The 111,836-nt window shown below is 68.2% G+C and carries 107 protein-coding genes, 1 tRNA gene, 1 pseudogene and 3 riboswitches (1 of these 112 only partly in view); of the genes and pseudogenes, 64 read left to right on the top strand and 45 right to left on the bottom strand.

Features of this window, described 5'->3' with window-relative positions; translation table 11 throughout:
• The 6 genes from G578_RS0119050 to G578_RS0119025 form a co-directional block, all read right to left on the bottom strand.
• Positions 1–987, bottom strand: the 5' portion of a protein-coding gene (locus tag G578_RS0119050; RefSeq protein ID WP_028795606.1) for a RimK family protein. Its footprint begins 480 nt before the window's first position; the window shows 987 of its 1,467 coding nt (coding positions 1–987); its start codon is at positions 985–987; its stop codon lies off the left edge, out of view.
• Positions 988–2,124 carry a ribosomal protein S18-alanine N-acetyltransferase gene (gene rimI / locus G578_RS0119045; protein ID WP_051245013.1) on the bottom strand — a complete coding sequence of 379 codons (1,137 nt, stop codon included), beginning with the start codon at positions 2,122–2,124 and terminating at the stop codon, positions 988–990.
• Positions 2,125–2,238: 114 nt separating this feature from the next.
• A complete protein-coding gene (locus G578_RS0119040) occupies positions 2,239–2,985 on the bottom strand; it encodes a hypothetical protein (RefSeq protein ID WP_028795604.1) in 747 nt (248 codons plus the stop codon).
• Positions 2,986–3,051: 66 nt separating this feature from the next.
• Positions 3,052–4,014 (bottom strand): M48 family metalloprotease, encoded by a 963-nt coding sequence (locus tag G578_RS0119035; RefSeq protein ID WP_169400884.1) that lies wholly within the window; start codon positions 4,012–4,014, stop codon positions 3,052–3,054.
• A 104-nt stretch (positions 4,015–4,118) separates the two neighbouring features.
• Positions 4,119–4,499, bottom strand: a complete 381-nt coding sequence (locus tag G578_RS0119030; protein ID WP_028795602.1) for a hypothetical protein — start codon at positions 4,497–4,499, stop codon at positions 4,119–4,121.
• A gap of 37 nt (positions 4,500–4,536) precedes the next feature.
• Positions 4,537–5,976, bottom strand: a complete 1,440-nt coding sequence (locus G578_RS0119025) for a CHASE2 domain-containing protein (RefSeq protein WP_084619021.1) — start codon at positions 5,974–5,976, stop codon at positions 4,537–4,539.
• A 140-nt stretch (positions 5,977–6,116) separates the two neighbouring features.
• A riboswitch (TPP riboswitch) is annotated at positions 6,117–6,214 on the top strand.
• A gap of 71 nt (positions 6,215–6,285) precedes the next feature.
• Here G578_RS0119025 and G578_RS0119020 point away from each other — a divergent pair.
• Genes G578_RS0119020 through G578_RS0118995 form a run of 6 tightly spaced genes read left to right on the top strand, consistent with a single transcriptional unit; the run spans position 6,286 to position 12,125 of the window.
• A complete protein-coding gene (locus tag G578_RS0119020) occupies positions 6,286–7,431 on the top strand; it encodes an ABC transporter substrate-binding protein (RefSeq protein WP_245565648.1) in 1,146 nt (381 codons plus the stop codon).
• 27 nt (positions 7,432–7,458) lie between these two features.
• A complete protein-coding gene (locus tag G578_RS0119015; protein ID WP_028795599.1) occupies positions 7,459–8,349 on the top strand; it encodes a branched-chain amino acid ABC transporter permease in 891 nt (296 codons plus the stop codon).
• A 37-nt stretch (positions 8,350–8,386) separates the two neighbouring features.
• Positions 8,387–10,045: a branched-chain amino acid ABC transporter ATP-binding protein/permease gene (locus tag G578_RS27090; RefSeq protein ID WP_051245012.1), complete on the top strand. Its 1,659-nt coding sequence runs from the start codon at positions 8,387–8,389 to the stop codon at positions 10,043–10,045.
• Positions 10,045–10,764, top strand: coding sequence for an ABC transporter ATP-binding protein (locus G578_RS0119005; RefSeq protein WP_028795598.1), 720 nt, complete (start codon positions 10,045–10,047; stop codon positions 10,762–10,764). Before G578_RS27090 ends, G578_RS0119005 begins: the two co-directional genes overlap by 1 nt.
• A gap of 34 nt (positions 10,765–10,798) precedes the next feature.
• Positions 10,799–11,485, top strand: coding sequence for an orotate phosphoribosyltransferase (locus G578_RS0119000; RefSeq protein WP_028795597.1), 687 nt, complete (start codon positions 10,799–10,801; stop codon positions 11,483–11,485).
• Between the two features lie 19 nt (positions 11,486–11,504).
• A complete protein-coding gene (locus G578_RS0118995) occupies positions 11,505–12,125 on the top strand; it encodes a glutathione S-transferase family protein (RefSeq protein ID WP_028795596.1) in 621 nt (206 codons plus the stop codon).
• A 107-nt stretch (positions 12,126–12,232) separates the two neighbouring features.
• Here G578_RS0118995 and G578_RS0118990 read toward each other — a convergent pair whose 3' ends face one another.
• From G578_RS0118990 to G578_RS0118980, 3 genes are all read right to left on the bottom strand, one after another.
• Positions 12,233–12,952 carry a DUF1028 domain-containing protein gene (locus tag G578_RS0118990; protein WP_028795595.1) on the bottom strand — a complete coding sequence of 240 codons (720 nt, stop codon included), beginning with the start codon at positions 12,950–12,952 and terminating at the stop codon, positions 12,233–12,235.
• A 74-nt stretch (positions 12,953–13,026) separates the two neighbouring features.
• On the bottom strand, positions 13,027–13,968 hold the full coding sequence (locus G578_RS0118985; protein WP_028795594.1) for an aldo/keto reductase: 942 nt from the start codon (positions 13,966–13,968) through the stop codon (positions 13,027–13,029).
• Positions 13,969–13,992: 24 nt separating this feature from the next.
• Complete coding sequence (locus G578_RS0118980; RefSeq protein WP_028795593.1) at positions 13,993–14,877, bottom strand: phytanoyl-CoA dioxygenase family protein; 885 nt, start codon at positions 14,875–14,877, stop codon at positions 13,993–13,995.
• 134 nt (positions 14,878–15,011) lie between these two features.
• Between G578_RS0118980 and G578_RS0118975 the strand changes: the two genes are divergently transcribed.
• Positions 15,012–15,263: a hypothetical protein gene (locus tag G578_RS0118975; protein WP_028795592.1), complete on the top strand. Its 252-nt coding sequence runs from the start codon at positions 15,012–15,014 to the stop codon at positions 15,261–15,263.
• 6 nt (positions 15,264–15,269) lie between these two features.
• Here the strand turns inward: G578_RS0118975 and G578_RS0118970 are convergent, their stop codons facing one another.
• On the bottom strand, positions 15,270–15,704 hold the full coding sequence (locus G578_RS0118970) for a PaaI family thioesterase (RefSeq protein ID WP_028795591.1): 435 nt from the start codon (positions 15,702–15,704) through the stop codon (positions 15,270–15,272).
• Positions 15,705–16,086: 382 nt separating this feature from the next.
• On the opposite strand from G578_RS0118970, the gene G578_RS28670 reads away from it, so the two are divergent.
• The 3 genes from G578_RS28670 (at position 16,087) to G578_RS0118950 (ending at position 20,433) form a co-directional block, all read left to right on the top strand.
• Complete coding sequence (locus tag G578_RS28670) at positions 16,087–18,315, top strand: ATP-binding protein (protein WP_169400883.1); 2,229 nt, start codon at positions 16,087–16,089, stop codon at positions 18,313–18,315.
• Entirely contained in the window at positions 18,308–18,703 is a 396-nt protein-coding gene (locus G578_RS0118955; RefSeq protein WP_038015183.1) for a response regulator, read from the top strand. The genes G578_RS28670 and G578_RS0118955 overlap by 8 nt, the downstream gene beginning before the upstream one ends.
• Before the next feature lie 86 nt (positions 18,704–18,789).
• On the top strand, positions 18,790–20,433 hold the full coding sequence (locus G578_RS0118950; RefSeq protein ID WP_028795589.1) for a GMC family oxidoreductase: 1,644 nt from the start codon (positions 18,790–18,792) through the stop codon (positions 20,431–20,433).
• A gap of 127 nt (positions 20,434–20,560) precedes the next feature.
• On the opposite strand, the gene gcvP is transcribed toward G578_RS0118950, so the two are convergent.
• From gcvP to G578_RS28665, 4 genes are all read right to left on the bottom strand, one after another.
• Positions 20,561–23,446, bottom strand: a complete 2,886-nt coding sequence (gene gcvP, locus G578_RS0118945; RefSeq protein ID WP_038015182.1) for an aminomethyl-transferring glycine dehydrogenase — start codon at positions 23,444–23,446, stop codon at positions 20,561–20,563.
• Positions 23,447–23,513: 67 nt separating this feature from the next.
• Entirely contained in the window at positions 23,514–23,879 is a 366-nt protein-coding gene (gcvH, locus tag G578_RS0118940; protein ID WP_028795587.1) for a glycine cleavage system protein GcvH, read from the bottom strand.
• Between the two features lie 23 nt (positions 23,880–23,902).
• Positions 23,903–25,015, bottom strand: coding sequence for a glycine cleavage system aminomethyltransferase GcvT (gcvT, locus tag G578_RS0118935; RefSeq protein ID WP_028795586.1), 1,113 nt, complete (start codon positions 25,013–25,015; stop codon positions 23,903–23,905).
• Positions 25,016–25,068: 53 nt separating this feature from the next.
• Positions 25,069–25,152, bottom strand: a riboswitch (glycine riboswitch).
• Positions 25,153–25,155: 3 nt separating this feature from the next.
• Positions 25,156–25,274: riboswitch (glycine riboswitch) on the bottom strand.
• 171 nt (positions 25,275–25,445) lie between these two features.
• A complete protein-coding gene (locus tag G578_RS28665; RefSeq protein ID WP_051245010.1) occupies positions 25,446–25,964 on the bottom strand; it encodes a hypothetical protein in 519 nt (172 codons plus the stop codon).
• A gap of 178 nt (positions 25,965–26,142) precedes the next feature.
• Between G578_RS28665 and ispH the strand changes: the two genes are divergently transcribed.
• The 3 genes from ispH to rnhA are packed head-to-tail and all read left to right on the top strand — an operon-like array spanning position 26,143 to position 28,541.
• Positions 26,143–27,102, top strand: coding sequence for a 4-hydroxy-3-methylbut-2-enyl diphosphate reductase (gene ispH / locus G578_RS0118925; protein ID WP_028795585.1), 960 nt, complete (start codon positions 26,143–26,145; stop codon positions 27,100–27,102).
• 18 nt (positions 27,103–27,120) lie between these two features.
• Positions 27,121–28,083 carry a homoserine kinase gene (locus G578_RS0118920; RefSeq protein WP_028795584.1) on the top strand — a complete coding sequence of 321 codons (963 nt, stop codon included), beginning with the start codon at positions 27,121–27,123 and terminating at the stop codon, positions 28,081–28,083.
• Positions 28,080–28,541, top strand: a complete 462-nt coding sequence (gene rnhA, locus G578_RS0118915; RefSeq protein WP_028795583.1) for a ribonuclease HI — start codon at positions 28,080–28,082, stop codon at positions 28,539–28,541. The genes G578_RS0118920 and rnhA overlap by 4 nt, the downstream gene beginning before the upstream one ends.
• A 97-nt stretch (positions 28,542–28,638) precedes the next feature.
• On the opposite strand, the gene G578_RS0118910 is transcribed toward rnhA, so the two are convergent.
• Positions 28,639–29,244 (bottom strand): LysE family translocator, encoded by a 606-nt coding sequence (locus G578_RS0118910; protein WP_028795582.1) that lies wholly within the window; start codon positions 29,242–29,244, stop codon positions 28,639–28,641.
• A 103-nt stretch (positions 29,245–29,347) separates the two neighbouring features.
• Between G578_RS0118910 and G578_RS0118905 the strand changes: the two genes are divergently transcribed.
• The 3 genes from G578_RS0118905 to G578_RS0118895 are packed head-to-tail and all read left to right on the top strand — an operon-like array spanning position 29,348 to position 31,928.
• A complete protein-coding gene (locus tag G578_RS0118905) occupies positions 29,348–30,283 on the top strand; it encodes an AraC family transcriptional regulator (protein ID WP_028795581.1) in 936 nt (311 codons plus the stop codon).
• A 48-nt stretch (positions 30,284–30,331) separates the two neighbouring features.
• Positions 30,332–31,339 carry a tRNA dihydrouridine(20/20a) synthase DusA gene (gene dusA, locus G578_RS27075; protein WP_038015181.1) on the top strand — a complete coding sequence of 336 codons (1,008 nt, stop codon included), beginning with the start codon at positions 30,332–30,334 and terminating at the stop codon, positions 31,337–31,339.
• Between the two features lie 49 nt (positions 31,340–31,388).
• Positions 31,389–31,928, top strand: coding sequence for an inner membrane-spanning protein YciB (locus G578_RS0118895; protein WP_028795580.1), 540 nt, complete (start codon positions 31,389–31,391; stop codon positions 31,926–31,928).
• Positions 31,929–32,065: 137 nt separating this feature from the next.
• Here G578_RS0118895 and G578_RS0118890 read toward each other — a convergent pair whose 3' ends face one another.
• Together G578_RS0118890 and G578_RS27070 are read right to left on the bottom strand one after the other, a co-directional pair.
• The gene (locus tag G578_RS0118890) at positions 32,066–32,665 is read right to left on the bottom strand and encodes a hypothetical protein (RefSeq protein WP_028795579.1); all 600 of its coding nucleotides are present in this window, start codon (positions 32,663–32,665) and stop codon (positions 32,066–32,068) included.
• An 83-nt stretch (positions 32,666–32,748) separates the two neighbouring features.
• Positions 32,749–33,906 (bottom strand): MFS transporter, encoded by a 1,158-nt coding sequence (locus G578_RS27070; RefSeq protein ID WP_169400882.1) that lies wholly within the window; start codon positions 33,904–33,906, stop codon positions 32,749–32,751.
• A 94-nt stretch (positions 33,907–34,000) separates the two neighbouring features.
• Here G578_RS27070 and G578_RS0118880 point away from each other — a divergent pair, with 94 nt between their 5' ends.
• From G578_RS0118880 to G578_RS0118820, 13 genes are all read left to right on the top strand, one after another.
• Positions 34,001–34,195 carry a hypothetical protein gene (locus G578_RS0118880; RefSeq protein ID WP_028795578.1) on the top strand — a complete coding sequence of 65 codons (195 nt, stop codon included), beginning with the start codon at positions 34,001–34,003 and terminating at the stop codon, positions 34,193–34,195.
• A gap of 194 nt (positions 34,196–34,389) precedes the next feature.
• Positions 34,390–35,463 (top strand): Fe(3+) ABC transporter substrate-binding protein, encoded by a 1,074-nt coding sequence (locus tag G578_RS0118875; RefSeq protein ID WP_175474119.1) that lies wholly within the window; start codon positions 34,390–34,392, stop codon positions 35,461–35,463.
• Between the two features lie 159 nt (positions 35,464–35,622).
• Positions 35,623–36,504, top strand: a complete 882-nt coding sequence (locus G578_RS0118870; protein ID WP_038015180.1) for a TauD/TfdA dioxygenase family protein — start codon at positions 35,623–35,625, stop codon at positions 36,502–36,504.
• Positions 36,505–36,534: 30 nt separating this feature from the next.
• Positions 36,535–37,242: a dimethylsulfonioproprionate lyase family protein gene (locus G578_RS0118865; protein WP_028795575.1), complete on the top strand. Its 708-nt coding sequence runs from the start codon at positions 36,535–36,537 to the stop codon at positions 37,240–37,242.
• A 12-nt stretch (positions 37,243–37,254) separates the two neighbouring features.
• The gene (locus tag G578_RS27065; protein WP_169400881.1) at positions 37,255–38,085 is read left to right on the top strand and encodes an urease accessory protein UreD; all 831 of its coding nucleotides are present in this window, start codon (positions 37,255–37,257) and stop codon (positions 38,083–38,085) included.
• 84 nt (positions 38,086–38,169) lie between these two features.
• Positions 38,170–38,472, top strand: a complete 303-nt coding sequence (locus tag G578_RS0118855; protein WP_028795574.1) for an urease subunit gamma — start codon at positions 38,170–38,172, stop codon at positions 38,470–38,472.
• A 15-nt stretch (positions 38,473–38,487) separates the two neighbouring features.
• Positions 38,488–40,533, top strand: a complete 2,046-nt coding sequence (gene ureC, locus G578_RS0118850; protein WP_084619018.1) for an urease subunit alpha — start codon at positions 38,488–38,490, stop codon at positions 40,531–40,533.
• 324 nt (positions 40,534–40,857) lie between these two features.
• On the top strand, positions 40,858–41,397 hold the full coding sequence (locus G578_RS0118845; RefSeq protein ID WP_028795572.1) for an urease accessory protein UreE: 540 nt from the start codon (positions 40,858–40,860) through the stop codon (positions 41,395–41,397).
• Positions 41,282–42,097 (top strand): urease accessory protein UreF, encoded by an 816-nt coding sequence (locus G578_RS0118840; RefSeq protein ID WP_245565647.1) that lies wholly within the window; start codon positions 41,282–41,284, stop codon positions 42,095–42,097. The genes G578_RS0118845 and G578_RS0118840 overlap by 116 nt, the downstream gene beginning before the upstream one ends.
• Positions 42,094–42,723 carry an urease accessory protein UreG gene (ureG, locus tag G578_RS0118835; protein WP_028795570.1) on the top strand — a complete coding sequence of 210 codons (630 nt, stop codon included), beginning with the start codon at positions 42,094–42,096 and terminating at the stop codon, positions 42,721–42,723. Before G578_RS0118840 ends, ureG begins: the two co-directional genes overlap by 4 nt.
• Positions 42,724–42,885: 162 nt before the next feature.
• On the top strand, positions 42,886–44,586 hold the full coding sequence (locus G578_RS0118830; RefSeq protein WP_211228961.1) for a methyl-accepting chemotaxis protein: 1,701 nt from the start codon (positions 42,886–42,888) through the stop codon (positions 44,584–44,586).
• A 166-nt stretch (positions 44,587–44,752) separates the two neighbouring features.
• Positions 44,753–46,750 carry a methyl-accepting chemotaxis protein gene (locus G578_RS27060; protein WP_038015178.1) on the top strand — a complete coding sequence of 666 codons (1,998 nt, stop codon included), beginning with the start codon at positions 44,753–44,755 and terminating at the stop codon, positions 46,748–46,750.
• A 209-nt stretch (positions 46,751–46,959) separates the two neighbouring features.
• Positions 46,960–48,963 carry a HAMP domain-containing methyl-accepting chemotaxis protein gene (locus tag G578_RS0118820; RefSeq protein WP_028795568.1) on the top strand — a complete coding sequence of 668 codons (2,004 nt, stop codon included), beginning with the start codon at positions 46,960–46,962 and terminating at the stop codon, positions 48,961–48,963.
• A gap of 93 nt (positions 48,964–49,056) precedes the next feature.
• Here the strand turns inward: G578_RS0118820 and G578_RS0118815 are convergent, their stop codons facing one another.
• A complete protein-coding gene (locus G578_RS0118815) occupies positions 49,057–50,094 on the bottom strand; it encodes an asparaginase (protein ID WP_028795567.1) in 1,038 nt (345 codons plus the stop codon).
• Between the two features lie 79 nt (positions 50,095–50,173).
• Positions 50,174–50,893: an HAD-IA family hydrolase gene (locus G578_RS0118810; protein WP_028795566.1), complete on the bottom strand. Its 720-nt coding sequence runs from the start codon at positions 50,891–50,893 to the stop codon at positions 50,174–50,176.
• Positions 50,894–50,925: 32 nt separating this feature from the next.
• Here G578_RS0118810 and G578_RS0118805 point away from each other — a divergent pair, with 32 nt between their 5' ends.
• From G578_RS0118805 to G578_RS0118795, 3 genes are all read left to right on the top strand, one after another.
• Positions 50,926–51,639, top strand: a complete 714-nt coding sequence (locus G578_RS0118805; protein WP_051245007.1) for a GntR family transcriptional regulator — start codon at positions 50,926–50,928, stop codon at positions 51,637–51,639.
• Between the two features lie 237 nt (positions 51,640–51,876).
• Positions 51,877–53,115: a CaiB/BaiF CoA transferase family protein gene (locus G578_RS0118800; protein WP_028795564.1), complete on the top strand. Its 1,239-nt coding sequence runs from the start codon at positions 51,877–51,879 to the stop codon at positions 53,113–53,115.
• The gene (locus tag G578_RS0118795; protein WP_051245006.1) at positions 53,112–53,924 is read left to right on the top strand and encodes an enoyl-CoA hydratase/isomerase family protein; all 813 of its coding nucleotides are present in this window, start codon (positions 53,112–53,114) and stop codon (positions 53,922–53,924) included. Before G578_RS0118800 ends, G578_RS0118795 begins: the two co-directional genes overlap by 4 nt.
• 153 nt (positions 53,925–54,077) lie before the next feature.
• Here the strand turns inward: G578_RS0118795 and G578_RS0118790 are convergent, their stop codons facing one another.
• From G578_RS0118790 to G578_RS0118775, 4 genes are read right to left on the bottom strand one after another with little or no spacing between them, the layout of a single operon-like run.
• Complete coding sequence (locus tag G578_RS0118790; protein WP_028795562.1) at positions 54,078–54,674, bottom strand: DUF2889 domain-containing protein; 597 nt, start codon at positions 54,672–54,674, stop codon at positions 54,078–54,080.
• Between the two features lie 41 nt (positions 54,675–54,715).
• Positions 54,716–56,023: an HlyC/CorC family transporter gene (locus tag G578_RS0118785; RefSeq protein ID WP_028795561.1), complete on the bottom strand. Its 1,308-nt coding sequence runs from the start codon at positions 56,021–56,023 to the stop codon at positions 54,716–54,718.
• A 7-nt stretch (positions 56,024–56,030) separates the two neighbouring features.
• Entirely contained in the window at positions 56,031–57,173 is a 1,143-nt protein-coding gene (gene aroB / locus G578_RS0118780; protein ID WP_028795560.1) for a 3-dehydroquinate synthase, read from the bottom strand.
• A gap of 23 nt (positions 57,174–57,196) precedes the next feature.
• Positions 57,197–57,832 (bottom strand): shikimate kinase, encoded by a 636-nt coding sequence (locus G578_RS0118775; RefSeq protein ID WP_028795559.1) that lies wholly within the window; start codon positions 57,830–57,832, stop codon positions 57,197–57,199.
• A 317-nt stretch (positions 57,833–58,149) separates the two neighbouring features.
• On the opposite strand from G578_RS0118775, the gene G578_RS0118770 reads away from it, so the two are divergent.
• The 3 genes from G578_RS0118770 to G578_RS0118760 all read left to right on the top strand — a co-directional run bounded on the left by G578_RS0118770 (position 58,150) and on the right by G578_RS0118760 (position 62,013).
• Positions 58,150–60,027: a hypothetical protein gene (locus G578_RS0118770; RefSeq protein ID WP_028795558.1), complete on the top strand. Its 1,878-nt coding sequence runs from the start codon at positions 58,150–58,152 to the stop codon at positions 60,025–60,027.
• 1 nt (position 60,028) lies between these two features.
• A complete protein-coding gene (gene xerD, locus G578_RS0118765) occupies positions 60,029–60,973 on the top strand; it encodes a site-specific tyrosine recombinase XerD (protein WP_038015177.1) in 945 nt (314 codons plus the stop codon).
• Between the two features lie 89 nt (positions 60,974–61,062).
• Positions 61,063–62,013, top strand: a complete 951-nt coding sequence (locus G578_RS0118760) for an acetyl-CoA carboxylase carboxyltransferase subunit alpha (protein WP_028795556.1) — start codon at positions 61,063–61,065, stop codon at positions 62,011–62,013.
• Between the two features lie 151 nt (positions 62,014–62,164).
• Here G578_RS0118760 and G578_RS0118755 read toward each other — a convergent pair whose 3' ends face one another.
• Together G578_RS0118755 and G578_RS0118750 are read right to left on the bottom strand one after the other, a co-directional pair.
• Complete coding sequence (locus G578_RS0118755) at positions 62,165–62,755, bottom strand: DJ-1/PfpI family protein (protein ID WP_211228960.1); 591 nt, start codon at positions 62,753–62,755, stop codon at positions 62,165–62,167.
• A gap of 14 nt (positions 62,756–62,769) precedes the next feature.
• Positions 62,770–63,756, bottom strand: a complete 987-nt coding sequence (locus tag G578_RS0118750; protein WP_028795554.1) for a GlxA family transcriptional regulator — start codon at positions 63,754–63,756, stop codon at positions 62,770–62,772.
• Positions 63,757–63,919: 163 nt separating this feature from the next.
• Here G578_RS0118750 and G578_RS0118745 point away from each other — a divergent pair, with 163 nt between their 5' ends.
• Complete coding sequence (locus G578_RS0118745) at positions 63,920–64,441, top strand: hypothetical protein (RefSeq protein ID WP_028795553.1); 522 nt, start codon at positions 63,920–63,922, stop codon at positions 64,439–64,441.
• A gap of 300 nt (positions 64,442–64,741) precedes the next feature.
• Here the strand turns inward: G578_RS0118745 and G578_RS0118740 are convergent, their stop codons facing one another.
• Positions 64,742–66,787: a molybdopterin-containing oxidoreductase family protein gene (locus G578_RS0118740; RefSeq protein WP_028795552.1), complete on the bottom strand. Its 2,046-nt coding sequence runs from the start codon at positions 66,785–66,787 to the stop codon at positions 64,742–64,744.
• A gap of 246 nt (positions 66,788–67,033) precedes the next feature.
• On the opposite strand from G578_RS0118740, the gene G578_RS27055 reads away from it, so the two are divergent.
• From G578_RS27055 to G578_RS0118720, 4 genes are all read left to right on the top strand, one after another.
• The gene (locus G578_RS27055) at positions 67,034–67,792 is read left to right on the top strand and encodes a TVP38/TMEM64 family protein (protein WP_245565646.1); all 759 of its coding nucleotides are present in this window, start codon (positions 67,034–67,036) and stop codon (positions 67,790–67,792) included.
• A 192-nt stretch (positions 67,793–67,984) separates the two neighbouring features.
• The gene (locus G578_RS0118730) at positions 67,985–69,409 is read left to right on the top strand and encodes a dihydrolipoyl dehydrogenase family protein (protein WP_028795551.1); all 1,425 of its coding nucleotides are present in this window, start codon (positions 67,985–67,987) and stop codon (positions 69,407–69,409) included.
• A 19-nt stretch (positions 69,410–69,428) separates the two neighbouring features.
• Positions 69,429–70,793, top strand: a complete 1,365-nt coding sequence (locus G578_RS0118725; RefSeq protein WP_028795550.1) for a sensor histidine kinase — start codon at positions 69,429–69,431, stop codon at positions 70,791–70,793.
• Positions 70,794–71,082: 289 nt separating this feature from the next.
• Positions 71,083–71,991, top strand: a complete 909-nt coding sequence (locus G578_RS0118720) for a pantoate--beta-alanine ligase (protein ID WP_028795549.1) — start codon at positions 71,083–71,085, stop codon at positions 71,989–71,991.
• On the opposite strand, the gene gpt is transcribed toward G578_RS0118720, so the two are convergent.
• The 3 genes from gpt to G578_RS0118705 form a co-directional block, all read right to left on the bottom strand.
• Positions 71,966–72,472, bottom strand: a complete 507-nt coding sequence (gpt, locus tag G578_RS0118715) for a xanthine phosphoribosyltransferase (protein ID WP_028795548.1) — start codon at positions 72,470–72,472, stop codon at positions 71,966–71,968. The genes G578_RS0118720 and gpt overlap by 26 nt on opposite strands.
• A 73-nt stretch (positions 72,473–72,545) precedes the next feature.
• Positions 72,546–73,001, bottom strand: coding sequence for a DUF4864 domain-containing protein (locus tag G578_RS0118710; RefSeq protein ID WP_028795547.1), 456 nt, complete (start codon positions 72,999–73,001; stop codon positions 72,546–72,548).
• 128 nt (positions 73,002–73,129) lie between these two features.
• On the bottom strand, positions 73,130–74,320 hold the full coding sequence (locus G578_RS0118705; protein WP_245565645.1) for a hypothetical protein: 1,191 nt from the start codon (positions 74,318–74,320) through the stop codon (positions 73,130–73,132).
• Positions 74,321–74,617: 297 nt separating this feature from the next.
• Here G578_RS0118705 and G578_RS0118700 point away from each other — a divergent pair.
• From G578_RS0118700 to G578_RS0118675, 6 genes are all read left to right on the top strand, one after another.
• Positions 74,618–74,694 (top strand) — tRNA-Arg (locus G578_RS0118700).
• Between the two features lie 204 nt (positions 74,695–74,898).
• The gene (locus tag G578_RS0118695; RefSeq protein ID WP_028795545.1) at positions 74,899–76,149 is read left to right on the top strand and encodes a branched-chain amino acid ABC transporter substrate-binding protein; all 1,251 of its coding nucleotides are present in this window, start codon (positions 74,899–74,901) and stop codon (positions 76,147–76,149) included.
• Between the two features lie 101 nt (positions 76,150–76,250).
• Entirely contained in the window at positions 76,251–77,201 is a 951-nt protein-coding gene (locus tag G578_RS0118690; protein WP_028795544.1) for a branched-chain amino acid ABC transporter permease, read from the top strand.
• Positions 77,198–78,547, top strand: coding sequence for a branched-chain amino acid ABC transporter permease (locus G578_RS0118685; RefSeq protein WP_084619015.1), 1,350 nt, complete (start codon positions 77,198–77,200; stop codon positions 78,545–78,547). The genes G578_RS0118690 and G578_RS0118685 overlap by 4 nt, the downstream gene beginning before the upstream one ends.
• Positions 78,544–79,311, top strand: coding sequence for an ABC transporter ATP-binding protein (locus tag G578_RS0118680; protein ID WP_028795542.1), 768 nt, complete (start codon positions 78,544–78,546; stop codon positions 79,309–79,311). The genes G578_RS0118685 and G578_RS0118680 overlap by 4 nt, the downstream gene beginning before the upstream one ends.
• Complete coding sequence (locus tag G578_RS0118675) at positions 79,311–80,012, top strand: ABC transporter ATP-binding protein (RefSeq protein WP_028795541.1); 702 nt, start codon at positions 79,311–79,313, stop codon at positions 80,010–80,012. The genes G578_RS0118680 and G578_RS0118675 overlap by 1 nt, the downstream gene beginning before the upstream one ends.
• A 7-nt stretch (positions 80,013–80,019) precedes the next feature.
• On the opposite strand, the gene G578_RS0118670 is transcribed toward G578_RS0118675, so the two are convergent.
• From G578_RS0118670 to G578_RS0118660, 3 genes are all read right to left on the bottom strand, one after another.
• Positions 80,020–80,331: a hypothetical protein gene (locus G578_RS0118670; RefSeq protein ID WP_028795540.1), complete on the bottom strand. Its 312-nt coding sequence runs from the start codon at positions 80,329–80,331 to the stop codon at positions 80,020–80,022.
• Positions 80,332–80,449: 118 nt separating this feature from the next.
• Complete coding sequence (locus tag G578_RS0118665; RefSeq protein WP_028795539.1) at positions 80,450–81,892, bottom strand: mannose-1-phosphate guanylyltransferase/mannose-6-phosphate isomerase; 1,443 nt, start codon at positions 81,890–81,892, stop codon at positions 80,450–80,452.
• Positions 81,893–81,896: 4 nt separating this feature from the next.
• Positions 81,897–82,457: a D-glycero-alpha-D-manno-heptose-1,7-bisphosphate 7-phosphatase gene (locus G578_RS0118660; protein ID WP_051245005.1), complete on the bottom strand. Its 561-nt coding sequence runs from the start codon at positions 82,455–82,457 to the stop codon at positions 81,897–81,899.
• A gap of 162 nt (positions 82,458–82,619) precedes the next feature.
• Here G578_RS0118660 and G578_RS0118655 point away from each other — a divergent pair, with 162 nt between their 5' ends.
• Entirely contained in the window at positions 82,620–83,423 is an 804-nt protein-coding gene (locus tag G578_RS0118655; protein WP_028795537.1) for a hypothetical protein, read from the top strand.
• A gap of 6 nt (positions 83,424–83,429) precedes the next feature.
• Here the strand turns inward: G578_RS0118655 and G578_RS0118650 are convergent, their stop codons facing one another.
• Entirely contained in the window at positions 83,430–84,845 is a 1,416-nt protein-coding gene (locus G578_RS0118650; RefSeq protein ID WP_028795536.1) for a hypothetical protein, read from the bottom strand.
• A 298-nt stretch (positions 84,846–85,143) separates the two neighbouring features.
• Positions 85,144–85,752, bottom strand: coding sequence for a superoxide dismutase (locus G578_RS0118645; protein WP_028795535.1), 609 nt, complete (start codon positions 85,750–85,752; stop codon positions 85,144–85,146).
• Positions 85,753–86,126: 374 nt separating this feature from the next.
• Between G578_RS0118645 and G578_RS29200 the strand changes: the two genes are divergently transcribed.
• Positions 86,127–86,735, top strand: coding sequence for an NUDIX hydrolase (locus G578_RS29200; RefSeq protein WP_084619013.1), 609 nt, complete (start codon positions 86,127–86,129; stop codon positions 86,733–86,735).
• A gap of 7 nt (positions 86,736–86,742) precedes the next feature.
• Here G578_RS29200 and G578_RS27050 read toward each other — a convergent pair whose 3' ends face one another.
• The 4 genes from G578_RS27050 to pcaC all read right to left on the bottom strand — a co-directional run bounded on the left by G578_RS27050 (position 86,743) and on the right by pcaC (position 90,280).
• Positions 86,743–87,642 (bottom strand): NAD(P)-dependent oxidoreductase, encoded by a 900-nt coding sequence (locus G578_RS27050; RefSeq protein ID WP_038015176.1) that lies wholly within the window; start codon positions 87,640–87,642, stop codon positions 86,743–86,745.
• Positions 87,639–88,862 carry a CaiB/BaiF CoA transferase family protein gene (locus G578_RS0118630; RefSeq protein ID WP_028795534.1) on the bottom strand — a complete coding sequence of 408 codons (1,224 nt, stop codon included), beginning with the start codon at positions 88,860–88,862 and terminating at the stop codon, positions 87,639–87,641. Before G578_RS0118630 ends, G578_RS27050 begins: the two co-directional genes overlap by 4 nt.
• 71 nt (positions 88,863–88,933) lie before the next feature.
• Complete coding sequence (locus G578_RS27045; protein ID WP_038015175.1) at positions 88,934–89,845, bottom strand: NAD(P)-dependent oxidoreductase; 912 nt, start codon at positions 89,843–89,845, stop codon at positions 88,934–88,936.
• Between the two features lie 51 nt (positions 89,846–89,896).
• Positions 89,897–90,280, bottom strand: a complete 384-nt coding sequence (gene pcaC, locus G578_RS0118620) for a 4-carboxymuconolactone decarboxylase (RefSeq protein ID WP_038015174.1) — start codon at positions 90,278–90,280, stop codon at positions 89,897–89,899.
• A gap of 228 nt (positions 90,281–90,508) precedes the next feature.
• Between pcaC and G578_RS27040 the strand changes: the two genes are divergently transcribed.
• Together G578_RS27040 and G578_RS0118610 are read left to right on the top strand one after the other, a co-directional pair.
• Complete coding sequence (locus G578_RS27040; protein WP_038015330.1) at positions 90,509–90,922, top strand: dihydroneopterin aldolase; 414 nt, start codon at positions 90,509–90,511, stop codon at positions 90,920–90,922.
• Between the two features lie 60 nt (positions 90,923–90,982).
• Positions 90,983–91,903, top strand: coding sequence for a pirin family protein (locus tag G578_RS0118610; protein ID WP_028795532.1), 921 nt, complete (start codon positions 90,983–90,985; stop codon positions 91,901–91,903).
• Positions 91,904–91,906: 3 nt separating this feature from the next.
• Here G578_RS0118610 and G578_RS0118605 read toward each other — a convergent pair whose 3' ends face one another.
• Positions 91,907–92,665: an SDR family NAD(P)-dependent oxidoreductase gene (locus tag G578_RS0118605; RefSeq protein ID WP_028795531.1), complete on the bottom strand. Its 759-nt coding sequence runs from the start codon at positions 92,663–92,665 to the stop codon at positions 91,907–91,909.
• A 134-nt stretch (positions 92,666–92,799) separates the two neighbouring features.
• On the opposite strand from G578_RS0118605, the gene G578_RS0118600 reads away from it, so the two are divergent.
• From G578_RS0118600 to G578_RS0118570, 7 genes are all read left to right on the top strand, one after another.
• Positions 92,800–93,786, top strand: a complete 987-nt coding sequence (locus G578_RS0118600; RefSeq protein WP_051245004.1) for an SMP-30/gluconolactonase/LRE family protein — start codon at positions 92,800–92,802, stop codon at positions 93,784–93,786.
• A 31-nt stretch (positions 93,787–93,817) separates the two neighbouring features.
• Positions 93,818–94,756 (top strand): hydroxymethylglutaryl-CoA lyase, encoded by a 939-nt coding sequence (locus G578_RS0118595; protein ID WP_028795529.1) that lies wholly within the window; start codon positions 93,818–93,820, stop codon positions 94,754–94,756.
• A gap of 6 nt (positions 94,757–94,762) precedes the next feature.
• Positions 94,763–95,944 (top strand): CaiB/BaiF CoA transferase family protein, encoded by a 1,182-nt coding sequence (locus G578_RS0118590; protein ID WP_211228959.1) that lies wholly within the window; start codon positions 94,763–94,765, stop codon positions 95,942–95,944.
• A 55-nt stretch (positions 95,945–95,999) separates the two neighbouring features.
• Entirely contained in the window at positions 96,000–96,524 is a 525-nt protein-coding gene (locus tag G578_RS0118585; protein WP_028795527.1) for a PAS domain-containing protein, read from the top strand.
• Positions 96,525–96,637: 113 nt separating this feature from the next.
• Positions 96,638–97,240, top strand: a complete 603-nt coding sequence (locus G578_RS27035) for a helix-turn-helix transcriptional regulator (RefSeq protein WP_051245003.1) — start codon at positions 96,638–96,640, stop codon at positions 97,238–97,240.
• Positions 97,241–97,323: 83 nt separating this feature from the next.
• Entirely contained in the window at positions 97,324–97,944 is a 621-nt protein-coding gene (locus G578_RS0118575; RefSeq protein ID WP_028795526.1) for an HD domain-containing protein, read from the top strand.
• Positions 97,945–98,133: 189 nt separating this feature from the next.
• On the top strand, positions 98,134–99,099 hold the full coding sequence (locus G578_RS0118570) for a dimethylarginine dimethylaminohydrolase family protein (protein WP_028795525.1): 966 nt from the start codon (positions 98,134–98,136) through the stop codon (positions 99,097–99,099).
• Positions 99,100–99,204: 105 nt separating this feature from the next.
• Here G578_RS0118570 and G578_RS0118565 read toward each other — a convergent pair whose 3' ends face one another.
• Positions 99,205–100,200 carry an alpha/beta hydrolase gene (locus tag G578_RS0118565; RefSeq protein WP_028795524.1) on the bottom strand — a complete coding sequence of 332 codons (996 nt, stop codon included), beginning with the start codon at positions 100,198–100,200 and terminating at the stop codon, positions 99,205–99,207.
• Between the two features lie 123 nt (positions 100,201–100,323).
• Positions 100,324–101,505 carry a winged helix-turn-helix domain-containing protein gene (locus G578_RS0118560; RefSeq protein WP_028795523.1) on the bottom strand — a complete coding sequence of 394 codons (1,182 nt, stop codon included), beginning with the start codon at positions 101,503–101,505 and terminating at the stop codon, positions 100,324–100,326.
• Positions 101,506–101,560: 55 nt separating this feature from the next.
• Here G578_RS0118560 and G578_RS0118555 point away from each other — a divergent pair, with 55 nt between their 5' ends.
• The 6 genes and pseudogenes from G578_RS0118555 to G578_RS27030 all read left to right on the top strand — a co-directional run bounded on the left by G578_RS0118555 (position 101,561) and on the right by G578_RS27030 (position 107,721).
• The gene (locus tag G578_RS0118555) at positions 101,561–101,971 is read left to right on the top strand and encodes a VOC family protein (RefSeq protein WP_028795522.1); all 411 of its coding nucleotides are present in this window, start codon (positions 101,561–101,563) and stop codon (positions 101,969–101,971) included.
• Positions 101,972–101,983: 12 nt separating this feature from the next.
• Positions 101,984–102,754, top strand: a complete 771-nt coding sequence (locus G578_RS0118550; RefSeq protein ID WP_028795521.1) for a class II aldolase/adducin family protein — start codon at positions 101,984–101,986, stop codon at positions 102,752–102,754.
• A gap of 35 nt (positions 102,755–102,789) precedes the next feature.
• Positions 102,790–103,260 (top strand): annotated as a pseudogene (locus tag G578_RS30365) (NAD(P)-dependent oxidoreductase); the annotation flags it as partial.
• A 27-nt stretch (positions 103,261–103,287) separates the two neighbouring features.
• Positions 103,288–103,680, top strand: coding sequence for an NAD-binding protein (locus G578_RS30360; protein ID WP_342664903.1), 393 nt, complete (start codon positions 103,288–103,290; stop codon positions 103,678–103,680).
• Positions 103,681–103,820: 140 nt separating this feature from the next.
• Positions 103,821–105,269, top strand: coding sequence for an adenylate/guanylate cyclase domain-containing protein (locus G578_RS0118540; protein WP_028795519.1), 1,449 nt, complete (start codon positions 103,821–103,823; stop codon positions 105,267–105,269).
• A 103-nt stretch (positions 105,270–105,372) separates the two neighbouring features.
• On the top strand, positions 105,373–107,721 hold the full coding sequence (locus G578_RS27030) for a molybdopterin-containing oxidoreductase family protein (protein WP_051245002.1): 2,349 nt from the start codon (positions 105,373–105,375) through the stop codon (positions 107,719–107,721).
• A 35-nt stretch (positions 107,722–107,756) separates the two neighbouring features.
• Here the strand turns inward: G578_RS27030 and G578_RS0118530 are convergent, their stop codons facing one another.
• Both G578_RS0118530 and G578_RS0118525 read right to left on the bottom strand, forming a co-directional pair.
• Entirely contained in the window at positions 107,757–108,584 is an 828-nt protein-coding gene (locus G578_RS0118530) for a TauD/TfdA dioxygenase family protein (RefSeq protein ID WP_028795518.1), read from the bottom strand.
• The gene (locus G578_RS0118525; protein WP_028795517.1) at positions 108,581–109,345 is read right to left on the bottom strand and encodes an SDR family NAD(P)-dependent oxidoreductase; all 765 of its coding nucleotides are present in this window, start codon (positions 109,343–109,345) and stop codon (positions 108,581–108,583) included. The genes G578_RS0118530 and G578_RS0118525 overlap by 4 nt, the downstream gene beginning before the upstream one ends.
• A 155-nt stretch (positions 109,346–109,500) precedes the next feature.
• Here G578_RS0118525 and G578_RS0118520 point away from each other — a divergent pair, with 155 nt between their 5' ends.
• On the top strand, positions 109,501–110,199 hold the full coding sequence (locus G578_RS0118520; protein WP_028795516.1) for a DUF599 domain-containing protein: 699 nt from the start codon (positions 109,501–109,503) through the stop codon (positions 110,197–110,199).
• 24 nt (positions 110,200–110,223) lie between these two features.
• Here G578_RS0118520 and G578_RS0118515 read toward each other — a convergent pair whose 3' ends face one another.
• On the bottom strand, positions 110,224–110,811 hold the full coding sequence (locus G578_RS0118515) for a GNAT family N-acetyltransferase (protein WP_038015172.1): 588 nt from the start codon (positions 110,809–110,811) through the stop codon (positions 110,224–110,226).
• Positions 110,812–110,821: 10 nt separating this feature from the next.
• Entirely contained in the window at positions 110,822–111,778 is a 957-nt protein-coding gene (locus G578_RS0118510) for a homocysteine S-methyltransferase family protein (protein WP_028795514.1), read from the bottom strand.
• Between the last annotated feature and the right edge of the window lie 58 nt (positions 111,779–111,836).

Genomic DNA, 111,836 nt, shown 5'->3' with positions numbered 1-111,836 from the left:
GGGGATCTTCAGGACGATCGGAAAGCCCAACTCGTCCGCCGCCTTGGTCAGACCCTTGGCGTCCAGGATCAGGGTCTTCGGTGCCGGCACGCCCTTGGCCAGCAGCGTTTCCGCCAGGTACACCTTGTTGGTACAGCGCAGCATCGAGGTCGGGTCGTCGATCACCGGCATGCCTTCGTCCTCGGCCTTGCGGGCGAAGCGCCAGGTCGGGTTGTCCAGCGCGGTGGTCATGCGGATGAACAGGGCGTCGAACTCGGACAGCCGGGCATAGTCGCGGGTGCGGATCCGCTCCACCGACACGCCCATGCGCGCGCCGACCCGCTCCAAAGCGTCCAGCGCCTTGGGATCGGAGGGTGGCATCGCCTCCTTGGGGTCGATCAGGACGGCCAGGGTGTGGCGCACCGGCCGCTTGGCCGACGGGTCGCGCCACTCGCGCCTGGTATGGGCGTCGAGCGCGGCGGCGAAGGTGTCGTGCTCGTCGGCCCGCAGCTCGTCCACGGTGCGCTGGCTGACGGCGCGGACATAGAAGCCCCAGGTGGCGTCCAGGGTCACCTTGACGCGCAGGATCGGGGCGCGGAACCGGTCGAACGCCTCGCGGGCGACCCGGGCGAAGCGCGCGTCCTGGGTGCGGCCGAAATAGACGTCGATGGAAAAGGAGGCCTCCGGGGCCTCCTTGATGCGGGAGAGGGCGCGCAGCAGCACCCGCTCCACCGCCCGAACGCCGGACCACACGCGCCCCCGGTCCTTCAGCGCCAGGATGGTCGCGGCCGTCGGCAGCACCTTGTGCCCGCGCGCGTCGGCCAGCAGCGAGGCGTAGTATCCCCGGCCGAGATAGACCAGATCGCGGGACAGGTTGATGATCCGCACCGGACCCTTGCCGGCGGATTTCGGATCGGTGAGGTAGTCGGAGGTGGCCACCACACGGAGCCCTTCGGGCGCGGTCGGCAGATCGCTCGGCCGGTCAATCAGAACGACGGGCTGTGTCACTCACGCTTCTCCGTTCGCGATGTAGACCACCGCCTGCAGACGCGACCGCCCGAACCGCGTCATGGAGGTGAAGGCCGATCTCGGTATCGGCACATGGGTGCAATCCATGTCCGATTTCAACAGGTCTTCGTCCATATCCGGGTCGTGGACCATAATAAACCGGTCGTCGACCCCGGTGACCACGACCCAATGGGGGGCCTTCTCGGCGTTGAACCGGTAGGAACTGACCAGCAGCAGGGGGATCCAGCCGTCGATGATCGCCTGCTCCAGGTCGTCCGGCGTGGTGCGGGTGACGTCCACCGGCACGCCGGCCTGGTTCAGGTCCTTGCTCAGCATCGTCTGCACCCGCTGGAGCACCTGCTTCTTGACCGGCGAGCGCACGGTGTCGATGAACAGGGTGCCCTCCTGGCTGATGCAGACCCAGGCGCGGAAGCCGCGGTGATGGGCGGCGAGCGCCAGGCCGCGTGGGCCGCAGCCGCCATGGCCGGAGGTCATGAAGATGGTCGTGGCCTCGCGCCAGATCCGCAGTTCCTCGTCCGGGTCGGGGACCGAGCCCGGCTTCAGCGCCGCCATCGCCATCATCAGGCTGGCGGGGCCGCAGGTGAACTCCGTGGTCTGGTGGATGTAGGGGATCTGCGGGCCGTTGGCGCCCGGCACCCAGTGCAGCCGCTTCTCGTAGCGCCAGCCGTCGCCGTCATCCTCGTAGTAATGCGGCAGGACCCGCAGCCGTCTGTAGCCGAGCCGCTCGTACAGGGCGATGGCGGCGGCGTTGTCGGCCCGCACCTCCAGCCGCAGGGCGACGCAGTCGTGCTCGCGGGTGACGGTCTCCGCATGCTCGATCAGGGCGGTCCCCACGCCGGCGCCGGCCGCCTCGGGACGCACCGCGATCGAATACAGCCGGGCCAGCGCCGTCCCGGCATGGAACAGGACGAGACCGTAGCCCAGGATCTTGCCGCCGGCGGTCTCTGCGACGAACAGGCTCGCCTTGGCCCGGGTCAGCATGCGGTGGAAGCTGCGACGGGTCAGCCGGTCGCTGTCGAAGCAGGCGGCTTCGATCTCGAGAAGCGCCGGTATGTCGGCGATGGTGGCCGGACGCATGTCCGGGGCGGAGGCGGTCTCCGCGCGAAGGTGGTTCATCGAGGTAGGATAAGCTCCCGGACCGGCCGGCGCATCAGCCAAGACGGCCGGCATCGACACGCGGTTCTTCGGGCATTCCGCGATCCGTCACAATGATGATTTTCGCATGGCTGGTCAGCGGTTTACGCGATCGATCGCGATCACCTTGTGGCGGACCGCGAAGCGGCGGTCTACCTCGCCGCGCGGGGCGATGTCCCAGACCCATTCCTCGTCCGCGTCGGGCAGGCCGGCTCCCTTGTTGGGGTCGAGGGTGGCGGTGACGGTACCATCCCGGTCGACGATCTCGACCTCCCGGTCGGCGATGAGGCAGGTCGGGCAGGCGAAGCGCGTCAGCCAGCGCAGATGCGCCTCGGCCAGGGCCCGGGCGATCCGCTCGCCCTCGGCGTCGTCGCGGTGTCGGCTGGCGACCGTGGCGAGCTGGGAGATCAGGTTGACCGAGGCGACGAAGGAGACGGACGGGTCGTCCAGCCAGGCGGCGGGCTGGCGGATCTCGGCCAGGGCGTCCAGGCTCTCGGTCACGTCATGGGGGTGGCAGACCACATTGCCGAGCCGTCGGGCGCGCCGCCGTGTGACACGGGCGAAGGCGAGATCCACTAGGATGACGGCGCGGAACCGGTCCGACAGGGCCTCCAGCGGCACGTCGTTGACATGGCCGGCGCCGAGGATCAGGGCGGTGCCGGCGGGATCGGCGGCTCCGGCGGCCCGCAGCACGGCCGCCCGCGACCGTGCTTCATGGCCGTCCCAGGCCGCGGCGTTGCGCCGCCGGCGCGCGGCGATCGCCACGAACTCCCCCAGATGCCCCGACCGGCGGGCCAGGGGCAGGGACGGGGTCAGCAGCCAATCGATCGCCTCGCGCAGCATGGGGCGAGTATCGGCGAACTGGCCGGTGCGGGATAGGTTTGTGCCGGCCAGTTCGGCGCTCCGGCGTCAGCGTCCGGACGAGGCTCCATACTTGGAGACAAGAGACCGCCATTCGCTGGTCTCCTTATAGGCCGTCCATTTCGCGTTGCGGCTGCGGAAGGCGGGGAAGTCGAACTTCACCGCACCGCCATAATACTCCTGGTCGTAGAAATTCAGGAGCTGCCGGCGGTCGGCGCTTGGCCGGGTATCCTTGGTCTCGCCATGGGTGATCGCCTCCGCGCCGAGGGCGAAGGCCTTGCCCAGTCCGGTGAAGATGCTGCCGAGGCCGCCCTTTTCGACATTTTCCTTGCTCGACATCTCGCCCTCCAGCTCCTTCTGGCGTTCGAAGATGCCCTTCTCGAGGTCCCAGTCGCCGATCGACTGCAGGACCTGATTGGCGGCGGTGTGGTTGTAGGAACAGGCACGCATCGCATCGAAGCCATAGAAATCGGCGTGGTCCTCATGCCGGCGTAGCAGCATGTTCTTGCCGATCCCTTCGCCCGCGAGGGCGGCGATCGCCTGGGCGGACAGCTTGGCGCCGTCGGAGGCGTCGTCGTCGAGCATCTTCTCGTATTCTTGCGGGCTCCGGGGATGCTGCATGGCCACGTGACCGTATTCATGGGCCAGCAGGAAGGCGATCTCGTCCACGTGCTTCACGCTCTGGAGCGTCGCCACCGAGATCAGGATCAGCCCGCTCCGATTGGCTAGGATCGCCTTGGCCGGTTTGCCTTCCTTGTCCCATGAGGCCACCATATTGACCTGGAATGGCAGGTTGGGGCGCGGCCCCACCTTGGTCAGACATTGAGAGACCAGGTCATTCAGGAAGGCGTTGCCCTTCGAGGCCTTCAGGAAGACGTGACCCTCCTTTTCCATGGCCCGACGATCGGCGGTGAGTCGTTGGCGCATCGCCTCCGGTCGGGCCTTTATCTCACCGTAATGGCTGTCGAAGACGGCAAAGAGCCGGTCGCGACCGATTTCCCGCGTGGTCACAGGGTTGTTCTCTCCCGGATCGCTGGGGTCCGCCGCGGCCGTTCCGATCGGAAGGACCGAGGCCAGCATCGCGCACAGGACGAGTGCGGATGCGCGCGGGGCGGTCATTGGCAACCACTGCCGAAGGCGCGGGCCGTCGACGAACTCGCTTGGGTTCCGGCATTGGCATGGCAGCGTTCTTTCAGGTCGGCCGCTGCTGACGTGACCACGTCCGCCGGGTTGATCCAGTACAGGGTCCCGTCGATCGTGGCATCGTACATGCCGATGTCGTTAAGGCTGGCGGGCAGTGGGAATTTTGCGCTCGCCGCCGACGCCGAAAGACGTTTGATCTCGCTCATGGTTTCCGGCTGGTAGAGCGGCAGATCGTTGCTGAGCAGCTTGCTGATCATAACCTGCTCGCCGGTTGCGGATCCGGGCACCAGCCCGACTCCGACGGTTCCCATGAGCAGCAGGATTGCGGCCCGTCTGTTCCAGTGTCCTGTCATGTGAATTTCCTCCTGGTAGGCCGTGCTGTGGCAGCTATCACGGACGGTTGCGTTGCGGTTGCTGCGGCAGAACGGTCAGTGCGCGCACGAGAACCTGCAGGCGTTCCTCCAGGTAGGAGAAGTACTGGGAGTTGTGCACGGATGAGATGGCGAAGACGATCGCGATGATGCCGAGCAGATTCGCCGGAGCGATGTTGAAGGCGGTGACCTGGACGACCGTCAGCAGAATCCCGACGGCGTTGAGCAACACGAAGGATGAGAGGTCGAACAGGAAGCGATAGGCGATCGTGTCGTTCGGACCGGGTGCTACGGAGGAGACGGCGTTGCGGCCGAATGCGACGATCAGGCAGAGCATTACCCAGATCGCCAGTTCGAATAGAAACTGGAGACTGACCCCCAGGACCTTCTTGTCCTTCACGAAATAGCCATTGCCGTAAATGAGCAGGTTCTCCAGCGCTGTGGCATGGGTATACGTGGCCGACAGAGCCTCGTGGGTGGGGGGTGTGGTCCAGACCGTCGCGCCCTCGATCTCCGGTCCGTAGAGCACGACCTTGTCGCCCAGATATTCCGCGAGCTTGTCGTCGGGAAAGCCGCCCAGCAGGTTGTCCAGAAGTAGCGTGGGATAGCGCGGGCACCGCTGCAGCGTGTCCTCCGGCTCCAGCGAGAACCAGTTGACCACCTGGCGCTGCCAGTTTTCGCCGACCGTTGGATTACATTTGAAGGCGTTCTGATTGGCCTCAGCCTCGCGGGTGCCCCAAAGCAGCAGCATCGGGTCGGCGTGAAGGTTGAGTTCTCTTTGTTCCAGGAGCCGGTTGCAGGCCTCGCCCCAGATCGCGTGCCTGGCCGGATCGGCCGGTGTCCGCTCGCAGTAGGACTCGATCAGAGCATTGGCCGGCGCCTGATTGGTCATCGAGCTTTGTCGCCACAGCCGATAATCCTGATAGTCGATCTCGTTCCGGGTCACGCGGGTGGTGACCGGCGTCACAAGATTGGCGATCTGCGGCAGCATCCCGGATCTGGATTCGGCCGACGTGACGAAGACGCTGATATTCTTACGTTTGTACTCGTTGAGGACGAGTATCAGCGGCACAATACCTTTGACGTCCTTGTCCTTCGCGAACAGCAGATCAATGAACACCGCCCGGGGCTCGAAAGTGAGGATCTTCTTCAGGACGCGGGCGTGGTCGATATAGGGCATTGGCCACTGGGAGTGGTTCTCGACAAAGACGTCATCGATCAGCACCACCGCCATCTCCTCGTTCCAATCCGAGCGGAGTTCCGGCCCCATCACGAAACTGAACAGGTCGAGCGTCTTGCGTTCGGTGTACGTCAGAAAGTTGAATGGGTCGGCACTCTGCAGGGCCAGGCCGAGCAGAAGCATGGTGAGAAACCGGGCGATGGATTGTTGGCGCCTGGACGGTCCCTGAATGGGCCCGTCCGGCGGCATACGCAAAGTTTGCGGTGTGTCCATCTTCATGTCGCGGTCCCCCAACCCAGCGGTCGCCAAACAACGTATGGAAACCGCACCCGACCGATGAACGATAAAAAAGAGAATAATGATGTTCAAGTGCACGCATTGTGTGATTTGACACGAACCGGGCCAAGGCCCATGGTCATGGCGTGATGCTGGGGTGCCTCCTCAATGGGGGCTGAGATCAAACCCATCGAACCTGAACCGGGTCGCGCCGGCGGAGGGAGTCGTCACGGCGGTTGTCGATTTTCCTTGCTTCGAGAACGCCGAACGCTCGATCCCTCCCCGGCAACGGACCCGGAGGAGTGAGACGCTATGCCTATGACCTTCGTCCGATCCCTGATGACCCTGGGCGCCGCCGTGGCGGTCCTCGCCGGCGCGGCGCAGCCCGCCCGGGCCGCCGAGCCGCTGGCGGTCTCCGTCCTGGTGCCGATCACCGGCTTCCTGGCGCTGGAGGGCACCGCCCAGCGCAACGGGGCGCTGCTGGCGCTGGACAATCCGCCGGACGGGGTGACCGTCACCTATGACGTGGCCGATACCGCCACCTCGCCGGAGGTCGCCGTCACCGCCCTGCGCCGGGCGCTCGACCGGCAGAACCCCGTCGCCATCGCGGCACCGATCTTCGGGACCCAGATGCTGGCCATGGCGCCGATCGCCGACCGGGCCGACGTGCCGCTGATTACGGTGTCCGGGACAGCCAAGCTGACGGAACTCGGCCATGACGTGGTGTTCCGCTTCTTCCCGACCGACGCGGTGGTGAAGGTGGCCCAGGCGCGCTACGCGGTCGAGGAGCTCGGCATGGAGAAGCCGGCGATCCTCTACCAGACCACCGCCTACGGCCAGAGCGGGCGGGCCGAGCTGGTCCGCGTCCTGGCCGGGCTCGGGGTCGAGCCGGTTCTGGAGGAGGCGATCGATCCGGGCATCAAGGACTTCGTGCCGGCTCTGGAACGGGTCGCGGCGGCCGGGGCGGACGGACTCCTGCTGCAGCTGCATTCGGGACCGACGGCGCTGGCCGTGCGCCAGGCCCATGAGCGCGGGTTCGAGGGCCGGATCGTCGCCGGTTCGGCCCTGCACCAGCCGACCACCGCCGCGCTGGTGGAGCCGGCCGCCCTGGCGGGTGTCTGTGCCGAGAGCGCGTCGTCGCCGGTCTCCGAAAGCAGCCCGGAACTCGCCGCCTTCGCCGAGGCCTACCGGACCCGCTTCGAGGTCGAGCCGGATGCGTTCGCCCTGGCCCAGTATGACGGCATGAACATGGTGCTCGCCGCCCTGGCCGACGGCGCCCGGACGGGGCCGGAGGTGAAGGACTGGCTGGCCGGCCACCGCTACCAGGGTCTCGCCATGGAGTACGTGTCCGACGGCACCGGCAACATGGCCCATGACGCCATCATCCTGTGTTTCGACGGCCGCAGCCGGGTGCCTGCGGTAAAGAAGCGCTACGACAATGTTGACGGTATCCGCTGAGCGTCCCCGCGCTGATATAATGCGACGATGGTGGAAACGTCGCTCCAGCTCCTGGCAACGGCCCTGGCACTCGGCTCGGCTTACGCACTGACGGCATTGGGTTTTGTGCTGATCATCAATGCCGTGGGCGCGGTCAATTTCGCCCATGGCGATCTGGTGATGGCCGGCGGATTCGCGGCAGTCGCACTGGCGATTCTCCTGCCGGAGGGAGTGCCGCTTCCCGGGTTTGTCGTCCTGCCGGGGGTGCTGCTGGTCATGGCGATCGCCGGCCTGGCGCTGGCGGGGGTGGCCTATGTGCCCCTGCGCCGCGCGCCGCCGGTCTCGGTCTTCATCTCGACCATCGCCGTCGGCCTGATCCTGCAGCATGCGATCGCGCTGGGCGCCGGCCCGCAGCCGCGGGTGGGGCCGGCCCTGGTCGGCGGCGGGATGGTCGAGCTGCTCGGCGCGGCGCTGTCCTATCAGCAGCTCGCGACCATCGCGGTGGCCGGCGTGCTCTGCGCCGCCGTCCACATCCTGCTGCACCGGACCCGTTTCGGGCGCCGGCTGCGGGCGGCCGCCCAGGATCCGGAGATGGCGCGGGCCTGCGGCATCGACCTGCGGATCACCGTCGGCGCCACCTTCGCGCTGGCCGGGGCGCTGGCCGGCGGGGCGGGGCTGCTGCTGTCGCACCAGTATTTCGTCACGCCGACGGACGGCGCGACCTTCATGCTGAAGGCGTATATCGCCGTGGTCGTCGGTGGCTGGGGCCGGATCTGGGGCGCCGCGCTCGCCGCCCTGTTCATCGCCGTCTTCGAGGTGCTGGTCGCCGCCGCCGTCTCCTATCTGGTGGCCGAGGCGCTGCTGTATCTGGGGGTGCTGGCTCTGCTCATGCTGCGGCCCCAGGGCCTGTTCGGCGAGGCCGAGGGGCGCCGGGCATGAGCTATCCGGGATGAGGCGGCAATGAGATGAGACCGCAGTGAACAGACGCGCCATTCTCTACGCGGTGCTGCTGCTGGCGGCGGGCGGCGTCCTGATCGCGACGGGCGACGACTACGCCATGCGTATCGCCACCCTGGTCGGCACCTATGCCATCGCCGCCATCGGCTTCCAACTGGTGTTCGGGCGGTTGGGCCTGCTGGCGCTGAGTCAGGGGGCGCTGTTCGCGGTCGGCGCCTATGCCCTCGCGCTGGCGACCGTGCGCTGGGGCTGGCCGCCGCTGGCCGGGCTCGGCCTGTCGGTCGTCGTTCCGGCCCTGGCCGGAGCCCTGGTGGCGGTGCCGATCGCCCGTCTGCAGTCCCATTACGTGGCCCTGGCCACCCTCGGCCTGGCCCAGCTGGTGCTGCTGGCCGTCACCAATCTGGAGATCACCGGCGGGGCCAACGGGCTGTACGGCATTCCGCCGCTGACCGTCCTCGGCCTCGATCTCAGCGCCGGCTGGCCGATGCTCGCCGTGGTCTGGGGCGGGGTGGCGCTGGCGCTCTGCGTCTTCGGCTGGGTGACGGCATCCGGCCGGGCGGCGCGGCTGGCGACCCTGCGAGACGCCCCGCTGGCCGGGCTGGCCCTCGGCCTCGACCCGGTCGGCGCCCGGCTCCTGGTCTTCACCGTCGCCGGTGCTCTGGCCGGGTTCGCCGGCGGGTTCCAGGCACTCGGGCTCGGCGTCGTCTCGCCCGCCGTGGCCCGGTTCGACGTCATGGTGACCTTGCTGGCGATCGCCGTGGTCGGCGGCCGGGGCAGCGCCTGGGGCGCGGTGATCGCCGCCGCCATCCTGGTCCCGCTGCCGGAGGTGTTCCGCGGCCTGGAGCAGGCCTATCTGCTGGCCTATGGGATCATGCTGCTCGCCGCGGTGATCCTGCTGCCGACCGGCATCGACGGGCTGGTCGCCAGGGTGCTGCCCGACCTGCCGGGACCCGTGCCCGAACCGCGCCGGGCGAGGGGCCGCAAGATCTCGGTGCTGAGGGCCGAGAAGCTGGGCAAGCGGTTCGGCGGCGTACAGGCGCTGGACGGCGCCGGTTTCGACGCCCGCGCCGGCGAGATCACCGGGATCATCGGGGCCAACGGCTCCGGCAAGACCACCATGCTCAATATCGTCACCGGCCTGGAGACCGCCGATGGCGGCATCGTCCGGCTGGACGCGATCCCGCTGCTGGCGCAGTCGATCCGGGCCCGCAGCGCGCTCGGCCTGGCGCGCGGGTTCCAGCATCCGGAGATCCCGGCCGGCCTGGACGTGCTGTCCGCGGTGTCCGTCGCCGCCACGGAGTCCGCAGGCATGGCCGCCCTGGAACGGGTCGGGCTCGCTGCCAAGGCCCGAGTGGCGACGGCGAAGCTCGGCCCCGCCGACCGGCGGCGGCTGGACATCGCCCGCGCCCTGGCCTCCGGGCCCACCGTCCTGCTGCTGGACGAGCCGGCCTCCGGTCTCAGCGCGTCGGAACGCGCCGACCTCGCCGATCTGCTCCGCGCGCTCGCCGGCGAGGGGGTCGCGGTGATCGTGGTCGAGCACGGCATGGACTTCCTGCTGTCGATCGCCGACCGGCTGGTCTGTCTCGATGCCGGCCGGGTGCTCGCCGCCGGCCTGACCGATGCCGTACGCGCCGATCCGGTGGTGGTCGCCGCCTATCTCGGGGAAGAGGCCGCCTGATGACCCAGCGCCTGGAACTGGACGGCGTCACCGTGACCCATGCCGAAGGCGTGGCGGTCGACCACGCCTCGTTCTCTTGCGCGTCGGGCGAGGTGGTTGCGGTCATGGGCGCCAACGGCGCCGGCAAGTCGAGCCTGATCCGCGCCCTGGCCGGGGCCGAGCCGCTGTCGTCGGGCGCGATCCGCGTCGACGGCCAGGACGTCACCGGCATGCGCCTCGAACAGAGGGTGCGCGCCGGGATCGGCTGGTGCCCCGAGGGTCGGCGCCTGTTCGCGGGTCTCACGGTGGCGGAGACGCTCGACGTGGCGGCGACGGGCGGCGCGGCCGAGCGGGCCGCCGCGTTCGAGCGGATCTTCACCCTGTTTCCCGTCCTGAAGGAGCGCCGGGACGCGACCGCCTGGACCCTGTCGGGCGGACAGCAGCAGATGCTCGCGATCGCCCGTGCGGTCATTTCCGAGCCCAGGGTAGTGCTGCTGGACGAACCCTCCATCGGCCTGGCGCCGGTGGTGCTGGACGATGTCTTCGCCACGATCCGCCGGCTCGCCGAGTCGGGGGCGGCGGTGGTGCTGGCGGAGCAGGCGGTGCCCCGGGCGCTGGCGATCGCCGACCGGGCCATCGTGCTGCGCCGGGGCGTGATCGTGCTGGATGTTCCGGCCGAGCGGATCGACGCGGGCGTGGTCGCATCGGCCATGCTGGACGCTGGATCGGAGCGCGCGTAAGAGAAGGTCTCCCCATCCCTGCAGGAGAACCTTCATGACCGGCACCCTCTCGCCTGACTGGCGTCGTACCCCCGCGGAGACCGCCGCCGACATCCTGCTGGAGATCCAGGCGATCCATATCCGCCCGGAGGAGCCGTTCACCTTCACCTCGGGCCGGCTGTCGCCGGTCTATGTGGACTGCCGCAAGATCATCTCCTTTCCGCGTGCCCGACGGAAGCTGATGACCATGGGCGTCGAGCAGCTCACCGCGCTGGCCGGGGCCGAGGCGTTCGACATGGTTGCCGGCGGCGAGACGGCCGGCATCCCCTTCGCCGCCTGGATGGCCGACGCGCTCGACCTGCCGATGCTCTACATCCGCAAGAAGCCGAAGGGCTTCGGCCGCAACGCCCGGATCGAGGGCGAGGTGCGCGACGGCGCCCGGGTTCTGCTGGTCGAGGATCTGGCGACCGACGGCGGCAGCAAGATCTCCTTCATCGACGCGATCCGCGAGGCGGGGATGCAGGTCGCTCACTGTTTTGTGGTCTTCCATTACGGCGTGTTTCCGCAGAGTGTGACCACGCTCAAGGAGAAGGGCGTGGACCTGCACGGGCTGTGCACCTGGTGGGACGTGCTGGCGGTCGCCGAGCGTCACGGCTACACCGCCGAGCAGCTTGCCGAGGTGCGCTCCTTCCTTGCCAATCCGGAGGAATGGGACGCGCGCCATCGCAGCGTGATCGCCTGATCGCATAGGGGAGATAGGCATGTTGAAGATCCTGGGCCGGGCGAACTCGGCCAACGTCCAGAAGGTTCTGTGGGTCTGCGAGGAGCTGGGCGTTCCGTTCGAGCGCGAGGATTATGGCGGACCTTTCGGCAAGACCAAGGACAAGGCCTATACCGACCTCAACCCGAACAGCGTGGTGCCGACGATCATCGACGGAGGTTTCGTGCTGTGGGAGTCGAACGCCTGCACCCGATATCTGGCGGCCAAGCACGGCAAGGGCACGCTCTGTCCGACCGACCCGCAGGAATACGCCGACGCCGACCGCTGGATGGACTGGCAGCAGACCACCGTGCTGCCGTTCATGACACCGGTCTTCTGGGGCCTGGTGCGCACCGCCGAGGCCGACCGCGACATGGCGGCGATCGGGGCGGGAATCGAGAGGGGCAACGCGGTCTTCGCCATCCTCGACAGGCGGCTTGAGGGCCGGAAGTTCATCATGGGCGACCGCCTGACCATGGCCGATATCCCGGTCGCCATTCAGGCCTACCGCTTCCTCACCCTGGTGACGGACCGGCCGGCGATGCCGAACCTGGAGGCCTGGATGGAGAACTGCCGGGCGACCAAGGGCTTCAAGAAGTGGATCGACCTGCCGCTGACGTGAGGCCCAGCCCCCCGAAGCCGTGATCACGGACCTGATCCGGGAGCAAGCTGCGGAACCGTCCGTGGCTTGGTCCTGACTTCCGTCAGGATGGACGGTAGGGGAGGGTGTTAGAGGGCGCCTTCCCGCGCCTTCCACGCCGCGATGAACGCCTCGCGCTCGTCGGGATCGTAGATGCCGCTGGGGTTCTCGCGGGTCGGCAGGGTCGCCATGTAGGGGCGTCGCTCGGCCCAGAACAGGTCGAACACCCGGCGCAGCTCGGCAACCGGGTCGGGATGCTCGTCGACCCGCAGGTCGACCGCCGCATGGATCTCGCCGCCCCGCACCATCAGCGCCGCCGACTGCCGGCCCCGCTTGTCGCCGCCGGCGGCCTGGCCCGCCTCCAGCGCGCCGAGCAGCCGGTCGGCGAAAGGCTGTGCCTCGCTCCCCGCGTTCCAGGCCGCCACCGTCGCGTCCAGCACCTGCGGGCCGGCCAGCATATTGCCGGCGATCGACACCGCGTCGCCGGTCCAGTGCCCGCACCACTCGATACAGCGCGCGCCGGTATGGGCGAAGGGGCGGCCGGCGGCGTCGACGCCGTGGATCTGCCGCCACATATGGCCGTCGTCGCCGGTCAGCGCGTGCCCGATCGCCGTCTGTCCGCCGGTGCCGTTCGCCAGCGCCTCCAGCAGCCGTTCCCCGGCGACCGGGCTGGTATAGGACTGCGACGACAGCGCCCCGACGCCGTCGCGGAACATCGGACACAGCGCGCCGACGGCGATCACCCTGGAGGAGATGGCGATGCCGATCTGCACGCTGGACGGGTCGCGGGCGACGATGGACCAGGTCATGGGCGGTTCCTCGATGAAACTGGATCGGGACGAATCCGGGTCGGGATGAAGCGGGGGCGGCTTGGCGGGTCGGCTCAGCGGTGGGCGGTAACGATGCGGCGGATCACCTCGGTCGGCAAGACTCGGCCGCTGGCCGCCGCGTTCTCGTGCAGGTGCCGGAGGTCGGCGGTGGCGAAGACGGCGCTGTGCACGTCCGGGTGGGACAGGACGAAGCCGAGGCAGGCCTGGGCCGCGCTCCAGCCCTTCACGGCGGTCAGGAACCGACAGCGCTGCGCCCGGGCGACTTGGCCGGCGGCGACCAGCCGGTCGGTCAGGCGGCGCTTGGCCTGCCACCAGGTGCGCGGCAGCGACCAGTCGGCGTCCATCTCGGCGAAGCTCATGCGGGCCAGCGTGCCGGTGGCGATCACGCCCAGCCCGTCCAGGGCGGCCTGCTCGATGATCGCCTCGCTGTCCTGATCGGCCGGGCTGTAGGCCGGCATGATCACGTCGATCAGCCCGGTGCCCCGGGCCGCGACGAGCCCGGCGGTGATCTGTTGCGGCGAGCCGGCGACGCCGATGAGGTCGGCGGCCCCCTCGCCCTTCAGGGCGGCGAGCGTATCCATCAGGTCGTCGGTCAGATAGGCGCTCTCCGGCCGGTCGAGGCAGACCAGGGGCAGTCGGTCCAGGCCGAGCCGGTCCAGGCTCTCCGCGACCTGCTGCTCGACGGTGTCGGGGGAGAAGTCGCGGATCACCTGGCTGCGGCCCAGCCGCACCGTGCCGACGCCGATGGAGATGAGGAGGTGGTCGCGCTCCGGTCCCAGCGTGCGCAGAGCCTTGCCCAGCCGTTCCTGGGCTCGCACCCCGTCATAGCAGGGTCCGGTGTGGAAGCCGGTGATGCCGAGCTTCACCGCCTGTTGGATCAGCGCGATGGCCGAGGCCTCGTCCATCCATCGTCCGGACCAGGGCCGGGTACAGGCGAGGCCGAGTTCGGACACGGTCCAGCCGGTGCGGCCCAGCCGGCGGGTGGCGACGGTCATGGGGACGGCTTTCCGGGCGGGCGGTCAGGCCTGGGCGCGGCGGGACTCCTGGCCCTGCACGGTGAAGAACGAGGCCGATTTCGGCTGCTTCGGCAGCTCCACCTCGATCGGGATCATGCGGGCCACCGGGCTCTCCTGGCCGCGCACGATCTTGCCCTCGTTCGGATTGGCCATCGGGTTGCGGGCGATCGGCACCGCGTCGGCGGCGGTGTAGACGCAGATATACAGGCCGCGCGGCCGCTGTGAGGCATTGGCGGCGGAGCCGTGAGCGAGGCGGGTATGCATCAGGCAGACCGCGCCGGCAGGCCCGGTCACCGCCACCTGGCGGGCCTTCATCTCCGCCTCGGTCTCCGGCCGCATCTTGCCGACGAACACGCCGTTCTCGAACAGGCTGTGCATCGGCCCGCGATGGGTGCCCGGCACCACCATCAGGCAGCCGTTCTCCTCGGTGACGTCGTCCAGCATCAGCAGGGCGGTGATCACGTCGTCATTGGTGTGTGGGGTGAAGGCGAAATCCTGGTGATAGCCGACCTCGGTCTTCGTGCCCGGCAGCTTCACGTTGATCTTGCAGTGATGGAACTTCACGTCCGGGCCGATCAGGTCGGCGATCATGTCCACGGTGCGGGCCTGGGTCATGACGTCGAGATAGGCCGGCGATATGTCAGACGGGTTGTTGACCCGGCGCAGGGCGGGATGCGCGGCCGTGTGCTCCGCCCCCATGTCGAAGCGGGCGCGTCCGTCCACCGTCTCCGGCCCGAACGGCTCGTCATGGGCCCGGCTCTCCTCGACCCAGCCGGCGAGGTCGGCCTTCAGGGCGGCGAGTTGGGCCGGCGTGACCGCATCCTCGACGACGAGGAAGCCGTCCCGGTTGAAGGCGTCGATCTGGTCGGCGGTGAGCGCGGTGGCCATGGCATCCTCCTGTTCCCCGGCGTGTCCTGTCCCGAATGCGTCCGGCGCGGGCGGTCTATTTGTGCACGAACTCGTGTGGCCTGCAAAGCTGGCGCTCGGGGAGGGGCCGCACCATCTTACGGGTGGAGGTTCCCATGCGCGCTACCCTTTTCCTGATCGGCCTGTCCGGCATTCTCATCGCCCTTCTCGCGGTTGCCGCGATGTGGGGCTGGGAGCAGAGCGGCGGGCAGGCACTGAGCATCCACGGCTATCTGGCCCTGGGGCTCGGGGCGCTGTTCACCTTCTGGCTGACCGCCGGCCTGATGGCGCTGGTGTTCTATTCCAGCCGCCACGGCTACGACGACGAGGCCGGCGCTGCCGAGGAGATCGACGAGCGGATCCCGTAAGCGGCGTTACCCGCTGGACTGGCTGTAGGGATCGCTGCTGCGGATTCGGTACGAGCCTTCGCCCATGGCCAGCACGTTGCCCTCGGCGTCGGTGACCTCTCCCCAGGCGAAGAAGATCTTGCGCCCGCCACCCTTGCGCACCGCCTTCGCCCGCACCGTGCCTTCGCGGCTCTGGCCCATGAAGTTGGTGGTCAGCGTCAGGGTCAGCGCCTTGGCTGCCGGCTCGCCCGCCGGACGCCACACCCCGCAATAGCCGCAGACCGCGTCGATCAGCGTCGCCATCACCCCGCCATGCAGCACCCCCGACCGGTTCAGGTGATGCTCCTGGATATCGAGCTCCATGATCGCGTGCTCGGGCGTCCACTCGACCAGGCGAAAACCCAGCGTGGCGTTGAAGCCGACCAGCTCCTCGAGGGATTCAGGCGTGTCGGTGTCAGTCATGACGGGATCCGTATCTGGTCAAGTAGAGGCGATAGCGGCCGATCCTATCGATGCCGCACCTGCGAGGCCAGAGCGCGAGGTGATCCTCGCCTGCGCGGCGCCGAAAGTGCCGCTGGTTATGACACTCTCCGGCATCTGCCCGGCCGGTCAGCTGAAGCAGCACGGTGTTTCCGCGTTGCCCGCTCCGAAGGCGTCCGCCACCCGCGCGACGTGAAGTCCGACCTGAAGGTCGTCAGCCGAGATCTCGGTTGACGCGACGACCGACGGGGCGCTCGACCTTGATCAAGGTCAAGGCGAAGGCCGTCACCTGGGCTATTAGTTGCGGCATCCGATACTGGAGGCTCTCCGACCCCCACGCATGCGAGCACCGATGCCCGTGCCCATGAAACAGAACAGCGCAGACCCGGCCGCCGTACCGTTCATCGGACGGCACCCCGGTGCGCTCGCCGCCATCGTGGTGGCGATCCTGACGATCACGGCGATCCTGCTTGTGCTGGCCATCAACCGCATTCAGACGACCCAACTGGAAGCCGATGCGATCGCACGGGGCGAGACTTGGTCATCGGCGCTGATCTCCGTGCTGGAATCGGTCGATCAGGTTTTTGAAGGCGGGCAACTGTCCCAGAAGGACCGATCCACGATCGCGCTTGCCTCTCGCATCGGCGGATTGGAGAAGTTCATCATCTTCGATGCTGCAGGGACGGCGATCGCCGCCAGCGATCCGACGGATCTCGGGTCCGTCAACCGCTCCCCCTATTGGGTGGATTCCGTGTTGCGCGGCCGCGTTCACGCCACCATCGAACATCAGGCGTCCGGCGAATCCGGGACGGTGGAGCCGGGCATGACGCGTGCCGTCACACAGACCGTCGTGGCCGAAACCTATGTTCCGGTCTTCGCCGGCGAAGAGACCGACCGCCGTGTCATCGGCGCGTTCGAGACCTATCTGGACGTTACCGACAGCGCCCATAGCTACGCGCGGATCGGGTTCTATGCGTCGACGGCCGGTATTGCCCTGATCGCCGCCGCCGCGGTGATCGCCGTGATCTTCGCCCGTCGGACTCTGGCTTATCGACTGGAACGCGAGACCATTCTGGCGCAGGCCCGACAGAGCGCCGAATCCGCCAACCGCGCCAAGTCGTCGTTTCTGGCGACGGTCAGCCACGAAATCCGAACCCCCATGACCGGCATTCTGGCAACTACGGAACTTTTGGAAGAGTCCGGCCTGAACCCCGAGCAGAAAACGATGGCCGGCGTTGTCCGTAGATCGGCGACGTCCCTGCTGAGCCTGCTGAACCAACTTCTCGACCAGTCGAAGATCGAGGCAGGTAAGCTGGACATCGACCCGAAGCCGTTCGTCTTCGCGTCATCCATGCGCGCTGTTATCGAGCTGTTCTCGTCGGCGGCCAGCGCCAAGGGGTTGAGCCTGACTGTTCACATCGATGACGCCCTTCCCAAGGCGGTGATCGGCGACAGTGCGCGGATCGAACAGATCCTGGGGAATCTCCTCGGCAACGCCCTCAAGTTCACCGAGACCGGCAGCATCACGGTGTCGGCCGTCCCTGAGGCCGACCGGGCCGACTGGGTCCGGATTGAGGTGTCGGACACCGGCATCGGCATTTCGTCGGGGTCGGCCAACCGCCTCTTCCATCCGTTCGAGCAGGCGGATCGCGGTACCACCCGGCGGTTCGGCGGTACGGGCCTGGGACTGACGGTCTCGCGACAACTGGCGGAGCTCATGGGCGGGACGCTGTCGGTGACCAGCGCGCCCGGACAGGGCAGCACCTTTCGCTTGGCGATACCGTTGCCGGCGACCGCCATTGAGGATGCTGGCGTCGAACCATCGCACCGTGCGCCGAGTGCGCATCTGCGCGTGCTTGTGGCGGAAGACGACGCAACCCTGCGCTGGGTGATCGGCCGGCAGTTGGATCGGCTCGGGTGCGCGACCAGAGTTGTCGAGGATGGGGCGGCGGCCCTCGCGGAATGGAGTGGCAATCCCGGAGTCTGGGATCTCATCATCACCGACTGGCACATGCCGCGCCTTGATGGATTGGGGCTGGTTCGGGCCCTGCGCGAAAGCGGGCGGGATCACCCGCCGGTGATCATGCTGACGGCGTCCGGGATGCCCGAGGAGATCGAGACGGCCCGCCAGGCGGGGGTGAGACAGGTGCTCGTCAAACCGGTGCAGCTCGACGGTCTGGCGGCGGCCCTGGTAGCGGCGGAGCGGGGCAGCGCGGCTGTCGCTGTGATGGCCCCTGTGGCAGATGACGGAGATGACAGAACCTCGGTGCTTGATACCTCAGCATTGGAAGAGCTGAGCGGCGGCGATCGGGAGATGGTCGACCATCTGCTGCGCGATTTCGCCCGGCGGCTGGAAACCGATCGACACGAGCTTGCGGTGGCGGATGCGGCGACCCGCCACAGGATGGCCCATGCCTTGCGCGGGGCCGCGGCCGCGGTCGGGGGCGCGGGCCTGGCGGCCGCGTGCGAGCGCTTGGAACATGACGACGATGCCGAAGCCTGGACCGCTTTCGAGCAAGCGGCTAATGCGGTGGCAATCAGGCTGCAGACGCGCCTGGGGGCGGTCGCGGATAATGGGACGAACGATGGATGACGCATATCTGGAACTCGATGCCCTTGTGATCGAGGACGACGAGATCCAACGCAAGATTACGGTCCAGGCCTTGAAGGTCCTTGGTTTCGCCTCGGTCCGCGATGCTGAGGACGGAGAGACCGGGTTACGGGCCTGTATGGACAAGCTGCCCGACGTCATCGTCTGCGATATCGAGATGATGCCGATGGACGGGATGACGTTTCTACGGGCGCTACGCCGTACCCGGATGCTCAAGGTCCGGGAGATCCCGGTCGTGTTCCTGACGACCCACAATGAATCCGCGACCGTCCAGGAAGCCGTAAAGCTCGGCGTCGATGCCTTCATCGTCAAACCGCCGACCCTGAAGTCTCTGAAGAGCCGTATCGACGCCGTCCTGGGCATCACCTGATAGGGGCCTTTTCGCTATCGGGGGCTCTCGCGGCGACCGCATCTTTCCCCATTGAGCGCCCGACCGCCCCGCGCCACACTTCCGGCATGCGCGAGGTCGATTACATCATCGTCGGAGCCGGATCGGCGGGCTGCGTGCTCGCCAACCGGCTGAGTGCGGATCCGGACGTCTCGGTGCTTCTGCTGGAAGCAGGCGGCAAGGACTGGAACCCGCTGATCCATATCCCGCTCGGCACCGGCAAGCTGGTGCGCTCGTCCATGCACTCCTGGGGCTACTGGACCGAGCCGGAGCCGCATCTGGACAACCGCAAGCTCTACTGGCCGCGCGGCAAGGTCCTGGGCGGGTCGTCCTCCATCAACTCGATGATCTACGTGCGCGGCCATCCGCGCGACTACGACACCTGGGCGCAGCTCGGCAACCGGGGCTGGGCCTGGGACGACGTGCTACCCTATTTCAAGCGCTCCGAAGGCCATGTGGACCGACGGGCCGACGCGCTGCACGGCACGTCCGGCCCGCTGAAGGTGCAGCGCGGGCGCGGCGACAACCCGCTTTACGACGCCTTCGTCGCCGCCGGGGTGCAGGCCGGCATGACCCGGATCGACGATTGCAACGGCCCGGAGCAGGAAGGGGTCTGCCGCTACGACTTCACCATCCATGACGGACGGCGGGCCAGTGCGGCGGTGTGCTACCTGCGCCCGGCGATGAACCGCTCCAACCTGACGGTGGAGACCTCGGCCCTGACCCATCGGGTGGTGCTGGAGGGCGGACGTGCGACCGGTGTGGAATACGCCCGGGGCGGCTCGCTGGAACGGGTGCTTGCTAGGCGCGAGGTGATCCTGGCCGGCGGCTCGCTGAACTCGCCCCAGGTGCTGATGCTCTCGGGCATCGGCCCGGCCGACCACTTGAAACAGCACGGGGTCGCCCCGCTGCACGATCTGCCCGGGGTCGGCCGCAACCTGCAGGACCATCTGGACATCCCGCTGCAATACTCCTGTCCGGAGCCGGTGACCCTGCACAGCCTGATCCGGCTCGATCGGGCGGCCCTGGCCATGGCCCAGGCGGCGCTGTTCCGCACCGGCCCGGCGGCGACCTTCCCGGCGGAGGGCGGGGCCTTCGTGAAGACCCGACCCGAGCTGGAAATGCCGGACATGCAGTGGCACATGCTGATCGGCCTGGGGGCCAAGCGGGTGCGGCTGCCCTGGCTCTGGCACCTGTGGAAGGACCGGATGGACCAGGACGGATTCACCATCCGCATGTGCCAGCTCCGCCCGGAGAGCCGGGGTCATCTGGAACTGACCTCGGCCGATCCGGCGGCGAAGATCCGGATCTTCGCCAACTACTACGCCACGGAGAACGACCGGAAAGTGTTCCGCGACGGGCTGCGCATGGCGCGCGGCTGGGTGGCGCAGTCGGCCTTCGACCGCTGGCGCGGCGAGGAGCTGAACCCCGGCCCGTCGGTGACGACGGACGATCAGATCGACGCCTATGTCCGGCGGATCTCGGAGACGATCTACCACCCGGTCGGCACCTGCCGCATGGGCAGCGACCCGGACGCGGTGGTCGATCAGGAGCTGAAGGTGCACGGGGTGGAGGGGCTGCGGGTGGTCGACGCGTCGATCATGCCGCGGCTGATCGGCGGCAACACCAACGCGCCGACCATGATGATCGCCGAGAAGGCGGCCGACATGATCCTCGGTCGGGCGGCGGCCGGGGAGCGGGCGGCGGCTTAGCCGCCCAAGCGTCAAACACGCCGAACTCCTGCCGCAGCCGGCTCCCGGTCGACCGCCGGATCAGGTCCGGAGGCCGCCGGGATGACGGTGTGAGGCGAGGCCGATGGTACCAGGCGGAACCGGCGGATTACTCCGCCGCGTCCTGATAGGCCTCGATCGGCGGGCAGGTGCAGATGACGTGACGGTCGCCGTACACGTTGTCGATGCGAGAGACCGGCGGCCAGTACTTCGACGCCTCCATGCCCTCCAGCGGGAAGGCCGCCTCACGCCGGCTGTAGGGCCGGTCCCAGGCATCCGCCAGCAGGTCGTCGCTGGTATGCGGGGCGTTGCGCAGGGCCGAGGCCTCCACGTCCATCTTGCCGGTCTCCACCGCCCGGATCTCCTCGCGGATGGCGATCATGGCGTCGCAGAACCGGTCGATCTCCGCCTTGCTCTCGCTCTCGGTCGGCTCGATCATCAGGGTGCCGGCCACCGGGAAGCTCATGGTCGGGGCGTGGAAGCCGTAATCCATCAGCCGCTTGGCCACGTCGTCGACGCTGACGCCGCAGGCATCCTTGATCGGCCGCAGGTCGATGATGCACTCATGCGCCACCAGCCCGTCCGGCCCGGCATAGAGCACCGGGTAGTGGTCGGACAGCCGCTTTGCCAGGTAGTTGGCGTTCAGGATCGCCGCCTGGGTCGCCTTCTTCAGACCCTCGGCGCCCATCATGCGGATATAGGCCCAGCTGATCGCCAGGATGCCGGCGCTACCGTAGGGCGCGGCGGAGATGGCGCCGATGGCGGTCTCGCCGCTGTCCAGCTCCTCGTGGCCCGGCAGGAACGGCACCAGATGCTGGGCGACGCCGATCGGGCCCACGCCCGGGCCGCCGCCGCCATGGGGGATGCAGAAGGTCTTGTGCAGGTTCATGTGGCTCACGTCGGAGCCGAACTCGCACGGGCTGCACAACCCGACCAGGGCGTTCAGGTTGGCGCCGTCGGTATACACCTGACCGCCGTTGTCATGGACGATCTGGCAGATCTCGCGGACCTTCACCTCGAACACGCCGTGGGTCGACGGGTAGGTGATCATCAGCGCCGCCAGGTTGTCGGCATGGGCCTCGGCCTTGGCCTTCAGATCGTCGACGTCGACATTGCCTTTGTCGTCGCAGGCGACCACGACCACCTTCATGCCGGCCATCGCGGCGGAGGCCGGGTTGGTGCCGTGGGCGGAGGACGGGATCAGGCAGATGTCGCGATGCGCCTCGCCGCGCGCCCGGTGATAGGCGCGGATGACCAGCAGCCCTGCATACTCGCCCTGGGCGCCGGAATTCGGCTGCACGGACACCGCGGCATAGCCGGTGGCCGAGGCCAGCATCCGCTCCAGCTCGCCGATCAGCCGCAGGTAGCCCTGAGTCTGATCGGACGGGGCGAAGGGATGGATGCTGGCGAATTCCGGCCAGGTGACCGGCACCATCTCGGTGGTGGCGTTCAGCTTCATGGTGCAGGAGCCGAGCGGGATCATCGAACGGTCGAGCGCGATGTCCTTGTCCGACAGGCGGCGCAGGTAGCGCAGCATCTCGGTCTCGGACCGGTTCTCGTGGAACACGGGATGGGTCAGGAAATCCGACGTCCGCCGCTGCTCCTGCGGGATCGGCTCGCCGACCGCCGCCTCGATCTCGTCGAAGGTGAACTCCGCCTTGGAACCCTGCCAGAAGCAGGACCAGATCCGCTCGACCGTCTGCCGGTTGGAGGTCTCGTCCAGGCTGATGCCGAGCGCCCCTTCCAGGAACCGCAGGTTCATTCCCTCGACCCGGGCGGCTTCCCAGACGGTCGCGGCGACGTCCGGCGCCTTGACCGTGACGGTGTCGAAGAAGGCATCGCTGTCCAGCTTGTAGCCGAGCCGGCGCAGGCCCTCGGCCAGGATGGCGGCCAGGCGGTTCACCCGTGTGGCGATCCGGGTCAGCCCGTCGGGCCCGTGATAGACCGCGTACATCGACGCGATGACCGCCAGCAGCACCTGGGCGGTGCAGATGTTGGAGGTCGCCTTCTCGCGGCGGATATGCTGCTCGCGGGTCTGCAGCGCGAGGCGGTAGGCCGGACGGCCGGCGGAGTCGACCGACACGCCGACGATGCGGCCCGGCATATTGCGCTTATGGGTGTCGCGGGTGGCGAAATAGGCGGCATGCGGGCCGCCGAAGCCCATGGGCACCCCGAAACGCTGGGTGGTGCCGACCACGATATCGGCGCCCCACTCGCCCGGCGGGGTCAGCAGGGTCAGCGCCAGCAGGTCGGCGGCGACCACCACGATGGCGCCGTTGCCATGGGCCCGCTCGACGATGTCCTTGTAGTCGTTCACCGACCCGCGGGTCGCCGGATACTGCAGCAGGTAGCCGAAGGCCTCGGCCGGCAGGCCGGCGAACTCGTCGCCCACCTCGATCTCGATGCCGATCGGCTCGGCCCGGGTGCGCAGCACGTCGATGGTCTGCGGATGTACCCGCTGGGAGACGAAGAAGACCGCACCCTTGTTCTTCGCCAGCTTGCGGCCCAGCGCCATGGCCTCCGCCGCCGCCGTGCCCTCGTCCAGAAGCGAGGCGTTGGCGATGTCCATGCCGGTCAGGTCGGCGACCATGGTCTGGAAGTTCAGCAGGGCCTCAAGCCGGCCCTGGCTGATCTCCGCCTGGTACGGCGTGTAGGCGGTGTACCAGGACGGGTTCTCCAGCACGTTGCGTTTGATGACCGCCGGGGTGACCGTGTCGTAGTAGCCCATGCCGATGAGCGAGGTCGCCACCTTGTTCTGGGCGGCCATCTCGGCCAGTTCGGCCAGTGTCTCGGCCTCGCCCTTGGGGGCGTCGAGGGCAAGCGGCTGGTCGAGATGGATCGACCGGGGCAGGGCCGCATCGCTCAGGGCGTCGAGGCTGTCATAGCCGAGCGCGGCCAGCATGGCGGCGCTCTCGTCCGGGCTCGGTCCGATATGCCGGCCGATGAAGGCGGCCTGGTCGTGCAACTGCTCGACGGTCATACGGGTCTCGGTCATAGGTCTCTCCACGCGGGGGCGCGCTCAGGGGGCACAGCTCGGGGGGCTGAGCTCAGGGGGGCTCGGTTCAGCCGATCAGGTCGTTGTAGGCGGCTTCGTCCATCAGGCCGTCCAGCTCCGACGGATCGCTGAGCTTCACCTTGAAGAACCAGCCGGCCCCGGTCGGGTCGGAATTGGCGGTGCCCGGCGCGTCGGCCAGGGCCTCGTTGACCTCGACGATCTCGCCGGCCACCGGGGCGTAGATCTCGCTCGCCGCCTTCACGGATTCGACCACGCCGGCCTCGTCGCCCTTGGCGACGGTCTTGCCCACATCGGGCAGTTCGACGAACACGATGTCGCCGAGCTGCTCCTGGGCGTGGGCGGTGATGCCGACGGTGCCGACATCGCCGTCGACGGAGACCCACTCGTGATCTTCGGTGTACTTTACAACCATAGTCCCGCTCCTAAGCGATTGTTTTAGCGTTTATATCCAGGAGTAACGAAAGGCAGTTTGACGATCGTCGCCGGCAGCGGCTTGCCACGCACCATCAGGGAGACGGCGGTGCCGACGGCGGCGTGGGCGCTGGCCACGTAGCCCATCGCGACCGGGCCTTCCACGCTGGGGCCGAAGCCGCCGCTGGTGACTTTGCCGATGGGGGCGCCGTCCGCGTCGACGATCTCGGTGCCTTCGCGCGCCGGGGCGCGGCCCTCCGGCTTCAGGCCGACCCGCTTGCGCGTGGTGCCCTCGGCGATTTCCTTTTGGATGCGCGCGGCCCCCGGGAAGCCGCCTTCCTCGCGCCGGCGCTTGCCGATCGACCAGAGCAGGGCAGCCTCCACCGGCGAAGTGGTGGTGTCGATGTCGTGGCCGTAGAGGCACAGACCGGCCTCCAGGCGCAGGGAATCGCGGGCGCCGAGGCCGATGGGCTCCACATCGGCATGGTCCAGCAGTTTGCGGGCCAGGGCCTCGGCCCCGTCGGCCGGCACCGAGATCTCGTAGCCGTCCTCGCCGGTATAGCCCGACCGGGTGACGAAACAGGGCAGGCCGGCCACATCCATCGCCGCCCCGGTCATGAAGGTCAGCTCCGCCGCCTCCGGCGCCAGTTCCGCCAGCACTCCGGCCGCCGCCGGTCCCTGCAGCGCCAGCAGGGCCCGATCCTCGAGGACAGTCAGCTTGTCGCCGATCGCGGCCTTCATCAGCGCGATGTCCTGCTCCTTGCAGGCGGCGTTTACGACGACGAACAGGTGGTCGCCGGCATGGGTGACCATCAGATCGTCGAGAATCCCGCCCTCGGCGTTGGTGAACTGGGTATAGCGCATGCGCCCGGGGGTCAGCCCGGCGATGTCGCCCGGCACCAGGGTCTCCATGATCTGGGCGGCGCCCGTTACATCGGAACCGGCCCCGTCGATCCGCACCTGGCCCATATGGGAGACGTCGAACAGTCCCGCCTTGATCCGCGTGTGCCTGTGCTCGCCCAGGACGCCCAGGGGAAACTGCACCGGCATGTCGTAGCCGGCGAAGGGCACCATCTTGGCGCCGAGCTCGCGGTGGAGCGCATTGAGCGGGGTGGTCTGAAGCGTGGCGTCGGTCATCGAGACTCCGTGACAAAGGGTGCATGCGACCGGGATTCCGGTGCACACCCCCTCTCTGTCCCGAGACCTGAAAGATTGACCGCGATGGCCTGCGGCTTTCCTCGTCGGTGGGGCGATCGCTCGCCCGCTCTCCAGAGTCACCTCACCTCGGGGTACGGGCGCCTGAGAGTTTCCGGGGGCGGTTGCTCCTTCGGCGGCGCCGCGATCCGGGGAAGTTCAGGAAACGGCCGGATCCGCCGCTCTCTCCCCCGAGGGTCGTGGGTTATGACGGCGCAGAGAGTAGCCGAAGAAACGGAATCTGCAACCGCTTCTTGGCACGCCGGGCGCGGCCGGCCGGTCGGCGGCTCCGCAGGGACACCGCCACCCCGCGGGCGGGTCCACACCAAGTTCTTCGCGTTATTTCAAGGCGATGACCGCGAAATGGAGCGGCTCAGCGGGCCTTGTTGCGCTGGTTGTACTGCACCTGTTCGGGGGTGATCTGCAGGCCGATCAGGATCCGGATCTGCGAGAAATCGCTGTCGGCCGGCGTGGGAATCATGATGTCGATCTCCTCCACGATGCCGACCCGCCGACGGTTGCCCTCGAACGGCAGGGAGACGTCGTAGATCTCCTTGGCCGTGAAGTTGCCGGGCCCGTTCTCGATCGCCACGAAATACTTCAGGTCGGCTTCCCGGGTCGTGTCGGCCGGGCCGCGCTCGGCGCTCAGCAGCACGTTCATCGCCACCTCGACCCCGTCTTCGCCGTATTGGCAGACCGAGTCGACGGAATCGACCTGCGCGGTGAAGGCCACGTCGGTGAGGTCCTGGCCGCCGCCGGGGCGGAAGCTGGTCATCCGCTCGACGCCGGCCACGGCGGCCGCGGGCGGGCAGAGCCGCTCCACCGGCTTGTCGCTGGCGCAGGCGGAGAGGGCGAGCGCGGCGGTCGCCGCCAGAAGAATGTTTGAACGCATCAGGGTCCGTTATGGGTTCCGTCGCAAAAGGGTCGGTCGCCGGCCCGCTTGCGGCCGGGAAAACGCCGGCGCCGACGATAGCCCGCCCCCAGGCCGCACGCAATTGAACCGGGCATATTGAGGGGCGTATGCGGCGACGATTGACGGCACCCCCGCATTCGTCGGAAAACGGGGCGTGATGACAGCGCAACAGAAACAGCCCCTGACCATCGTGCTCGCGGCCCCGCGCGGGTTCTGCGCCGGCGTGGACCGGGCGATCCAGATCGTCGAGCAGGCGCTGCACAAATGGGGCGCGCCGGTCTATGTGCGCCACGAGATCGTGCACAACCGCCATGTGGTGGAGAGCCTGGAGGCCCAGGGCGCGGTCTTCGTCGAGGAACTGGACGAGTGTCCGCTCGACCGGCCGGTGGTGTTCAGCGCCCATGGCGTGCCGAAATCGGTACCGGCCGAGGCGGCACGGCGCGAGATGGTCTATGTCGACGCCACCTGCCCGCTGGTCAGCAAAGTGCATCTGGAGGCCGAGCGTCACCACCGCATGGGCAGCCACATCATCCTGATCGGCCATGCCGGCCATCCGGAGGTCGTCGGCACCATGGGCCAGCTTCCCGACGGGGCGATCAGCCTGGTCGAGGACGAGGCCCAGGCCGAGAGCTTCACCCCGCCCGACGGCGCCGGCGGTCTCGCCTTCGTCACCCAGACGACCCTGTCGGTCGACGACACCGCGCGGATCGTCGAGGTGCTGCGCCGGCGGTTCCCGGACCTGGCCGCGCCGAAGAAGGAAGACATCTGCTACGCCACCACCAACCGCCAGGAGGCGGTGAAGGCGATCGCGCCCAAGGTCGACGCCCTGGTGGTGATCGGCGCCCCCAACTCCTCCAACTCCAAACGGCTGGTCGAGGTCGGCAAGGTCGCCGGCTGCGGCGAGTCCCGTCTGATCCAGAAGGCCGCGGATCTCGACATGGCCTGGCTGGCCGGTGTGCGCCGGCTCGGCATCACCGCCGGCGCCTCCGCGCCGGAGCTGCTGGTCGAGCAGGTGATCGAGGTCTGCCGCGCGCATTTCACCGTGAGCGTGGAGGAAGTGGAGGTCGCCCGCGAGGACATCCGCTTCAAGCTGCCCCGCGCCGTCGCGCCTGCCTGACGGAAGGGCCTGAAGCACATGGCGGTGTATACGCAGATCTCCGACGGGGAGTTGGAAGCCTTCCTGGGCGAATACGATCTGGGTGAGCTGGTCTCCTTCTCCGGTATCGCCGAGGGGGTCGAGAACTCCAACTTCCTGGTCCGCACCACCGCCGACACCTTCATCCTCACCCTCTACGAGAAGCGGGTGAACCGGGACGACCTGCCGTTCTTCATCGAGCTGATGCGCCATCTGGCGAAGAAGGGGCTGAACGTGCCCAGCCCGGTGCCGGGCCGCGACGGCGCCACCCTGCGCGAGCTGAACGGCCGGCCGGCGGCCATCGTCACCTTCGTCGATGGTGTATGGCGGCGGCGGATCAGGCCGTCCTGCTGCCGCGAACTGGGCGCCGGCATGGCGGAGATGCACGTCGCCGGGCTCGATTACGATCGGGTGCGCGAGAACAACCTGTCGGTCGCCGGCTGGCGGCCGCTGTTCGACAGCTGCGATCTGCCGAAACGCGAGATCTACCACGCGATGCATAACCAGCTGAACATGGAGCTGCATCATCTGGAGGCGCACTGGCCCAGGGACCTGCCGGTGGGCACGATCCATGCGGACCTGTTCCCCGACAACGTGTTCTTCCTCGGCGACACGCTGTCCGGCTTCATCGACTTCTATTTCGCCTGCACCGACATTCTGGCTTACGACCTGGCGATCTGCCTGAACGCCTGGTGTTTCGAGACCGACGGCAGTTTCAACGTGACCAAGGCGCGCAATCTGGTCATGGGCTACGAGAGCGTGCGGCCGCTGAGCGCCGCCGAGCGCGCGGCCCTGCCGATCCTGGCCCGCGGGTCGGCGATCCGCTTCCTGCTGACCCGCCTGTACGACTGGCTCAACCATCCCGAAGGGGCGCTGGTGAAACCGAAGGATCCGATGGAGTACCACCAGAAACTGCGCTTCCATCAGGGCGTGTCCGGTCCCGCCGCCTATGGCCTGACATGAGCGGCGAGGAGGGGGCGGGCGAGAAAGTCGAGGTCTTCACCGACGGCGCCTGCAGCGGCAATCCCGGCCCCGGCGGCTGGGGCGCCATCCTGCGCTGGCGCGGCAACGTGAAAGAGCTTTCCGGCGGCGAGGCGGAGACCACCAACAACCGTATGGAGCTGATGGCGGCGATCTCCGCCCTGGAGGCGCTGACCCGGCGGATGCAGGTGGACCTGACCACCGACAGCACCTATGTGCGCGACGGCATCACCAAGTGGATGAAGTCCTGGAAGGCGCGGGGCTGGAAGACGGCCGACAAGAAGCCGGTGAAGAACCGCGACCTGTGGGAACGTCTGGACGCGGCGACCCAGCGCCACGACGTGGACTGGCACTGGGTGAAGGGCCATGCCGGCCACCCGGAGAACGAACGCTGCGACGAACTGGCCCGCGAGGCGATCAAGGCGATCCGGGAAGGGTGAACGCGCTGCGCTGTCCCCATTCGCGCGCTCCCCGGGCTCTTCTCCCACTCCCCGGAATAAATTCGGGCAGTGGGAGAAGCGGGAAGAGAGAAACCCCTCACCCCCGCAGCAGCACCGGCAGCATCGAGCCCACCAGCAGCACCGCCATGGCCACGTTGAACGCCGCGATGCGGTTGCCTTTGGCGAGCACGCCGCGCAGGGCGGTGCCGGAGATCGCCCAGACGCTGATGGAAGGGATGTTCACCACCGCGAAGACCGCGATCATCGCCACCAGGCTGGCGAGATAGTCCGCCTCGGACGTGTAGGACACGGTCAGGATCAGCGCCACCGCCCAGGCCTTGGGGTTCACCAGCTGGAACAGGGCGGCCTGGACGAAGGTGACCGGCTTCTCGATGCGGTCCGGCGCCGACGGGCCCAGTGCCCGGCTGCGGCCGATCTTCAGGGCGAGCCACAGCACATAGGCGCCGCAGGCGATTTTGAGCGCGAGGGTCACGGCGGGAAACCGGTCGAGCACTTCGCCCAGCCCGATGCCGACCAGGAATACCATCGACAGGAAGCCCAGGCTGATGCCGAGCACGGTGGGAAAGGTGCGCCGGAAGCCGAAATTGGCGCCGGAGGCCAGCAGCAGGAAATTGCCCGGACCGGGCGATATCGACATGACGAAGGCGAAGCCGATCAGGGCGAGGGCGGTATCTGGCGTCATCGGGTTCCTCCAAGGGTGACGCCGCGAGCCTAGCCATACCGTTGTCGGAAAGAATGCCAGACAGTCGATTGTTCTTATCCAATCGTCCAAATAGACTGCCTCTATGGATCAGTATGATGTGCTTTCCGATGTCTTCTCGACCCTGCGGCTGACGAGCGCGTTGTATTTCCGCGCCGAGCTCTCCGGTCGGTTCGCGGTCGAGGTGCCGGCGGAGGCCCGGCGGATCCGCTTCCATCTTGTACGTCATGGCACCTGCCGGGTGTCCATGTCGGGGCAGGAGCCGGTGACGCTCGCGCCCGGCGATGTGGCGCTGATCCCCGACGGCGCCCGGCAGATCCTTTCGTCGGACCCAAGCCCGACGCCGGTTTCGCTGGCGGAGCTGATGGCGCAGGGGGCGGTATCCGACGGCGTGCTGCGCACTGGCGACGGTGCGGCGTCCGCCGGCCTGCTCTGCGGCTTCTGCGCCTTCGACGAGAGCCTGGACCATCCGGTTCTGCGCGACCTGCCGCCGCTGATCGTGCTGCGGCCCGGTGACCTGGGGGCGGAGCCTTGGGCCGCGGCCGGGCTGCGGCTGCTGCACCTGGAGGCGGATTTCGCCGGACCGGGCGGCACCGCGATCCTGTCGCGGCTGATCGAGATCGTGGTGATCCAGGCGGCCCGGCGCTCCGTCCGTGTGCCGGGCGGGCGGCCTGCCGGATTCCTCGCCGCGCTCACCGACCCGGCGCTGTCCCGGGCGCTGGCGGCGATCCACGGAGCGCCGGAGCGCGACTGGCGGGTGGTGGATCTCGCCCGGCTCGCCGCTCTGTCGCGGGCCGGTTTCGCCCGGCGTTTCGCCGAGACGGTGGGTGCCACGCCCATCGACTACCTGACCGACTGGCGCCTGGCCAAGGCCCGCGCCCTGCTGTCCGACACGGCCCTGTCGATGGACGATATCGCCGAACGCTGCGGCTATCGCTCGGTGCCGTCCTTTACAAGGCGGTTCAAGGCGCGGTTCGGCAAGGGGCCAGGAGCGTTCCGCCGCTCCCGACCTGGCGCCTGACCGGCTGGGGCTGACGCCGACACTCGATTTCGTGTAAAACCCCGCGCCATGACGCACACGACCGCTTCCCTGGACCGCCGCTTTACCGTGGCGCCGATGATGGACTGGACCGACCGGCACTGCCGCGTGTTCCACCGTCTGCTGACGCGCCGTGCGGTGCTCTATACCGAGATGGTGACCGCCGACGCGGTGCGCCTGGGCGACCGGCGGCGGCTGATCGGCTATTCGGCGCAGGAACATCCGCTCGCCCTGCAACTCGGCGGATCGGAGCCCGGGGCCATGGCCGAGGCGGCGCGGATCGCCGAGGACTGGGGCTATGCCGAGGTGAACGTCAATGTCGGCTGTCCGTCCGACCGGGTGCAGTCCGGCCGGTTCGGCGCCTGCCTGATGCGCGAGCCGGAGACAGTGGCTCAGGTGGTGGAGGCCATGCGCGCGGCGGTCTCGATCCCGGTCACCGTCAAATGCCGCATCGGCGTCGACGACCAGGATCCGGAGACGGCGCTGGACGCGCTGGTCGACCGGGTGGTCGACGCCGGCTGCGCCACAATCATCGTCCATGCCCGCAAGGCCTGGCTCCGGGGCCTGTCGCCGAAGGAGAACCGGGACGTGCCGCCGCTCGACTACGACCGGGTCCGGCGGCTGAAGGCGGCCCGGCCGGAGCTGGAGATTCTGCTGAACGGCGGGCTCGGCGACCTGGACGCCGCCATTGCCGAGGGTGCCGGGCTCGACGGGGTGATGGTCGGCCGGGCCGCCTATCAGACCCCGTGGATGCTGGCCGGGGTCGATGCCCGGGTCTATGGCGCGGCGCCGACCGATCTGGACCGTCACGCCGTGGTCGACGCCATGGCCGAGTATGCCGACCGGATGCGGGTCGAGGCGGGGACGCCGGTGAAATCCATCGGCCGGCACATGCTCGGCCTTTTCCAGGGGCTTCCGGGTGCCCGGGGGTGGCGCCGCCGGCTGTCCGAGACCATGTATGGCGACGATGCCACCGGGGCGGTGTTGCGGGAGGCCGCCGGGCTGGTGCCGGCGGAGTCCACGCGCCGCGCCGCCTGATCCGATCCGTTTGACCCGACGAGCCTGACCTGACCAGAAGGAGACCGCGATGACCCGGACCCGGGCCCTGACCGAGTACGGCCCCCTCATCCTGTTCTTCGTCTGCAATTACGTGTGGGGGATCATGCCGGCCACGGCGGTGCTGGTTGCCACCACCGTCATTGCTACCGCCTACACGGTCTATACCGAGCGACGCATCCCGTGGATGCCGGTGATCGGCGCGGTACTGGTGTCGGTCTTCGGCGGCCTGGCGCTGGTGTTCGACGACGCGTTCTTCCTGAAGATCAAGCCGACGGTGGCGACCCTGCTGATCGCCGCCGGTCTCGCCTTCGGCCTGCTGATCCGCAAGTACTTCCTGCGCACGATCCTGAACGGGGTGCTGGAGCTGGACGACACCGGCTGGCGCAACCTGACGATCTACTGGATCTGTGCCTTCTGCATCATGGCCGCCGCCAACGAGGTGGCCTGGCGCACGCTGTCCACCGATGGCTGGGTGACCTTCAAGGCCTTCGGCCTGACGGGTCTGTCGGTGGTGGCCGCGATCGGGGCGGCGCCTCTCATGAAGGCGGTGCGCGGTGGGGAGTCCTGACCCGCCGCGCATCCGGCCCAAGAGCAAATCACGATCAGATCGAGACATCTGCTCGTCTGAATATGCTCTATCTTTAATGAGTTAGAGGGCGATTCGCGGTTCAGATCGTTTCGATCCGAACCGATCGCGCTCTAGGCTCAGCTGTCGACCTTGGCCGTCGCCCACTGACTCTTGAGCTGACTGACCTCCGAGGCGCCCGAGGTCTCGACCAGCGTCACCTCGCGCTTGCAGCCGTCGTCGTCGACGCATTTCGACCGGATCTCGGCCACGGCCGCCTCGGTGCGGGCCTCGGCGCGGTCGATGGCGCTTTGGAAGAACGTGTCCCGCTTCTCGTCGTTCGGGAAGGAGTCGGGCACCAGCAGCAGGGTGATCTGCGAAGGATACTCGTTCATCGCCCCGGACCCGGCGTCGATCGCCACGCCGATGATGCCGCCGAACAGCACGTTACCGACGGTCATGCCCTGGAACTCGGACGACAGGGTCGCGAACGTGTCCTGGAAGCCGTCCGCCGCACATTTGACCACGATGGAGTTCTTGGACTTGTCGACCTGTACCGTGCCCGGTGTCGGGTTGACGATCGCGACGGTCATGCCCTCACGCTCCATCCGGCATTCGGCGCCGGCCGGATCGGTGAGGACGGTGACCGACTGGTCGGAACCCGTGGTGAGCGTGGCGCAGCCGGACAGCGCGACGGTCGCCAGCGCAAGGCCGGCAAGCCGCGAATACGAAAAAGGCATCAGATTGTATCCCCCTAGCATGATGCGAGTCGTAATGCGGTTGCGACTAGCATGGATGACGCCGGATGGGATTCGATAATTCTCTACATTTGGTGTGGTTTTCTCATCATACCCCCCAGGAGCAGAGACAGGCCCGCGCCGAGCAGTCCCAGCACCCCCATCGTCAGATAGGCGGCCTGGCCGTAGGCGTCGTAGAAGAAGCCGGCCACCGGCATGGCCAGTCCCATCACCACGCCGGAGACCAGGGCGTAGTAGAAGGCCTGGGCCGTGGCCTCCAGCCCCTCCGGCGCGTTGTCCTGCAGGTAGCGCATGGCGCCCAGATGGGCGGCGCCGAAGGTCAGGCCGTGCAGGAGCTGCAGGGCGCCGACCGCGATCAGGTCATCGGTGACCGCGGTCAGCGGCCAGCGGATCATCGCGCCGATGCCGGCGGCCGCCAGCAGGACCGGGGCCGAGGCGAAGCGTCCGAGCCGGGCGGCCAGGGCGAAGACGACGATCTCGGCCACCACGCCGAGCGACCAGAGCATGCCGATGGCGCTTTCGCCGAATCCGACCGTCCGCCAGGAGATCGTCCCGAAGCCGTAGAACACCGCGTGGCTCGCCTGGGCGCAGCCGGCGGCCGCGATGAAGACCAGATAGCGGCGGTTCGCGACCAGCCGGGCCGCCGCGGCCCAGGACCAGGGTTTGCGCGCCTCGCCGCCACGCCCCGGGAGCCACACGCAGCTCGCGATCAGCACGACCATGGTGCCCAGGATCAGCGGCAGGATCACCGGGTCGCCGAACCGCTCGGTCGCGGCCCCCACGGCGAAGGCGGCGACGATGAAGGCGACCGAGCCCCAGATCCGGATCGGACCGTAGTCGAGGCCGCGCAGCTTGATGGCGCTCAGGGCCAGCGCCTCGCCCAGGGGCATGATGCTCTGGACGGTGAAGCCGAGCAGGAAGGCGAGGACCAGATAGCTCCAGAACGGCCCGGCGAACCAGAACGCGCCGTAGACCGTGAGGCCGCCGAGGGCGAGCAGGACGGTGGTCCGCTTCAGGGTGCCCGTTGCGTCGGCCACGGTCGCCAGCACCGGATGGGCCACCAGCTTCACCCAGAACCCGACCGAGAGCACCGCACCGATCGCCACCGGCGACAGGCCCCGGCTCTCCAGCCAGGCCGGCCAGTACGGCAGCATGATTCCGACCACCGCGAAATAGGCGGCATAGAACAGCGACAGGCGGACCGAGATCGGGTTGATTGTCATGGCGCGGCTTTCGGTCGGCGGCATCACCTTCGGCGGTACCGCACAGTGGCGAAGCCCGTCGACGACGCCATATAGTGTCGCCAGGAGGTCGGCAATGTCGGAACGACGCGACGCTGAAATCGATGACGGCCCTGAAACCGATGAGGGCGGCCGCCGGCTGACCACGGTGTTCTATCTCGCCTTCGCCGTGATGCTGGCCGCTGCTCTGGCGGTTCTGCCCCTGGTTGCGGACACCTACCGGCTGTCGGGGCTCTGGATCACCTTCTGCGCCGCCATCGGCCTCGACTGATCGGCGCCGCATATAACCCTTAAAAATTCATGGAATTCTCACGGTTCCGTGAGGTTGTCTGCTGCGTTTCGTCGCTCTTGTTGACAGTGCAATTCATTCTCATTAGTGCTCCTGAAGGTGCCGGGTTCGGTACTGCAACCGGCTCAACGCGACGCTGCCCGGCGACGGGCGCGATGACTTCAGGGAGAGCGAGAATGACGAAACTGGGAGGAAGCCGGCGGTTCGGCGTGTCGGGACTGTTGGCGCGGATCGCGATGACCGCGGCGGTGGTGTCGGTCATGGGCGGGATCGCCGTCAAGGACGCGGCGGCGTCGGGCGAGCTCAATCTCTATTCCTCGCGGCACTACGACACCGACGAGCGGCTCTATTCGGATTTCGAGGAGAAGACCGGCATCACCCTGAACCGGATCGAGGGCGACGCCGACGAGCTGATTCAGCGCATCAAGAGCGAGGGCCGCAACAGCCCCGCCGACGTGCTGCTGACCGTCGATGCCGGCCGCATCTGGCGGGCCGAGCAGATGGGCATCTTCCAGCCGGTCAGCACCGAGTTCCTGGAGGCGCGCATCCCGTCCTACCTGCGCCATCCCGACGGCCTGTGGTACGGCTTCTCCCAGCGTGCGCGGATCATCTTCTACGACAAGGCGCGGGTCTCGCCGACGCAGATTCAGACCTATGACGACCTCGCCGATCCGGCGCTGAAGGGCATGGTCTGCACCCGGTCCAGCTCGAACATCTACATGCTGTCGCTGATGGCGGCGCAGATCGAGCACAAGGGCGAGCAGGCGGCCAAGGACTGGGCCGCCGGCGTCTACGAGAACCGCGCCCGTGACCCCCAGGGCGGCGACACCGACCAGCTTCGCGGCATCGCCTCGGGCGAGTGCGGCGTGGCCGTGGCCAACACCTATTACTTCGCTCGTGCGATGCGTAAAGAGGTCAAGGGGCTGGACGAAAACGAGGTCGCCAAGATCGGCTGGGTGTTCCCGAACCAGAGCACCACCGGCGCCCATGTGAACATCTCCGGTGCCGGCGTCGTCGCCACCGCGCCGAACAAGGAGAACGCCATCAAGTTCCTGGAGTACCTGGCATCCGACAATGCGCAGGCCTACTTCTCGGCCGGCAACGACGAGTACCCGGCGGTCCCCGGCGTGGAACTCAGCTCCTCCGTCGCGCGTCTCGGCCTGTTCCGTCAGGACACCATGAACCTTGCCAAGCTCGGCGAGAACCAGCCGCTGGCCCAGCGTCTCTATGACGAGGTCGGCTACAAGTAACCGTCCCTGCCTTCACGCGGTATCAGGCGCCGTCCCGGTTTCCGGGGCGGCGCTTTTCGTTTCGGCACCGCCGGTCGGAAAACAGCGGGCCTTGACCGTTCCTCGGTGCCGGGTGGACCATTCCAGCGCTTACAAAGAAGGCCGTCAAAGGAGGCTCCCATGGCTTTGTCGATCACTCCGCTGACGCCGGTCCTCGGCGCTGAGGTTACCGGCATCGACATCGGGACCCTGAGCGAGGCCGAATTCGCGGCCATCGAGACCGCCTTCGAGGACAATTCGGTCCTGGTGATCCGCGGCCAGCACGGCATCGACGACGCCAAGCAGGCCGCCTTCTCGCGCCGCTTCGGCGATCTGGAGGCGACGATCTCCTCCAATCCCGGCGGCGAGGGGACGGCAATCGCCATCTTCTCCAACCTGGATGCCGATGGAAACCTGATCCCGCCGAAGGACAAGCGGATGATCTTCAACTCCGGCAACCAGATGTGGCACACGGACAGCTCCTACAAGCCGGTGCCGGCCAAGGCCTCCATGCTGTCCGGCCGGGTGGTGCCGCCGGAAGGCGGGGAGACCGAGTTCGCCTCGGGCCGGGCGGCCTGGGACGCGCTGACCGCGGCCGAGCAGAACGAATACGAGCCGCTGATCGCCGTGCACGACTTCCTCTACAGCCGCGGCCTGATCGACAAGTCGCTGCTGACCGACAAGGACCGCAAGGAACTGCCGGCGGTGCGCCAGAAGCTGGTGCGCACCAACCCCGTGAACGGCCGCAAGGCGGTCTATGCCGGCGCCCATGCGAGCCACATCGAGGGCTGGCCGGAGGACAAGGGCCGCGCCCTGCTGCGCCGCCTGACCGAGATCGTGACCCGGCCGGAGCACTGCTATACCCACCGGTGGCAGGATGGCGATCTGGTCATGTGGGACAACCGGGCGGTGCTGCACCGCGGTCGGCCCTGGGACGAGAGCAAGTATCCCCGCGTTATGCACCGCACCACCGTCGCCGGCCTCGGACCGAGCGTCGAGGACGGCAAGCCGCTGGCGGCCTAGCGGGCGCGGCGGCCGGACCGGGCGCGGACCATGAGCCTCCCCGACGACCAAGGGGCGCAGTGGACGGAGGAGCGGCACAGCCCGCTCTCCAGCCTGCACGACTGGGTGTATCTCGCCCGCGAGTTCGACTATGCCTACCGCCGAGGCTCGGCCGGCGGCAGCGGCAAGGTCCGCTCCCACATGAAGCAGGTGCGCGACCGGCTGGCCAAGATCCTGGCCGGTAAGACCTCGGTGCGCTTCCCCGAGCCGGCGGCCAAGCCGGTAACGGCCCATCTGGGGCGGGCGCTGGACAACGGGCTGGACGGCTCCATGCGCTCCATGGTGCGGGCGATCGGCAATGTGCAGTCCCAACTCGCCTGGGAATACGGCTACGAGCGGATGCCGCGCTACCTGATGGAGCGCTACGCCTATGCCGACATCATGGGGCCGAAGGGGCCGATCATCTCGCCGACCCTGACCCTCGGCCTGGTTCTCTTCGCGCCGCGCACGACCTATCCTGCCCACAGCCATCACGGCATCACGGAGAGCTACCTGTCGCTCTCGGGTCACTGGAGCGAGAATGACAACGGCGTCTATGCCCCGGGCTCGATCGTCCTCAACCTGCCCCAGCACATGCACGCGATCACCACGGCGGACCGCGAGCCGGTGCTGCTGGCCTATGCCTGGTGCGGCGATGCCGACACCCTGGCCGCCCCCGGCATGCGCTTCAGCCGCAAGCCCAAGACGCCCCAAGCCTGACCGGCGATGCCCGTGACCGCCCGCGAGCAGGCGCTGCAGCGCTATGCCGGCGCGCTGGAGCTGGCGGTCGGGTCGGGCAGGCTCCTGCGCAGCCACTACACTCCGCCGATGCGCCTGTTCCGTCCCTATGTCGAGGGCGGCGAGCCGCGCACGGTCGTCGTCGCCAACGTGGCCGGCGGCGTCGTCGGGGGCGACCGGCTGAGCGTGTCCCTCGATGTCGGCGCCGACGAGGCGCTGCTGGCGACCACCCAGGCCGCCGAGAAGGTGTACCGCAGCGACGGCGCCGAGGCGGTGCTGTCCAACGCCTACCGGGTCGGTGCCGGTGCCGTGCTGGAGATGCTGTCCTCCGGCACCATCCTGTTCGACGGCTCGCGGCTGCTGCGCACCACCGAGATCGACGTCGCCGCCGGCGGCCGCTTCGCCTATGCCGAGACCGTGGTGCTCGGCCGCATCGCCCGGGGTGAGGTCTTCTCAAACGGGAGCCTGCGCGACCGCATCCGCCTGCGCCGCGACGGAAGGCTGGTCTGGGCCGACGATTTCGCCCTCGACGGGGATATCGCCGGGTCGATGGCGGCGGCCGCCGGGCTCGACGGGGCCAAGGCGCTGGCCATGCTGCTGCTGGTCGGCGATGGGGCCGGACAGGCGGTGGACATCGCCCGGGCACAGCCCCCGATCGACGGCCTGCGGATCGGCGCCACCGCGCTCGCCGGCGATTGCGTCGTGGTGCGGGTGCTGGCACAGGAACCGGCGGCCGCCCGTGCCGCGCTCGCCGCGATCTGGAGTGCCAGCCGGGCGGTCTGGCTCGGCCGCCCGGCGCGCATGCCGGTGATCTGGTCGGTCTAGCGGCGTTTTCGCAGGTGCGAAAAAGGATCGACGCCGGGCTTAACCGGCGGCAACCTATACGGTGCAGAGGAGCGGGAGGGTCTTATGCAACTCAGTCCACGCGAGAAGGACAAGCTGCTGATCGCCATGGCGGCAATGGTCGCGCGCCGGCGTCTGGAGCGCGGGGTGAAGCTCAACTATCCCGAGGCGATCGCCCTGATCACCGATTTCGTCGTTGAAGGCGCGCGCGACGGCCGCTCGGTCGCCGATCTGATGGCGGCGGGGGCCGAGGTGGTCTCCAAGGACCAGGTGATGGACGGTATCGCCGACATGCTGCACGAGGTGCAGGTGGAGGCGACCTTCCCCGACGGCACCAAGCTCGTCACCGTCCACGATCCCATCCGCTGAGCGAGGAGAGAGGCCATGATCCCGGGTGAACTCATCCCCGCCGAGGGCGAGATCGAACTCAATGCCGGCGCCGACCGGCTGACGGTCACCGTCGCCAATACCGGCGACCGTCCGGTCCAGGTCGGCTCCCACTACCATTTCGCAGAGACCAATCCGGGCCTGGACTTCGACCGTAAGGCGGCCCTGGGCCGGCGGCTCGACATTCCCGCCGGCACGGCCGTGCGCTTCGAGCCGGGCCAGACCCGCGAGGTCACCCTGGTGCCGTTCGGCGGTGCGCGCAGCGTGTTCGGCTTCAACGGCCAGGTCATGGGCGCGCTACCCGACACCGTGAAGGGCCAGGGCAACGTGCCGCCGCGCATGATGCCGCGCGCCGCCTATGCCGGCATGTTCGGCCCGACCAAGGGGGACAGGGTCCGCCTCGCCGATACCGACATCGTCATCGAGGTGGAGAAGGACTTCACCACCTATGGCGACGAGGTGAAGTTCGGCGGCGGCAAGGTGATCCGTGACGGCATGGGCCAGTCCCAGGCGACCCGGGCCGAAGGGGCGGTCGATCTGGTCATCACCAACGCCACGGTGCTGGACGTCACCGGGGTCTTCAAGGCGGATATCGGCGTGCGCGACGGCCGCATCGTCGCCATCGGCAAGGCGGGGAACCCGGACGTGCAGAGCGGCGTCGACATCGTCATCGGCCCCGGCACCGAGGCCATCGCCGGCGAGGGCAAGATCCTCACCGCCGGCGGGCTCGACGTGCATATCCACTTCATCTGCCCGCAGCAGGTGGACGAGGCGCTCTCGTCGGGCGTGACCACCATGATGGGCGGCGGCACCGGCCCCGCCACCGGCACCAACGCCACGACCTGCACGCCCGGCCCGTGGAACATCATGCGGATGATGCAGGCGGCCGACGCGCTGCCGATCAATCTCGGCTTCTTCGGCAAGGGCAACGCGGCCCTGCCTCAGGCGCTGGAGGAGCAGATCCGCGCCGGCGCCTGCGGTCTGAAACTGCACGAGGACTGGGGCACGACACCCGCGGCGATCGACTGCTGCCTGTCGGTGGCCGACGCCATGGACATCCAGGTGATGATCCATACCGACACCCTGAACGAGTCCGGGTTCGTCGAGCATTCGGTGGCCGCGTTCAAGGGTCGCACCATCCACGCCTTCCACACCGAGGGTGCGGGCGGCGGCCATGCGCCGGACATCATCAAGGTCTGCGGCGAGGCCAATGTGCTGCCGTCCTCGACCAACCCGACCCGGCCGTTCACGGTGAACACGGTGGACGAGCATCTCGACATGCTGATGGTGTGCCACCATCTCGACCCGCGCATTCCCGAGGACGTGGCCTTCGCCGAAAGCCGCATCCGCAAGGAGACCATCGCGGCCGAGGACATCCTGCACGATCTCGGCGCCTTCTCGATCATGGCGTCGGACAGCCAAGCCATGGGCCGGGTCGGCGAGGTGGTGATCCGCACCTGGCAGACCGCCGACAAGATGAAGAAGCAGTTCGGCCGGCTCGACGGCGAGACCGGCGACAACGACAACCTGCGCGCCCGACGCTATGTCGCCAAGTACACGATCAACCCGGCGATCGCCCAGGGCGTGGCCCATGAGGTCGGCTCCATCGAGGTCGGCAAGCGGGCGGATCTGGTGCTGTGGAGCCCGGCCTTCTTCGGGGTGAAGCCGGACATGGTGCTGGTCGGCGGCCTGATCGCCAGCGCCCAGATGGGCGATCCGAACGCCTCCATCCCGACACCGCAGCCGGTGCATGCCCGGCCGATGTTCGGCGCGTTGGGCGGGGCGCGTACGGCCGGCTCGGTCACCTTCATCAGCCAGGCCGGGCTGGAGCGCGACATCCGCCACCAGTACGGCCTCGCCAAGCAGACGGTGGCGGTGGCCAACACCCGCGGCGGGATCTCCAAGCAGTCGATGCGGATGAACGACTACCTGCCGAAGATCACGGTGGATCCGGAGACCTACGAAGTCACCGCCGACGGCCGCCTGCTCACCTGCGAACCGGCCCAGGTGGTGTCGATGGCGCAGCGGTATTTCCTGTTCTGAGGGGGGAGGACCCATCGATTTATCCACGCTCGTCATCCCGGACGACCCCGGATCCAATCCGGGGGTGGGCCGGGACCGTGATGCGGACGGATGCACTGGGTCCCGGCCGACCTCCGGGTCAGGCCCGGTGGTCGCCGGGATGACGATGAGATGAGAGAAGTGAAGCGGTGTTGCGTCACCACTCCCCGGATTTATTCCGGGGCCCACGCTGGGTTCAGCATGGGCGTCGGACACACGAGCCCGAACGATCGGGCACGCCGACGGGTAGGCCCCGGCACAAGGCCGGGGAGTGGGAACAGAGTTTGAGGGAAGGAACTGCAACACATGACCCGCGCCGTTGAGCATGCCCGGGCCGGGCACTGGCCGGAGGGGGAGGCGAAGGCCGCCGTCACCCTGGATTTCGATGCCCGGTTCCGGCGCCGGATGATGCTGACCACCGATGGCGGCGAGGAGATCCTGCTCGACCTCGCCAAGCCGGTGGCCATGGCCGGCGGAGACGGACTGAGGCTCGACGACGGCGGCTGGCTCAAGGTGGAAGCCGCCCCGGAGGAGCTCATCGAAGTGCGCGCAAGCTCTTCCCACGCCCTGCTGCGCCTGGCCTGGCACCTGGGCAACCGCCATCTGCCGGCCGAGATCCGCGCCGACGCCATCCTCATCCGTCCGGACCATGTGATCGAGGACATGCTGCAGGGCCTCGGCGCCGATATCGCCCGTGTCACTCAGCCGTTCCAGCCGGAAGGCGGCGCCTATGGCGATCCGGCCAGCCCCGGCGGTCACCACCATCACCACGATCACGATCATGATCACGGCCACGACCACGGGCACGATCACGGGCACGGCCATCACCACCACCATGGACACTGACCGGCCTCAGGCGGAGCGGGCGGCCGATGGGCTGCTGAAGCTCGCGGCCTGGACCTCGCCGTCCTTCCCGGTCGGCGCCTTCGCCTATAGCCACGGGCTGGAATGGGCGGTGGAGGCGGGGCTGGTGCGCGATGCCGAGAGCCTGCGGGCCTGGGCCGCCCACCTGCTGGCCCAGGGCGCGCCGCGACAGGACGCGGTGCTGCTCGCCCGCGCCTATCGCCAACTCGACGAGGCGGCGGGACTGCTGGAAACGGCGGAACTGGCGGCGGCCCTCAAGGGCACGGCGGAACTGGCGCAGGAGACCGTGGTCCAGGGCGGCGCCTTCCTGCGCACGGTGCGCGCCGCCTGGCCCCAGCCGGCGTTGGACGCGCTGGCCACAAGGTTCGCGCGCGACAAGCTCGAGCTCGCCCTGCCGGTGGCCGTTGGCCTCTGCGCCGCGACCCACGGCATCGACCTGTCGGCCACCCTGCGGTTCTTCCTGCACGGCGCGGCGGCCAACACGGTGTCCGCCGCGATCCGCCTGTCGATGATCGGCCAGACCGACGGTCAGCGGGTCACGGCGGCGCTGGAACCGGTTATTCTCTCCGTCGCGTCGCAGGCGCTCGCCGCCGATCCCGACGCGCTCTGGTCGGCCGTCCCGATGGTCGACTGGTGTTCCATGCGACACGAAACCCAGCACACGAGGTTGTTCCGGTCATGAGCACGGCGTTTGATGTCTCCCCCCACGGTCCCTTCCGCGTCGGCATCGGCGGGCCGGTCGGCTCCGGCAAGACCGCGCTCGTGGAGGTCCTGTGCAAGGCGATGCGCGACGCGAACGACCTGGTCGTCGTCACCAACGACATCTACACCGACGAGGACCGCCGCATCCTGGTCCGCGCCGAGGCGCTGGAGGAGGAGCGGATCATGGGGGTGGAGACGGGCGGCTGCCCGCACACCGCCATCCGCGAGGATGCCTCCATCAACCTCGCCGCCGTCGAGCGCATGGCCGGCCTGTTCCCGTCGGCCCAGATCTGCTTCATCGAGAGCGGCGGCGACAACCTGGCCGCCACCTTCAGCCCGGAGCTGGCCGACATCACCATCTACGTGATCGACGTGGCCGCCGGCGAGAAGATCCCGCGCAAGGGCGGTCCCGGCATCACCCGCTCCGACCTGCTGATCATCAACAAGATCGACCTGGCCCCGCTGGTCGGCGCCGACCTGTCGGTGATGGAGGCGGACAGCAAGAGGATGCGCGGCGACCGGCCGTTCCTGTTCACCAACCTGAAGGACGGCACCGGCGTACCGGAGATCGTCTCCTTCATCCGCCGCCACGGCGGGCTGATGTAACGCGGCGGTTCACGGAGCCAGAGACTCTGTTTGCGCGTGGTTAAACGAACGTTAATAACCAACAGAACAGATTGGTTCGAAATTTAATTATTTTTTACAGACAGTCGTGTAGATACCCGCGTCCACAGTGCATTCACTAGGGACTGCTCCGTAGTCACTATTATGCACGTTCATGAGGGTATCATGTTTCTATTCACTCGGCGCGCAGACAACGAGAACAAGCCGGAGATCGCGGAAGCGCTTAACCGTTCGCAGGCACTCATCGAGTTCGGTCTCGACGGCACGGTCAAGACCGCCAACGAAAATTTCTTGAAGCTCATGGGCTTCAGTCTCGATCAGGTCGTCGGTAAGAACCACAGCACCTTCGTGCCCAAACATGAAGGCGATTCTGCGGAGTATCGGGCGTTCTGGCAGGCGTTGCGCGGCGGTGAGACTCAGACCGGGGTGTTTCGTCGGGTGAAGCGCGATGGGTCGGACATCTGGCTGCAGGCAAGCTATATCCCCACCACGAACCGTGCCGGCGCCCTGACCGGAGTGATCAAGCTCGCGACCGATGTGACCGAACGGGTGCTGCGGGATGTCTTCTCCTCCGGCCAGACTGACGCCATCGGTAAATCGATGGCCGTGATCGAGTTCGAGCTCGACGGCACCATCGTCCGGGCGAACCAGAACTTCCTCGACACCTTGGGCTATTCGCTGTCGGAGATTCAGGGCAAGCACCACAGCATGTTCATCGATCCCGCGCAGGTGAAAGGCGAGGAGTACAAGCAGTTCTGGCCGTCACTCGCCGCCGGCAATTTCAAGCAGGGCGAGTTCAAGCGGATCGGCAAGGGCGGGCGCGAGGTCTGGATCCAGGCGACCTACAACCCCATCCGCGACCTCGACGGCAATCCGTTCAGGGTCGTCAAGTTTGCCACCGACGTGACCAAGCAGAAGCTCAAGGCCGCCGATGCCCAGGGCCAGATCGATGCGATCGGGGCGTCACAGGCGGTCATCGAGTTCGATCTCGACGGGATCATCCAGTCGGCGAACGCGCATTTCCTCGGTGCGATAGGCTACACGATCGACGAGATCCGGGGAAAGCATCACCGGATGTTCGTCGACAAGGGTTACCAGTCGAGCCCGGAATATGCGGAGTTCTGGGATGCGCTGCGCCGCGGCCAGTACCGCTCGGGTGAGTTCCGGCGCATCGGCAAGGGCGGACGCGAGGTCTGGATCCAGGCGTCCTACAACCCGATCTGCGACCTCAACGGCAAGCCGTTCAAGGTGGTTAAGTACGCTTCGGACGTGACCGATCAGGTGCTCGCCCGCAAGCGGGCCGAGCACGTCCAGCAGCTCATGGAAACGGTCGCCGCGGGTGCCGAGGAGTTGAATGCGTCGGTCAAGGAGATTGCGACCAGCATGGTCAAGTCGAAGGACACGACGGCTGGCGCCTTCGATCTGGTCGTCGCCGCCGACGGCTTCACGGTGGAACTGGAAGGGGCCACCAAGGCCATGGGCGGCATCGTCGAGGCGATCAACGACATCACCGGCCAGATCAGCCTTCTCGCGCTGAACGCGACGATCGAGTCGGCTCGGGCCGGCGAGGCGGGCAAGGGCTTCGCGGTGGTCGCCAACGAGGTCAAGAACCTGGCGAACCAGGCGAAGAACGCCACCGATCAGATTGGCGAGAATATCAGCCGCATGCAGCATGTTTCCAGCGAGGTGGTGAACTCTCTGGCCTCGATCCGCTCGGCGATGGATGAGGTCCAGGAATACGTGGCCTCCACGGCGGCCGCGGTCGAGGAGCAGAGCACCGTGGCCAATGACATGTCGGCAAACATGCAGCGCGCTTCACAAGAGGCGAGTGCCATGGGGCGCTGAGAACGACTGCTGAGGACCGGCCCGGTGTCGAGGTGGGCCGGTCCTCACTGGAAACGGTACCGATTAGTATCTGCTTTTCTTTAAAAAATTTCGTGGGGTTCAAGATTTATTAACAGCATCTCCCCGATAGACCACGTCTGATCTCTTCTAGCTCGGGGATGCTGACGTGAAGCACCTTTCAAACCTGAAAATCAGTGCCCGCCTGTTCGGCGGGTTCGGCATTGTCCTGGGGCTGATGGTGCTGCTCGCCGCCACAGTCAGCGTGAACCTGCTCGGCACCAGCCAGGACGTGGTCGACTATCGACGCACCGCGGTGAACACCAACCAGATCGGCCGCATCCAGGCCAACCTCCTCGCGACCCGTCTGGCCGTGAAGGACTTCGTGAAGACGGGGTCCGACAGCGCCATCGCCGCGGTGAGGGAGCGTCACGCCGCTTCTATGGCTCTGTTCACAGAAGCCGAGCAGTCAATCAAGAACTCTCAGCGCAAGGCGGCGCTGGCCGGTATGCACGCCCAGATGGAGCAGTACGGCCAGACCTTCGAGGAGGTCACCGCCCTGCAGGTGAAGCGCAACGAACTTGTCGCCATCCTGAATACCATCGGTCCGTCGGCCACAGCCTCGCTGGAGGCGACGGTCGACATCGTTTCCGGCAATGGCAAACCCGTGCAGATCGCCGCGTTGGTTATCGCCATGGAGGATCTGCTGGCGATGCGGCTCGAGGCCAACAAGTTCCTGCTTGATAACCGGCACCAGGATCTGGAGTCGGCGATCGCATTTAAGTTGGCCGGCAAGAAGAATGCCGAGATGCTCCGGGGCGTGGTGGACGATGCGGTCGTCGATACGCTGGTTCGCCAACTCACCGCGTATGAAAATACCTTGCGGAGCGTGGGAGAGGTCATCGAGCAGCGCAACACCCTGATCACCGGCACCCTGGATCGCATCGGCCCGCAGGTCGCCGAGGAGATCGAAACCATGAAGCTCGACTACAAGTCCGTGCAGGACACTTTGGGCCCGCAGATGCAGTCGGACACCGAGAATTCGGTGGTCGTGTCGATTGCTGTTGCGACGGTTGCGGTGATCGTCGGCGTGCTCGCCGCCCTGCTGATCACCCGGAGCATTGCCGGGCCGGTGGGAGGTCTCACAAGCGCCATGGGTCGCCTTTCCGATGGCGACGTGGCCACACAGATCCCGTCGACCGAACAGAAGGACGAAATCGGCCTGATGGCTCGGGCGGTGCAGGTCTTCAAGGACAACATGATCCGGGCGCGGGAACTCGAGGAGCAGGAGAAGATCCAGCAGGCCGAGAGAAACCGGCGGACCGAAGCCGTGGAGATGGCCGTCAACGACTTCCAGTCGCAGATCACCGAGCGCCTCGAGGCCCTGCGGGGCGTTTCCGACGAACTGGGCCGGTCGGCCGACACGCTGACCGGCGTGGCGAGCGAGACCAAGGAGCAGAGCACCGGTGCGGCAGCCGCTTCCGATCAGACCGCGGCGAACGTTCAGAGCGTGTCCGCGGCGGCGGAGGAGATGGACTCGTCCTTCGGTGAGATCGTCTCCCAGGTCAGCCGGGCCAGCACGTCGGTGGAGAACACCTCTGGCCGTGCCCGCCAGACCCTGACCTCGATCGAGGATCTGCAGGAGCAGTCCGAGGGCATCGCCCAGGTGATCGAGCTGATCACGGGGATCGCCGAGCAGACCAACCTGCTGGCCCTCAACGCCACGATCGAGGCGGCGCGGGCGGGCGATGCCGGCAAGGGCTTCGCCGTCGTGGCCTCGGAGGTCAAGTCGCTCGCGACTCAGACCGGCAAGGCGACGGAGGAGATCTCCGACAAGATTCGCCGGGTTCAGGAAGCCTGCGGAACCTCGGTCGGGGCGGTCCGCGCGATCGTGACCAGCATCGAGGAGGTCAACGAAATCTCCGCGGCCATCTCCGCCGCGGTCGAGCAGCAGAAGGCGGCGACCTCGGAGATCACCCGCAACATGCAGGAAGCGGCCAAGGGAACCGAGCAGCTTTCCTCGAACATCGCACGGGTGAACGAGGCCTCCGACCGGACGTCGTCGACCGTCGGCGGTGTGACCACTGCGGCCCGGCGGACCGAGGCCGAGGCGGTCGCCATGAAGGACGCGATCGACGGGTTCATCCAGCGGGTCAAGGCAGCCTGAGGACACGCCCCGGCGCCTCATCCAAACATCGCCCCCGGCAGTCACGCGATGACTGCCGGGGGCGCCGCTTTTGTGCGCTGCGAAATAAAGTGTCGAAATTTTCCGCCGAAAACGTGGAAAATATGACCCTTTATTTCTTCAGGAAAATTTAATTTTTCTATTACAACTTAGGGCAGCGGAGGAATCGAAGAACCATAAGGGTGCTTATAATGTCAGCCCATTCGTACCTGTCGAACTTCAGGATCGGCACTCGGCTCGCAGCGGGTTTCGGCATTATCATCGTGCTGTTGCTCGTCCTGGCCGCCCAGGCCGGCTACAGCCTCTGGCAGTCCCGCGAGGGCGTCACTGGCTATCGCGCCATTGCCACGAACACCAATCTGATCGCCCGGATACAGGCGACCATTCTGACCAGCCAGATCAGCGCGAAGGCCTTCGAAAGCAGCGGCTCGGCGAGTGCCGCCGCCCTGGTCGAGATGCGCCTTGCCGATGTCCAGACCCTGCTCGACGAAGCCAAGTCCTCGATCACCGACGAGGAGCAGGCAGCTCTCCTGAACCAGATTCAGGAGAACATCACCATCTATGGACAGACCTTCGCCCAGGTCTCCGCGCTGCATGACGAGCGCAAGAAGATCGTGGCGACCCTGGACGAGACCGGCGAGCGGTTCACGTCCCTGATCAAGGAGATGGTGGAGGACGCCAAGGGGTGGGACGACGTCGCCGCGATGGGCGACCTGGCCTATGCGCTGGAGGGCGCGCTCGAGGTTCGCTTCGCCTCCCAGCGTTATCTGGTGACCAACGACCCCGAAGCGATCGGCTATGTGCGCAAATTTCTCGGCAATGCACTGGAGATCGTCACCGAGCTGGTCGATGCCGGCGATTTCCGGGCCATCACCGTGCAGGAGGACCTGACCTCCTTCGGCGAGACCTTCGACGCCATCGTCCAGATGACCGTCAAGCGCAATCAGATGATCGCCGACCAGCTGAACGTGCTGGGCGATCAGACGGCCGAACTGATCGACGAGATGGAGACCAAATACCTGGCCCTGCAGAACGACCTGGGGTCCGACATGCAGTCCAGTGCCGAGATTTCGCTGATCATCGACGGCGCGGTCGCCCTGGCGGCGCTGGTGATCGGCATTCTGTCGGCCATTCTGATGGCCCGCAGCATCACCGGCCCGGTCGGCTCGCTGACCGAGAGCATGGGGCATCTGGCCGAGGGTGATCTGAATACCGAGATCCCGTCGACGGAGGCACAGGACGAGATCGGCCGGATGGCCAGGGCGGTGCAGGTGTTCAAGGACAACATGATCCGCACCAAGGAGCTGGAGACCGAACAGGCCAAGCTCGACGCGCGGCGCCAGGAACGGGCCTCGGCGCTGGAGGAGGCGATCTCCGAGTTCCAGACCAGCATCGGCGAGCGGCTGGAGAAGCTGCGCGGCGTGTCGGAGGAACTCGGCGGCTCGGCGGAGACCCTGCGGACCGTCGCCGGGGAGACCAAGGACCGCAGTTCCGAGGTCGCGTCGATCTCGGAGCAGACGTCCGCCAACGTGCAGAGCGTGTCGGCGGCGGCGGAGGAGATGGACTCCTCCTTCGGCGAGATCGTCGGCCAGGTGACCCGGTCCAGCGACACGGTCCGCAACACCTCCGACAAGGCCCGGGTCACCCTGTCCTCCATGGAGGATCTGGCCACCCAGTCCGAGGCGATCGCCCAGGTGGTCGAGCTGATCACCAGCATCTCCGAGCAGACCAACCTGCTGGCCCTGAACGCCACGATCGAGGCGGCCCGGGCCGGGGACGCGGGCAAGGGCTTCGCCGTGGTCGCCTCTGAAGTGAAGAGCCTGGCCACGCAGACCGGCAAGGCGACCGAGGAGATCGCCGACAAGATCCGCCGCGTCCAGGAAGCCTGCGGCACCTCGGTCGATGCGGTCCGCGAGATCGTCTCCAGCATCGAGCAGGTGGACGAGATCTCCGCGGCGATCTCCGCCGCCGTCGAGGAGCAGAAGGCGGCCACGGCCGAGATCACCAGGAACATGCAGGAAGCCGCCCGCGGGACCGAGCAGCTCTCGGCCAATATCGGCGGGGTGAACGAGGCCACGGACCGCACGGTGGCGACGGTGGGCAACGTCACCGACGCGGCCGGCCGCACCACGGTCGTTTCCGGCGAGCTGCGCGATGTGGTCGACCGCTTCGTCGGGCGGGTTCAGGCCGCCTGACGGGCACAGTTGCGGTGGGGGACGGGCGGCGCTCCGGGCAACCGGGGCGCCGCTCTCTTTTTGGCTCGGCCGCAGCCGGTCAGCCGGGATGAATCAGTTCGTCGCGGCCCAGACCCGGTCCATGGCGCCTTGGTCGAGCCCGCCCATCAGCATCGCCGTCAGCAGCAGCCGGGCCTTCAGCGGCGGAAGGCGGCCCGCCGAGCGCACGCCCCGGCGCAGCAGGTCCATTTCCGAGCCCTCGCGCTCATAGGTCTTGGCCAGCAGGTAGCCGGCCTGCATGCGCCCGGCCATGACCACCGGCAGATGCGGGATCAGGGCGTCCAGATGCGCGGTCACCCAGGACGGCGTGTGGCCGCCGCCCATGGCGCCCAGCACGATGCCGGAATAGCCGAAGCGGTCCGGATCGGCCGCCATCGCCGCCAGCAGCGCCCCGGTCTCGCCCATCGCCATGGTCAGCAGCGCGACCGCGGGCAGCGGCGGCGCAACGGAGGTCAGCGTCAGATCGCCGAGGGCCGCGTCCAGGGCGGTCTTGTGGTCCCGCACCGGGCGGCCTGTCAGCCGCACCCTGTCCTCCACCACCACGCCCAGCGGGCCGGCCTCGGGACTGGCGAAGGCGTCGATCCGGCTGGTGTTGGTCTTGGCCACATCGACGGCGGCGTGGATGCTGTCCAGCATCACCACCATCACCCCCAGCTCCCGCGCGCCGTTCCGCACGGCCGGGTCGGTGACCACCTGCATGGCGGCGTAGACGTTGCCCGGCCCGTCATGGGAGATCGACAGCGGGTTGCGCATCGCCCCGGTGACGACCACCGGCACGTCGGCCCGCAGCGCCAGGTCCAGCAGGAAGGCGGATTCCTCCATGGTATCGGTGCCCTGGGTGACGATGGCGCCGTCGATGCCGTCCGCCACCGCCGTCTCGATGGCGCGGGCGACCTCCAGCACGTTGTCGACGGACAGGTCCGAGCTGCCGATGGTGCTGACGGTGCGCGCCTCGATCTCGGCCAGCGCGTCGATGCCGGGCGCGGCGGCGACAAGCTGCTCCGCCGTCAGGCCCGGGCGCACGCCCGCCTCGCCCTTGACCATCGAGATTGTCCCGCCGAGCGCGAATACCGCGATCCGAGGCTTCGCCATGTCGTCCCTCCGTGTTGTTTGGCGGGAAGATGCGCGGTCGGCCCTGGGTTGTCGAGACGGGAAGAGACCGGCGCGCCGGTCAGTCGACGAACGCCTGCACGAACGCCGCCATGGTTGGATAGGTCGCGTCGGGCACCGCCAGCTCGGCGCCGAAGCCGGTATGGCCGAGCGCCTTGCCGCTGCGGTCGATATGGACGACGGGCTGGCCGAGCAGGTTGCAGGGCCGCACGTCGGCGCGCCGGCTCTGGGCCACGTGCAGAACCCGATGCGGCGGGATTCCGCGCGCCGCGAGGTCGGTGAGCGACAGCACGAAATGTCGCAGCGACGGTTTGTAGGCGCCGGCGCGCTCGGCCGTGACGAGGATCTCGAACGGCTCGTGCAGCCGCGCCCGGGACCGCGCGAAGGACGCGTCGTCCATGTTGGTCAGCGCGCCCAGCACGAACCGCTCCTTCAGCCGCGCCAGGGCGGCGACGCTGTCGTCATAGGCCGGCCATTCGCCGACCGAGGCGCCGAAGGCCTGCTGCTCGCCCGGGTCCACTCGGCCACCCCATTCACCGGCCACATAGGCAATGGCGAGCTCCAGGATTCGCGGATAGGGCCGGGCGGGGGACAGCATCTGGTAATGCGCCCGGGCGCGGTCGAAGGCGTCGATCAGCTCGGCGTCGGTGGGCGTGGCGCCTTGGCCGTCCGCCCCCTGGCTATCCACACACGCCCGCAGCCGGGCCAGAATGGACGGCTCCCAGTCGATCAGGGTGCCGTAGACGTCGAAGGTGATCGCGTCGAAATCATCCGGTCGCATTTTGCTTCTCCAAATTATCGATAATCGATAAAATGATCCATAGACAGACCGACGTCAACAATCAGGATGGGATCGTGACCCTCGACCCGACGCCCCTGCCGAGCCGGCGCTCCATGCCGGCGGAGATCGCCGCCCTGCTGCGCGAGGAGATCCTGGACGGGGTCCTAGCGCCGGACGCGCGGCTGCCCCAGGAGCATCTGGCCCGGCGCTTCGGCACCAGCCAGGCGCCGATCCGCGAGGCCTTGCGCCGGCTGGAGGCCGAAGGGCTGGCCGTGTCGGTGGCGAACCGGGGTGTGCGGGTCGCCGGCCTGTCGGCGGCGGAGGCGGAGGAAATCGGTGCCCTGCGCCTCGCCCTGGAGCCGGGGCTGGCCGAGCGGGCCGCCGGGCGCGCGGCGCTGGTGGACGTGGCGGCGGCCCGGGCGGCGATCGGGGCGATGGAGCGGGCATCGACACCGGCGGCGCTAATGACGGCCAACGCCGCCTTCCACGACGCGCTTTACGCCGCCGCCGACCGGCCGATCACCCTGGAGCTGGTGACGGGCCTGCGGGCGCGCTACGAGCGCTATCTGCGGCTGATGTGGCGCATGACCGGCCATGCGGCGCTGTCGAACGATGAGCACGGGGAGATCCTGGCTCTGGTGCTGGCCGGGGACGGGGTAGAGGTTCGCCGGGTGATGGAGCGCCATATCGCGGGCTCGACGGCGGAGATCCTGAAGGCGCTTGGGGCGGGTGGTTGGAAGGGTTGATGCTCCCTGCCCCTCCGCACTCCCCGGATTTATTCCGGGGCCCACGCGGGGTACCGCTGCAGCTTGAGGTTTCCCGCTTACGGGCGCGCCGATCCGTGGACCCCGGAATAAATCCGGGGAGTGTAGAGAATGGGGGAGTGTGGGCGCCCCTTCCGCGCTCGCCACCTTGACCGACGGCGCTTCCCCGTGGGGAAATGTCCTCAACCAAGAACAAGACGCGAAAACCGGGAGGATCGAATGGCGAACCGGGGGTTCGGCCCGCTGCAGGGCATGACGGTGATCGAGCTGTGCCACCACATGGCGGGGCCGACCTGCGGGCTGATGCTCGCCGATATGGGCGCCGACGTGATCAAGGTGGAGAAGATCAAGGGCGGCGACGACACGCGGCGCAACCTGCCGCCGGAGATCAACGGCGAGGCCGCCGCCTTCATGATGATGAACCGCAACAAGCGCGGGGTGGTCCTCGACCTCAAGACCGAGGAAGGCGCGGAGATTCTGCGCAGGCTCGTCGCCAAGGCCGACGTGCTGACCGAGAACTTCCGGCCCGGCGTGCTGGAGCGGCTCGGCCTCGGCTACGAGGATCTGAAGGCGATCAACCCCGGCCTGATCTACGCGTCCATTTCCGGCTTCGGGCGTACCGGCCCCTATGCCAAGCGCGGCGGCTTCGACCTGGTCGCCCAGGGCATGAGCGGGCTGATGAGCATCACCGGCGAGCGGCCGGATGGCCCGCCGGTGAAGGTCGGCGCCCCGGTCTGCGACATCACCGCCGGCCTGCTGCTGGCGCTCGGCGTCTGCGCCGCCTATTCCCACCGGCTGAAGACCGGCGAGGGCCAGCGCCTGGACACCTCGCTGATGGAAGCCGGGATCACCCATACCTACTGGCAGTCGGCCATCGCCTTCGCCACCGGCGTCGCACCCCGCGCCATGGGTTCGGCCCATCCGCTGAACGCGCCCTATCAGGCGGTGAAGACCGCCGACGGCTACATCAACATCGCCGCCAATACCGGAGCGTTCTGGACCGGCATGCTGGACATGATCGGCGCGCCGCAGCTCGCCGACGACCCGCGCTTCCGCAGCAACGGCGACCGCATGGCCAACCTGAAGGACCTGGAGGCGGAACTGAACGCCCGCTTCGAGACGAAGACCAGCGACGCCTGGCTCGCGGAGTTCGAGGCCCGCGGCATTCCGGCCGGTCCGATCTTCGACGTGCTGGAGATGCACCAGGACCCGCAGACCATCGCCCGCGAAATGGTGCCGACCACCGAGCATCCGGTCGCCGGCACGGTCCAGACCATCGGCCTGCCGATCAAGTTCGAGAGCACGCCGGGTAAGGTCGCCACGCCCTCGCCGCTGTTCGGCCAGCACACGGCCGGGGTGCTCGAGGAACTCGGATACGACGCCGAGGAGATCGCCAGATTGGCCGAGACGGGCGCGGTCCTGCTCGGCACTTTGCCCAACCAGGAGGCAGCCGAATGAGCGAGGTCAAGGGGACGAGCGATCTGAGCGGGACCGAGGATGTGCTGGTCCATGTGGAGGACCGCATCGCCACGGTGACGATCAACCGGGCGTCCAAGCACAACGCCATGAACCTCGAGGTGTTCGGCGCGCTGGGCAAGGTCTTCACCGCGCTGGATTCGGACGAGGACCTGCGCTGCGTGGTGATCCGCGGCGCCGGCGGCAAGGCGTTCTCCGCCGGGGCCGACATCTCCGAGTTCGAGAGCGTGCGCAAGGACAAGAAGGCGGCGATCGACTACGCCAAGACGTCGAACCCGTCCGGCCATGCGGTGGTGTCGTGCCGGCATCCGACCATCGCCCTGATCGAGGGGCTGTGCGTCGGCGGCGGCTTCGGGCTGGCGGCCCTGTGCGACCTGCGGATCTGCGGCGAGAGCAGCCGCTTCGGTGTGCCGGTCAAGCGCCTGGGCCTGGTGGAGTCGGCGGAGGAGCTGGAGTTTCAGGTGAAGAAATACGGCGCCTCCGCCATGCTGGAGATCCTGCTGGTTGGCGACCTGCTGAATGCCGAGAAGGCCTATCACTACGGCATCGTCAACAAGGTAATGCCGGACGCGGAGGTCGAGGCCGCGGCCTATGAATGGGCGGCGAAGATCGCGGAGGGCGCGCCGCTGACCGCGCGCTGGCACAAGAAGTTCGTCTACCGCCTCACCGACCCGTCCCCGCTCTCGCCGGCGGAACTCGACGAGGGCTACGACGCCTTCGACACCGAGGACTTCCAGCGCGGGTACAAGGCGTTCCTGGCGAAGGAGAAGCCAAGCTTCGTCGGGCGGTAGCTCCATCTTTCCCTATCCGTCATCCCGGACGGCCCCGGACTTGATCCGGGGGCGGGCCGGGACCCGGCACTGCTGCCCGTTCCCAGGGTCCCGGCCGACCTCCGGGTCAGGCCCGGAGCTCGCTGGATGACGGGCGTGGAGTAAAGAGCCGGGTTACTCCCCCGCCTCCGCCTTCGGCCGGTGCCATTGCGGCCACATCTTTTCCACCACGGGACCCGTGTCCGCGAATGCGTGGCAGGTGTTGAGCAGGCGCGGGGGGCGGCCGGAACCGTCGGTCTTCTTCGGCGCTTCGCCCCTGGCCTCGGCTTCGCGCTGCATGCGGGACTTCTCGCCGAAGATCGTCTGATAGGCCACCGTCGCCAGCGGGCCGAGCAGCTCGACCAGATGGGTGCAGCCCTCCACCCCGCCGAGCCGCTCGCGCACCTGCTTGCGCCAGCCGGCGCCGATCGACAGGCCCTCCAGCCGCTTGAAGTTCGGGGTGATCGACGGGCAGATCGGGAACGGGCTCGCGTCCGTGGAGGCCTCCGCACCGTGCACCGTCATGTCCGCGTCGATGGTCAGGCGCAGCCACATGTCGTGGATCGCCTGACCCGGCTCCACGGTGCCGCGGAACTCGTTGGGGAAGGCGTAGCTCTTGGTGTCGACCAGATGGCCTTCGATGTCCCACAGCCCGTCGCTGCGCCGCCAGCCCTTGCAGACGATGGTGCGGTCATGGACGGGTTCGCGCTCTACGGGAGGGCTCAGCGGCATGGAAATCTCTCGTCGCAGCGGAAGAAGGAGCGCCGAGGCGGTCAGCCGCCGCTCGGCTCGGTGATCGGGGTCATCCGCAACAGGGTCATCTGGTTACGATGCCGCCGCAGGATCCGGAAGCGGAAGCCGTGGAAGGAGAATTCCTGCCCGACTTCGGGGATCTTGCGGGATTCATATAGCACGAGCCCGGCGATGGTGGAGGCCTCTTCGTCCGGCAGGTCCCATTCGAACTCGCGGTTCAGGTCGCGGATCGTCACCGACCCCTCGACCACGTAGGAGCCGTCGGGCTGCGGCCGCACGCCGGAGACGGCGACGTCGTGCTCGTCCAGGATGTCGCCGACGATCTCCTCCAGGATGTCCTCCAGGGTCACCACGCCCATGAAGCTGCCGTACTCGTCGACCACCACGGCGAAGTGCTCGCGCCGCTCGCGGAATGCCTGGAGTTGGTCGAGCAGGGTGGTGGTGTCGGGAATGAACCAGGGCTCGGCGGCGATGGCCATGACGTCGAACGCCTCCGGCGTCATGCCCTTGGCGGCGCGGATCGCCCGCAGCAGCGCCTTGACGTGCAGCACGCCGACGATGTTGTCCTGGTCCTCGCGGTACAGCGGCAGGCGGGTGAACGGGCTCTCGAGCACCTGGGCCAGCAGCTCGTCGATCGGGGCGTCGGCGTCGATCATCCGCACCGAGCCCCGGTGGGTCATGATCTCCTCGACCTCCACATCGGCCAGGTCGAGAATGCTGCGCAGCATGGCGCGCTCGTGCTCGACCTCCTCGCCGCCATCGGCGTGCATCTCGATCAGGCCGCGCAGTTCCTCTTCCCGCTCGTCATGGCCGAGACCGGCGGCGACGGAGACGCCGAACAGTTTCAGCGTGGCGCCGACGATGACCCGGGTGGCCCAGGTGAAGGGGGTGAGGATGAAGACCAGGGCGCGGATCAGGGGACCGACCACAAGGGCCATCTTGTCCGGATTGTTGATCGCATAGGTCTTGGGCAGGACCTCGGCGAAGATTACCACCAGCACGGTCATCACCACCGTGGCCACGGCCACGCCGTTCTCGCCCATGAGCGCGATCATCGCGCTGGTCGCGAGCGCGGAGGCCAGGATGTTGGCGATGTTGTTGCCGATCAGGATGGCGCCGATCAGGCTGTCGCTCTTCTCCTTCAGCGCGACCACCGTGGCGGCCGGGCCGCTGCCCTTGCGGGCGAGCTGGCTCAGCCGCGCCTTGCTGGCGGCGGTCAGCGCGGTCTCGGAGCCGGAGAAGAACCCGGACATGATGATGAGGAGCAGGATCACCCCCAGGGTGATCGCCGTCTCGATGTCGATGTCGAACGTCGTCGGAAGATCCATGGCCGGCTCAGGCCGCCTGCTGCCGGGTGAGAAGGGCGCGGGCATGCGCCGGGTCGATGTCGTCGCGCACCCGGGCCTCGCCGAGCGCGTCGAGCAGTACGAAGACGATCCGGCCGTCGCGTGCCTTCTTGTCCTTGGTCATGTGCGCCAGCAGGGCGTCGGCGGTCCAGCTGCGGGTCGGATCGAGCGCGTCCAACTCCGTGCGCAGGCCGACGGCGTCGAGGTGACGGGTCAGCCGTTCGGCGTCCTGCCCGCTGCAGGCGCCGATCCGGACCGACAGACGGGCCGCCAGCACCATGCCGACCGCCACCGCCTCGCCATGCAGCAGCGAGCCGTCATAACCGGCCATGGCCTCCAGCGCATGCCCGAAGGTGTGGCCGAGATTGAGCAGGGCGCGCCGACCGCCGGCCTGTTCCCGCTCGTCGCCGGCCACAACCTCGGCCTTGGCCCGGCAGGAGGCGACGATGGCGTGGCGGCGGGCGTCAGGGTCGCCGGCGATCACCGCCTTGCCGTGCTGCTCCAGCCACTCGAAGAAGCCGCGGTCGCCCAGCGCGCCGTATTTCGCCACTTCGGCATAGCCTGCCAGCAGCTCGCGCTCCGGCAGGCTGTCGAGCACCGTCGTGTCGATCAGCACCCGGCGCGGCTGGTGGAAGGCGCCGACCAGATTCTTGCCGTGGCGGGTGTTGATGCCGGTCTTGCCGCCGACCGAGCTGTCGACCTGGGCGAGCAGGGTGGTCGGGATCTGGATGAAGTCGAGACCGCGCAGCAGGCTGGCCGCCACGAACCCGGCGAGGTCGCCGACCACGCCGCCGCCGAAGGCGACGATCAGCGTGCGCCGGTCGATCCCCAGGGCAAGGGCGCGTTCGCAGAGATCCTGATACTGGACGAAGGTCTTGCCGGACTCGCCCGCCGGGGTGGTGAGCGTGTCGACCCGCCGGGCGGTCGAGGCCTTCAGGGCCGCGTCCAGCGCGCCCAGAGGCGCGCCGACCAGCCCCTCGTCGGCGATGACGACCAGGTGACGCCCGTCGATCAGATCCGCCAGCTCCCGGTCGGCCGCGCCGATCAGGCCGGCGCCGACCCGGATGTCATACCGCCGGTCCGCGAGATCGACCGCGACGGTCTCGATGTCGCCCACTGCGATGTCGTTCATGTGTCTTCCGTCGTTGAGGGACGTCATTGGTGCTGCGCGGCCTCGCGCCCCAGATGGTCGAGCACGGCGTGATAGACCTTATCGACCGTCTCCTCAATCGGGACCCGCTGCGTTTCCACGACGAGATCGGCTTCGGCATAGACCGGATAGCGCTTCCGCATGAGGTCGCGCAGGGTGGCCTTGGGGTCGGCGGTCTTCAGCAGCGGCCGGTTGGAGCGCTTGGACACCCGTTCGAAGAGCGTCTCGAAATCCGCCTTCAGCCACAGCGACATCGACTCCGCCTTGATCAGTGCGCGGGTGTCGTCCGCCATGAAGGCGCCGCCGCCGGTGGCCAGCACCCGAGGGCCGCCGCTCTCGATCAGACGGCGGATGACCCGGCGTTCGCCGTTGCGGAACTCCTCCTCGCCGAAGGCCTCGAAGATTTCCGGGATGGTCCGGCCGGCCGCCTTCTCGATCTCGGTGTCGGCATCGGCGAAGGCCACGCCGAGCCGATGGGCCAGCCGCCGGCCGATGCTGCTCTTGCCCGCGCCCATCAGGCCGACCAGGACCAGGGGCCGTGCAAGCAGGGGCTGGGCGAGCGGGGGCGACGGAGCGGGTTCCGCGACGCTCTCGGCCTGCGATTCGGTCAATGCCGGCTGTGTGGTCGGACGAGCCGCCATGATCAATGTCCCGGACATGGCCGGATCCCGTGGGTTCGTTTGCGCGTGCCATGCGCCACCGGTTAAAGTGCCACCGTCGCGCCTTAGTTAGAACCGTAGCATATGCGTCGCGACACCTGCCAGCCGACTGACGGCGCGCCTTCCTGCGCCGGGCGAGGCGGGGTCGTTCTGTATCGATTCCGGCGACCGGGCCTTGGCCATGCGTTTTACTCTGTTTGTGCTCTTCCTTATTGTTCTGATCCTCGCCGGAGGCGCGGTGTTCCTGTTGACATGGGACATACCGGCGCCGACGGCGCCGGTCGAGAAGGTGATCCCGAATGATCGGTTCCCGCGTTAGCCACCCGCACGCGGTTCTGACCTGGCTGCGTGTCGGTCTGGTTGCCGGTGCCTGCCTTGCCGCGCTGACGCCGTATCGGGCCGTCGCGCAGATCGGAGCGCCGATCCAGATCGGGCCGCCGCCGGCGACCGGGACCCAGCCGGAACCTCCTGCCTTCGGCCGGCCCCCCGCCGCCACCCAGCCCCCTGCCGCTACCGCACCGGTGGTGCCGACCTTTCAGCGGGCCCCCGCGGCGCCTCGGACCCGCACCACGGTCGACGGCTCGATCACCATCGACCCGCTGCAGCGGCTGACGGTCGACGCGACCGGCACGCTGACGCCCGCCCTGGGCGGCCTGAGCGCCGATTTCTGGACCGGCACCCCGGGCGAGATCGCCCTGCGGCTGGTGTCGCTGCTGCCCGCCGCGCCCGACAGTCGGGCGCTGCGCGATCTCGCGCGGCGTGCGCTGCTGAGTTCCGGTGCGGCGCCTCGGGACGTTTCGCCGGAAGGCGCGCTGCTGCAGCTCCGGGCGGAGCGGCTTCTGGCCATGGGGGCGATCGACGATCTTGCCGTTCTCGCCGAGCGCATTCCGGCCGACCGGGTTTCGCAGGAGATGAGCCAGCCGCTGACCGAGGCGGCCTTCGCGCGCGGGGAGGACGAGCGCGCCTGCGATCTCTACGGCCAGTTGACCGCAACGGCGACCGACACGTTCTGGATCAAGGTCGCCGCCGTCTGCGATGCCCGGGCCGGACGCGACGCCAAGGTCGATTTCAGCGCCCGGCTGCTGTCTGAGCTGGGCGACGACGACGAACTGTTCGCCGCGCTGGTCCAGGCCGCCACGACCGGGCAGACCGGCACGCCGTTCCGGATGGGCGGAGCGGGACCGGTGCATCTGGCCCTGGCCCGGGTCGCGGGGCTGAAGATCGAGCCGACCGTCTCGGAGATCAATTCCCTGCCCGTGCTGGTGGCGCTGGCCCGCGGGGCCGCCAACGTCCCCTTCGCCCAGCGGCTGGAAGCGGCGGAGAAGGCGGAGCGCGCCGGCGCCCTCGCGTCGCGGGAGGTCACGGACCTGTATGACGAGGTGTCGGTTTCCGCCGGGTCGATGGACGCGGCGATCGCCGCCGCCGAGGCCGATCCCGGGCCGTTGAGCCGGGCGATCCTGTGGCGCGCGACGGAGGCGCAGACCGCGCCGGGTGCCCGTGCCCAGGCGATCGCCAAGGCGATGGCGATGGCGGAGGACGACGAGACCTGGCGCCAGACGGTGCGGCTGTTCGCGCCGTTCCTGGTCGCGCTCGACCCCGGTTCCGACGTGGACTGGTTCGCCGAGGATGCGGTGCGCGGCCTGATGGCGGCCGACCAGTTCCGCGCCGCCCGCCCCTGGTTGGAGCGGCTGCGGCGGCTGGAGGCCTCCGGTACAGGCGAGGCGTCGGCCGCATGGCTGCGGCTCTGGGCGGCGGTGCGCCTGGCCGGCGGCGATCCGGCGGTGGCGTTCGACGACGCGTCCGTCGCGCGCTGGTGGGCGCATCTGCGCTCCATCGACCCGCAGCAGGCCACCCTGCGCGGCTCGGCCGCCCTGGCCCTCATGGCGGCGCTCGGCGATCCGGTCGGCAGCGACGCCTGGCGTGGGCTGGTCTCGACCCCGGCGATCGATATCCGCGCCGTGCCGGAGACCGCCTTCGCCTTCGCGATCCGGGCGGCGGCCGACAGCCGGCGGCTGGGCGAGACGGTCATGCTCAGCGTTGCCGCGCCGGGCGAGACGCCCCTAGGGGAGATCGCCATTCCCGCCCTGGCCGACATCGTGCGCGCCCTGGTCGCCATCGGGCTGGAGCCGGAGGCCCGGCGTCTGGCCACCGAAGCCGCCCTGGCCCACGGCCTCTGAGATGCCCGAGCCGGCGGCTTCCCCGAAAGACCGGACCCCCGATTTCACCGTCGAGGCCTTCCTGGAGATGCTGGTCGCCGAGCGTGGCGTGTCCCGCAACACCCTGGACGCCTACCGGCGCGACCTGGCCGACGCGGCCGGCTGGCTGAGCGGGCGCAAACGGGCCCTGGCGGGCGCCGACAGCGACGACCTGCGCGGCTATCTCGACGGGCTGGAGCGCGCCGGCATGGCGCCGCGTACCGCCGCCCGCCGCCTGTCGGCCCTGCGCCAGTACTATCGCTTCCTGTACAGCGACGGGCACCGCACCGACGACCCGACCACCGTGCTGGACGCGCCGCGCCAGGGCCGGCCGCTGCCGAAGATCCTCTCGGAGACCGAGGTCGACGCCCTGCTGGACACCGCCCGGGACATGGACGGACCGGAGGGCCTGCGCCTGGTCTGCCTGCTGGAGATCCTCTATGCCACCGGCCTGCGGGTGTCGGAGCTGGTCGGCCTGCCCTTCGCCGCGGTCGCCCGCGATCCCCGCGTCCTGCTGGTGCGCGGCAAGGGGGACAAGGAGCGCATGGTGCCGCTGACCGACGCCTCCATGGCCGCCATCGCCGACTACAAGCCGGTGCGCGGCGTGTTCATGACGGGCAGGTCCTCGCCTTTTCTGTTTCCCTCGCGCTCGGCCGAAGGGCACCTGACCCGCCGGCGCTTCGGCCAGTTGCTGGACGAGGTGGCGCTGGAGGCCGGCATCGACCGCAAGCGCGTCTCGCCCCACGTTCTGCGCCACGCCTTCGCCACCCATCTGCTCGATCACGGGGCCGATCTGCGCAGCGTGCAGCAGATGCTCGGCCATGCCGATATTTCCACAACGCAGATCTATACCCATGTATTGACCGAGCGCCTTCGGGCCCTGGTCGAGACACATCATCCCCTGGCCCATCCCGGGGCACAGCGCTGAGCCCGCCCCCGGTACCGCATCGGGCTGCGCTTGAGGGGAACGGGCGGCATCGGTATGGTGCGCCGCCGCAAACGGAGTAGATTTCCCGCATGCATCAGTTCCTCGATTTCGAAAAACCGATTGCCGACCTGGAAGGCAAGATCGAAGAGCTTCGCCATCTGTCGAGCGACGGCGACCTGAACATCGCCGAGGAGGTCTCGAAACTGGAGGCCAAGGTCGAGCGCCAGCTCCGGACCACCTACCAGAAGCTGTCGCCCTGGCAGAAGGTACAGGTCGCCCGTCATCCCGAGCGCCCGCATGCCCAGGCAGCGATCGACCATCTGATCGACGAGTACGTGCCGCTGGCCGGCGACCGGTCGTTCGCCGACGACCCGGCCATCGTCGGCGGCGTGGGCCGGTTCAAGGGCCGCTCGGTCGTCGTCATCGGCACCGAGAAGGGCGCCACCACCGAGGAGCGCGTGCGCCGCAATTTCGGCATGGCCCGCCCGGAAGGGTACCGCAAGGCGCGCCGCCTGATGGAATTCGCCGACCGCTTCAAGATGCCGATCCTGACCTTCGTCGACACCGCCGGCGCCTATCCCGGTGTCGATGCCGAGGCCCGCGGCCAGGCCGAGGCCATCGCCCGGGCGATCGAGACCTGCCTCGCCGTGCGGGTGCCGCTGATCGCCACCATCCTGGGCGAGGGCGGGTCCGGCGGCGCGGTGGCGCTGGCCGCCGGCAACCGGGTGCTGATGCTGGAGCACGCGATCTATTCGGTGATCTCGCCGGAGGGCTGCGCCTCGATCCTGTGGCGCTCGGGCGAGCACGCCAAGGACGCCGCCGAGGCGCTGAAGATGACGGCGCAGGATCTGGAGAAGCTCGGGGTGATCGACGGTATCGTGAAGGAGCCGCTGGGCGGCGCCCACCGCGAGCCGGCCCCGGCGCTGGACGCGCTGGGAGCGGCGATCGACCGGAATCTCGGCGAGCTGGTCGGTCGCGACGGCGGCGAGCTGCGCGCCGAACGCCGCGACAAGTTCCTGGCCATCGGCGCGGCGGAATAAGCGAGGTCGCCGTCTCGCCTTCCTGCCGTCTTCCCGGGCTTGCCCCGGGACCCAGGGGTCCGCGTGACGGAGCGTTTCCAGGTGGCGCTCCAACAAACACTTTTCCTAGACCCCGGCTCAGGGCCGGGGAGACGGAGCAGGTGGTGAGCCGCTACACCGCCCCCTGATGCGGCGGGGCGGGGTCGTATTCCATGTTGCGCTGGACCTGGCGGGCGAAGGCCGGCTCCCAGATCTCGCCGATCAGCCACAGCGCCATGTCGATGCCGGCCGACACGCCGGCCGAACTGACCACGTTGCCGTCGCGCACATAGCGCACGTCGTCCAGTACCTCCGCCGCCTCGCCGCGGCCGCGCACCAGGTCGACCGCCCGCCAATGGGTAGTGATCCGCTTGCCCCTGGCCGGGCCGGCGGCGGCCAGCAGCATCGAGCCGGTGCACACCGAGGTCACCCAGGTGCAGCCCTGCGCCGCCTTGGCGATCCAGGCGAGCAGCTCGGCGTTGTTCACCTCCCGCCGCGTGCCCTGGCCGCCCGGCACCACCAGCACGTCCAGCGGCGGGCAGGCCTCCATCGTGTGGTCCGGGCAGACCCGCATGCCCTTGGCGCACCGCACCGGGGCGTCCGTCGGGCCGATCGTCACGCACTCGATCTCCGGTTTCAGGTGGCCGGCCATGGTCCAGACCTCCCACGGGCCGACCATGTCCAGTTCCTCCAGATCGTCGAACATCAGAAAACCGACGCGCATCATCATCTCCTCTGTCAGGCGGAAGCGGGGCTGCCGAACTGGCGGCGGTACTCGGCGGGCGAGACGCCGAAGGCGCGCTGGAAGCTGCGCCGCATGCGCTCGGCGTTCACGAAGCCGGTCTGCAACGCCACCTGCTCCACCGCCGTGCCGGGCCGCTCCAGTCGGCGTCGGGCGGCGTCCAGGCGGGCGCGCTCGACGAAGGCGGCCGGAGTTTCGCCCACCGCCTCGCGGAAGCGGCGGGCGAAGGTGCGCGGGGACATGCCGGCGCGGGCCGCCAGGTCCTCCACCGACAGCCGGTCGTCCAGATGGTCGAACATCCAGGCCTGCAGGGAGGCCAGCCGGTCGTCGGCCGCCGATTGCAGGGCGAGTTCGCTGCTGTACTGGCGCTGACCGCCGCTGCGCTGCATCGCCATGACCTTGGAGCGGGCGATCCGCAGGGCCTCCTCGCGGCCGAGGTCGCGGGCGATCATCGCCAGGGCCAGATCCATGCCGGCCGTCACACCGGCGGAACTCCAGAACTTGCCGTCCTCCACATAGATCCGGTCCGGCTCGACCCGCAGGGCCGGGTGCCGGGCGGCCAGGGTCTCGGCATGCTGCCAGTGGGTGGTGACCGTGCGCCCGTCCAGCAGGCCGGTGCGCGCCAGCAGGAAGGCGCCGGTGCAGACCGTGGCGACCCGGCGGCAGGCCGCGGCGGTGGCGACGACCCAGTCCCGCAGGTTTCCGGTCACCGGAGTCAGGCGGGACCCGGGGCCGCCCGCGACGATCAGGGTATCGACGCTCGCCGGGTCCAGACTGGCGAGGGTCTCGTGCGCCTCCAGGCCCAGCCCGGCCTCGGTCGTCACCCGCCGTGCCTCCGGGGCGACCAGCACCACGCGATAGGCCGGCGCGGGCGAGCCGGCGCGCACGGCCGAGGCGAACAGCTCGAACGGGCCGGCGACGTCCAGAAGCTGGCAACCGGGGACGGCGAGCAGAGCGACGCAGGGCGGGACGGCGTGTGTCATGGGGTCAGGGTGCGGTGGCGGGGCTCTGTCCGCAATGTCAAACACCCCTCGGTTTCGGCCACGCGCCCCTCGCCGTGCGGGAAACCGGCCCCGGCCTTCCATAGCTCCGCCGTTCCATGGGGCCGGCGGCGATGTCCGGACCCGCTTGCGAGAGGAGACCGGCATGACCCTGGGATGCGGCGGTTCGGGAGAGGAGCGGTGGGCGCTGGCCGGGCCGGAATGGTTCGACGACCTGCGCCGCTACTGGGACGACCAGCGGGCGGGGGCCGATCTGCCCGATGCGGACGAGCTGTTCCTGGCCGACCTGTGCGAGATCATGCCGAGTCTGCTGCTCGCCTATCTCGATCCCCTGCGCGGGTCGTACCGGATCGAGTATGCGGGCGCGATCACCCGCGCCCTGCTGGGCGGCGACCTGCTCGGGCTCTACCCGGAATGGGCCGAACCGGGGACCACGCTGTCCTGGATCGGGGCGGGCTATGCCGGGTCCGGCCGGCTGATCCCCCCGGGCATCGTGCAGATCCGCCATCAGGACCTGATGGCCACGCACCTGCCGTATCGCAACGCCACGGGGAAGGTGGGCCTGATTCTGACCGCGCTGGCCAAGCGGCCGGCACCGCTGGCGGATGGGCGCGGCGCGACGGTGCTGCCATTCCCGGGGAACCGGGGCAGTGACAAGAAGGGGTAAGCGGAGGGATCCGCAGGCGAGGACGGACACCCGCCCACCGTCCCTCTCTCTCCAATTCCGTCTCCCCGGCCTTACGCCGGGGTCTGGTGAAGCGGCGCGCTGGAACGTCCTTCCAGAGTTGGACAAGCTCCAGCAGGCAGCACCCCCGGTCCCGGCGCAAGGCCGGGAAGATGCAGATGGGCAGTCCGCTGGGCGAAGCAGTGTCGGCGGTCGAGAGCGGCGTGCGGATGCCCGGGCACGCCCACCCATGGGCCCCGGCACGAGGCCGGGGAGTGTCAGGGATGGGGGATGAGGTGCCCCCTAGACCTTCGACACCTCGACCCGGGCGTCGTTGAAGCACGCGCCTTCGCAGAGATCCGCCTTGTGGGTCGGCAGCAGGGCGTTGACCGTCAGGCCGGTGTCGCTGGTGCGCATCCAGGTCCCCTTGTCGGAATACACGCTGCCCGGGCGTACCGCGTCGGTGAGCACTGCGCGCAGCACCGTCTCGCCCAGGTCGTTATGCACCCGCACCCGGTCGCCCTCCTCGATCCCGCGTGCCGCCGCGTCCGCCGGGTTGATCTCCAGCGCCTGCACGCCGTCGCTGGCCGCGTGGCCGCCGAAGGTCGCGTTGGTGCGGTGGGAGGAGGACGGGGTGATCAGGGCGAGCGGATAGGTACTCTCCACCGGCCGGTAGGCGGGGACCCGGAAACCGCGGGCCTCCGCCATCCAGTCGGAGGCGAGCTCGGCCTTACCCGAGGCGTTCTTCGGGAACACGGTGGCGAAGGGCACGATCTCCTGCGCCCCGTCGGCGGTCATGTTCAGCGCCCGGTCGACCGGCAGCTCGCTCGGCCGCAGCCCGCCGAGGCGCGGGTCGGCACCGTCGATCGCCTCGTCCATCAGTTCGACATCGGTGGCGGCGAAACACGGGTCGGTGTAGCCGAACCGGGCGGCCAGCCGGCGGAAGATCTCCGTATTCGGCAGCGCCTCGCCCACCGGGGCGATCACCGGATCGGCCCGCTGCAGATAGGTCTGACCGTAGGCCGGGAAGATGTCGGCATGCTCGAAATGGCTGCAGGCCGGGAGGATCACGTCGCAGTAGCGCATGCTGTCGGTCATCTGCACCTCGCAGCCGACGACGAAGATGTCCTCGCGGCTGAACGCCTGCATCACCTGCGCCTGGTCCGGGAACACGGCGATCGGGTTGTGGTTGTAGACGAAGACGGCCGCCACCTTCGGGTCCAGGTCGTCGCGCAGCATGTTGGCCGGCACGTCCATGATGTTCATGCGCCGGGTGCCTTCGGGGATCAGGTCGGTGCGCTGCAGCTTCGCCACGGTCTTCGGCACGGCGGCGCCGACCTTGGCGATCACCCCGCCGCCGCGCACGCCCCACTTGCCGCAGAGCACCGGCAGGGCGGCGACGGCGCGCACGGAATTGCCGCCGTTCTGGTTGCGCTCCATGCCGTTGCCCATGCCGATCAGCGCCGGGCTCGCCTCGGCGTACCAGGCGGCCAGCGTGCGGATCTGCTCCTCCGGGATGCCGCAGGTCTCGGCGGCACGCTCGACGGTCCACTCGCGCGCGGCTTCCATGAACTCCTCGGCGCCGGACGCCCAGCGCTCGATGAAGGCCTGATCGAAGGCGCCGATCCGCTCCAGTTCGGCGGCCAGAGCGAAGGCCAGCACCACGTCGGTGCCCGGCCGGATCGCCACATGCATGTCGGCCTGGTCGGCCGCCTTGATCCGCTTGGGATCGACCACGACGATCTTGGCCCCCGCCGCCTTCGCCCGGTTGATGGTACGGATGAAGTGCAGGTTGGAGACGGTGACGTTGTTCGACCACACGATGATCAACTCGGCCCCGACGCCCTGCTCCGGCGGGGTGCCGGGCATCGCGCCGTACATCGAGACGAAGGCCTCGCCCTTCACCCCGCCGCACATCGGGCCGCGGTCGAGCAGGGTGGCGCCCATCTGGTGGAAGAAGCGGAAGTCCATCGATCCGCCGGCCAGCATCCCATGCGGCCCGGCATAGGCCAGCGGCACCACCGATTGCGGGCCATGGGCGTCGATCGCCCTGGTCAGGCCGTCATGGACCAGGTCCAGCGCCTCGTCCCAGGAGATCCGCTCAAACCTGTCCTCGCCGCGCCTGCCGACCCGCTTCAGCGGATGGGTCAGCCGTCCCTCGCCATGGACGAAGTGCGGGTAGTAGCGCGAGACCTTGTTGCAGACCACGCCCTCGGTGAGCGGGTTGGCGGTGGAGCCGCGCACGCCGGTGACCTTGCCGCCCTCGACGGTGACGTCGAGGCTGCAGGTGTCCGGGCAGTCGAGCGGGCACACACTCGGTTTCGTGATCGAAGCCTGGCCGTCGGGCATGGAATGCCTCCATTGTCTTGTTGACGGCGATCCTGCGCCCTGTTTGGCCCTGCCGGTAGCACCATTCGGCCCAATGTCATGGTGCCATGATCGGTCGCTCGGTCCAGGCACACGGAACGCTCACGCCCTGTTGACTGGCGCCGACGCGGCCAGGGGGCATCTTGGCCGGAGCGGGAAGGTTCCGCATCATGGCCCGGCCGCAACATGGCAGGGTGCCCGGCTGGGGACGGGCGAACGGGAGGTCGTGTGCAGCAGATCGATCGGAAGCGAAAAGGGGACAAGCCGGAAGTCGGCCGCCGGGATTGGCCGCGCCGGGTGCTGCCGGTCGGCGTGCTGGCCCTCGGACTGATCGCCTTCTTCACCCTGGACCTGGACCGGTTCGTGTCGTTCCAGGCGCTGTCCGACAACCGCGACCTGCTGCAGGGCTGGGTGGCGGCGAACCCGTTGGTCAGCCGCCTCGGCTACGCGCTGGCCTATGCGCTGTCCATCGCCTTCTCCCTGCCGGTTGGGCTGGTGCTGACGGTGACCGGTGGTCTGATGTTCGGGCTGATCGAGGGCACGGCGATCACGGTGGTCTCGGCCACGGTCGGCGCGATCGCCGTGTTCCTGGCCGCCCGCACGGCCATCGGCGACAGCCTGCGGGCCAAGGCCGGGCCATTCGTCGCCCGCCTGGAGGAAGGGTTCCAGGAGAACGCGCTCAGCTATCTGCTGGTGCTGCGTCTGGTGCCGATCTTTCCGTTCTGGCTGGTCAACATCGTGCCGGCGTTGCTCGGCGTCTCCACCCGGGTGTTTCTGCTCGGCACCCTGGTCGGGATCATTCCGGGCACCTTCGTCTTCGTCTCCGTGGGCAACGGGCTCGACACCGTGTTCTCCCGGGGCGAGGTGCCGGGCCTGGGCATCTTCCTGGAGCCGGGCGTGCTGATCCCGATCGCCGGTCTGACCCTGCTGTCGCTGGTGCCGGTGCTGTACAAACGGCTGCGCCGCGGGGTCGCGTCTTCTGCGTGAGCGCGTGATACCCTCCCCCTCCCACAAACCCCGGATCCATTCCGGGGCAAGCCTTTGATCTGCGACGGGCGTCTCGTGATTTCATACCGACGGTGGCAGCGGCTGCCGGTCTTACCCCGGAATAAATCCGGGGAGTGAGGAGATACCGGGGAGTGAGGAGATGAAGATGAAAGCGCGTTCCGGAGCTCTTCCATGACCGAGACGATCCAGGCCGATATCTGCGTCATCGGCGCCGGCTCGGGCGGGTTGTCGGTGGCCGCCGGGGCATCGCAGATGGGCGCGTCGGTGGTTCTGTTCGAGAAGGCCGAGATGGGCGGCGACTGCCTGAACGTGGGCTGCGTGCCGTCCAAGGCGCTGCTCGCCGCCGGGCATGCGGCTCATGGTGCACCCCAGGCCGCGCGCTACGGCGTCGACGCGTCGGTCCAGGCTGTCGACTGGGCGCGGCTGCGCGCCCATGTGCAGGGCGTGATCGCCGAGATCGCGCCGATGGATTCCGTCGCCCGCTATACCGGCTTCGGTGTGCGGGTGGTCCAGGCCGAGGCGCGCTTCACCGGCCCGCGGAGCGTCGAAGGAGGCGGCATCCGGGTCGAGGCGAAGTTCGTGGTGATCGCCACCGGCTCCACCCCCGCGGTGCCGCCGATCCCGGGGCTCGACGGCGTCGCCTTCCTGACCAACGAGACGGTGTTCGACCTGGCGGAGCGTCCCCGGCGGCTGCTGGTGCTCGGCGGCGGGCCGATCGGCTGCGAGCTGGCCCAGGCCCATGCGCGGCTCGGCTGCGAGGTCGTGCTGGTCGAGGCGAAGGCGCTGCTCGGCACCGAGGATCCCGAAGCAGCCGAGGTGGTTCGTCTGGCCCTGCGGCGCGACGGTGTGGAGCTGCACGAAGGAGCCGCCGCCGTCCATGCCGGCCCGACCGGCGACGGGGTCGACCTGGTGGTGCGCGGCGAGGCGGGTGAGACCGTGCTGAGCGGCAGCCATCTGCTGGTGGCGGTCGGGCGCCGCGTCGGGTTCGAGGGGCTGGACCTGGCCCGCGCCGGGATCGAGACCGACGAACGCGGCTGGCTGAAACTCGACCGGCGGCTGCGCACCAGCAACCGCCGCGTCTTCGCCGTGGGCGATGCGGCGGGCGGCGCCCAGTTCACCCATCTGGCCGGGTTCCATGCCGGCATCGTCATCCGCAACGCCCTGTTCCGCCTGCCGGCCAAGTCGGATCCGGTGCTGCCCCGGGTGACCTATACCGCGCCGGAACTGGCCAGCGTCGGGGCCGACGAGGCGGCGCTGCGGGCGCGGGGCGAGGCGTTCGAGGTCCTGCGCTGGCCGTTCTCCGAGAACGACCGGGCAATCGCCGAGCGCGACGTCGACGGCTTCACCAAACTTTACGTCTCGCCAAAGGGTCGTATTCTGGGGGCCGTCGTGGTCGGCACGGGGGCCGGAGAGATCGTCTCGCTATACACCCTGGCGATTGCCAAGAAGCTGAAGGTGTCCGACATCGCCGGCCTCGTCGTGCCGTATCCCACGCGCGCCGAGGTCGCGAAGCGGGCCGCCGGAAGCTGGTACGTCCCGAAGCTGTTCTCCGCGCGCACCCGGCGTATCGTGCGCTTCCTGATGCGCTTCGCCTGAGCTTCCGGCGGATCGGACGATGCGGTCGCTTTCCTTTCGCGTCCTGTGCCTGACCATCTTCTTCGTGATGGTCTCAGAAGTGCTGATCTACACCCCGTCGATTGCCCGCTTCCGGCTGACCTATCTGACCGAGAAGCTGGACAAGGCGCATCTGGCGGCCCTGACCATCGACGGCTCGCCCGACCGGGTGATCAGCCAGGAACTGACCTTCGAACTGCTGGATCATGTCGGCGCCTACGAGATCGTGGTGGAGGGCCCGGAAGGCGATACCAGGTCGCTGAGCCGGCCGATGTTCCCGCCGGGCGAGGTCGAGGTCTCGCTGTATGAGCCCATGCCCATGGCCCTGGTCTTCGATGCGTTCGACGCCCTGTTCCAGACCGGCAACCGGATCCTTCGGGTGACCGGGCCGGCGCCGATGGAGCCGGCGAGCACGGTCAGCATCACCATCGACGAGTATCCGCTGCGCACGGTGATGTACGACTACTCCTGGCGCATCCTGACCCTGTCGGTGCTGATCTCGGTGTTCACCGCCGCCCTGGTCTTCGTCAGCCTGCGCTGGCTGCTGGTGCGGCCGCTGGAGCGGATCACCGAGAGCCTCGTCGCCTTCCGCAAGCGCCCGGAGGACCGCGGCACGGACCTGGACGACCGGGGACGCCGCGACGAGATCGGCGTGGCGCTGCGCGAGCTTGGCCTGATGAAGGAGGAGATGCGCGCCGCCCTGCGGCAGCGCACCCGTCTGGCCGCTCTGGGCACGGCGGTGAGCAAGATCAGCCACGACCTGCGCAACATGCTGTCCACCGCCACCCTGATCTCCGACCGGCTGGCCATGAGCCAGGACCCGGACGTGCAGAAGGTGACGCCGACCCTGGTGAAGGCGATCGACCGGGCGGTGGCGCTCTGCTCGACCACCCTCAACTTCACCCGCGAGACGCCGCCGCTGACCCTGGCGCCGGTCCGCCTTGCCGACCTGGTGGCCGAGCTGCGGGCGGAACTGGCGGAGCTGAAGGACAAGGACGTCGAGGTCCTGCTGAGCCAGGAAGGGGATATCATGTTCCAGGCCGATCGGGACCAGATGTTCCGGGTCGTCGCCAATATCGCCTCCAACGCGGTCAATGCCGGGGCGGATACCCTGCGGGTGAGTGCCTGGGAGGCATCCGGGCGGCTGCTGGTGGATATCGCCGATAACGGGCCGGGCATCCCGGAGGAGGGGCGCGGCCGGCTGTTCCAGCCGTTCCAGTTCTCCACCCGGCGCGACGGCACCGGGCTCGGTCTCACCATCGCCCGCGATCTGGTCCAGGCCCATGGCGGTACGCTGACCTTGGAGCGGACGGGCTCCGACGGATCGACCTTCCGCATGAACCTGCCGGCGCGCACCGTGGTGTGACACGATTGCCGCCCGTCCCGGATCGGTGGGTGCGGGGAGCAGATTTTGCTTTGCCGGAGTTCGTTTTTGCGGTGTAGCCTTTGGCCGAATCGGGCGGATTTGGCGTGGCCTCGCACCGTCGATGCCGGGCCGAAGCCACAAGGGATGCACGGCCAAGAACGTGCGTTGAACATAAGTCTCCTGCCAGGAGGGTGGAGGGCCGTTTTTCCGCACTGGAACGGCACGGATCTCCGCGCCCTGTGATTTCCGGTCCCCAGGACCGGAATGTCGGGACCACGGGTGAATGCCAATGTCGAAGCGCGTTGGAAAATCGGAGAGCGACCGGGGCGGTCCCTACGACCCGGCGGTGTCCTTCAACCTGGATGGCGACGAGGGTGCGGATGTCGAGGTGGTCTCGGATGTCTCGGCCCTGATCGGATATCTGGCCGACTGGCGCGAGGACGGGTGTTCCATCGGGCTCGTGCCGGTGCTCGGCGAGGCCCATGTGGGCCATCTGGTGCTGCTGGCCCTGGCCGCCCGGGAATGCGACCGGGTGGTGGTGGCGGCCGGACCCCGGGCCGACGTTCTCACCGATCCGGTCGGGCGGTCGCTGCTGTCGCGCAATGGCGCCGACGTCCTGTACGCGGCCGCGCGGGAGGTCGATCCGCTTCCGGTGGATGACCTCCCCGACTTCGCCGTGGCCATGGAGGGCGAGTACGGCCGCCGGTCGCTGACCGAGGCGGTCGGTAAGATCGAGCGGCTGATCGGCCTGATCGCGCCGGATCGCCTGTACCAGAGCGGTGCGGTGTTTCAGCGGGCCTGTGTGCTGGCGTCCCGGCTGTCGGGCCGGGACGGGGCGCCGCTGATCCGGGTGGTGGACGCGGCGCGCGGTCCCGGCGGCATCACGCCGGTGGCGGAGATCGACCGGCTCGACGAGGCGGGCCGGGAACGGGTGGCCAGTCTCAGCCGGATCCTGCAGCGCATGGCCGGCAGACTGGCCGACGGGGTCAGCACGCCCGCCGGCGAGATTGCCTGGGGCCTCGACGCCCTGAGCGCCGCCGAGTTCGACGGCATCGACTATCTGGAGGTGCGCAATCCGCGCACGCTGGAGCCGGTGGACCGGGCCGGAGCGCCGGCCCGGGTCTTCGTCGCCGTGCGGATCGGCGACCTGCGCTTCGTCGACAGCGTGCCGGTCAGATCGGCGGACGCAGACCGATGATCGGGTCGACCGGCCGCGGCTCCAGATCCCAGGGGAAATAGATCCAGGTGTCCTGGCTGACCTCCGTCACGAAAGTGTCGACCAGGGGCCGTCCGGCGGGCTTGGCGTAGATCGTGGCGAAATGCGCCTTGGGCAGCATGGCGCGCACCACCTTGGCGGTCTCGCCGGTATCGACCAGGTCGTCGACGATCAGCCAGCCGGCGCCGTCCTTGGTGAGGGAGGGCGGCTTGACCACCTTCAACTCGCCGCGCGGGCCGTCATAGCCGGCGTAGCTGGACACGCCGATCGTGTCGATCATGCGGAGTTCCAGTTCGCGGGCGACGATCGCCGCCGGCACCAGGCCGCCGCGGGTGATGCCGATGATACCCTCGAACGGGCCGACATCCAGCAGCCGCCAGGCCAGGGCCCGGCCGGTGCGGTGCAGCTCTTCCCAGGAGACCGGAAAAGAGCGACGCGGATCGTCGTCCTTGCTTGCATTCATGGGGGATAGCCTCCGCACGTCGCCTTGATACTCCGGCTATAACGGCCCCATGGCGCGGTGGCAATGTGTACGCTCAGGTGGTGCGGTCGGACAGGGTCTCGAGCACCACGCCGTCGATCTTCCAGCTTCCGTCCGGCTGCCGTTCCATGAAGTAGAACGCCCGCCGGGCGACCCCGTCCGGACCGATGACGAAGACCGGCTGGGTCGGACGGCCGTCGAGGATGGTGGCGTCCTCGAACTCGAAGACCCGCGGCCGGGCGACCGCCTCGTAGGCGCCCGTCACCATCGAGCGGAACCGCTCAGCAGTGCCGAACATCGTGCGGATATCGGGGGAGGCATAGGAAAAGGCCTTGTCCCAGGCATCGGCGCGGAAGGCGTCCACCTGGGCCGAGATGACCCCGCGGAAGGCGGCGGCCTCATCGGCGGTCTGGGCGGATGACGGTGTCGAAAGCAGGCCGAGCGCGACAAGCGCCGCGGCGATCGGGCGAAGCAGGCGCAGAAGAAGCTGGCGCAGAACAGATCGGATCATGGGGCACCTCCACCGGTCTTTACGAGGCGCGGCGCCGATCCGGATCACCCGGCCGGAAAGCGAAGGGGCGGCTCGGATCGATCTCCGGCCGCCCCTGTCTCATGCTGTTTCCGCGCTCATTTCTGCGCTCAGCGCACGTAGATGCGGACCTCGTTGGTGCGCGCATCCGGCGCCGACTGGGCCGACAGGGCGACCCGGCCCGGCGGCAGGCCCATCTCCTGCAGGCTGCGGAACACGGTCTGGGCGTTGCGCTTGGCCTGGTTGGCGTCCAGGGCGTTGCGGCCCTGGTTGGCGGATTGCGGGCTGACGGCGATGACGTCGAAGATCGCCTCCGGCCGGGTCTCCAGCGCGCGGCGGACGGCGCTGTACAGCGGCTGCTCGTACTCGACGCCGGGCCGGTCGAAGCGGATCACCACCAGCGGACGGCGTCCGGCCACGCCGGTGCTCGCCGGGGCCGGGAAGCTGGCGCCGCCCGGGGTCGCCGAGGCCATGGCCCCGCCGCCGAAGGAGCGGTTAGCCAGGCTGGTGCCGAACAGCTCGCCGTTCTTGATGGCGACGGCCATGGTGTTCAGGTCGTTGCGCTCGTTCGCGGCGTAGGAGCTCTGGCGGCGGATGTCGTCGCTCAGCTCGGTCAGCAGGCGGTCGATCAGCACGACGGTCTGGTTGGTGTCGTCCTCCAGCACCGCGAGCTGCTCGTGGTCGGCCTCGACCGCGCCGGACAGGCCGTAGGCGGCGCGCACGGACTCAAGCAGATAGGTCGACAGTGCCGCGTCGGAGGACACCCGGTTGGCCAGGGCGTTCATGTTGGAGATATCGGTGTTCACCTGCTCCAGCTGGCGCTGGGCGCTGTTCCACTGATCGACGAGTTGCGGGTTGCCCGGCGTGGTGCCGACCTGCAGGCGGGATTCGATGCCGGCGACCGTCTGGTGGTAGTTCAGCGCGTTCTGGGCGGTGGTGGCACGCAGAGACTGCAGCGTGCCGTTATGGCCGCGGATGCTGTCCTGCAGGCGGACCAGATCGCCGCGCAGCTGAATGACCTTTTCGCCGACGAAGGTTCCGGTCGGTTCCATCGTGGCCGGCGGACGAACCTCGAAATTGGTGCTGCCGAGCGGCGGCGGGCCGCCGACCATCGCGGAGCCCGCGCGTTCTCCGGCAGACGGCTGAATGGCAACGGTCTCGGCCGCCGGTGAGTCGGCGCTTGGCGCTTCACCGGTCAGAGACGGCCACAGCGAATCGCTGCTGAACGAGCACCCCGCAAGGGCGAGTACGCCGGCACCGATAACGGCGAGGCGGCGCATGGAGTCGAACGATTCGATCACCGCGTCATCCCTTTTAATTCCCAACCCGGACCCCCGAAGAACGCGTGCCGCTCCCCCTCGCGACTGGGCGCGCTCCATGATGCGATACGCGGCGTTAGGAGCCAAGGGATGTCTCTACAGAGAATTCCATCGGCTTTCGTCCAGCGACCCCGCTCACAAATCACTGCTGGGATACTACTTAAACCACGGAATCCGAACAAGTTCTTTTGCCCGTGGCTTTTTCGTATCAGGGCTCTTGCCAAGCGTGAGGGGTTTGAGTAGGTTGCGCCTCCTTCGCGGGGGGCACCCCACGAATTGGCGCCCGTAGCTCAACTGGATAGAGCACCTGACTACGGATCAGGAGGTTGGGAGTTCGAATCTTCCCGGGCGCGCCACTTATCCTCCCGGACCATTCCCAATCCGTCAGTAACGTCTGCGCGAATTAGCCGCCGCGCCGGGTCGCCCATAGCGCGAATCGGGCGCTGCCCGCTGTGCGGTCGCCGCGCTTGACCGGCCTTGTGGCACCCGCCATGCTTTCCGAAGCGGCGGATCACCGCGACCAATAAGTGGTGACCGACCCTTTCCAGAGGGAGGAATACATGACGGTTACCCGTAGGGCGGCGTTTGCCGCGACGCTCGGATTTGCTCTGGCGGTTTCCGCCGGCGCCCAGGCCGCAGACCCCATCAAGATCGCCTTCATCGACCCGCTTTCCGGACCGTTCGCCACCACCGGCGAGTCCGGCCTGCGGTCCTTCGAGTTCGCCGCTGAAACCCTGGTCAACCAGAAGGGCGGCGTGCTCGACGGCCGGATGTTCGAGATTGTGCCGCTGGACAACCAGATCAGCCCGAAGGAGAGCCTGATCCAGCTCAAGCGGGCGATCAGCGACGGCATCAACTACGTGGTGCAGGGCAACTCGTCGGGCGTGGCCAACGCGCTCACCGATGCCATCGAGAAGCACAACAAGCGTAATCCCGACCAGCGCGTGCTGTTCCTGAACTACTCGGCGGTCGACCCGGCGCTGACCAACGAGAAGTGCAACTTCTGGCACTTCCGCTTCGACGCCAACGCCGACATCAAGATGGACGCGCTGACCGACGCCATCGCCGAGAACCAGGACATCAAGAAAGTCTACATCATCGGCCAGGACTACAGTTTCGGTAAGGCCGTGGCCGATGCGGCGGTGAAGATGCTGGGCGAGAAGCGTCCGGATATCGAGATCGTCGGCAACGAGCTGCACCCGATCGGCAAGGTGAAGGACTTCACCCCCTACGCCACCAAGATCAAGGCGTCGGGCGCCCAGGCGGTGATCACCGGCAACTGGGGCGCCGACATGGTCGGCCTCGGCAAGGCGATCATCGAGGCCGGCGTCGACGCGCCGATCTATACCTATTACGGCGCCCATGACGGCATCACCGCCACCTTCGGCGAACTGGGCGAGGGCATCATCCGCTCGGTGCGCGAGGGCAGCCTCAACCCGCCGACGCCGGAGTTCAAGGCGCTGAACGACGGGTTCAAGGCCAAGTACCCGGACAACGACATCAACCAGCCGCGCATCTTCAACACGGTGGCGATGCTGGCGATGGCGATCGAGAAGGCCGGCACGACCGATCCGGTGAAGGTCGCCTATGCCCTGGAAGGGATGGAGTACGACACGATCATGGGCGGCAAGGTGTGGATGCGGCCGTCCGACCACCAGGCGATCCAGGACGTCCATATCTCGGTGCACACCAATAAGGACATCGTGGTCGACGCCGATAATTCCGGCTACGGCCTGAAGGATGAGAAGACCGTCACCATGGCGGGCAAGGACAGCCCGACAAGCTGCGAGATGGAACGGCCGGACGCCTGATCCGGACGATCCGCGCGGTGCCGATCCCGCCCGCCCGGGCGCGGGCCGGCGCCGCGCATCGCCCTTGCCCTCCACGCCTTGGCCGATGACGGGACGCGTGCATGGTCGAACTTGTGATTTTTTCGCTGCTGAACGGGCTGGTCACGGGCCTACTGCTGTTCATGCTGTCGAGCGGGCTCACGCTGATCTTCAGCATGATGGGCGTGCTCAACTTCGCCCATGCCAGCTTCTACATGCTGGGGGCCTATTTCGCCTACACGATCTCCACCTATGTGGGCTTCTGGCCCGGGCTGATCGTCGCGCCGCTGCTGGTCGGCCTCGCTGGCGCGCTGGTGGAACGCTACGGCCTGCGCCACGTGCACAGGCACGGGCACGTGGCCGAGCTGATCTTCACCTTCGGGCTGGCCTTCCTGATCGAGGAGATCGTGCAGTTCTTCTGGGGCAAGGCGACCAAGGACTATTCCGCGCCGGAGCTGCTGCAGTTTCCGTTGTTCACGCTCTACGGCCAGAACTTCCCGGCCTACAAGGCCTTCATGATCCTGATCTCGGTTGGCATCTTCATCGGCCTGTTCACGGTGCTGAGCCGCACCCGGGTCGGGCTGATCATCCAGGCGGCGATCACCCATCCGCACACCGTCTCCAATCTCGGCCATAACGTCCCGCTGGTGTTCATGGGCGTGTTCGGCGTCGGCTCGGCCCTGGCCGGGCTCGCCGGGGTGATCGCCGGGCCGGCGCTCGGCACCTTCCCGGGCATGGCCTTCGTGCTCGGCTCGATCGTGTTCGTGGTGATCGTGGTCGGCGGTCTGGGCTCGCTTCCGGGCGCCTTCGTCGCCTCGCTGCTGATCGGCTGGCTGCAGACCTTCGCCATCGCGCTCGACTGGTCGGTCAGCGACCTGCTCGACATCCTCGGCATCAGCTTCGACTCCGAGCACGTATTGCGGGACCTGTGGACCCTGTCGCTGCCCCAGGTGGCGCCGATCCTGCCCTACATCCTGCTGGTCCTGATCCTGATCTTCCGCCCGCGCGGGCTCATGGGGAAACGCGAGACATGAGCGCCACCGAGACGGGTTCCGCGGCGACCGCCAAATCCGGCGACCGGACGGGGGCCGAGCCGGCCTGGAAGCGGGTGGCCGACGACCAGATGCGCCGCGGCGCCTTCCGGCGCACCCTGCCGGTCTGGGGGGCCGCCTTCGTCGTCCTGATGATCATGCCGCTGCTGTTCTCCTCGGCGGTCGGCGTGACGATCATGAACCAGATGGGCATCTCCATCGTCTTCGCGCTCAGCTACAACATGCTGCTGGGCCAGGGCGGGATGCTGTCCTTCGGCCACGCCGTCTATTTCGGGCTGGGCGGGTTCCTGTCGGTCCATGTGATGAACTACGTGGAATACGACGGCTGGTGGCTGCCGTTGCCGCTGCTGCCCTTCGTCGGCGGGCTGTTCGGCCTCGCCTTCGCCATTCCCATCGGTAGCTTCTCCACCCGCCGGGCGGGCACGGTCTTCGCGATGATCTCGCTCGGCGTCGGCGAGCTGGTGGCCGCGTGTTCGATCATCTTCGTCGCCTTCTTCGGCGGCGAGGAGGGGGTGAGCGGCGACCGCACCATGGGCCCGCCGGTGTTCGGTTCAGAGTTCCTGAGCGAGGTGGAGGTCTACTACCTGATCGCCGGCATCGTGCTGGTCGCGGCCCTGTTCATGTACCTGTTCTCCCGTACCCCCGCCGGCCGCATGGCCAACGCGGTACGCGACAACGAGGAGCGGGCCGAGTTCGTCGGCTACAGCCAGCGCTATGTCCGCTTCGTCTCGTTCTGTGCGTCGGGCTTCTTCGCCGGCATGGCGGGCGGCCTGTTCGCCATCAACTACGAGATCCTGACCGAGGAGAACCTGAACCTGGTGACCTCCGGCTGGGTGCTGCTGATGGCCTTCATCGGCGGCGTCGGCTTCTTCGTCGGGCCGATCGTCGGCGCCATCGTGCTGACCCTGCTGCAGACCGTGCTGTCCAACCACACCGAGCTCTGGCAGCTCTATGTCGGCATCCTGTTCGTGCTGACCGTGATGTACGCGCCGCGCGGCCTGACCGGTCTGGTGGCCATGCATGGGCCGGCGCTCAGGACCGGGCGGCTGGGCATTCTTGCGCGCGCCTATGGTGCGGCCGTCGTGCCGCTGCTCGCCTTCCTGGCCGGGGTCGTGCTGTTGCTGGAGATGGGGAACGTCGCCAATCAGAGCGTCGTCGGCGAGAGCGAGGCCCATGTCTTCGGCCTGACTCTGGACGTGAGCACGGTCGCACCCTGGCTCGTCGCCCTGGCTCTGGCGGCGGGCGGCGGCTACGCCCTGGTCCGCCTGGCACCGCGCCTGCGCGACGCCTTCGCCCGGGCGACCGGCCAGGCGGGAGCGCCGTCATGACCGCCGCGCTGCAGATGCAGGGGGTGCGCAAGAGCTTCGGCCCCACCGAGATCATCCGCGGCATCGACCTGGAGATCCCGACCGGCGAGCGACATGCGATCATCGGGCCGAACGGGGCCGGCAAGTCGACCCTGTTCCACCTGATCAGCGGCAAATACTCAAAGACCGCCGGCCGCATCCTGCTGAACGGGACCGAGGTGACGGAGCTCCAGCCCTATCAGATCAACCGCATGGGTCTGAGCCGGTCGTTCCAGATCACCAATATCTTCCCGCGGCTCAGCGTGTTCGAGAACGTGCGCTGCGGCCTGCTCTGGTCGATGGGGTACCGCAACAGTTTCTGGCGCCTGGTCGATACCGAGCGCGCGTTGAACGAGCGGGCGGCGCAGATCCTGGACGAGATCGGCCTGCTGGAGCGCTGCGACCTGCCGGCTGGCGTGCTCGCCTATGCCGAGCAGCGGGCGCTGGAGATCGGCATCACCATCGCCGGCGGGGCGGAGGTCATCATGCTGGACGAACCCACGGCCGGGATGAGCCACAGCGAGACCGAGGGCGTGGTCGAGCTGATCCGCCGGGTCACCCAGGGCCGTACCCTGGTCATGGTCGAGCACGACATGGGCGTGGTCTTCAACCTGGCCGACCGGATCTCGGTGCTGGTCTATGGCGAGATCATCGCCACCGGCACGCCGGAGGAGGTGCGCGCCAGCAAGGCCGTGCAGGAGGCCTATCTCGGTGCGGTGGATGCCGGGGAAGGGGAGGCACACTGATGCTCCAGGTCACCGACCTGCACGCCTATTACGGTAAGAGCCACATTCTGCGGGGCGTCAGCTTCGACGTCGGCGAGGGTGAGATCGTCAGCCTGCTCGGGCGCAACGGGGTGGGCCGCAGCACCACCTGCAAGGCGATCATGGGCGAGGTGCCGCCGGTCGGCTCGATCCGCCTGCGTGGCCAGGAGATCGCCGGGCTGAAGCCGCATCAGGTCGCCCATCTCGGCATCGGCTACGTGCCGGAGAACCGCGACATCTTCCCGACCCTCACCGTGCGTCAGAACCTGATCCTCGGCATGAAGTCGGCCAAGCCGAAGCCGGGCGACCGCTGGTCGATGGACGACATGTTCGAGCTGTTCTCCAACCTGAAGGAACGCGCCGACGTGGTGGCGGGCGCGCTCTCCGGCGGCGAGCAGCAGATGCTCACCATGTGCCGCACGCTGATGGGCGACCCGGACCTGGTCATGGTCGACGAACCGACCGAGGGGCTGAGCCCGCTGATGGTGGAGAAGGTCGCCGTGCTGCTGGAGGAGATCGCCCGGCGCGGCATTTCCATTCTGCTGGTCGAGCAGAAGCTGACCATCGCGCTGAAGATCTCCCAGCGCCTCCTGGTGATGGGCCATGGCCATCTGGTCTTCGAGGGGACACCGGCGGCGTTCGCCGCCGACGATCAGGTGCGCCGGGAATGGCTGGAAGTCTGAGGTTCGGTCAGTCGCTCTTGGCCTGCCGGATTTCCGTGACGTAGCCGGCCTGGATCGCCTGATAATAGGTGGCCGCGCACAGGGCGGTCACCGCATTCTCGCCGCGCTTCAGCGCGCTGCGGAGATCCGCCAGCGCCGCCCGCTGGTTGGCCGCGCCGAACATCGAGCGGCTCGACGGGTCGCGGCCGATGCGGTCGGCCAGGCCGCCGCCATAGCAGTAGTGAATCACCGCCTCGTAATAGCCCGGACCGCGGTCGGCGGCGCTGACCGCATGGCTGATGAGGAGGAGGCAGAGGACAAGAACCGGGAGGCGATGCATGGCGGGGGCGGGGATCAAAAGGTCGGGCGAATCACCCGACCAGTGTTCCACGGTTCGATTTATTTTTTAATAAAATTTCTCTGATCTTTGAATTGTATTTAACGGGCGCCTGGATCCGCTATCGTGGCGATCCGCTGCGGCCGTAGACGTCGTCCAGCCGCACGATGTCCTCTTCCGACAGCATGTCGCCGGACTGCACCTCCACGATCGCCACCGGCACGTCGGTCGCGTTCTCCAGCCGGTGGACCCAGCCCAGCGGGATGTCGATCGACTGGTGCGCGGACAGGTCCACCACGTCGAGCGTGTCGGCCGAGGGGCCGAGGGTGACCCGGGCCCGGCCCTCGATCACCACCCAGTGCTCGGCCCGGTGGGCATGGGTCTGCAGCGACAGCCGGCCGCCCGGATTGATGCGGATCTGCTTCACCAGGAAGCCGTCGCCCATATCCAGGTTCCGGTATGACCCCCAGGGACGGTGCACCATGGCGTGGCCGTCGACCTGCCCGTAGCCTTCCGCGCGCAGCCGGTCGACGACGGTGCGGATCTCCTGAACCCGGTCGCCATCGGCGACGAGCACCGCGTCCTCGGTCGCGACCACGACGGTGTTGCGCAGGCCGAGGGTGGCGATCAGCGGACCGTGGGAGATGGCGACGGTCCCATGGCTGTCCAGTTGGCTGACGGGGCCGGCGGCGGCATTGCCGTCGGCGTCGCGGCCGAGCGCGTCGGCCAGGGCGTCGAACGAGCCGATATCGCTCCATCCCGGATCGCAGGCCACCACCGACGCGGTCTCGGTGCGCTCCATGATCGCCACGTCGATCGAGACCGACCGCATGCCCTCGTAGGCCTCGGCGCCGAGACGCAGGAAGTCCAGATCGGACCGCGCGCCGGCAAGGGCGGCGCGGCAACCGTCCAGCAGGTCCGGGGCGAAGCGGGCCGCCTCGCGCGTCAGCGTGGCGGCGGAAGCGAGGAAATTTCCCGAGTTCCAGAGGTATCGTCCATCGGCCAGGTAGGTGCCGGCGGTCGCGGCGTCCGGCTTCTCCACGAACCGGGACACCGGACGGACGTCGCGATCCGCCGCCCCGCCGGCCAGGATATAGCCGTAGGAGGTCTCCGGCCGGCTCGGGGAGATGCCGAAGGTCACGATCCGCCCGCCCCGCGCCGCCGGCAGGGCGGTGGCGACGGCGTCGCGGAACGCCTGGGGCCGGGTCATGGCGTGGTCGGCGGCGAGCAGCAGAAGAACCGCGTCGGCATCGCCGGCCAGCAGGTGCAGGGCCGCGGCGAGGGCGGCCGGCGCGGACCCGCGGGCGGCCGGCTCCAGCAGGATCGCCGCCGGCTCGATCCCGACCGCTCGCAGCTGCTCGGCGACGATGAACCGGTGCTCGGTGTTGGCGACCACCAGGGGCGGGGCGAACGTCGCCGGGTCGCAGACCCGCAGCGCGGTGGTCTGCAGCAGCGAGTGGTCGCCCTGCAGCGTCAGGAACTGTTTGGGATAGGCGGTGCGGGACAGCGGCCAGAGCCGGGTGCCGGCCCCGCCGGACAGCAGGACGGGATGGATCGTCGTCACCGTGTCACTCCTGGGCCCGGGTGCGCGGACGGGTGCGCAGAATGGCGGCGGTGAACGCGTCCAGGTCGCCGGCCTCGAACAGATAGCCGTCGATCCCGGCGGCCGCGGCCGCATCCATGTCGCTCTGCCGGTCGCCGATCATGAACGAGCCGGCCCGGTCCACCGGCCAGGCGGCCATCAGGTCGAGCAGCATGCCCGGGGCCGGCTTGCGCCAGGATGCCTTGTCGGCGAAGCGCGCGGCCTGATGATCAGGATGGTAGGGACAGTAGCGCCAGTCGTCGACACGGGCGCCCTGCCGCAGCAGCGCCTCGCCCATCCAGCGATGCAGGCTCTCCACCGCGTCGGTATCGTACAGCCCGCGGGCGATCCCCGACTGGTTGGTGACCACGAAGACCCGGAAGCCGGCGGCGTTCAGCCGGGCCACCGCCGCCGGCGCGCCGGCGACCCAGGCGATCTGGTCTGGGCGGTGGGCGAAGCCGGCATCCACATTCAGCACGCCGTCGCGATCGAGAAAGACGGCAGGGCGCGGCTCGGTCTCCGGCACGGGCGGGGACAGGCGGGGCATTCGGGGCGTCCGATTCGTTTCGACGGAGCCTCTATAGGCCGTCCGGCCCCGGGAGGCGACTCGCGAAAGCCCCCCGAGTCGTATGAAGGTCGGTCAACGTGTACACGCTATTGGCGTATGGATCGTCTCTTAACTCGGGCTATCAGGGATGGGAGTCGAGCCATGATCACAATACCCTACAAGAACCGACTGCTGACGAACGTCGGATCTCTGGTCGTGCCGGAGAAGGACCTGTTCGCGGAGTATTTCCTGCGGCTGAACGCGCAGCTCAACCAGTACGGGCTGCAGATTGCGGTCGATGACGACATGAGCGGCTTCGATCAGGTCTGCCGCGAGACCGGCAAGTTCATGCCGAACGCCTTCAACCCCGCCGCCGTGCCGTTCCCCCGCGGGGCGGCACTGTGGATGAGCGTGCACGACGCGACGTCGGAGCGGATCGCCACCTTCGCGATCCGCCTGTTCGACCTCGGGCAGCGCACGCTGGGCGACTGGCTGTCGACGCTGTCGTTCTTCTACAACACGCCGGCCCGCGACATGGCGAGCGGCGAGCGCTTCGTGCTCAGCGAGGAGGCGGACGCCTATGCCAATGCGGTACGGCGCAACTGCACCTATATCGGCGGGCTGTGGCTGGCACCGGCCTGGCGCGGCCGCACGGTGCTGGCGGAGGTACTGACGACGGCGGGCTGTGCCCTGGCGCTGGCCAAGTGGGACGCGGCCCCGATGGTGTCGATCGCCGAGGACGAGGTCTATGCCAAGAACGCCTCGAAGTACCGCTTCAACGAGGCCCATTCCGGCGTGCGCTGGCTGCGCCCCCACAAGCCGGAGCGTAGCCGCATGTGGCTGCTGGGCCGGACGCGCGACGCCGTGGTGGCCGATGTGACGCAGTTCGTCGAGCGGCCGGACGCGCATCCGCTGGTGGCGGCCCCGACCGGCGTGCCGGCACGGGAGGTGCGGGCCGGAGGCTGATCGTCCTCAGATCGGGGCGGCGTGTTCCAGCTCGCAGGTCGACAGCAGCGCGCTGACGCGCTCGCCACCCTCGCCGGCACCGAACAGCGGCACGGTCAGGCGCGACCACTGGACCATCTGGAGGCCGTCGCTGGCGGCCACCACGCCGTTGCAGCGGTGCAGTACCGGCTCGCGCCGGCGCTGGACGGACCGCAGGTCGCGCTGGACACAGAGGCCGAGCCCGCGGTCGGGCACGTCGATCAGGCGGGAGCCTTCCATGGCCCGGTGGACCCGGTCGTCCCAGACCTGTACCCCGCCGGGCGCGTAGCGGGCGATCCGCAGATCCTCGTTCGCGTCGATCACCAGGAGCTTGGTGCGGGTCTGGAACAGGCCCAGCCGTTCCAGGTCGCGCAGCATCCCCTCGCCGGTCCCGGCAGCGGCCTTTTCCTCCTGCCAGCGCGTGAGAATGACGGAGAAGGGGTGGGTCGCGGCCCAGGCCTGGCTGGAGGCGAGAATCTGGTGGATCGGCGCCTCGATGCTGTCGACCAGGGTGAGCGGCTCGTCATTGGCGGCGATGCGGCAGATCGCCCGCAGCCGGTCGATGAGCTGGACAGGGTGGCCCTTCTCGCGCACCCAGGCCATGCCGTTCCACCAGGCGAAGGTGAGTTCGCCGGCCATCGGCGCCCAGACCTCGCACAGGGCGACGAGCTGGTTCAGCGCCTCCCGGCGGATCGCCACCGGGTCGAGCGCCACCACCTCCGGGACCGACGAGCGGAAGGACGTGCCGTGCAGGCTCCACTTGCGCTTGATGCCGACCCAGCCCAGCGAGCGCAGGGCGAAGCTGACCATCTCCGGGGTCGACTCGACCAGGCGGCGGTCCTTGAGGCAGTCGGCGGTGTTGACGGGCGCCAGCCACTCCGCCATGGCGAGGCTGCGGGCGAACCGCTCCTCGTCGACATGGCCGTGATCGTCCAGATCCTGCCGCAGCGGCGAGGCGAGCGGATAGCGCAGGGTGTCGGAGAGTTCGTAGGGCTGGGGCATGGGGAACGCCTCCGCCCCCCAGACCGACTGATCCTCGCCGATATCGTCCCGGCGCTGGCTCATCATCGTATCCAGGTAGCGGCAGGCGCTCTCTGCCTCCAGAAAGGCGATGTCGACCGGCTCGGCGTCGCGGTCGACCAGCACCAGTTCGATCAAGGTGCTCGGGGCTTCTTCGGCAAGATGCAGCGGCAGCGCCTGCAGCGCCTCGGCGCAGGCGGTGCTGGGATTGAGGCGCACGACCGTGCGGTCGGACTGGATCCCGACATCCACCCAGCCGAAATGGTGCAGCATGGTGAACAGCATCGCCGCTTCGCCACCCGCTCCGTCGGAATGGCGGTCCTCGCGACCTGCCTGGGTCAGCCAGAACCCCCTGCCGACGCCGTTTCCGTCGTCTTCCCCCATGCCCAATCGCCCCTGGACAAAATTTAGCAGCACAAAAACTGTCGCATGCCCACGTCAACGCAAACAAGCCCGATTCGCGCGAGGGGATGCTGATTTGTCAATGGTTGAATAGTGGTGGGGCATACTAGAGGGGCCGTTGTAATAAACTACGGCGATGCTGCCCGAAAAGAGCAAGGTCGGCGCCAAAGGGTTACTTTCGGCGCCGACCTTGTGTCAATTGTCGACAGTTTGCTGGTCTCTCAGTCACCCTTTGCGATTAGATCGAAAAGGGTGATGAAAGCAGAGTTGATCGGGCCGATCAGGACGCCTGACCGAAGATCTCGGCGACGCGCTCCCAGTTGACCAGATCGTTCACGAACGCCTTCACGTAATCCGGACGGGCGTTGCGGTAGTCGATGTAGTAGGAGTGCTCCCAGACGTCGCAGCCGAGCAGGGCGGTGCCCTCGCCGGTGGCGAGCGGGTTCACGCCGTTCGGGGTCTTGGTGACGGCGAGCTTGCCGTCCTTGCCGAGGATCAGCCAGCACCAGCCGGAGCCGAACTGGCCGACGCCGGCCTGGACGAACTCGTCCTTCATGGCGTCGACGCTGCCGAAGTCGGAGACGATCTTCTTCTCCAGCTCGCCCGGAATGGACCCGCCGCCATTCGGCTTCATCCATTTCCAGAACTCGACGTGGTTCCAGTGCTGCGCGGCGTTGTTGAACAGGCCGCCGCCCTTGCCGCCGTCATAGGAGGCCTTGACGATTTCCTCGAGCGACTTGCCCTCAAGGCCGCTGCCCTCGAGCAGCTTGTTGCCGTTGGTGACGTAGGCGTTGTGGTGCTTGTCGTGGTGGTACTCCAAGGTCTCCTTGGACATCACCGGCGCCAGGGCGTCATGGGCATAGGGAAGATCGGGAAGTTCAAAGGCCATGGGTTGCTCTCCTCGTGTGAAACTCTTGACCGGCAGGCGTGCTGCCCGCCGGGGGCCGGTGCGCGGGATGTAAACGAGTGCGGAGCCGCGTCGTTCCCGGCCGCACGTCACCATGTAATAGCAAGAGATTTCTTGTCTAGAGGCTTGCTGCTCGAACGAGAGGTGTCACCGCCCGATTTCTCGTGGCCCGGCGCCAACTAAATCGCTACGGGTATTTCAGTTTTCGATGGAGCCTGTCGGGATAGGTCCGATGGTCCGCTTGCGTGGAGGCAGCGGTGCGCTGTTCACGGGGGAGGATTCTCGGTGACCAGAACATTCCGCTCGCCCGCGTCTATCCGCTTCCCACGCTGAAATGACAAACGGAAGTGTAAGCAATGCCTATACGGAAGTTTACAAGCATTAACGATCTGCCGTCGCCACAGCATTGGCACGAATTGGGACGGGAGCGGATCTATGCGAGCCCATGGGTCAACTTAGATCTTGTCGACATTCAGCCCAACAGAGGCGATCGGTACAAACACCATGTGGTCGATATTCCGTACAAAGCGGTGTGCGTGATAGTCCATCATGCAGAGAATGGTGTCCTGATGCTCTACCGTCATCGGTTCATCACAGGAACAACGGGTTTCGAGCTTCCGGCCGGCGGTGTGTCAGAAGGGGAGACGGCTGAGACTGCCGCGGCGAGGGAAGTCCTCGAAGAAACCGGCTGGGCAGTGAGCAGCCCAAAGGTCTTTCTGGAAGCCAACGCATCCGATGGAGTGAGCACCCAAAAATTCAGCTTTGCCATTGCTCGAGCGGAATCCGAAGTCGAAGAACCCAGGGATCGCTACGAGTTTCAAGAGCTTTACTGGGTGCCTGTAGAACGGTTGCAGGAGCTGATCGCGGCCGGAATGATCCCGAGTTGTTCGGCAATAGCGGCCCTCATGTACGCCATTGCCGAACACCTAATTCATCCCACGAAAGTCCCCCGGACAACGCTATGAGTTCTGCTTATTGGGGCAGTCCTGTCTTCTCCGCCACCGCTTCCAGGAACTCCTCCAGGCTTTCCGGGTCCTTCCCGGCGAAGCGCTCGCGCAGGCCGAGATCGGCGACCCACATCTGCCGGTCGCGGGTGCCAAGTGCCGTGGACGGCTCCAGCCCCAGGTCGCGCAGGGTGTCGGCGACGCTGTCCATCTCGATGGCCCGGCGCTTTCCGTGCAGAGCCATGCGGCCCATGTGGAAGGTCGCCACCTGGCGCCAGTCGAGGCCGGGGAAGGTCGACTGGATGGAGGCCAGCACCCGGTCGGCCACGCCGGCCCGGTCCGCCGCCACCAGGCTCTCGCACAGAATCGCCTCGATGCCCTTCATGAAGACCGAGCGGGCCATCTTGATGGTCGAGGCCTGGCCGATCTGCGTGCCCACCACTTCCACATTCATGCCGAGGCTCGTCATGGTCTCCGCGACGGCTTCCGCCGCCTCGCCGGCCAGCAGCATCGGCACCACATGGCCGCGCCCCAGTACGGTGTCCATCACCGCCACGTCCACGTAGCGGGCGGCCGAATTGCTCTCCACCGCCTTCGCCGCCTTCACCTTCTTGCCGGGAGCGCAGGAGTTGAGGTCGAGATAGAGCTGGCCCTGGCGAAGGTGCGGGGCGGCACTCTCCGCTGCCTCCAGCGCGCGCTCGGAGGTCACTGTCGACAGGATCAGGTCGGCCTCGGCCACCGCTTCCGCCGGGGTGTTGCAGGCTTTGGCGCCGAACCCTTCCGCCTTGGCCCGCCAGGCGTCGCGGGTGGCCGGGTCGGCGGCCAGGATGTCGTAGGTGGCAACGGACTTGGCCCCGGCGCCGAGCAGGCCCCTGGCGAGTTCGGGACCGGCCTCGCCGAAGCCGATGAACGCAAGCTTCACGCTCATCCGACCGCTCCCGCCTTGCGCAGGGCCGCAATCTGCTCGCTGCCGTAGCCGAGCTCTGCCAGCAGACCGTCGGTATCGCCGCCGAGCTCCGGGCCGGGGCGTTTCGGCGGGGCCGAGCCGGAATTGCGGATCGGATGGGCAACCATGCGGAAGGCCTCCTCAAGTCCCAGTGCCGCACCGTTGGGCGGCGGGGCGAAGTCGTGGATGCCGTCGCGCTCGGCGACGAAGGGATTGTCCATGGCGTCGGCGATGTCGAGGATCGGCGAGGCGGGGACGGTGCCGCCGAACTCCACCATCCATTCCGCCGTGGTCTTCGCGCTCAGCGCCTCGTCCAGAATCTCCTGGATGGCGGGGCGTTCGGCCAGACGGTCTTTGAAGGTGGCGAAGCGCGGATCGGTCGCCAGCTCCGGGCGTCCGATCTTCCGGCACAGCGCCGGCCAGAACTTCTCCTTGTTGCACATCAGGTAGATCCAGCCGTCCCTGGTCTTATAGGTCTGACACGGGGTCAGAGACGGATGGGCCGAGCGCGGCAGCCGGTCCTGCACATGGCCGGCGTTCAGGTACCAGGTGGAGAGATAGGTCACCGTGTGCAGCGCCAGGTCGAACAGGCTGACATCGACGTCGCGGCCCTCGCCGGAAGCGCGCGCCTGAAGGATCGCCGAGCTGACGCCGAAGGCCATGGTCACACCGGTCATCAGGTCGACCACCGACAGGCCGAACCGGCTCGGTGGCGAACCGGGCTCGCCGGTGACCGAGAACCAGCCGGCTTCGGCCTGCATCAGGTAGTCGTAACCCGGCCAGGTCTTGCGCGACCCGTCGCGGCCATAGGCCGAGAGGTGGCCGCAGACGATCTTCGGGTTCACGTCCTTCAGGCTGGCGTAGTCGAGACCGAGCTTCTCCGGCACGTCGCCGCGCAGGTTGTTGGTCACGGCGTCGGCGGTGGCGGCCAGTTCCCGGAAGATCCGCCGCCCCTCGTCGCTGCGCAGGTCGAGGGCGACGCTGCGCTTGTTCAGGTTGAACGAGTGGAAGAACTGGCTCTGCCGGCCGTCGTCGTCGAAGAAATACGGACCGACGCCGCGCGCCATGTCGCCGCCGTCGGCCGGGTTCTCGATCTTGATGACCTCGGCGCCCTGGTTGGCGAGATACATGGTGCCGAACGGTCCGGCACCATACTGCTCGACCGCCAGGATGCGGACACCCTCCAGCGGCTGGCCTGCCATGGCCTCCTCCTCTCGTTCGTTTCCTCCGCCCGCCGCCCCTTTTGCTCAGAGACGTTCCCGGGCCGCGTGGCTCAGGCCTTCGGACCCTTCAGCTTGATCGCGTTGGCCTTTTCCAGGACCTCGATCGTCGCCTCGTGGTTCGCGGTCGGCATGACCTCGTTGTAGCCGGCCCAGATCTCGTTCAGCGAGGCGAGCAGCGGCGCGAACATGTCCTGGTCGCCGGCGAGCCCGGCGGCGATGCCCACGTCCTTGGCCATCAGCGCGGTGGCGAAGCCGGAATTGTAGGTCCGCGGCAGCACCGACTGGTGATACTTGCGCTCGGTCGACGAGTTGCGGCCGGTCGAGACGTTCAGGATGTCGACCATGGCGGACGGCTCGAGGCCGAACTTCTGACCGATCAGCAGCGCCTCGTTCGCGGCGGTCAGGCCGACGGCGGAGAGATAGTTGTTCAGGCACTTCATCGCGTGACCGGCGCCGAGAGGGCCGCAGCGGAAGATGTTCTTCCCCGTCGCCTCGAAGGTCGGCATGACCTTGGCGAGCGCATCCTCGTCGGAGCAGCCGACCATGATGGACAGGCTGGCCTTGTCGGCGCCCGTCACGCCGCCGGAGACCGGCGCGTCGATCAGGGTGATGCCCTTGGCCGCCAGCTCGTCGCCCAGCGCCCGGGTGCCCATCGGCGCCGAGGAGCTCATGTCGACCACGATCTTGCCCTCGGCGAACCCGGCGGCGAGGTTGTCGCCGTCGCCGAAGCAGATGCGGCGGACGACCTTGCCGTCGGGAACGATGGTGACGATGACGTCCGACATCTCCGACAGGGCGGCGAGGCTGGAGGCCCGCTTGGCGTCGAACTCGTCGGCGAAACGGCCCAGCTTGTCCTGGTCCAGGTCGAAGACGGCGATATCGACGCCGGCCTTCTTAGCATTGCGGGCCATCGGCCAACCCATGTTGCCGATGCCGATCCACCCGACGGTGATGTCGGACATGTCAGTAACTCCGTGATGTAGGGTTCCAGGTGCGGGGCAGGGCGGTGGGGATCAGTCGATCCCCATCTCCTTGAAGACCTCGCGGGCGTTGCGGAAGGCGTCGATCGCCGCCGGCACGCCGCAGTAGATGGCGGTCTGCAGGAAGACTTCCTTGATGTCGTCCTTGGTCAGCCCGTTGTTGATGGCGCCGCGGATGTGCAGACGCAGCTCGTGGCTGCGGCCGAGTGCGACCAGCATGCCGAGATTGAGCATCGAGCGCTGCTGCCGGCTCAGGCCCGGACGGCCCCAGACCTCGCCCCAGCAGTATTCGGTAACCAGTTCCTGCATCGGCATGTTGAAGTCGTCGGCGGCCGCGATCGACTTGTCGACATACTCGGCACCGAGAACCTCGCGCCGGTTCTTCAGACCGGCCTCGAACATGGCCTTGTCGCTCATGATTTTTCCTCCGATTTGTATACAAGATTGGCGCAGACCCTAGACCCGACGGACCTCCGCGCCAAGATAGGAAGGTGACGAGACGGGTTTCGCTCCCTCGATGGCGGGTTTGGGACGACAAAACCCCATCCTTGCGTCTAGGGTGCGCACCGCTCGACGACGCGCAACCCCGTAATTTTCCGGGTGCGAGAACTGGCTGAGAAGAGGACGATGGCGCCCGAGGGACCGATGACCTTCACGATCGAAGAACCGCGCGCGGCCGACACCACCGAGGTGGTCGACGCCCTTTATACCGTGCGGATCAACGCCCTGGTGGTGGATTTCCAGATCGGCATCCATGCCCATGAACAGGGCGTGCGCCAGCGCGTGCGGGTCGACATCGCCGTCGATGTGACCCGTCCCGAGGGCGGCTTCCGTGAGGACTACGCCCGGGTCTATTGCTACGAGCGCATCGTCAAGGCGGTCCGCGCCCTGGCCGGCGGCGGCCATGTGAAGCTGGTGGAGACCCTGGCCGACCGGGTCGCCGAGATCTGCCTGGCCGACGAGCGCGCGCAGCGGGCGGAGGTCACGATCTCCAAGCTCGACGTGTTCCACGACGCCGAAAGCGTCGGCGTGACCGTGGTGCGCCGCCGGGTCGGGTAGGCAACACTCCCCACCGGCCTCGATTTGGCTTACCCTGCGGATGTCAAAAGGGGGGTGGCCATGAGCACATTGCAGGAACTCGATCCCGACTGCTACGCCGACGGAAACCCGAACGCCGTTGATGTGGTGATCGTGCCGCGCGCCCGGGACATCGGCGGCTTCGAGGTGCGCCGCGCGCTGCCCTCGGCCAAACGGCAGATGATCGGGCCGTTCATCTTCTGGGACCAGATGGGGCCGGCCTCGATGCCGGTCGGCGAGGGGATCAACGTCCGCCCGCATCCGCATATCGGGCTCGCTACCCTGACCTATCTGTTCGACGGCGAGATCCATCATCGCGACAGCCTCGGCACGACCCAGCCGATCCGGCCGGGCGAGGTCAACCTGATGACCGCCGGCAAGGGCATCGTGCATTCCGAGCGGATGGACGACGCGGTGAAGGCCATGGGGCCGCACCTGTTCGGCATCCAGTCCTGGATCGCCCTGCCGAAGGCCAGCGAGGAGGTGGCGCCCGCCTTCGAACACCGCGACCAGACGGCGCTGCCGACCCTGGAGGCGGAGGGCAAGGCGGTGCGGATCATCGCCGGCTCCCTGTGGGGCGCGACCTCGCCGGTCACCACCTTCTCCGAAATGATATACGCCGACGTCGCGCTGGAGACCGGTGCGCGTCTACCGATCCCGGCCGAGCACGAGGAGCGGGCGATCTACGTCTCCGAAGGGACCGTGGTCATCAACGGCGACCGGTTCGAGTGCGGCCAGCTCCTGGTCCTGCATCCGGGCGACCCGGTCACCGTCGAGGCGGCGAGCCGGGCCCGCATCCAGGTACTGGGCGGCGAGCCGATGGACGGCCCGCGCTTCATCTGGTGGAACTTCGTGCACTCGTCGAAGGACCGGATCGAGTCCGCCAAGGCGGACTGGAAGGCCGGCAAGTTCGACGTCGTCCCCGGCGACGAGGAGGAGTTCATCCCGCTGCCGGAGAAGTGACGCTCAGCCGACCCGAACCATCGCGCCGTCGACCGGGATCGCCGCGCCGCTGATGTAGCGGGCGAGCGGCGAGGCGAGGAACACCATCAGCACCGCCAGGTCCTCGGGCTCGCCGAAATAGCCGGCCGGGATGAACCGGTCGATGAAGGCCTGCCGGCTCTCCTCGGTCGGGTGCAGGCGGTTGTCGATCTGGTCGGAATGGATCCGTCCCGGCGCGATCGTGTTCACGGTGATCCCGAACGGCGCCAGCTCCAGCGACATCGTGCGCGACCAGGACTGCAGCGCCGCCTTGGCCGGCATGGCGGCGTTCATCGAGTGGCCGACCATGGCACCGGTCACGTTGACGATGCGGCCCCAGCGGCGCTCCTTCATCCCCGGCACGATCGCCGCCGACAGCCGCCGCGCCGCCTCGAAGTTCAGCTTGAACGACGCCTCCCAGAACGCCTCGTCCCAGGGGTCCTCCATGGGCCGCGAGCCGCCGGCGTTGTTGATCAGGATGTCGATCGTGCCGCCGGCCGCCTCCAGGGCGCGCTCGGCGATCGCGGCGCAGCCCTCCACGCTGTCCAGGTCTCCGGTCACGGCCACCGGGGCCGGGCCGCCGGCCGCGACCGCCTCGTCGATCACCGCCTGCAGGGCGGCCTCCCGCCGGCCATGGATGATCACCCTGGCGCCTTCGCGGGCCATCAGCAGGGCGGCGGAGCGGCCGATGCCGGCCGACGCGCCCGAGATCAGCGCGGTCTTGTCGGAGAGAAGCAGGTCCATCTGTACGTCCTTACGTCCGGTGAGGTCCGCATGATGCCAGGGCGGGCCCGGCCCGCAAGGTGCCGAGGCGGCATGAGGCCGATGCATCTGGCCGTCTTTTCGCCCGGCGGGCGTGGCGCTACAGTCCCGTCGTCATGGATTATGTCATTACCCCCGATGCCGTCTCGTTCTTCGGCCGCGGTCTGCGGCGGCCGGAATGTGTCGCCTGTACCGAAGCCGGAGCGATCTGGGTCAGCCACGCGCTGCCGCAGGGCGGCGGCGGAGTCGTCCGGCTGGACGCCGACGGCACGCCCCATCCCATCGTCGCCGGCGAGGGCGCGCCCGCCGACTTCATGCCCAACGGCTGGTCGATGGCGCCGGACGGCTCGTTTCTGATCGCCAGTCTCGGCGACAGCGGCGGGGCGTGGCGGCTGTTCCCGGACGGGACGTGCACGCCGCTTCTGCTGCAGGTCGACGGCTATCCGGTGCCGCCGGTGAACTTCGTCCATCTGGACGAGGCAGGCCGGGTCTGGATCTCGATCAGCACCTGCCGGATCCCGCGCGACCGGGCGATGCACCGCGAGGTGGCGGACGGCTTCGTCATCCTGATGGACGCGATCGACCGCCCGGACACCGCCCGCATCGTCGCCGACGGCCTGGGCTATACGAACGAGGTGAAGGTCGACCCCTCCGGCCGCTGGCTCTATGCCAACGAGACCATGGCCCGGCGGCTGTCCCGTTTCGAGCTCAAGGGCGACGGGCTGGGTAGCAGACAGACCGTGGTCGACTATATCGACGGGGTGATCCCCGACGGTTTCGAGTTCGACGTCGAGGGCGGCGTGTGGTGCGCCAGCGTGATGAGCAACCGGCTGGTGCGTGTCGGCCCGGACGGCAGCCAGCACGTGATCCTGGAGGATTGCGATCCGGCGGAGATCGCCCCGGCCATGGCGCGGTGGCGCGACGGGGGCTTCACCCGCGACGACCTGATGATCGGCGCGAAGCGGCCGCTCAGGAACATCGCCAGCATCACGTTCGGCGGGCCGGACCTGAAGACGGTGTATTGCGGCTCGCTGGCGGGCGACGGGCTGGTGACCTTCCGCTCCCCGGTCGCCGGTGCGGTGCCGCCGCATTGGATGTTTTGAACAAACCGGCTGAATAAACGGAGGAAACGAGATGACCCAGGTGCGTAAGGTCGAGGTGACGGATGTCGGCCCGCGCGACGGCCTGCAGGCCGAGAAGCGGCTGATCCCGGCGGCCGAGAAGATCGCGCTGATCAACCGGCTGATCGATGCCGGCGTGCCGCGGATCGAGGCGACCTCCTTCGTGTCGCCCAAGGCGGTGCCGCAGCTCGCCGACGCCGCCGAGGTGATGGCCGGGATCGACCGCAGCAAGGGCGCGATCATCGCCACCCTGGTCCCGAACGGCCGCGGCGCCATCCGCGCCGCCGAATGCGGGGTCGACGAGATGGTGGTCTTCGTCTCCGCGTCGGAAAGCCACAACAAGAAGAACGTGAACCGCTCGGTCGAGGAGTCGCTGAAGGGCTTCGAGGAGGTCGCGAAGATCGCCGGCGACGCCAAGATCCCGGTGCACGGCGCCATCGCCACCGCCTTCGGCTGCCCGTTCGAGGGCAACGTGGCGCCGGAGCGGCTGGCGATGATCGCCAAGCGGTTCCAGGACATGGGCTTCGTCGGCATGACCTTCGGCGACACCACCGGCATGGCGACCCCGCCGACGGTGCGCGCCGGCGTGGCGGCGGTGCGGGAGGCCGCGCCGAAGCTGACCATGGGCCTGCATTTCCACAACACCCGCGGCATCGGCCTCGCCAATGTCATGGTCGGGCTGGACGAGGGCATCGACAAGTACGAGAGCTCGTTCGGCGGTACCGGCGGCTGTCCCTTCGCGCCGGGCGCCACGGGCAATATCTGCACCGAGGATCTGGTCTACCTGCTGCACGAGATGGGCATCGAGACCGGCATCGACCTGCGCAAGCTGATGGCGATCGGCTGCGACGTGGAGACGGTGGTGGGCCACCCGCTGCCGGGGCAGGTGATGAAGGCCGGGCAGCGGCTCGACCTGCATGACATGGACGCCGTGCGTACCGCGGAAGGGTGAGCATTCGTGACGGACAGTGACATTACGGGCGCCCCGGCCGGGGCGCTCGACGGGATCCGCGTCGTCGATCTCACCCGCATCCTGGCCGGGCCGTTCTGCACCCTGCTGCTCGCCGATATGGGCGCCGACGTGATCAAGGTGGAGCCGCCGGCCGGCGATCCGGTGCGCGGCCAGGGCGCCATGGTCGAGGGCTACAGCTGGTACTTCGCCCAGTTCAACCGCAACAAGAAGTCGGTCGTCCTCGACCTCTACACCGACGAGGGCAAGGCCGACCTGACCCGGCTGCTTGAGACCGCCGACGTGGTGGTGGAGAACTACCGCCCCGGCGTCTTCGCCAAGATGGGCTTCTCGGCCGAGCGGCTGGCGGAGATCAATCCGCGGCTGATCTGCGCCAGCGTCAACGGCTACGGCGCTTCCGGCCCCTATGTCGACCGTCCGGCCTTCGACTTCATCGCCCAGGCGATGAGCGGCTTCATGGCGGTGAACGGCGACCCGGACGGCCCGCCGCGCCGCGCCGCGCCGCCGATCTCCGACCTGATCGCCGGGCTGTACTGCGCCTTCGGCGTGGTCTCGGCCCTGCAGGCGCGGCACACAACCGGCCGCGGCCAGCAGGTGGAGAGCAGCCTGACCGGGGGACTGATCTCGATGATGGCCTATCTCTCCGCCGAATACTTCGCCACCGGCGCCAACCCGACCCGCACCGGCAACAACCATCCGATCGTCGCCCCCTACGGCCTGTTCCAGGCGGCGGACGGCGAGATCGCGGTCGCGCCCTCCAACGACACCTTCGTGGAGCGGTTCCTGCGGGTGCTCGGCCTGGAGGGGCTGCTGCGGGAGCCGGATTTCGCCGACAACGCGAAGCGCATGGCCAACCGGGGCGCCCTGAACGCCCGGATCAACGCGGTGACCCGGGAGAAGCCGGTGGATCACTGGATCGATGCCATCAACAAGGCGGGCTGCCCCGCCGGCCGGGTCATGGGACTGGACGAGGTGTTCACCGACCCGCAGGTGCTGGCCCAGGAGATGGTGATCCAGTCCGAGCGCGAGGGACGCACACCGATCAGGATGACCGGATTCCCGGTCAAACTCTCCCAGACGCCGGCCGCCCTGCGCCAGCCGCCACCCGAACTGGGTGAACACACCGAGCAAATTATAACCTTTGTGAGAAATGCCACAAAGTCGCATTGACGCTAGGGAATTCTGTCCGCACGATCTTCCCACGCTCGTCATTTCGGGACCGCAGATGGCCCTCACCGACCCTGTTTTCACCTATCCGGACCTCGACACCAGCTCGGTCGAGTACGCGCCGGATTTCAGCACGGCCGGGGTCCGTTCGTGGTTGCGCGCCGGCAAGATGCGCGACGTCCTCGACTTCTGGAACGACATCCGCCAGTTCCGGCGCTGTCCGGAGCTGGCGGATGTCGATTTCGCCTCGGTGCCGGAGCTGGCGAACTGGATGATCCTGCTGGAGCGGCCGGTGCCGGGCGGCGATTGCCTGTTCCGCACCGTCGGCAAGAAGATCATCGAGCTGTCGCATCTGGACGTCACCGGCCAGCCGCTGATGGCGCTGCCGGACCCGGAATACCGCCGGATGTTCCAGGCGAACTGCGACGCGGTCACCCGCGCCGCCATGCCGCTCGCCTCGCGCTACCGCCGCATGCTGAAGGGCGCGAGCTTCGACTTCGAACGGCTAGACCTGCCGCTGATGCTGGAAAGCGGCCGGATCGGCGGCGTCCTCGTCGGCATGCACGCGGCCGGCGCGGACTGATACGGCGCCGACTGATAGGGCGCCGACTGAGACGGCGGCCATGGCCGCCCGGCTTGCGCAATCATCCCTGATCCCCGACCATGGCCGCGGTTTCCGGATCGGTGGATATTCCCATGAATTTCGGTCCCGTCTTGCGCCGCATCCGCGCGGTGCGTCGGCTCAAGCAGCAAGCCGTCGCCGATCTGGTCGGCGTGACCCAGGCGACCGTGTCGCGCTGGGAGAACGGCGATCTGGCGCCGAGCGGCGATCAGCGCCGCCGGCTGCTGCGGCTGCTGCACAGTTCGGCCACGCTCGGCTCCGACCATGGCCTGCGCCGGCTGGTGGAGACCTCGCCGCTGCGGGTTCATCTGGTCTGCGACATCACCCACCGCCTGCTCGCCGCATCGCCGGCGCGGGAGGCGGAGTGGCACTCGGACGCCCGCACCTGGGAAGGACGCTCGCTCTATCGCTTCGCCACCGAGGAGATCCGCGCCGCCGAAGCCAGGCTGGATGACTGCGGCTGGTTCGAGGGCCGGGTTCCGGGCGCCTATTTCTGGACCGGGGCGAGCGAGCCGGGGACGGCCATCAGCATCCAGCAGGGTTATTGCCTGTGGGAGCGGCTCACGCTGAACGACGGCAGCCCGGTGCGCATGGCGACCACCCTGGGCCCCGACGCGGTGTCGGCGAGCGTGCTGAACAGCTTCGTGGATCTGCGCGGCCCGGCTTCGCCCGTGTGATGCGGCCGCATAACTTATGCGTGGAGCCCCCTGCGCGCGGCCGGTAGCGTCTCCCGGACCCGAAGCGCACGCGGAGGTCTCCCATGCGGAACCAGGCCCGCACCATCCTCGATTTTCTTAGCTTCAGTGAGCGGATCAAGCGCGAGCTGCGCCATTCCTGGCTGTCCGACGGCCGGCGGGAGAGCGTGGCCGAGCATTCCTGGCAGATGGCGCTGATGGCAATCCTGGTGGCCCCGCATCTGCGCCGTCCGGTGGACCTGCTGCGGGTCCTGGAGATGATCGTCGTCCACGACCTGACCGAGGCGGTGATCGGCGACATCCCGGCCTTCGAGGTCAGCCCCCGCCAGGACGCCAAGCGTCGGCGCGAGGCCGAGGCGGCGCTGCGCATCCGCGACAGCCTGGACGCCGATACCGGCGGCCACGTCTACGCCCTGTTCCTGGAACTGGAGAGCGGCGGCACGTCGGAGGCGAAGCTGGTTCACGCGCTCGACCGGCTGGAGGTGCAGGTCCAGCACAACCTGGCGGCGGACGAGACCTGGGAGCCGGTGGAATACCCGATGGTGTTCAACAGGCTGTCGCAGCCTTGCCGTCACGACCCGTTCCTCGCCGCCCTGGCGGCACTGGTGGAGGCGGACGGCGCCGCCAAGATGGCGGCGGCCGGCATCGACGTGGCGGCGGTGAGGCGGGCGGCCGAGGCCGCCTGACGGCGGGAAGAGGGCTCCGTCTTCGACCCACCACCTGACCCTATCCATCCTCCCCCTTTCCCGTCATCCTGGGGGTCGCCGGGATGACGAATGAAGGGAAGGGCGCGTTAGGGCCTGCGCATTTCGCCCCTTTGACTTTCGCCGGCCGCCCGACAATTCTCGCGCTCCAACGCGATCGGAGAAGCACCCGTGGACAAGACCGGCAACACCTTCAATTCGGCGGCCTATGGCGGACCCGGCTGGCAGGGGCGCACGCGCACCCACCGCGAGGAGATCGGCGATCTCTGGACCGCCAGCGGCATCGACAGCGAATACGCCACCTTGCGCTCGGTCCTGCTGCACCGCCCCGGCGGCGAGCTGGCGGCCGCCCTTGAGGATCCGAACTCGGTGCAGATGCTGGAGGCGCTCGACCTGGGCCGCGCCGGCGAACAGCACGACGCCATGGCCGAGGCCTACCGCGCCAATGGCGTCGACGTCCAGTATGTCGACCCGGCCGGCCAGCCGACCCCGAACCAGATGTTCTGCGCCGACCTGTTCGTGATGTCGCCGGAAGGCGCGATCCTGGCGCGTCCGGCCTCCACGGTGCGGGCCGGCGAGGAGCGCTGGGTCGCCCGGCGCTTGGCCGATGCCGGCGTGCCGATCCTGCGCGCCATGACCGGTAATGCGGTGTTCGAGGGTGCCGACCTGATGTGGCTCGATCCCGAGACGGTGATGGTCGGCCTCGGCCTGCGCACCAACGAGGACGCCGCCGCCCAGATCGCGTCTTCCATGGAGGAGATCGGGGTCGAGACCCTGGCCGTCGACATGCCCTACGGCACCATGCATTTCATGGGCATGCTGCGGATCGTCGACCGCGATCTCGCCATCTGCTGGCCGCGCCGCACGCCGTTCTCCACGGTGCGGGCGCTGGAGGAGCGGGGCTACGAGATCCTCTGGCTGCCGACCTCCGAGCCGGACAGCGTGCTGAACCGGGCGCTGAACATCGTCACCCTCGGCCCGCGCAAGATCCTGATGCTGGCCGGCTACGACGCGGTGCAGAAGGCCTACGAGAAGGCCGGCATCGAGTGCGTCACCATCGACGGCTCCGAACTGGTCAAGGCGGCGGGCGCCATCGGCTGCCTGACCGGCGTGGTCCGGCGCGATCTGGTGGGGTAGCGGCAGTACGCTCCCAGAATCGCCGCCCCCCATCTTTCACTCCCCGGATTTTTTCCGGGGAGTAGGGGAGGGGAGGGGAGCGTGTGGTGTATGCACCCGAGCCCCTCACACGGTCAGGATCAGCGTGCGGTCCGGCCCCGCCGGAACGCGGCCGCCTTCGATCGTTGCCGCCATATGCTCGAAGGCGACGCCGGGCGCGCCTTCGGTCACGCCGTTCGTGCGGAAGAAGTAGCTGTGCCCCTTGGGGCGGTCGTACAGGTTGTTGAAGTCGTCGCAATCGATCGCGTAGACGTTGCTCGGGACCTTGGCCATGTCCTCCGGTCCGGTATGGCCGAGCCGACGTGAGATCGTCTTGTTGCCGGGCGTGTTGGCGATCTTGCTGGCGGACATCGCCAGGTCGTCATTGGCGAAATAGACGATCACGTTGCGGGCGGTCTGGGTGATCCGGTGACCCGACCAGCCCGGCTCCAGCGACTGGTTGTCGACGTCCGCGGCGAACATGAAGATGTTCTTGAAGATCGCCGGCATCCCGCCTTCATAGGTGGTCCAGCGGTCCAGGGTGAAGCGCAGGACCCGATTGCCCATCGAGTGGGCAAGGATATTGATCGGCCGATAGCAGGCGTTGTCGCCGCCCCGGTTCGCGCGCCACTCCAGGAACTTCCCGAGCACACGGGCGAAGCCGAAGCCGCTCTTGTCGGCGGCGTCCTGGTCGTCCCAGTAATCCTTCATGATCCCGAAATCCTCGTCGCAGGGCCACAGGAGCAGGATGACCTCCACCGATTTCGCGTTCGGATCGTTGGCGAAGCGCGCGTCCATGAGCTTCTGCAACTCGGCCGCCCGGGCGAAGGCCGACTCCGCGGTGGTGCTGAAACCATGCAGGTAGAGCAGGATTTCCTGCTCGATCGACCCCTGGGTGCGTTTGAAGAAGGCCTGGCTGCCGATCTCGTGCAGCACGCCGTCGTCGTCGCGGCGCAGGAAATAGACGGAGCTGCCGGGGTCCCGGTCCCGGGGGTGCAGTTCGAAGACGCGCTCGGGCCGGCTGGGCGTGGGCGCCCATTTGTCGGGCCCGCCCTTGCGGGCATAGTTGGTGATCACAAGCATGGCGCTTCCCCCGTCACGATGGCTGCGAGAACGATATCGCAACCAATCGGGGTGTTCTGTGGCGATCGCCACACGGCCGGTATCGGCGGACCCACCGGCCGCTGGGCCGCCGCCAGGGGCGCGCTACCGCACCACCCGCTCCATCCCGGTGAACACCCGCCAACGCTCGATCTCGGCATCGATCTTGGCGTCGCGCGCCTTCGACGCCCGCACGCCCGGCTCCATCCACATCCCCCGCACCTCAAGCTCGCCGCGGTTGCGATGGGTCTTCAGTTCGATGCGGCCGACCAGGCGGTCGCGTTCCAGCATCGGCAGCACGTAGTAGCCGTAGACCCGCTTGGCCGCCGGTACGAAGGCCTCGAAGCGATAGTCGAAGCCGAAGATCCGCTGGGTGCGCTCGCGCTCGCGGATCATCGGGTCGAACGGCGACAGGAACCGCACCCGCGCCGGCGGTTCCGGCGCCTGGCGGGCCAGATCCAGCACGTCCGGCCGCGCCCAGACCGGCCGCACAGAGCCGTCCGCCTGCTCGATATCGATCCGGCGCAGGGTGTTGTCGCTGACGCATTCGCACCAGGCCTGGGCCTCGGCGGGGGAGATCGAGTCGAAGAACCGGGCCACCTCGCCATGGGTGGCGACCGCCAGCCGGGAGATCGCCTCGCGCCCGGCCCAGTCGATGAAGGCGGCGTGGTCCGGCTCCGGGTCGTGATGTTCCGGCGGAATGACCCGGTGCGACAGGTCGTAGACCTTGGCGAAGCCCTTGCGGCCGGCGACCGCGAACTCGCCGGAGCGCCAGAGATACTCCAGCGCGGTCTTCGACGGCGTCCAGCCCCACCACGCCCCACGCTCCTCGGTGTCGTCGGGGGTGACGTCGCGCGAGGTCACCCGGCCCTCGGTCTCGACCCGGCGGCGCATCTCGTCCAGCACCTCGTCGCGCCGGCCGGCGAAGCGCTGGTCCCAGTGCGGCGCGCGGTCCATCCGCGCCTTGTAGCGGGCGAAGCGCGGCTTCCAGTAGGGGTAGAACCGGGTCGGGATGATGGAGGCGTCGTGGGTCCAGTGCTCGAACAGCGAGCGCCGTTTCTCCAGCAGGTGCTTCAGGTGGGACTTCTTGTAGCCGTTGGCCCGGGTGAACAGGATGTGGTGGTGCGCCTGTTCCAGGGTGGAAATGGTGTCGACCTGCACGAATCCGAGCCGGTCGATCAGCGCGTCGAGCCCGTCGCGGGTGAGCGCGCCGCCGGGCGACTCGGACAGCGCGTGCTGGTGCAGGAACAGACGGCGCAGCTCGGTATTGGAGAGACGGTCGGTCATGGCGTCGTCCGGGGCCCTGGGTCTATGCTGGGGAAAAGCCGTGAGGGAGGTCACCATGCCAATCGGAAGACTCGATCATGTCAATCTCCGCACCACCGACGTCCCCCGCCTGGTGGACTTCTACGAGCGCGTGCTCGGTCTGAAAAAGGGAAAGCGGCCCGATTTCGGCTTCGGCGGCGCCTGGATGTACTCCGGCGAGGACGCGGTCGTGCACATCGTGGAGACCGGCGCCACCGCCGACTACCGCGGCGACCAGCAGCTCGAGCACTTCGCTTTGCGGGCCACCGGGCTGGAGGAGTTCCTCTCCCATCTGCGCTCCCTGAACATTGCATACAAGTGTGGGGTTCTGCCCGGCGACGGCTTCGGCCACACTCAGGTGAACATCTTCGACGCGGACGGGAATCACATCCATATCGACTTCCCGCCGCAGGAAAACGCCGACATCACCGAGTTCAAAGGGACCTGAAGGAGATCAGCCGTGACCGTCACATCGATGCCCCGCACGAACCGCTGGTCTGAGGAAGAGCGCCAGACCCGCGAGGACCTCGCCGCCGTCTACCGCGTCTTCGCCGCCAAGCAGATGGACGACCTGATCTACACCCACATCTCCGCCCGGGTGCCCGGCGACGAGGAGCACTTCCTGATCAACCCGTTCGGGCTGATGTACGAGGAGGTCACCGCCTCGAACCTGGTGAAGATCGACCTGCAGGGGAACATCGTCGAGGACAGCGCCTACCCGATCAACTACGCCGGCTTCATCATCCACGGCGCGGTGCACGAGGCGGTGCCCGGCGCGCATTGCGTCATCCACCTGCATACCGACAGCGGCGTGGCGGTGTCGTGCCAGCGCGAGGGGCTGATCGATGCTTCCCAGTTCGGCATGTTCCTGCCCGGCGGGATCGCCTATCACGACTATGAGGGGCTGGCCTTCGACGACGCCGAGAAGCCCCGTCTGGTCGCCGATATCGGCCAGTGCAAGGCGATGATCCTACGCAACCACGGCACCCTCACCATTGGCGAGACCGTCGCCGAGGCGTTCTTCCACATGTACAACCTGGAGCGCGCCTGCCGCGTGCAGGTGCTGGCCCAGGCCGGTGGCCAGGCCGAGGTTCTGCCGATCGCACCGGAGATCGTCGCCCATACCCGCGCGCAGAAGTCGGAAGGCGCGCGCCTCGCCGGCATCGGCACGCTCGAGCTGGCCGCCTGGAAACGTAAGCTGGACCGCATGGGCAGCGACTTCCGCAACTGACTTCCTCCATCTGACGGACACTCGAAGGGAACGAGAGAATGACCAACCCGATCGGCTTCATCGGCCTCGGCAATGCCGGGGCGTCGGTCTGCAAGGCGCTTCTGGACAAGGGCCAGACCGTGATCGGTTTCGATTTGAGCCCCGAGCGCCGCAAGGCGGCGGCCGAGATCGGCGTGACCCTGGCCGACAGTGCCGCCGACGTGGCGTCCAAAGCCGACCGGATCATCCTCTCCCTGCCCAAGCCGGAAGCGTCCATCGCCGTCGTGGAGGAGATCCTCGCCGCCGGCCACCGGCCGTCCATCGTCATCGAGACCAGCACCGTCACCCCGGCGACCGCCATCGCCTGCCACACGCGCTGTCGGGCCGAAGGGGTCGGCTTCGTCGATGCCGCCATCGCCGGCGGCGTGGCCAGCATGGCCTCGGCCAAGATCACCTTCTTCCTGGGCGGCTCGCCGGAGGAGATCGCGCTGGCCCGTCCGGTGCTCGACCTGCTGGCCGAGCGGATCTTCGAGCTCGGCCCGATCGGCGCCGGCATGGGCACGAAGGTGGTGAACAACGGTGTCATGCACGCGGTCATGGTCGTGCTGATCGAGGCCTTCGCCATGTCGACCAAGCTCGGCGTGCCGGTGCAGACCATGGTCGACATCCTGAACCGGGAGGAGGGGCTGATGCGGCCGCTGGTCCACCGGGTGCAGGAGCGCATGGCCGACGGCAACTACACCGGCGGCATGTCGGTCTCCAACGCGCGCAAGGATTCCGTCCTCGCCCTGGAGACGGCGCAGAACCTGGGCGTGCCGCTTTTCGCCACCCTGGCCTCCCACACCCCGTACGAGATCGCCGAGGCCAAGGGCATGGGCGACCTGGACTACGCCGCGCTGGCCACCCTGTGGGAAAACTGGGCCTCGGTGTCGTTCGAGAAGAAGTGAGGCCGCTGGCACTCCCTCGGGAATCGCGATACTGAAACAATTGAAATGTTGTCGGGTATGCGCGTGAAACGCTGACCGCATATCTATCCCGCCGCTCCGAGAGGTTGGGCGGGATTCGGTCCGGGTGGGGGAGAGCCGGTGTGGCTCAGGTCGTCGCATACGAGATTGAGATCCAGTCGGACGGGAAGTGGCGCACGCTGCAGACCTACGACCCAAGCGAACTCGGCGAGGCCCAGTCCGAGATTCAGCGCCTTCAGCGCAACCCTCCGGGCAGCGGCCTCAAGCTTATCGAGGAAACGCTTGGCGAGGATGGCATGTTCAAGCGGCGCACGCTGATGTTCAAGCGGCTCGACGAGGGCACGCCGCCGCCGGCCTCCCTGCGGGCGCCCGCCACCTCGCGGGCCGTCACCGGCGGCGCCACCGCCCGGGGCCGCACCACCGCCGCGCGCCCGGCAGCCAAAGTCGGCAAGCCGGTCGGCGGTGGCCAGCGCATGGGCTTCGGCGGCTCGCTGGCCGATCTGCTGTCCTTCCTCTTCGTGCCGCTTCGCGCCCGCCAGACGGGGGTCGGCTCCGATCTGGCGAAGGGCGACATCGCCAAGATCGTTCCGCCGGAGATCACCGGACCGACGCGCAAGCGCGGCCAGGTGCCTATCTTCGAGGACGAGCAGGATGTGGCGCTCGACGACCTGATCATCGCCGACGCGACCTACCGCCAGTTCCGCAGCTTCTTCGAGACCCTGCGGGAAGGCGGCGCCCTGGAGGCGGCCCGGCGGGATCTGGAATTCGCGCGCAAGATCAGCCTGTTCGCGGTCGGCGTGCTGTTCTCCATCGAGCAGGACATCAACATCTTCTCCGACCGCGGCCGCTCGATCGTGGCCCAGGTGCTGAAGTTCTTCATCGAGAGCACCGACGCCATCGGCCATTTCGTGGAGACCATGGAGCGCTACCTGACCGAGAAGGAGGCGCCGGCCTCCATCCGCGTCGGCTCGCGCTGCTTCCGGCTGTATCAGAGCGCCGATATCGACGGCCTGAAGCAGACCTTCGAGGAGGCGTTCGGCATCGTCGATACCCTGGAGGAAGGGTTGGGCGGCACGGTCAAGGTGGGCATCCTGTTCACCGACATCGTCGACAGCACCCGCCTGACCAGCGAGATCGGCGACGCCGCCGCCCAGTCCGTCATCGACCACCACGAGAGTGTGGCGCTCGACATGTGCCGGCGCTTCGGCGGGCGCAAGGTGAAGCACCTGGGCGACGGACTGATGCTGAGCTTCGCCAACAAGGAGCGCATGGTCGCCTGCGCCGTCGCCCTGGTCGACAGCATGAAGGGGCTCGCCAACCGCCCCGACGCGCCGGAATACAAGATCCGCTGCGGCGGGCATTTCGGCGAGGCGATCAGGAAGGACGAGGACTTCTTCGGCTCCACGGTGCAGCTCGCCGCCCGGATCTCCGCCCGGGCCGGCGACAACGAGGCCTGCTTCTCCACCATGCTGTTCGACCGCGACCTGCCGACCTACGCCCTGTTCGAGGACCGCGGCGCGGTGGAGTTGAAGGGGATCAGCCAGAAGGTGATGCTGGCGGTTTACGGCTGACGGCCCAGGCCGATCGGGACCTTCCGCCGCACGGTGGGCTCCTCTAGGGTGAAAGGCTGCCGGCCGCGTTGCCGCCCCTTTCCCCCTGTCGTCGCGAGGCCCCGTGAGCGCGATCACCCGCACCCCCGCCTTCTGTACCCAATGCCGGTCCCGCTGCGGCTGTGTCGCCGTGGTGGAGGATGGAAAACTCACCGGCATCGACCCGCTGCCCGGCCATCCGAGCGGCGAGAAGCTCTGTCCCAAGGGGCGGGCCGCCCCCGAGCTGGTCTATCACCCCGACCGGCTGACCCGGCCGTTGCGCCGCACCGCGCCGAAGGGGGCGGCCGATCCGGGCTGGGAGCCGATCTCCTGGGACGAGGCCCTGGACGAGATTGCCGGGCGCATGGCGACCGTGGCGCGCGAGCACGGACCGGAACAGACCGCGTTCTCCGTCACCACGCCGAGCGGCACCCATATCTCCGACTCGATCTCCTGGATCGAGCGGCTGATCCGCGCCTATGGCAGCCCGAACACCATCTACGGAACCGAGATCTGCAACTGGCACAAGGACTTCGCCAGCCGCTTCACCTACGGCACCGATATCGGCACGCCGGATTTCGCCAACACGGACTGTGTCGTGCTCTGGGGCAACAACCCGGCCGCGACCTGGCTGGCGCGCTCGGTGGAGATCCAGAAGGCGATGCGCCATGGGGCCAAGGCGATCGTGGTCGACCCCCGGCCCATCGGCTTCGCCCGCCGTGCCGACCAGTGGCTCGCCGTGCGGCCCGGCACCGACCAGGCGCTGGCGCTCGGCCTCGCCCATCTCCTGATCGAGGGCGGGCGGTTCGACCGGGACTTCATGACGCGCTGGAGCAACGGCCCGCTGCTGGTGCGCCGGGACACCGGCCGGTTCCTGCGCGAGGCCGATCTGGTCGCCGGCGGCGGGGCGGACGTGTACCTGGCCATGGCCGAGCAGGGCGGGCTGCTGCGGTTCGACGCCGGCCGGGGCGTGTGGCTCGACGAGGGCCTGCCGGCACTGCGCGCGGAGCGGGATTTGGATACACCCGACGGCCCGGTCGCCTGCCGCAGCGCCTTCGAGGTCTATGCCGCCGCCGCGTCCGACTGGCCGGCCGGGCGGGTCGCCGAGGTCACCGGGGTGCCGGTGGAGGCCCTGCACAAGGCGGCCGCCCTGCTGGCCGAGGCGTCGTCGGTCGCCTATTACGCCTGGAACGGGGTGGGCCAGAGCCCGACCGCGACCCAGACCGACCGGGCGATCTCGCTGCTCTACGCGCTGACCGGCAGCTACGGCAAGGCCGGCGGCAACGTGCCGGGCGGGGCCGCGTCCTTCGCCGACATCTCCGGCGGCGACCTCATGGCACCGGAGCAGAAGGCCAAGGCGCTCGGCCTGCGGGAACGGCCGATCGGCCCGGGGCTCAGCGGCTGGGTCACCGCCCGCGACGTATGGCGGGCGGTGCTGGCGGGCGAGCCCTATCCGGTGCGGATGCTGGTGTCCTTCGGCACCAACCTGCTGGTGTCCCAGCCCGACGGCGACCTGGCCAAGCGGGCGCTCGCCGCGCTCGATTTCCATGTCCATGTCGACTTCTTCGAGAACGCCACGGCGCGGCACGCCGATATCCTGCTGCCCGCGGCCACCTCGTGGGAGCGCGAGGGATTGCGCACCGGCTTCGATGCCAGCCTGGAGGGCATGCGCCAGGTGCAGCTCCGCCCGGCGGTGATCGATCCGGTCGGCGAGGCGCGCTCCGACACCGACATCGTGCTCGCGCTGGCGAAACGGCTGGGCCTGTCCGACGCGTTCTTCGGCGGCAGTGCGGATGCGGGTCACGACCATGTGCTGGCCGGCGCCGGGCTTTCGGTGGAGCGGCTGCGGGCGGCGCCGGAAGGCGTGACGGTGCCGGGGAGCGTGGCGCTGGAGGCCCATGCCATTGCCGACGGGGGCGGGGTGCCGCGCGGCTTCCCGACGCCGACCCGGCGGCTGGAGGTCTATAGCGAGCGGCTGCACGCGCATGGCGGGGCGGGGGTGCCGGCCTTCGATCCGGCGGTCCTGCCCGAGCGCGAGGAGGCCTGGCCGCTGCGGCTCGGCTCGGCCAAGACGGTGGCCTATTGCCACAGCCAGCACCGCAACATTCCCTCGCTGCGCCGGCTGATGCCGGATCCGATTCTGGAAATGGCGGCCGAGGACGCCGACGCGCGCGGGCTGAAGCCGGGCGACTGGGCGGTGGTGAAGACGGCGCGCGGCCGGGCGGTGGCGCGGGTTTCCATCATCCGCGACCTGGAGCCGGGCGGCGTGTTCGGCCAGCACGGCTGGTGGGTCGACGGCCCGGACGGCAGCCCCTACGGCCGCGACCATCCGCTGGCCGCCAACATCAACGCGACGATCGACACCTCGGTGTCCGACCCGGTCAGCGGCTCCATCCCCCTGCGCTGCTCCCGATGCGAGGTGGAACGGCTTTAGCGGCAGAAAAATGTAACGCTGGAGCGGCTCCGGCGTTACGTCACCGTGCCGCCCTTCAGGGTGATCCGGTGCATTTCGCGGCGGTGGCCGTGGTAGTCGTTCACCGGGTAGTGCATGGCCGCCCGGTTGTCCCACATCACCAGCGTGCCCTCGCGCCAGCGCACCCGGCACTGGAATTCCTCGCGGCACTGGTGCTGGTGCAGCCAGCCGAGCAGCGGCGCGCTCTCCTCCTCGGTGAAGCCGTCGAAGCGCACCGTGTGGCCGACATTGAGGTACAGCGCCTTCTTGCCGGTCTCCGGATGGGTGCGGACCACCGGATGGCAGGAGGTGAATTCCTTCTTCGCGTCGTCGCCCTTCACCCGGTCCTCGCGGGTCTTGGTCGCGTTCGCCTTGGCCGAACTGTTGATTGCGCGCAGCGGCGCCAGCATTGCCTTCATCCCGTCGGACAGCGCCTCGTAGGCGGCGACCTGGGAGGCGAACAGGGTGTCGCCGCCGACCGGCGGGATCTCGCGGGCCAGCAGCATGGTCGCCATCGGCGGCTTCTCCATGTAGGTCGTGTCGCTGTGCCACAGCCCGCCGAAATTGTTGCGTTCCTCCGGCTCTTTGATGATCGGCGTGACCATCGGGAAGCCGTCGATGCCGTTCAGAAGGGGATAGATGTCCGGCTCGCCGATCCGCTCGGCGAAGCGCACCTGCTGCTCCGGCGTCATGTCCTGGTCGCGGATCACCAGCACGTGGCGGTCGTTGAACGCCTGGCGCAGGGCGGCGGTGGTATCGTCGTCCAGCGCGTTCAGGTCGAGGCCGGTGATCTCCAGCCCGATATGCGGGGCCATCGGCTCGTTCGGGAATGGCAGGTTGCTCATGTGAGGAACGCTCCTCCGTTCACGTGAAGGGTCTGGCCGGTGATGAACCGGCCCTGCGGTCCGACCAGATGGCGGACCATGGCGGCGATCTCTTCCATCGTGCCCTTGCGGCCGGCCGGCACGCCGGCGGCGCGCATGGTGCTGGGCATCTGCCCGGCGGCGGCGCCGCGGACGGTGTCGATGGCGCCGGGGGCGATGGAATTGGCGGTGATGCCGTGCGGGCCGAGCTCGACCGCCAGCGCCCGCATCAGCCCCTCCAGCCCGGCCTTGGAGGCGGAGACGTGGCAGCGCTCGGGCGTGCCCACATGGGTCGATACCCCCGATAGCCCGACAATGGCGCCGCCCTCGCCTCCCTGTTGGCTTCTGGCGATCATGTGCGGCACACAGGCGCGGGTGAGGATGAAGGCGCCGTCCAGTGCGACCGACAGGATCTCGCGCCACTCGGCGAGGCCCATCTCCAGGAACGGCGTCTGGCGGCGCAGGCCGGCATTGCTGACGACGATATCGATGCCGCCGAAATCGCCCACCGCACGCTCGACCATGGCGGTGACCGCGGCCTCGTCGGCGACGTCGGCCAGGTGCCCGACAGCGCGGCCGCCCAGTGCGCGGATCTCCTCGGCCACGCCGTCGACCGCCGCCTGGTCGCCGCGGCCGTTGACCACGACGGCGGCACCGTCCCGGGCCAGGGTCAGCGCGATCTCGCGGCCGATATTCTTGCCCGCCCCGGTGACGACGGCGATCTTTCCGTCCAGCGATCCCATGACGTCCTCCCATGCCGATCCGTATCAGGACCCTTTGCGATCAAAGGGTAAGCGCCTTGCTGCCCGCCGCACAGGGCGAAAGCGACACGGATTGCCGGGCGCCTGTCCGCATTCCTCGGCGGCACGGCGCGTGCAAATCTGCTATCGCATGGGACATGACGACGCTGATGCAGATCTTCTCGCCCCTCGACATCCTCGCCCTGGTGATCTTCGTCACCACCTGGCTCGGCTACGAGATTTTCGGCGAACGGGCGGCCGAGCGCGGCGCCAACCTGTCTGGGCTGATGCAGGGGTGGCGGGACGACTGGACGGCGGCCGCGGTGCATCGCGACAACCGGATCATCGACATCCAGATCCTGCGCTCGCTGGCCGGCAATTCCGCCTTCCTCGCCTCCACGGCGATCTTCGTCATCGGCGGTCTGGCGGCGATGATCGGCGGGTCGGAGCACGCGGTGCTGATCCTGAACGGGTTCGAGTACCTGCTGGAGACGACGCGCGACCGCTTCGGCCTGATGGTCGGGGCGCTGATCGTGGTGTTCATCAACGCCTTCTTCCGGCTCGCCTGGTCCCTGCGGCTGCACAACAACGCCGCCGTGGTGCTCGGCTCGATCCCGCAGCCGGGTGCGTCGGACGACCCGGAGGTCGCCCAGGACCGCGCCCGGGTGGTCGCCCGGATCACCACCCTGGCCGCCCGGCACTACAACGGCGGGATGCACGCCTATTATTTCGGGCTCGCCGCCTGCGCCTGGTTTCTGCACCCGGTCGCACTGATCGCCGCATCCCTGTGGGTGGTGGCGATCCTGTATCGCCGCGAGTTCCGCTCCCGGGCGCATGCGGCGCTGGCGCGCAAATAGTCGCCAGCGCCCCCTATCGTCGGATCAGTCGAGGACCTTGATCAGCAACTGCCAATGGGTGCCCGGGTTTCGCCAGTCCCCCTTGCCCATGGGCCGCTCGGCCCGGAACTCGAAGCCGAACCGCTCATACAGCCGACGGGCACCGGCGTTCGCGCTGGAGACGATGATCGACATCCGGGTGCAGCCACAGTCGCGGGCCTGACGTTCGGCCTCGAAGAGCAGCCGGCAGCCGATCCCGTGACTGCGCCAGTCGGGCATGACCGCCAGCACGTTCACGTACCAGCTTCCCGCCGCCAGGTTCTCCAGTTCCTGCAGCGGGACGAACATCGCCGGCATATCCTCGTCGATCGCCTGCGCGGCGCCGAGCGGATAGCCGACAAGCCCGCCCTGGACCCGGCCGGCCAGGGTCGCGAGGGTGGCGTTGCCGTGAGAGAAGGAACCCTCGCCCCGCCGAGCCCGGCGCAGGCCGACATCCCGTGGGGTCTCGCCCGGTTCCGCCATGCCTTTCCAGACATGGGTGACCATGCCCTCGCTCGCCATCTCCACGATCTCGACGAGGGCGAGAGCGTCGTCCGGACCGGCCGGACGCAGGATCAGGTCGTGATAGCCCATCCCGTCCCCCTCAGGCCGCGCGGGCATGGCCGGAGCAGCGCCCGCCGATCTGCTCCAGGTGGCGGTGATCGGTGCCGCAGCAGCCGCCGAACACGTTGGCGGCGGGCAGCAGCGTCCGCAGCCGGGCATAGTCTCGGCCGAGCTGCTCGGGATCGCCCGCATCCAGATCGGTGGAGTTGTCCAGCTCGGCATGGCTGCGGGTCGAGGCGTTGGCCCGCACGCCGCGGATCCGGTTGATCCAGTCGCCGCCCTTGGCCAGCACCGACTCGAAATGGGTCGGGTGGGCGCAGTTGATCATGTAGTAGGCGGCGGCCCCGTCGGTCGCGGCGTCGGTCTCCTCGATGGCCTCGCCCAGCGGCTGGCCGGTGGGAAGACGTCCGTCGGTCTCCAGGGTGAAGGAGATCACGCTGGGCATGGAGCGCCTGGCGGCGGCTCGCACGATGCCGACGGCCTCGGGCACGTTGGTCAGGGTCATGGCGGTGACCATGTCGGCCTCGGTGTCGCTGAACAGGGCGATCTGGCAGGCGTGATAGGCTTCGGCCTCCTGCGTCGTCATCACGTCGCCCGGATCGTAGCCGTCGCCGCGCGGGCCAATATTGCCGGAGACCACCACAGGGGTCGCCGACGTCTCCCAGCGGTCGCGCAGAGCGGCCAGGTCCTCGATGGCGACCTGGTTCAGGCGCAGGTGTTCCGCCTCGGAATAGCCGAGCTTGCGGGTCCAGTCTCGGCTGGCGCGCCAGGTGACACTCTCCAGCACGAAGCCGCAGCCGTTGTTCCGGGCGATCTGGAGATACTGTTCTGAATACTGTTTCAGCCGCTCGCGGCCGCCGTCGCGGCGCAGCAGGTCGATGGCGGCGAAATGCGGCAGGTCGATGCCGTCGATGAAGACAAGGGTGGTTTCGAGACCGCCGTCGGTCAGGAACGGCCCGCCGTCGAGCTGCGGCAGGCGTGTGCGGTAGCGTGCCATGGTTGGCCTCCTCATGTTTCGCGGTGGCCGGAAAATCGGCGGATGCCATGGTTAACGC

Origin of the sequence: Thalassobaculum salexigens DSM 19539 (genome assembly GCF_000423805.1) — a bacterium.
Taxonomy (GTDB): domain Bacteria; phylum Pseudomonadota; class Alphaproteobacteria; order Thalassobaculales; family Thalassobaculaceae; genus Thalassobaculum; species Thalassobaculum litoreum.
This window is presented reverse-complemented; position numbering and strand designations above follow the sequence as displayed.

What these genes read in the sequence shown, in the direction of transcription:
- G578_RS0118690 (WP_028795544.1), top strand. Translation starts at nt 76,251, where the DNA reads ATGGTCGAACTTGTGATTTTTTCGCTGCTGAACGGGCTGGTCACGGGC.
- G578_RS0118730 (WP_028795551.1), top strand. Translation starts at nt 67,985, where the DNA reads ATGACCGAGACGATCCAGGCCGATATCTGCGTCATCGGCGCCGGCTCG.
- G578_RS0118880 (WP_028795578.1), top strand. Translation starts at nt 34,001, where the DNA reads ATGTCGGAACGACGCGACGCTGAAATCGATGACGGCCCTGAAACCGAT.
- G578_RS0118680 (WP_028795542.1), top strand. Translation starts at nt 78,544, where the DNA reads ATGACCGCCGCGCTGCAGATGCAGGGGGTGCGCAAGAGCTTCGGCCCC.
- G578_RS0118795 (WP_051245006.1), top strand. Translation starts at nt 53,112, where the DNA reads ATGAGCGAGGTCAAGGGGACGAGCGATCTGAGCGGGACCGAGGATGTG.
- rnhA (WP_028795583.1), top strand. Translation starts at nt 28,080, where the DNA reads ATGAGCGGCGAGGAGGGGGCGGGCGAGAAAGTCGAGGTCTTCACCGAC.
- gpt (WP_028795548.1), bottom strand. Translation starts at nt 72,472, where the DNA reads ATGAATGCAAGCAAGGACGACGATCCGCGTCGCTCTTTTCCGGTCTCC.
- G578_RS0118750 (WP_028795554.1), bottom strand. Translation starts at nt 63,756, where the DNA reads ATGACACACGCCGTCCCGCCCTGCGTCGCTCTGCTCGCCGTCCCCGGT.
- G578_RS0118855 (WP_028795574.1), top strand. Translation starts at nt 38,170, where the DNA reads ATGCAACTCAGTCCACGCGAGAAGGACAAGCTGCTGATCGCCATGGCG.
- aroB (WP_028795560.1), bottom strand. Translation starts at nt 57,173, where the DNA reads ATGAACGACATCGCAGTGGGCGACATCGAGACCGTCGCGGTCGATCTC.
- ispH (WP_028795585.1), top strand. Translation starts at nt 26,143, where the DNA reads ATGACAGCGCAACAGAAACAGCCCCTGACCATCGTGCTCGCGGCCCCG.
- G578_RS0118865 (WP_028795575.1), top strand. Translation starts at nt 36,535, where the DNA reads ATGAGCCTCCCCGACGACCAAGGGGCGCAGTGGACGGAGGAGCGGCAC.
- G578_RS0118980 (WP_028795593.1), bottom strand. Translation starts at nt 14,877, where the DNA reads ATGGCCACCGCGCTCACCGCCGACCAGATCGACGCCTTCAACCGGGAC.
- G578_RS0118830 (WP_211228961.1), top strand. Translation starts at nt 42,886, where the DNA reads ATGCACGTTCATGAGGGTATCATGTTTCTATTCACTCGGCGCGCAGAC.
- G578_RS27070 (WP_169400882.1), bottom strand. Translation starts at nt 33,906, where the DNA reads ATGACAATCAACCCGATCTCGGTCCGCCTGTCGCTGTTCTATGCCGCC.
- G578_RS0118740 (WP_028795552.1), bottom strand. Translation starts at nt 66,787, where the DNA reads ATGCCCGACGGCCAGGCTTCGATCACGAAACCGAGTGTGTGCCCGCTC.
- dusA (WP_038015181.1), top strand. Translation starts at nt 30,332, where the DNA reads ATGACGCACACGACCGCTTCCCTGGACCGCCGCTTTACCGTGGCGCCG.
- G578_RS0118675 (WP_028795541.1), top strand. Translation starts at nt 79,311, where the DNA reads ATGCTCCAGGTCACCGACCTGCACGCCTATTACGGTAAGAGCCACATT.
- G578_RS0118890 (WP_028795579.1), bottom strand. Translation starts at nt 32,665, where the DNA reads ATGCCTTTTTCGTATTCGCGGCTTGCCGGCCTTGCGCTGGCGACCGTC.
- G578_RS0118530 (WP_028795518.1), bottom strand. Translation starts at nt 108,584, where the DNA reads ATGAGCAACCTGCCATTCCCGAACGAGCCGATGGCCCCGCATATCGGG.
- G578_RS0118920 (WP_028795584.1), top strand. Translation starts at nt 27,121, where the DNA reads ATGGCGGTGTATACGCAGATCTCCGACGGGGAGTTGGAAGCCTTCCTG.
- G578_RS0118985 (WP_028795594.1), bottom strand. Translation starts at nt 13,968, where the DNA reads ATGACCGTCGCCACCCGCCGGCTGGGCCGCACCGGCTGGACCGTGTCC.
- G578_RS0118515 (WP_038015172.1), bottom strand. Translation starts at nt 110,811, where the DNA reads ATGGGCTATCACGACCTGATCCTGCGTCCGGCCGGTCCGGACGACGCT.
- G578_RS27045 (WP_038015175.1), bottom strand. Translation starts at nt 89,845, where the DNA reads ATGTCCGACATCACCGTCGGGTGGATCGGCATCGGCAACATGGGTTGG.
- G578_RS27050 (WP_038015176.1), bottom strand. Translation starts at nt 87,642, where the DNA reads ATGAGCGTGAAGCTTGCGTTCATCGGCTTCGGCGAGGCCGGTCCCGAA.
- G578_RS0118955 (WP_038015183.1), top strand. Translation starts at nt 18,308, where the DNA reads ATGGATGACGCATATCTGGAACTCGATGCCCTTGTGATCGAGGACGAC.
- G578_RS0118975 (WP_028795592.1), top strand. Translation starts at nt 15,012, where the DNA reads ATGCGCGCTACCCTTTTCCTGATCGGCCTGTCCGGCATTCTCATCGCC.
- G578_RS27040 (WP_038015330.1), top strand. Translation starts at nt 90,509, where the DNA reads ATGACCTTCACGATCGAAGAACCGCGCGCGGCCGACACCACCGAGGTG.
- G578_RS0118790 (WP_028795562.1), bottom strand. Translation starts at nt 54,674, where the DNA reads ATGCCGCTGAGCCCTCCCGTAGAGCGCGAACCCGTCCATGACCGCACC.
- G578_RS0118755 (WP_211228960.1), bottom strand. Translation starts at nt 62,755, where the DNA reads ATGCGCGTCGGTTTTCTGATGTTCGACGATCTGGAGGAACTGGACATG.
- G578_RS0118565 (WP_028795524.1), bottom strand. Translation starts at nt 100,200, where the DNA reads ATGCTTGTGATCACCAACTATGCCCGCAAGGGCGGGCCCGACAAATGG.
- G578_RS0118995 (WP_028795596.1), top strand. Translation starts at nt 11,505, where the DNA reads ATGTTGAAGATCCTGGGCCGGGCGAACTCGGCCAACGTCCAGAAGGTT.
- G578_RS0118585 (WP_028795527.1), top strand. Translation starts at nt 96,000, where the DNA reads ATGGCCCTCACCGACCCTGTTTTCACCTATCCGGACCTCGACACCAGC.
- gcvT (WP_028795586.1), bottom strand. Translation starts at nt 25,015, where the DNA reads ATGACCGACGCCACGCTTCAGACCACCCCGCTCAATGCGCTCCACCGC.
- G578_RS30360 (WP_342664903.1), top strand. Translation starts at nt 103,288, where the DNA reads ATGGGCACGAAGGTGGTGAACAACGGTGTCATGCACGCGGTCATGGTC.
- G578_RS0118520 (WP_028795516.1), top strand. Translation starts at nt 109,501, where the DNA reads ATGACGACGCTGATGCAGATCTTCTCGCCCCTCGACATCCTCGCCCTG.
- G578_RS0118910 (WP_028795582.1), bottom strand. Translation starts at nt 29,244, where the DNA reads ATGACGCCAGATACCGCCCTCGCCCTGATCGGCTTCGCCTTCGTCATG.
- G578_RS0119015 (WP_028795599.1), top strand. Translation starts at nt 7,459, where the DNA reads ATGGTGGAAACGTCGCTCCAGCTCCTGGCAACGGCCCTGGCACTCGGC.
- G578_RS0118560 (WP_028795523.1), bottom strand. Translation starts at nt 101,505, where the DNA reads ATGACCGACCGTCTCTCCAATACCGAGCTGCGCCGTCTGTTCCTGCAC.
- G578_RS0118745 (WP_028795553.1), top strand. Translation starts at nt 63,920, where the DNA reads ATGACCCTGGGATGCGGCGGTTCGGGAGAGGAGCGGTGGGCGCTGGCC.
- G578_RS0118595 (WP_028795529.1), top strand. Translation starts at nt 93,818, where the DNA reads ATGACCCAGGTGCGTAAGGTCGAGGTGACGGATGTCGGCCCGCGCGAC.
- G578_RS0119040 (WP_028795604.1), bottom strand. Translation starts at nt 2,985, where the DNA reads ATGCTGCGCGAGGCGATCGATTGGCTGCTGACCCCGTCCCTGCCCCTG.
- G578_RS0118725 (WP_028795550.1), top strand. Translation starts at nt 69,429, where the DNA reads ATGCGGTCGCTTTCCTTTCGCGTCCTGTGCCTGACCATCTTCTTCGTG.
- G578_RS0119025 (WP_084619021.1), bottom strand. Translation starts at nt 5,976, where the DNA reads ATGAAGATGGACACACCGCAAACTTTGCGTATGCCGCCGGACGGGCCC.
- G578_RS0118845 (WP_028795572.1), top strand. Translation starts at nt 40,858, where the DNA reads ATGACCCGCGCCGTTGAGCATGCCCGGGCCGGGCACTGGCCGGAGGGG.
- G578_RS0119030 (WP_028795602.1), bottom strand. Translation starts at nt 4,499, where the DNA reads ATGACAGGACACTGGAACAGACGGGCCGCAATCCTGCTGCTCATGGGA.
- G578_RS0118810 (WP_028795566.1), bottom strand. Translation starts at nt 50,893, where the DNA reads ATGCGACCGGATGATTTCGACGCGATCACCTTCGACGTCTACGGCACC.
- G578_RS0118655 (WP_028795537.1), top strand. Translation starts at nt 82,620, where the DNA reads ATGATCACAATACCCTACAAGAACCGACTGCTGACGAACGTCGGATCT.
- G578_RS0118905 (WP_028795581.1), top strand. Translation starts at nt 29,348, where the DNA reads ATGGATCAGTATGATGTGCTTTCCGATGTCTTCTCGACCCTGCGGCTG.
- ureG (WP_028795570.1), top strand. Translation starts at nt 42,094, where the DNA reads ATGAGCACGGCGTTTGATGTCTCCCCCCACGGTCCCTTCCGCGTCGGC.
- G578_RS0118770 (WP_028795558.1), top strand. Translation starts at nt 58,150, where the DNA reads ATGATCGGTTCCCGCGTTAGCCACCCGCACGCGGTTCTGACCTGGCTG.
- G578_RS0118775 (WP_028795559.1), bottom strand. Translation starts at nt 57,832, where the DNA reads ATGGCGGCTCGTCCGACCACACAGCCGGCATTGACCGAATCGCAGGCC.
- ureC (WP_084619018.1), top strand. Translation starts at nt 38,488, where the DNA reads ATGATCCCGGGTGAACTCATCCCCGCCGAGGGCGAGATCGAACTCAAT.
- G578_RS0118525 (WP_028795517.1), bottom strand. Translation starts at nt 109,345, where the DNA reads ATGGGATCGCTGGACGGAAAGATCGCCGTCGTCACCGGGGCGGGCAAG.
- G578_RS0118605 (WP_028795531.1), bottom strand. Translation starts at nt 92,665, where the DNA reads ATGGACCTGCTTCTCTCCGACAAGACCGCGCTGATCTCGGGCGCGTCG.
- G578_RS0118685 (WP_084619015.1), top strand. Translation starts at nt 77,198, where the DNA reads ATGAGCGCCACCGAGACGGGTTCCGCGGCGACCGCCAAATCCGGCGAC.
- G578_RS0118720 (WP_028795549.1), top strand. Translation starts at nt 71,083, where the DNA reads ATGTCGAAGCGCGTTGGAAAATCGGAGAGCGACCGGGGCGGTCCCTAC.
- G578_RS0118950 (WP_028795589.1), top strand. Translation starts at nt 18,790, where the DNA reads ATGCGCGAGGTCGATTACATCATCGTCGGAGCCGGATCGGCGGGCTGC.
- xerD (WP_038015177.1), top strand. Translation starts at nt 60,029, where the DNA reads ATGCCCGAGCCGGCGGCTTCCCCGAAAGACCGGACCCCCGATTTCACC.
- G578_RS0119020 (WP_245565648.1), top strand. Translation starts at nt 6,286, where the DNA reads ATGCCTATGACCTTCGTCCGATCCCTGATGACCCTGGGCGCCGCCGTG.
- G578_RS0119000 (WP_028795597.1), top strand. Translation starts at nt 10,799, where the DNA reads ATGACCGGCACCCTCTCGCCTGACTGGCGTCGTACCCCCGCGGAGACC.
- G578_RS0118555 (WP_028795522.1), top strand. Translation starts at nt 101,561, where the DNA reads ATGCCAATCGGAAGACTCGATCATGTCAATCTCCGCACCACCGACGTC.
- G578_RS0118805 (WP_051245007.1), top strand. Translation starts at nt 50,926, where the DNA reads ATGATCCATAGACAGACCGACGTCAACAATCAGGATGGGATCGTGACC.
- G578_RS29200 (WP_084619013.1), top strand. Translation starts at nt 86,127, where the DNA reads ATGCCTATACGGAAGTTTACAAGCATTAACGATCTGCCGTCGCCACAG.
- G578_RS0118820 (WP_028795568.1), top strand. Translation starts at nt 46,960, where the DNA reads ATGTCAGCCCATTCGTACCTGTCGAACTTCAGGATCGGCACTCGGCTC.
- G578_RS0118970 (WP_028795591.1), bottom strand. Translation starts at nt 15,704, where the DNA reads ATGACTGACACCGACACGCCTGAATCCCTCGAGGAGCTGGTCGGCTTC.
- G578_RS28665 (WP_051245010.1), bottom strand. Translation starts at nt 25,964, where the DNA reads ATGCGTTCAAACATTCTTCTGGCGGCGACCGCCGCGCTCGCCCTCTCC.
- G578_RS0118670 (WP_028795540.1), bottom strand. Translation starts at nt 80,331, where the DNA reads ATGCATCGCCTCCCGGTTCTTGTCCTCTGCCTCCTCCTCATCAGCCAT.
- G578_RS0118815 (WP_028795567.1), bottom strand. Translation starts at nt 50,094, where the DNA reads ATGGCGAAGCCTCGGATCGCGGTATTCGCGCTCGGCGGGACAATCTCG.
- G578_RS0118800 (WP_028795564.1), top strand. Translation starts at nt 51,877, where the DNA reads ATGGCGAACCGGGGGTTCGGCCCGCTGCAGGGCATGACGGTGATCGAG.
- G578_RS0118610 (WP_028795532.1), top strand. Translation starts at nt 90,983, where the DNA reads ATGAGCACATTGCAGGAACTCGATCCCGACTGCTACGCCGACGGAAAC.
- G578_RS0118600 (WP_051245004.1), top strand. Translation starts at nt 92,800, where the DNA reads ATGGATTATGTCATTACCCCCGATGCCGTCTCGTTCTTCGGCCGCGGT.
- G578_RS0118575 (WP_028795526.1), top strand. Translation starts at nt 97,324, where the DNA reads ATGCGGAACCAGGCCCGCACCATCCTCGATTTTCTTAGCTTCAGTGAG.
- G578_RS0118785 (WP_028795561.1), bottom strand. Translation starts at nt 56,023, where the DNA reads ATGGATCTTCCGACGACGTTCGACATCGACATCGAGACGGCGATCACC.
- G578_RS28670 (WP_169400883.1), top strand. Translation starts at nt 16,087, where the DNA reads ATGAAACAGAACAGCGCAGACCCGGCCGCCGTACCGTTCATCGGACGG.
- G578_RS0118660 (WP_051245005.1), bottom strand. Translation starts at nt 82,457, where the DNA reads ATGCCCCGCCTGTCCCCGCCCGTGCCGGAGACCGAGCCGCGCCCTGCC.
- G578_RS0118840 (WP_245565647.1), top strand. Translation starts at nt 41,282, where the DNA reads ATGGCGATCCGGCCAGCCCCGGCGGTCACCACCATCACCACGATCACG.
- G578_RS0119005 (WP_028795598.1), top strand. Translation starts at nt 10,045, where the DNA reads ATGACCCAGCGCCTGGAACTGGACGGCGTCACCGTGACCCATGCCGAA.
- rimI (WP_051245013.1), bottom strand. Translation starts at nt 2,124, where the DNA reads ATGAACCACCTTCGCGCGGAGACCGCCTCCGCCCCGGACATGCGTCCG.
- G578_RS0118650 (WP_028795536.1), bottom strand. Translation starts at nt 84,845, where the DNA reads ATGGGGGAAGACGACGGAAACGGCGTCGGCAGGGGGTTCTGGCTGACC.
- gcvP (WP_038015182.1), bottom strand. Translation starts at nt 23,446, where the DNA reads ATGACCGAGACCCGTATGACCGTCGAGCAGTTGCACGACCAGGCCGCC.
- pcaC (WP_038015174.1), bottom strand. Translation starts at nt 90,280, where the DNA reads ATGAGCGACAAGGCCATGTTCGAGGCCGGTCTGAAGAACCGGCGCGAG.
- G578_RS0118630 (WP_028795534.1), bottom strand. Translation starts at nt 88,862, where the DNA reads ATGGCAGGCCAGCCGCTGGAGGGTGTCCGCATCCTGGCGGTCGAGCAG.
- G578_RS0118695 (WP_028795545.1), top strand. Translation starts at nt 74,899, where the DNA reads ATGACGGTTACCCGTAGGGCGGCGTTTGCCGCGACGCTCGGATTTGCT.
- gcvH (WP_028795587.1), bottom strand. Translation starts at nt 23,879, where the DNA reads ATGGTTGTAAAGTACACCGAAGATCACGAGTGGGTCTCCGTCGACGGC.
- G578_RS0118645 (WP_028795535.1), bottom strand. Translation starts at nt 85,752, where the DNA reads ATGGCCTTTGAACTTCCCGATCTTCCCTATGCCCATGACGCCCTGGCG.
- G578_RS0118760 (WP_028795556.1), top strand. Translation starts at nt 61,063, where the DNA reads ATGCATCAGTTCCTCGATTTCGAAAAACCGATTGCCGACCTGGAAGGC.
- G578_RS0118510 (WP_028795514.1), bottom strand. Translation starts at nt 111,778, where the DNA reads ATGGCACGCTACCGCACACGCCTGCCGCAGCTCGACGGCGGGCCGTTC.
- G578_RS0118710 (WP_028795547.1), bottom strand. Translation starts at nt 73,001, where the DNA reads ATGATCCGATCTGTTCTGCGCCAGCTTCTTCTGCGCCTGCTTCGCCCG.
- G578_RS27035 (WP_051245003.1), top strand. Translation starts at nt 96,638, where the DNA reads ATGAATTTCGGTCCCGTCTTGCGCCGCATCCGCGCGGTGCGTCGGCTC.
- G578_RS0118895 (WP_028795580.1), top strand. Translation starts at nt 31,389, where the DNA reads ATGACCCGGACCCGGGCCCTGACCGAGTACGGCCCCCTCATCCTGTTC.
- G578_RS0118875 (WP_175474119.1), top strand. Translation starts at nt 34,390, where the DNA reads ATGACGAAACTGGGAGGAAGCCGGCGGTTCGGCGTGTCGGGACTGTTG.
- G578_RS0118870 (WP_038015180.1), top strand. Translation starts at nt 35,623, where the DNA reads ATGGCTTTGTCGATCACTCCGCTGACGCCGGTCCTCGGCGCTGAGGTT.
- G578_RS0118990 (WP_028795595.1), bottom strand. Translation starts at nt 12,952, where the DNA reads ATGACCTGGTCCATCGTCGCCCGCGACCCGTCCAGCGTGCAGATCGGC.